This window comes from Glycomyces arizonensis DSM 44726, from assembly GCF_000482705.1.
Lineage (GTDB): Bacteria > Actinomycetota > Actinomycetes > Mycobacteriales > Micromonosporaceae > Glycomyces > Glycomyces arizonensis.
The window spans coordinates 1-96,428 of record NZ_AXWO01000020.1 but is presented as its reverse complement, the minus strand read 5'-3'; the positions used below and the strand labels follow the sequence as shown (position 1 = coordinate 96,428).

The window sequence follows — 96,428 nt, the reverse complement described above, 5'->3', positions numbered from 1 at the left end:
GCGCGGGTGCGCGGGTGCGCGGGTGCGCGGGTGCGCGGGTGCGCGGGTGCGCGGGTGCGCGGGTGCGCGGGTGCGCGGGTGCGCGCTCCTCTTACAGCATGAGTGCGGGGCGATGTTTCACGTGAAACATCGCCCCGCACTCGTTCGTGTTCGTGGTCCCGCCGCTGCGGGCTAGTTCAGTTCGCGCCACATGATGATGTCGTCGCGGTAATCGTCGTCCGCCACGCGCACCGCGCGCGGCAACCTGCCGACCTCCGTGAAGCCGTGCCGCCGGTAGAACGCGTCGGCACCGGTCCCCGAGCGGACCTTCAGGCTCAGCGCCTCCAGCTTGAGTTCCTCGCGTGCCACTCGGTCGACCGCTGCGAGGAGCTTCCCGCCAAGGCCGCTGCCCTGGCGCTCCGGATCGACCTGAACGTGGCGGATGGTGCGCCATCCCTGCCTCGGCGGGCTGTCGTTTGATGTGAGAACACACCAAGCGACAATGGCGGCTCCTTCCTTTAGAGCGACCAGCGTGTCAGTCTGGTCGATCACTCGCGCGAGAATGGAAACGGTGTGAGGGCGAACCTCTTCGATGCTCACCGGCGGGACGAACCCGACGGAACCGCCGGCGTTCGTGACCCGTACCCAGAAATGGCTGAGTTCATCGACGAGCGCGGCGGTGACCGGCGGATCCACCAGGACCGAGATGTCGTCACCCTTGACAGGCGACGCCTCTGGCGTGGAACTATCAGTCACTGTTGCTTGCACGCCTACCAGCTTGCCCTAAGCCCGCACCCCGTCGACAGCCCCTTCCCGCCATATGGGCGCACGTCACTATCGGACACGAATCGACGCCTCTGACCAGGATGTCCATCCTTCGGACCCAATGTGGGGAAGTAGGGGGCCGCCTCGCGGCGGGCAATGGTTCGCAAGCTTCGCCAAGAGGTGGATTCCGGTGCTTTCCCGGCTCGCACCGATGCGGTACCTTTCGGGTGTGGCATCAGCGAGTACCCCCGGCCAAAGTCCCCAGCCAACACACGCGAATCCCCACCGGCAGCAGCGGAAACAGCATGCGAGCGGAGCCCGGCCGGACCTGCCCGCCTTCGTCGACTGGCCGGCGTTCCCCTTCGAGGGAGACATACGCCTCAAATCACTTCAGGACCCGGTCGGCGCCGAGCCGCCCCGCCGCGGCGACCGCCAGGAGCAGTGCGCGGCCTGCCATACGCCCGACAGTGCCTATCTCTGGACTGACGAGCGCTGGCGTCTCAAGAGCCCACCCGCGCCCAGCGGCCTCCCGGTCGTGGTGATCCTCGAACCCCGCGCGCACCTGGACTTGGGCGATCTCTCGACGATGCACGCCGCCGAACTCGGGGTGCTCACCGTGCGGTTGGAACGGGCCATCCGCTCCCTGGAGTCGGTGGCGCAGGTCCACGTGAACCGCTGGGGCGACGGCACCGCGCATCTCCAGCAGTGGTTCCTCGCCCGCCCCAAGGGCTACCTTCAGCTCCGCGGCCCGTTCATGACCATGTGGGACGAGATCCTGCCGCCGGTCGAAGAGCACGAGTGGCGGATGAACCTGGAGTACATCGCCGCCTGGCTCGCCGACGACTGACGCCGGGCGGACGCCTCGGTGAGCGCCTCGTAGAGAACCTTGTTGAGAGTGCGTTGTTTGAGTGCGTTGTTTGAGTGCCTTGCTGAACGCATTGTTGAGGGAATTGCTGAGGGAATTGCTGAGCGCGACCGCGCGGCCATGGCCGATCAGGCCGGACTTCCCCCTGGCGGCCACCCTCTGCTCGCATCGGGTGCCGCCTCGCCCGCTCGGCGCCCTCTCGGCCGCCACGCCGCCACCTCGCGCTCCAGAATCGGCTTCCGATCGCTGACCCTGTACCTCTCTGCTTTCATCCAGGTGGCCGCTCTCATCCAGGAGGCGGCGCTTCGCTGCTTCACCGAGATGGAGTGGCGCCAGCAGGTCGAGCGGAGCTGCGAGCGCGCTTGCGCGCTCGCAGCTCCGAAACACTACCTTGTCATACGCGCGACGTACACTTCAGACAAGGGATCCCCCGAGGGGACAAATCAGTAAATATCCGCTTTCACGTTCGGCGCCATGCGGAAGGCAGCCGGTTTCCCGTTGCTGCTCGGCGTTGTCGGGTCGGCATTGCGGGCGCGCCTTGGCGGAGGTGTCCGCAGTGTGGATGTTTCACGTGAAACATCGCGCCCACGCGTGCAGGCCCGCACCTCCAGCAGTGCCGTTTCGCCACACCGTTTCCGCTCGCACCCGCGCGGTTCAGGCCCGTGCTCGGGCCAGCCGCACCATCTTCGCGAGCGTCTCTCCGAAGTCCAGCCCCGCCGCCTCGATCGCCATCGGCAGCAGCGAGGTCTCGGTGGTCCCCGGTGCCACGTTCGCCTCGAGTACCTGGATGCCGCCCGCGTCGTCCACCATGAGGTCGACTCGCGACATGTCGCGCAGCCCGAGCGTCTCGTGCACCGACACCGCGATGTCGGCGACGCGAGCGGCCACGTCCTCGTCGATGTCGGCCGGGACCGTCCACCGCGTCGCCCCCGGGTTGTACCGGGCCGCGTAGTCGTAATCGCCGTGCAGCGGCGTGATCTCCACCGGCGGCAGCGCCGTCGGCCCGTCCCCGAAGTCGACGACGCCGACCGCGATGTCGCGGCCCTCGACGAACGACTCGACGAGCGCCTCGTCGCTGTAGGAGAAGCAGCCCATCATCGCCGACGGGAAGTCGTCCTCCTTGTGGACCGCGTGCACGCCGAGCCCCGAGCCGCCCGAGTTGGGCTTGACGACCAGCGGCAGCCCCATCTTGGTGGCGATCCGGTCCAGCAGCTTGCGCGCCCCGAAGTCCGAGAACGCCTGCCTCGGCATCGTCGCCCAGTCCGGCGTCGGGACGCCGACGCTCCGCAGGAGGTCCTTGGCGGTCGACTTGTTCCACGCGCGCCGGGCGCCGACGGCGCCGGTGCCCACGAACGGGATGTCCGACAACTCCAGTACGCCGCGCAGCGAGCCGTCCTCGCCCGGGGCTCCGTGCACCAGCGGCAGCACGACATCGGGCGGGAACTCCTGGAGCGCCGGGAGCAGCTCGCCGTCGAGGTCGCGGATGTCGCAGGCCATGCCCTGGCGCTGAAGCGCCGCGGCGGCCCGGCGGCCGGACTTCAGCGAGACCTCGTGCTCGTAGGACATGCCTCCGGCGAGGATCAGGACGCGGACGTCCGCTGCTGCGCTCTCGCTCATGCCCCGCCTCCCGCGAAGGTGTCGCGGAGTTCGATGTCCCCGGCGACGACGCCCGCCAGGCGGCGCACGCCCTCGCGGATCGACTCGGACGACTGGGTGGAGAAGTTCAATCGCATCTGCCGACGGCCGTTCCCGTCGGCGTAGAAGCCGGTGCCCGGGACGTAGGCGACGCGCTCCTGGAGCGCGCGTGGGAGCATCGCCTTGGAGTCGAGGCCCTCGGGGAGCGTGGCCCACACGAACAGGCCGCCGCCCGGGTGCGTCCAGCTCATGCCCTCGGGCATGTAGTCGGTGAGCGCCGACAGCAGCGCGTCGCGGCGGTCGCGGTAGAGCGTGGTGAAGACCTTGACCTGCTGGCGCCACTCCATCTCGGTGAAGAAGCGGAGCGCGGCCTCCTGGATGAGGGCCGAGGGGCACAGGATCGACGCCTCGACGGCCAACAGCAGCTTGTCGCGCACGGCGGGCGGCGCGAGGACCCAGCCGAGCCGCAGACCCGCGGCGAAGATCTTGGAGACGGTGCCGAGGTAGATGATGCCGCGCTCGGCGCGCGCCCGCAGCGGCGCCGGGGGCGCCTCCTCGAACGAGATCATGCTGTACGGGTCGTCTTCGATGATGAGCAGTCCGTGGCGTTCGGCGATCGCGAGGATGCGCTCGCGCCGCTCGTCGGTGAGCGTGACGCCCGCCGGGTTCTGGTACGTCGGGATCGTGTACAGGAACTTCGCGCGGCGCCCCTCGCGTTCGAGCTCGGCGAGCGCGGTCTCGAGCCCCTCGGGGACGAGGCCGTCGTCGTCCATCGGCAGGTGCCGGACGTCGGCCTGCGCGGCCTGGAAGACGCCGAGCGCGCCGACGTAGGTGGGCCCTTCGGCGAGCACGATGTCGCCGGGGTCGAGGAAGGTGCGGGCGAGCAGGTCGAGGCCCTGCTGGGCGCCGTTGGTGAGGACGAGGTCGTCGGCCGAGGCGTGGACGCCCGACAGCTCCATGACGTTGCACAGTGCGGTGCGGAGGGTGGTGCTGCCCTGGCCGGGGCAGTAGCTGAGGGCCTCGGCGCCCTTCTGTTCGAGCAGGCGCGTGAACATCTCGCCGAGCTCGTCCATGGGGAGCGCGGCGGTGTAGGGGTTGCCGCCTGCGAGGGAGACGACCTCGGGGCGGTTGGCCACCGAGAACAGTGCGCGGATCTCCGACTGTGCCATCCCGTGAACCCGGGATGCGTACCGACCGGTGTAATCGTCGAGCGTTGTACCGGACACGCGGAGACCTCCTTCAAGGGCCTTCACCGCCCGCCGACGTCGCCTGCGGGCGTTCAGTCTGTTGTGCGCGTTGCATGTGTGACGGGGATCGGCCGATGCCCGCGCCCGAAGCGCTGATGACCACCCTACGGGGCCGAGACGCCGATCGGCCCACTCTACTAGCACACGCCACGAGGGACGTGCGTGTTTTCCATCATGCGGACACCCGCGCGACGTAATCTGTTCTGGTGCATCGTCGCATGGTCAATCTCACGCTCGATTCCCTGGAAGCCGTTCCGGGCCGGTGCCGCTCCTGCGTGTTCTGGGAGCTGTCGCCGCTGTGCGCGGATTCGGGTGAGGTGGGCGATCCGGGCCTGGAGAAGGAGGCCTGGGTGTCGCAGACGCTGCTGGAGTGGGGCGGATGCGGCCGGATCGCCTACGAGGGCGAGCGCGTCGCGGGTTTCATCACGTACGCGTCGCCGAAGTTCGTGCCGAGGTCGGTGGAGTTCCCGTCGGGTCCGGTGTCGCCGGACGCGGCGCTGCTGATGACGGCCTATGTCAAGCCGGCGTACAGCGGGACCGGGCTCGGCCGCCAGCTCGTGCAGGCCGTGGCCTCGGACATGGCGCGCCGGGGCGTCTACGCGCTCGAGGCGTTCGGGGACGCGCGCGCCGAGTCGAACGCGTGCCTGGTGCCGGCGGACTTCTACCGCTCGGTCGGGTTCAAGACGGTGCGGGCGGATCCGCGCTATCCGCGGCTGCGCCTGGAGCTGCGCCCGGTGACCGGGCGGGACTCGGAGGCCTCGGAGCCGGCGGAGCTGCCCGAGCCGGTGGAGTGGTTCGAGCTCGACGACTTCGAGCTGGAGCAGTTCTTCGACGAGCCGAACATCATCCGGCCGCGCTCGGACCGGCCGGGCGTCCGCCGCCTCGGCAGGTAACGATCCTATAAGATATAAGATATAAGATATAGAGTATAGGGTCGGAGTGAAGGCGTTGCGCAGTGCGTTCGCCTACGCGGATGCGGTGGCGCGGGGCCGGGTGCGGTCCCGGTCTGCTCGGTGGTGTCGCGGGCCGCGTTCTGATCTCGGCGGCGGAGCCGGTGGCGGATGGGGTTCGGGCGGGGCGCCGTTCGCGCGGGCGGCTTGCGATCGCATGGTCGGAATCCGTCACGGCGTGCGTCTGCCGCTGAGGGCCATGCTTCCGAAGACGTCGCGGAGGGGGCGGCGCGAATGCGCCGCCCCCTCCGGTGTGCGTCGGGCCTACTTCGCCAGGAACCGCTTGATGGCGGCCTTCGGCTGGGCGCCGATGAGCTGGTCGGCGGGCTGGCCGTCCTTGAACAGGATCATGGTCGGCACGCTCATCACCTGGAACTTCCGGGTGATCTCCGGGTTCGCGTCGGTGTCCAGCTTGCGGATCTCGAACGCGTCCGACTCGGCGGCGAGCTCCTCCAGGACCGGGGCGACCTTCTTGCAAGGGCCGCACCATTCGGCCCAGAAGTCGACCAGGACCGGCTTGTCGGAGTCGAGCACCTCGGTCTGGAAGTCGGCGTCGCTGACTGCTTTGATGGCGCCCATGGGCATCCTCCTGTTGTTCGGGTAGTTACGGCGGGGACTAGTCGTTGAGGCCGGCGATGAAGCGCTCGGCGTCGAGCGCGGCGGCGCAGCCGGTTCCGGCGGCGGTGACGGCCTGCTGGTAGGTGTGGTCGACGAGGTCGCCCGCGGCGAAGACCCCTTCGAGGTTCGTGCGCGTCGACGGGGCGTCGACCTTGACGTACCCGGAGTCGTCCAGCTCCACCTGGCCCTTGAGCAGCTCCGAGCGCGGGTCGTGGCCGATCGCGATGAACAGGCCGGTCACCGGCAGCTCGCGCCGCTCGCCGGTGGTGGTGTCGGAGACCTCGACGCCCGAGACCTTGCCGCCCTCGCCGAGGATCTTGTCGACCACGGTGTTCCACGCGACGTCGATCTTCGGGTTGGCGAGCGCCCGCTCGGCCATGATCTTGGAGGCGCGGAAGGCGTCCCGGCGGTGCAGGATCGTCACCTTCGAGGCGAACTTGGTCAGGAACGTCGCCTCCTCCATCGCCGAGTCGCCGCCGCCGACGACGGCGATGTGCTGGTCGCGGAAGAAGAAGCCGTCGCAGGTGGCGCACGCGGAGACGCCGCGGCCCATCAGCTCGCTCTCGCCGGGGACGTTCAGCGGCCGGTACGCCGAACCCGTGGCGAGGATGACCGAGCGTGCCCGATACTCGTCCTCGCCGACCCACACCTTCTTGACCTCGCCGGTGAGGTCGACCTTGGTGACGTCGTCGGCGACCAGCTCGGCGCCGAAGCGCTCGGCCTGCTTGCGCCACTGGTCCATCAGCTCGGGGCCCATGATGCCGTCGGGGAAGCCGGGGTAGTTCTCGACCTCGGTCGTCTGCATGAGCGCGCCGCCGAACTGGAAGCCCTCGAAGACCAGCGGGCGCATGTCGGCGCGGGCCGTGTACAGCGCGGCCGTGTAGCCGGCCGGCCCCGAGCCGATGATGATGACGTTGCGTATTTCGCTCACCGGAATGTGCTCCTCAGCGGTGTTTCGGCGGTCCCCGCGGCGGGCCTGGAGGCTCGCGGCGAGGCTGACAGCTTCAACGCCATCCTATTGACCAGAAATTCCGCGGCACCGACCTGTGGTGGGCGTGTGACAGGCGAATACGTCCGGCGTGGGGAGTCTCACTCCTCAGCCCTGGACGAACAGCTCCTCGATGATCCCGTCCGCGCACGCGGGGGTGACGGCGACGGCGGTCTCGCTCGACTCCGACACCAGCAGGGCGAGCACCGCCGGCTGGGATTCGAAGCGTGCGAAGTCGACCGCGACGATCAGGCTGCCGTACCGCTCGGCGAGCGCCTCCTGGCACCTCTCCCACAGCGTGCCGCCCGCGGCCAGGCCGTTCAGCTGGGGCGGGACCGCCGCGTCGGGGCTGTCGCCGTTCAGCTCCTGCAGGGCGGTCAGCAGGTCGCTCTGCGCGGTGTAGTCGGCGCCGGTCGCGAACGTCTCCACGCTGCTGGTCTCGCCGTCGCCCTGCGGGGCCTCGGCTTGGGTCTCCTCTTCCTCGGCCGCGAAGTCGTCCCCCTCCGGCGTGGCGGCGGCGTCCTCGGACGAGCCCTCGTCGAAGGCGCTGTCCGGTTCCTGCTCGGCGGACACCCCCGCGCCGCCGTCCCCGCCGGTGGAGGTGGAGACGAACTGGACCGCGGCGGCCACCGCCCCGACGGTCACGATCAGCGCGGCCGTGGCGCTCACCAGGGCGTAGCGGACGCGCCGCGCGCGCAGCCACTCGATCCAGCCCGGGGAGGTCCGCCGCTCTCCGGCGTGGAGGGTGTCGGCGGCCGGCAGCTGCTCGAGCACCCGGTCGAGTCGGTCGGCCACGTCCCGCGGGAGGTCGTCGTATTCGGCCGAAGCGGCGCGCAGCAGCGCACCGGCCTCGTGCTCGTCGTCGCGTCGAGCGCTCATGGGCGGCCTCCCTCCTCTCGGACCGGTCCGTGGTCGCTGGTTGTACCTGGTTCGACGCCCCGCTGATCGGGCGGGTTCCCGCCCGGCCCCGGTGGCGCCGGTGACGCCGGGTCGAGTTCGGGGAGCCTGGCGGCCAGGCGCTTGCGCGCCCTGGAGGCGCGGGACTTGACGGTGCCGGGCCGGACCTTCAGGATCGCCGCGACCTCCTCGACCGGGTAGCCCAGCATGTCGATGTAGACCAGCACGGCCCGCTGGTCGAACGGCAGCTCGGCCAGGGCCCGGCGGACGGTGAGCTTCAGCGCCGAGGAAGCCGGGTCGCCCTCGCCGCTCGAGCGGAGGTCGGTCTCGGGCAGCGGCACGGTCGGCCGCCGCCGGGCCGAGCGGATCCGGTCGAGGCAGGCGTTGACGACGATCCGGTGCAACCACGTGGTGACCGCCGCGTTCCCGCGGAACGACCCGGCGGCCTGGTAGGCCTTGATCATGGCGTCCTGCAGCGCCTCGGCGGCGTCGTCGGGGTCGGCGAGCGTGCGCACCGCGACCGCCCACAGCCGCCCGCGGTGGCGGCGGAACAGCTCCCCGAACGCGTCCCGGTTCCCGGCGATGTGGCGCGCGAGCAGCTCGGCGTCGCTCCATTCCTCTGAGGGCCGGGCCTCCGACGGGCGCGCCTCGGCGCCGCGGCTCGGAGCGGCGTCTGGGCCGGTGGGCGAACCGCGTTCGGGCGGGCGCGGGGCGGGGGGCATGGGTTCCTACCGGATGAAGACGTTGATTTCGCTGACCGTGACCTTGAAGCCGCCGGACGACGGCGGCAGGTTCGTGAACCACACCACGACGTACCTGGTGGCCTCCCCGTCGGCCCGCAGCTCGATGTTGGTGTCGGCGTCCTCCACCTGATCGGCGAGCGTCGTGAACGAGTCGACGATCTGCTGGTCGCCGTCGCTGGAGTCGCCGGGGTCCTCGTCCCCGGCGAGCAGGCCGACCGTCGCCCCGGCGCTGGTCATCTGCACGCGCACCGAGGCGACCTCCTGCGGCTCGCCGAGGTCGATGAGGATGCCCATGCCGGGCTTCATGTCGCCGAAGGCGGCGGCGTTGTAGGTGTCGGTGGACCAGCCGGTGGAGGCGGAGCCGTCGATGACGTTCTCGGTGCCCTCCAGCTCGGTGCGGTTCCCCGGCGGCGGGTCGACGATGCGCAGGTCGTCATCGCTCAGCTCGGCCTCGGTGGGCGCGGCGACCTCGGTCTCCTCCTCGTCGGAGGGCTCGGCCGAGGAGCTGGCGTCCTCGCCGGTCAGGCCGAGGGAGTTCTCGTTCGGGTCGTCCTCGCCGCCGCCCCAGACGAGGGCGCTGGTGACCACGCCCGCGAAGACGACCGCGGCGGCGATCGCGGCGATGACGGCCAGGCGCTTCATGCCGATCGGCGGCGCGGCGGGCTTGGACGACGACCCGGCGCCGAGCGCCTCCAGCGGACCCCGCGGCGAGACGCGCGTGCGGTCGTCGCCCGCCGGCGCGGTGCCGCCGGACTCGGCGAGCGAGCGCAGCTCGATCGCGAGCTCGGCGGCCGAGGGCGGGGCCTCGGCGGCGTCGAGCAGGTTGCCGGTGAGGCGCGAGAGCGGTTCGGGGACGGTCTCGACGACGGCGTGCGCGTCGAGCGTGCGGCCCCACTCGTCGACGGGCGCGTCCGGCAGGCCGGTGTCCTCGGTGGGGACGACGCGCGGCCAGGTGCCGGTCAGGCAGGCGTAGAGGGTCGCGCCGAGCGCGCGGACGTCGCCCACGGGCGTGTGGCCCGGCTCGTTGCGCGGCTCGGTGACCATGACCCGGTCGTCCTCGGACAGCAGTATCGTGCCCGGATGCAGGTCGCCGTGGGTGACGCCGCCGTCGTGGAGGGCGGCGACCGCGTCGGCGACCGAGGCGACCAGTTCGAGCGCGTGGGAGGGGGCGAGGGGCCGGTGCTCCAGCACGCCGCGCAGGGACGAGCCGTTGACCCATTCCCTGACGACGTAGGCGAACCGGCCCTCGTCGACCGCGTCGTAGACGTCCACCATCGAGTCGACGTGGGCCCGCGAGGCGGCCACGGCGGCGGTCATGGTGGGGGCGGCGTCGTCGCCGCCGGGAGAGCGCAGCACCACGGCGACACTGCGGTGCAGGAGCACGTCCACGCCCCGCCACAGCTGGCGGTGGCCGTTCGCGCCCCCGACGTGTTCTTCGAGGCGGTACCGTTCCGCGAGCAGGTCTCCCACGGACGGCACGTCGACAGCAGAACTCATGGTGCGGGGTCCTCCCCTCTCAATGCGACCCGCCGAGCGGACCGTGCCAGCGTATGGCGTTCACCACCTGGCCATCCGCAGATCCGGCTGACCGAGGAGCAGTCGGGCACACGTATGGATGGTACTTGGCTCATCGTCGCAGCTTTGCGCGCACTGTGGCCTTGAGCGACGACATCTCAGTGACCCGCAATACCATGCACGCGACGATGTAGACGGCTATCAGCGCCATGCCCAGGACCGCGGCCGCCGCCAGCTGGCCGAGCTTCGCCTCGGTCCCCTCGCCGGCGACGTCAGGCCAGGCGAGCCAGCCGAGCCAGGCGGCGACGCCCGCGATGGCCGCCGCGGTGGTGGTGCGCACCAGGCCGAGCGCGACCTTGCGCATCCCCAGCAGGCCGAGGCGCTTGCGCAGCAGCGACATCGACAGCAGCAGACTGACCAGGTAGGAGACGCCGTTCGCGGCGAACAGGCCGACCACGACCCACTCCAAGGGCAGCAGCGCGAACGCCAGCAGGTAGCCGCCGATGCGGATCGCGATCACCGGCAGGTTGAACAAGGCAACTGTTCTTGTGTCGGTCTGCGCGTAGAACGCGTAGATCTGGAGCTGGCTCACCGAGAACGGCATCAGGATCACGCCGACCACCGCGAGCGCGGTGCCGGTGGCCAGCGCCTGCTCGGGGTCGTAGGCGCCCCACTGGAAGACGGCCAGGCCGATCGGCTCGTGCAGCGCGATGAACGCCGCGCTGATCGGCACCAGCAGGAACGAGGCCATGCGGACGCCGCCGGAGAGGTGCCCGGTGAGGTCCGACCAGTGCTTGTCGTCGGCCGCGCGCGTCATGCGCGGCATGAGCGCGGTGATGACCGAGACCGCGACGATGCCGTGCGCCATCATCATCATCAGGTAGGCGTTGTTGTAGACGGTCGTGCCGGGCACGAACGGCCCGTCCGCCTCGGCGTTCCCGGCGGCGGCGTTGGCGATCTTGACCACGGCCATGACCGCGACCTGGTTGGCCGCCACGAACAAGAGCGTCCAGGCGGCCAGGCGGCGGATCTCCGCCATCGGCAGCGCCCCGAAGTCGAACCGCAGGCGCCAACGGAACCCGGCCCGGCGCAGCGCGGGGGCCAGGAACAGGACCTGGATGACCACGCCCGCGGTCGTGCCGCCGCCGAGCAGCAGCAGCATCCCGGTGGTGACCTGGTCGGCCTCCATGAACAGGAAGTCGTTCGCGTCGGGGACGGCGTCCCGCGTGTAGACCAGGAAGAAGACCGCGCCGACGCCGATGACGACGAGGTTGTTGATGATCGGCACCCACATGGGCGCGCCGAAGTGCTCGCGCGAGTTGAGCACGCCCGAGAGGATCGCGAACAGGCCGTAGAACATGAGCGCGGGCAGCATGAGGTACGACAGCTGTGTGACCAGGTCCTGCTGGACCGGTTCGGCCATGGCCGCGGCGATGAGCGGCGCGGCGAGGGTGACGACGAGCGCGGCGGCGCCGAGCACGAGGAGCGCGAGGGTGAGCAGGCGGTGCGCGAAGGCGTCGCCGCCGTCGGGGTCGTTCTTGTGGGCCTTGACGAACAGCGGCAGGATGATGCTCGCGAACACGCCGCCGAGGACGAGCTCGTAGATCATCTGGGGGAAGTACTGGGCCGTGGTGTAGGAGTTGCCCAGGAGCCCGGCGCCGATGGCCGCCGAGATGACGACGGTGCGCCCGAAGCCGGTGACGCGGCTGACGAGCGAGCCCGCGCCCATGAGGAGGCTGGAGCGGGCCAGGTTCTTGCCGCGCCCGCCGGTGGGCGGCACCGGTTCGGCCGACGGGCCGAGGCCCGGTCCGGCGCTGGAGTTGGCCGTGCGGTAGACGGGGGTGATGGGCGAGCGCGGGCCGGCAGGCGGAGGCTGGGGGCCGTTACTCGGTCTCGCTCTACTTTCGGCCATTCTCCCTCTCTCCGCTAAGCTTGCCCGGCGATGTCTGACAACACTAGCGGTACCGAAATCACCGTCCCGCCCATAGCCGACGACTTGGGCCGGGTCTTCGCCGACGCCGGTTTCGAGCTGCATCTGGTCGGCGGATCGGTGCGGGACGCGGTCCTGCGCAGGCCGACCAACGACCTCGATTTCACCACCGACGCGCGCCCGGAGGACACCGAGCGCCTGCTGCGCCGAGCGTGCTCGGCGGTGTGGACCACGGGCGCGGCCTTCGGGACCATCGGCGGCCGGTTCCACGGGCACCAGGTGGAGGTGACGACGTTCCGCGCCGACGCCTACGACCGCGTCAGCCGCAACCCGATCGTCCGCTACGGCGACAACCTCGTCGACGACCTGGAGCGGCGCGACTTCACCGTCAACGCGATGGCCGTCAGCGTCCCCGGCCACGACTTCTGCGACCCGTTCGGCGGAATCGGCGACTTGGCGCGGCGCACGCTCCGCACCCCGGCGAGCCCGGAGTCGTCGTTCGCCGACGACCCGCTGCGGATGCTGCGGGCCGCGCGCTTCGCCGCGCAGCTGGACTTCGCGATCGACCCCGGCACGCGCTCGGCGATGACCGACATGGCCGCCGAACTGGGCCGCATCACCGCCGAACGCATCCGCGACGAGTTCGTCAAACTGCTGTCCGCGCCCGACCCGGTGGTGGGCCTCAGGGCGCTGGTGGACACCGGCCTGGCCGACCACTTCCTGCCCGAGCTGCCCGCGCTGCGCATGGAGATCGACGAGCACGCCCAGCACAAGGACGTCTACGAGCATTCGCTCCGGGTGCTGCGCAACGCCGTCGACCTCGAAGAGGACGGCCCGGACGTGACCCTGCGCCTGGCGGCGCTGCTGCACGACATCGGCAAGCCCGAGACCAAGGGCGTCACCGCGGGGGGCAACGTGACCTTCCACCACCACGACGTGGTGGGCGCGCGGCTGGCGCGCTCCCGCATGCGCGCGCTCAAGTTCCCCAAGTCCGACGTGCAGGCCGTGTCGCTCCTGATCGCGCTGCACCTGCGGTTCTACGGCTACGGGCAGGCGGGCTGGACCGACTCGGCGGTGCGCCGCTACGTCACCGACGCCGGTCCCGAGCTGGAGCGGCTCAACAAGCTGGTGCGCTCGGACTGCACCACCCGCAACCGGCGCAAGGCCGAGCGCCTCCAGCGCGACTACGACGCGTTCGAGGAGCGGATCGCCCGGATCCGCGCCGAGGAGGACCTGCGCGCGGTCCGGCCCGACCTGGACGGCAACGCGATCATGGAGCTGCTCGGCCTGCCGCCCGGCCCGGAGGTCGGGCGGGCCTGGAAGCACCTCAAGGAGCTGCGGCTGGAGCGGGGTCCCCTGCCTCGCGAGGAGGCTGAGTCGGCACTGCTCGACTGGGCCGCGGCCGAAGGCCTCGCACCACGTCGCGACGAGGGTTGAGGATCTCGCCGATCACCAGCGCGCACATGGCCGCGACGGTCAGCCAGCGCGCCGAGGCGGCGGCGAGGAAGACCCACTCGGGGAAGCCGCGCCCCTCCTCGGCCGAGACCTGGAGCATCTTGCCGTAGAACGAGATGAAGTAGAACAGCTCGGCGGCCTGCCACACCAGGAACATGCCCCACTTGGGGCGCGCGAGGACGGCCAGGGGGATGAGCCACAGCACGTACTGCTGGGACCAGACCTTGCCGAACAGCAGGAACGCGGCCAGCACGAGGAAGCACAGCTGCGCCAGGCGCGGCACCACGTCTTCATCGGCTCTCGGCGAAGCTTGCGAGCCGTCGATCGGCACAGCGGCGCTCCGGTGGGCCGAGTAGCCGAGGGCGGCGATGCCGAGGCAGGCCAGCGCGAACAGGACGAGGTAGGCGTCGTTGACGAACTCGTGGTCCCACAGCTTGTCCCAGCCGGTGACGCCGCGCACCACGTACCAGCCGGTGCCCCAGTCGACGGGGCGCTCGGAGTTGAGCTCGAAGAACCGCTTCCACGAGTCGGGCCACAGCGCCGCGACCGGCGCGTTGATCGCGGCCCACGTGAGCGCGGCGGTGGCGGTGGCACTCAGCGCGGGCATGAGCCGCTTCTGACGCAGGGCGAGCACGAGCAGCGGCCCGACGAACAGCAGGGCGTAGAACTTGGCGGCCACGGCCAGACCGAGGAACAGCCCGGCCGCGATGGGCCGGCTCCGCTGCCAGTACAGGAAGAACGGCATCGACAGCGCGACGGCGAACAGGTCCCAGTTGACCGTGGCGGTCACGAGCACGACCGGCGCGGCCGCCAGCATCATCGCGTCCCACGGGCGGCTGGGCCGCTCCGGCGCGTCGACCGGACCTGACAGGTCGGTGCGGCGGTTGTCCCGGCGGATCGCGTACAGGACCGCGATGGCCGCGATGCCGCAGGCGAAGAGCGTGACCGCGTTGAGGTGGTAGAAGATCGTGCCGCCCTCGATGCCGGTGACGTTCCCGGCGCGGAAGGCGATCTGGCCGAGCAGGCCCATGAACCAGCCGGTCAGGACGGGGTACTCGACGGGGTGGTCGCGGTAGGGCACGGCGCCCTCGTTGAGGCGCTCGACGCCCCACAGCGCGCGGATGTCGGTGTAGCAGCCGTGCGTGTACTGGCCCCAGTCGGCCGGGAAGCCCGCCGAGCAGGGGTACTTCTGGAGCCAGGAGACCGCGAAGAACAGCAGGCCGATGAACAGGACGGCCCGCAGCGGGGTCCAGAAGCGGCGCTTGGGCGGGTTGACGGCGTGGTCGCCGAGCGGACCGCCGATGAACCCCGAGACGAGGCGCACGAAGCGGTCGGAGAGCGAGGGCGCCACTGGCGCGGCTTCGCGGTCAGTGCCCTGGGAACGTGACGACGGCATGGCACACATTGTGTCCCATGCCGCCGTCAGCTGGTCCTCACGGTCGGGGCGGGCGGTTACACGCCGTCGGGATTGTCCGGTTCGGTGGAGGTCTCGTCGCCGCCCGGATCGGGGGGCGTCGTCTCGTCGCCGCCGGGACAACCGAAGAACGAGCAGTCGTCGCCGCCGTCATCGCTGGTCTCGTCGCCGCTCGGCGTGGTGGTCTCGTCGCCGGTCGGCTCGCCGCCCGTATCGCCGCCACCGTCGTCTTCGCCGCCGCCCTCTTCACCGCAGTTCTCGTCGTTGCCGCCGCCGTTGTTGCCGTCGTCGCCCTCGCCGCACTGCTCGTCGTCGTCCTCGGTGGTGCCGCAGCGCGAGTCCTCATCGCCGTACTCCGCGCAGTAGGCGCTGTTGGCGTCGATGGTGTCGTCCTCGTTGAGGATGTCGTCGACGATCATCGTGCCGTAGTCCATCTTGGGGCCCCACTCGGCCTTGTCGTAGCCCTTCACCTCGATGGCGGCCCGCATGAACTGGTTCCACACCGGTTCGGACAACGTCGCACCGTAGGTGTTGCCGGTGCCGCCGTCCTTGTTGAGCAGCGGGGCCGACTCGGAGTAGGCGTTGCCCACCCACGAGGAGACGCTCAGCTGCGGGATGGCGCCGTTGTACCAGGTGTGCGCGTTGCCCTCGTACTTGCCGGTGGCCTCCCAGGTTCCGGTCTTACCGGTGAAGTCGCGGTCGAGCGGCTCGGAGGAGCCGTCGATCTCGGAGCCGACCCACTGGAGGTCGCGCGCGACCTCGTCGGGGATGGCGTCGATCTCCTGGAGCTCGCGCGTGGGCTCGACCAGCTCGCCGTTCTTGTAGACCTCCTTGACGAAGTGCGTCTCGACGTGCGTACCGTCGTTGGCGATGGTGGCGTAGACGGCGGCCATGTCGCGCACGGTGGACGGGTACTGGCCGAAGCCGATCTGGTAGTCGGCGGGGGCGCGCGGGCTGGAGAGGTCGAGCGGCGCCCACTCCATCTCGCCGCTCTCCGAGGAGGCGATCTCGTCGATCGTGGTAGTCATGGGCGCGTTGTAGTCGATGTTGCCCTGGTCGTCGGTGACCCAGCCGTCCGCGGTCTCGATGGCGCCGGTGCGGCTGTAGGAGATCGATTCGTCGTCCTCGATCCGGAAGTGGTAGGTGACGGCGGTGCCGTTCTCGTTGAAGGTCATCTGGGTGATGCCCATTTTGACGGCGTTGGCGAGGACCGTGGTGGCCCCGTACCGGTCGGCGATCGCGTACATCGGGGTGTTCAGCGACTTCCGCAGCGCCGTGGTGAGCGTGACGTCGTGGTTGGACTCCGTCATGCCGTGGTTGGTGATCGCCTCTTTATCCTGGCCCTTGAGCGATTCGAACTCGCGCGGGGAGCTGCCGTCCCACCACGATTCGACCGAGGCGTTGCCTTCGAGCATGGCGGTGGCGGCGGTGATCATCTTGAACGTCGAGGACGGCGGGTGGGGGTTCTCCTCGCCGGCCTTGTCGACGGCGAGGCCGTTGTCCCCGCCGTAGTAGGCGAGCACCTCGCCGGTCGCCGGGTCGACGGCCACCAGGGAGCTGGCCAGGGACAGGTTCTGGTCGTAGAGCGCGGCCTCTTCGTTGGAGTTCTCGAACTCGTAGAAGCCGTCGTCGTTGACGTACACCTCGGCGTCGGCGCGATCCGTGACGATCTCGCCCTCCTCGTTGAGGAAGTTCCCGTCGTCGTCGGTTATGACCTTGAGCTGGCCGCGGCTGGCGGTCTGCACCGCCACGTCCTGGAGCTCCTTGTCGATGGTGGTCACGACCTCGTAGCCGCCGGTGCCCGGCTCGTCGCCGTAGAACTCGGCCTGCGAGAGGCCGTAGCGGCTTTCGAGCTCGTCCCAGATGTAGCCGTCGATGGGGTTGGTGATGAACCCGGTGGGGGTGTCGTGGCCCCAGGAGCCGCGGCTCTCGAATTCCTTGGTCGGCACCGGCATCTCGGCGGCGTCGCGGTCGGACTGGCTGATGTAGCCCTCTTCGGCCATGGCGTCCATGACGTAGGTCCACCGCGTCTTGGTGGCGTCCTCGTCGTAGTAGTCGGTGTAGTACGGGTCGTAGTAGCCGTTGGGGGACTTCACCTGCATGATGACGTAGGCGGCCTGGGCGGGGGTCAGCTCGGCGACCGGCACGTCGAAGTACAGCTCCGAGGCCGCCGCCACGCCGTAGGCGCCGCGGCCGAAGTAGGCCATGTCGAGGTAGAAGGTGATGATCTCGTCCTTGGAGTACTCCTGCTCCAGCTTCATCGCCATGACGGCCTCTTTGGCCTTGCGGCCGTATGAGATGTCGTCGCGGATGCCGGCGACGATGCCGGCCAGCTGCTGGGTGATGGTCGAGGCGCCCTGGGTGCTGCCGCCGGTGACGTTGTTGACCAGCGCGCGCATGGTGCCGACGTAGTCGACGCCGCTGTGCTTGTAGAACTTGCGGTCCTCCGAGGCGATCAGCGCGTTCTTGACCGTCTCGGGCATCTTGTCGGGGTCTTCGACCTGGAGGCTGTAGGACTCGCCGTAGGCGGCGACCTGGGTCTCCCCGTCGGCGTAGTAGATGGCGGTGGGCTCGCCGTTCTGGCGGAGGTCCTCCAGGGGCGGCACCTTCTGGTAGAACCAGGTGCCGACGACGGTGGCGGCGGCGACGAACAGCACGGCGACGGCGATGAGCCCGGCGTAGATCTTGCGGCGGCGGCGCTTCTTCTTGAGCTTGCGCTGCCCTTCGAGGTCGTCCTTGTCGAGCGGGCCGTCGGGGCCGCCGCGTCCGGCGCGGCGCTTGCCGGCGACCGTCGCGCGTCCGGTGCCGCCCGAGGCGGGGCTGACGGGTTGGGCGCTGCTGACCGAAGCGGAGCCGACGGACGCCGAGCCGACCGAAGCGGAGCCGGAGGCGCCGCCTACCGAGGCGCGGCCGGTGCCGCCCGCACCGCCCACGGAGGCGCTGCCCGAGGCCCCGCCGACCGAGGCCCGTCCGGAGCCGCCGCCGACCGAGGCGCTGCCCGAGGCGCGGCCCACCGAGGCGCTGCCGGAGGCCGGGCCGCCGTAGGAGCCGGGCCGGGGCGCGGCGCTGCCGCCGTACGAGCCGGTGCCGGGGTGCGAGTCGCCGCCCCAGCCGTAGTCGCCGTTGCTCGGCGGATTGTTCGAGGCGCTGCCGTAGGAGCGGTTGCGCGGGGAGGCGCTCCCGTAGGCGCCGCCCGAATGCCCGGCGTCGCCGAAGGACCGTTCGTCCTCTGGGGGCGGGTCCGAACGATAACCGTAGTCGCTCATGCTCAACCATCCACGTGTCGCTGTGCCGACCTATGGCCGCGGATTCGCCCGCAGGCGTGCGCGAGCCGTACGTCGGTCTCGCCTCAGTGCGCTCCCGGCGTTGGGGGATTGCCCGGTCGCAGCGGCTTTTCTCGATCGGCGGTCGCACGGCCCGGTGCCGCCGAACCGCAGCTTTGGGGACTGCGGGCGGGCGGCGCCGGTGCGGCGACCTCGGTCGCCTCGCAGTTTCGCACACCGAATCTGAGAGGACGCTGCTAGATCGATTAATCGTGCCGAGCTTATCGGATGCGGGCCACGCCGCACAGGGTCGAAGGCTCGGGGTTGACGTGATTTCGGCCCGGGGTTATGGTGTGTGCAGATGTATCGGTGCGATACATCGCAACGTCAGATCGAAGCGCGATGTCGGATCAGCGGCATCGCGCACCGCCGGAAGGGAAAGGGGGACCGATGCTCGAGCTGGCCATTCTCGGACTGCTCCACGAATCCCCCATGCACGGCTACGAGCTGCGGAAACGTCTGCTCTCTCTTCTGGGGGCGATCAGGGCGGCCTTCAGTTACGGCTCCCTCTACCCCACCCTCAAGCGCATGCGTCAGCGCGGACTCATCGCCGAGGAGGCGCCGGGCGGAGGCACGGTCGCGAACACTGCCGAGAAACCGCTGCTCAAAGGGCGCCGGGCCCGCAAGGTCTACCGGCTCACGCCCGAGGGCAAGGAGCACTTCGCGCAGCTCATGGCCGACGCCGGCCCCGAATCCGCCGGCGAGGACCTCTTCGGGGTGCACTTCGCGTTCTTCTCCCGTACCGACCCGGCGACGAGGCTCCGCATCCTCGAAGCCCGCCGCCGCCGGGTGGAAGAGCGCCGCGAGCGCATCCGCGAGGCCCTCGCCCGCACCGCCGAGCGGCTCGACACCTACGGGCTCGAGCTCCAGCGGCACGGACTCGAGACCGCCGAACGGGAGGTGCGCTGGCTCAACGAGCTCATCGCCACCGAGCAGAGCCACGCCCCTCGGCGAAGTGACTTCGGCGACCGGCTCGCCGACCCGGGGCGGTCCGTTCGGGCCGCCGCGGAGGATGAAGAACCAAGTAAACAAGATGAAGGAGGCATGCGCGATGGGTAAACTACGCGTTGCCATTGTCGGCGTGGGAAACTGCGCTTCGTCGCTCGTCCAGGGTGTGGAGTACTACCGCGACGCCGCCGTCGACGACCGGGTCCCCGGTCTGATGCACGTGCAGTTCGGCGACTACCACATTCGCGACATCGAGTTCGTCGCCGCGTTCGACGTCGACGCCAAGAAGGTGGGACAGGATCTCTCCAGCGCCATCAACGCCTCGGAGAACAACACGATCCAGTTCGCCGAGGTGCCGCCGACCAGCGTGACGGTCCAGCGCGGACCGACGCTCGACGGCCTTGGCCAGTACTACGACGAGATGGTGAGCGAGTCGTCCGAGCAGCCCGTCGACGTGGCCGCCGCGCTCCGTGAGGCGCAGGCCGACGTCGTCGTCTGCTACCTGCCGGTCGGCTCCGAGGAGGCGGCGAAGTTCTACGCCCAGGCCTCCATCGACGCGGGTTGCGCCTTCGTCAACGCCCTCCCGGTGTTCATCGCCTCCGACCCCGAATGGGCCCAGAAGTTCGTCGACGCCGGGCTCCCGATCGTCGGCGACGACATCAAGTCCCAGGTCGGCGCCACCATCGTCCACCGCGTGCTCGCCAAGCTGTTCGAAGACCGCGGCGTCCGCCTCGACCGGACCTACCAGCTGAACTTCGGCGGCAACATGGACTTCATGAACATGCTGGAGCGCACCCGCCTGGTCTCCAAGAAGATCTCCAAGACCCAGTCGGTCACCTCGCAGATCCCCCACGAGATGCGCGGCGCCGACGTCCACATCGGCCCCTCGGACCACGTCCCGTGGCTGACCGACCGCAAGTGGGCCTACATCCGCCTCGAAGGCACCACCTTCGGCGACGTGCCGCTCAACGCCGAGCTCAAGCTCGAGGTGTGGGACTCGCCGAACTCGGCCGGCGTCATCATCGACGCCGTCCGCGCCGCCAAGATCGCCAAGGACCGCGGCCACGGCGGCCCGGTGCTGAGCGCGTCGAGCTACTTCATGAAGTCCCCGCCGAAGCAGTTCTCCGACGAGGAGGCCCGCGTGTCGGTGGAGCGCTTCATCGAAGGCAAGTGACACCCGGAGGGAGACCTCGCGGCTCGCGCGCTTCGCGATTTGCGGGTCTCCCTTCCCCGTCTCCGGAGTTATCCTCAGACAATGCGCACCGACGGGCACGTTCGGATCCTCGCGGCGAACCGCCGCTTCCGAAGGCTCCTGGCCGTCCGGCTGACCTCGCAGGCCGCCGACGGCATGTTCCAGGCATCGCTCGCGCTCAGCGTCTTCTTCAACCCCGACCTCATCGGCGGGAACACCGACCCCTTCCACTACGCCGCCGCCGTGGCCCTCCTCCTCGGCCCCTACTCGCTGCTCGGGCCGTACGTCGGCGTCGTCCTCGACCGGTTCAGCCGCCGGGGCCTCATCGCCGGGGCCAACGTCCTGCGCGCCGCGCTCGTCGTCGTCATCGCCGTCACCATCCAGACCGGCCTGGACTGGACGTGGGTGCTGTGCGCGATGGTGGTCCTGGCCGCCAACCGCTTCGTCCTCGCCGGGCTCGGCGCCGCCCACCCGCACGTCGTCGAGCAGCCGCAGCTGGTCACCGCCAACTCCCTGGCCTCGACGCTCGGCGCGCTCGCCTACGGCCTCGGCCTGGCCACCACCGGCGTCGCCAAGCTCATCGACTCCGACATCTCGTACTCGATGCTCGCCCTCGCCGCCGGATGCCTCTACCTCGTCTCGGCCGCGAGCGTCTCGGCCGCGTTCAAGCGCGACGGCCTCGGACCCGACCGCGAATACGCCGGGGCCGCGGGCCTGTGGGCGGGCATCGCCGCCACCACCGCCGGCATGGTCGAAGGGTGCAGGCATCTGAGCAGGCGCCGGGGACCGGCCCTGGTCATGGCCGTCCAGGGCCTCCACCGCTTCCTGTACGGGATCGTGTTCATCATCGCGATCGCCCTGTTCATGGGCTTCTTCTGGGACCTCGAATCCGACCCGGCCCGGACCACCACGATCACCTGGCTCCTCGTGCTCGCCATCCTCGGCAACCTCGGCGTCCTGACCGCCGCCATCGTCACCCCGAGGGCCACGCGCGCGTGGGGCCCGAAGAACTGGGTCGTCGTCCTCATCGCCCTGTGCGCCGTGGTCGTCGCCGCCCTCGCCGGGACCATGCGGCCGGTCATGTTCGCCGTCGCCGTGCTCTTGGTCAACATCGCCTCGCAAGGGATCAAAATCACCGTCGACACGAGCCTCCAGCGCGGCGTCGAGGACGCCTACCGCGGCCGCGTCTTCAGTCTCAACGACACCATCTACAACGTCGGTTACCTCGCGGGCCTCTTCGCCGCCGCGTTCGTCGTCCCCGCCGACGGCTACGCGCCCGGCACGCTCGTGGGCGTCGCGATCTCCTATGGGGTGGTGTGCGTCGGATATGCGTACCTGGCGCGAGACGACGCACCGTACGATTCACAGGCATGGAGCCCAGCGGCACCCGAGCCGAGACCGAGCACGAGCCAGTAGCCGCCAACCCGTTCAGCGGCACGCCGCCGTGGCAGCGCCGAGGTGGATGGAGGCGCGGCCTGGCCGGGCTCGGCGCGCTCGTCCTCACCGCCGGATCGATCGTCGGCGTCTCCTGGCTCGCCTTCCACGACGGCGGCGGCGACGAAGGCGAGGCCGGTGAGGTCATCTACGAGCGGTGCCAGGTCACCGAGGCCGACGACGCCGAACCCGTCGTCGATCCGCCGAAACTCGGCACGCCCGCCGACCGCACGATCGTGACCATAGAGACCAGTCGCGGCAACCTCGACGTCATGCTCTGGGGCGACCTCGCCCCCTGCGGCGTCGCGGCGTTCCTGCACCTGGCCGAGGTCGGCTTCTACGAGGGCCACGACTGCGACCGGCTCACCACCCAGGAGGTCTCGCCGGCGGCGATCCTCCACTGCGGCAGCCCCGGCGCCGAGCCCGAAACCGACGACACGTACGGCCCCGGCTGGCGCTACCAGGCCGAGGTCGGCATGGAAGGCGTCGACGTCCAGGACGCCCTCGCGCTGGTCACCGACGATGCCGGGAAGGCCGGCAGCGCCTTCGTCCTCATCCGCGGGCAGGCCGTCCCCACCGCGGGGGTCAGCATCATCGGCGGCATCGTCGACGGCTACGAGGTCCTCGACGAGATCGCGGCCCTGCCCGACACGCTCGAATACGACGGCGAGCCGCCGGAGCCGGTCACGGTCTACTCCATCACCGTCGTCGAGGAATCGGACGTGCCCACCGTCGACGACACCGTGCCGCCCAGCGCGAGCCAGACGCCCGCGGCACCAGAGCAGACGAGCGGCGAGGCCGTCACCGAGCCGCCCGTCCCCGAAGAGGACGGCACGGCCATCAGGTGACTCAGTCGGAGTCGCCCTCGTCCTTCGACGAGGAGTTGCGCTTGGCGTACTTGTCGACGTACTCCTGGCCGGTCAGCTGCCTGATCGCGTCCATGATCTCGTCGGTGACCGCCCTGATGATGACCCGGTCGTTCTCCATGCCCTGGTAGCGGCTGAAGTCGAGCGGCTTGCCGATGCGCACGCCCACCGGTGCCACGCGCGGGCGCGACTCCCCGATCGGCAGGACCTTCTCGGTGCCGATCATGCCCACCGGCACCACCGGCGCGCCCGTGGCCAGCGCCAGGCGAGCCACGCCCGGCTTGCCGCGGTAGAGGCGCCCGTCCGGCGAGCGGGTGCCCTCGGGGAAGATCGCGAAGACCCGGCCCTCCTCCAGGACCTTCATCGACGGCTCCAGCGAGGCGGCGCTGCGCCGTCCTCCGGAGCGGTCGACGGCCACCTGGCCGAGCGCCTTGACCGTCTTGGAGATGACCTTGCCCTTGAGTCCCGCCCCGGTGAAGTACTCGATCTTCGCCATGGTCGCGATGTGCCGCTTGGTGGTCAGACCCAGAAAGTAGTGGTCGGCCACCGAGAGGTGGTTGGACGCCAGGATGACCGGGCCGGTCTCGGGAATGTTCTCCCTGCCGTCGATCCACGGCCGCCAGATGAGTTTGATCGTCGGGGCGGCCGTCCATTGCAGCGTCTTGTACAGCACCGTGTTCAGCTCTCCAGTGTTTCTCACCCCGGCCGGCGGGAAGGGTCCGGGCAGTGCCAATGTACAGCTCGCGAGCGTCTTCGTGAAGTCTGCGCCCATCGCTCGCGGGCTGCGCCACGGCAGGCCGAGTCTATGGCATCTGCGGTGCCTACAGGTATTGCCCGGGGTGGTGGTCGTGGTCGTCACCGCGGGCGGCGCGCTCGGCCATGATGGCCCTCAGCTGGGGCGGAAGGTCGCCGCCCTCGCCGGCGGGGAGCGCGCGCATGTCGCCCGAGCGCATCTGGTCGAGCTGGAGGCGGGCCGCCATCTGCTGTGCCACGAGCGCGGCCTGGATGCCGTGGAAGAGCCCTTCGAGCCAGCCGACGAGCTGGGCCTGCGCGATGCGCAGTTCCGCCTCGGTCGGCACCTCGTCGGCGCTGAACGGCAGCGAGAGGCGCTCGAGCTCGTCGCGGAGCTCGGGGGCCAGACCCGACTCGAGTTCGGCGATGGAGCGGGCGTGGATGTCGCGCAGGCGCTGGCGGCCCTTGTCGTCGAGCTCGGCGGCGCGCACCTCTTCGAGGAGCTGCTTGATCATCGAACCGACGCGCATCACCTTGGCGGGCTCGGCGACCAGCTTGGACGGATCGGACTCGGCCGCCTCGGCGAGCCGCTGCTGCGCCTCCCCGGCGGAGATCGGGTTGCCCTCGGCGTCGACGATGAGCAGGTCGTCGTCGGACTCCTCGTCGTACTCGTCGCGTTCCGGCTTCGTGTTCTCTTCGCTCATCGTCTGCGGCGTCCCCACATCGTCAAAAAAGATTCAGTCTGTTCCCTCTACTCCGAGCCTAACGCGACCGGATGGGGCGGTGTTCCCGCTGAGATGCCGACTGGCCCCGGGGAGAGCATGAACATACAGAAGGCCCGGCCAAAGCGGCCACCGGGGCATGTGCGAACACGAAAAAGCCCGGTGGCACAAGGCCACCGGGCTGTGTCGGTGCACCTTGTGACGGCCTATTTGAACCCGTCATCGCAGGTCAGGGCCCTGGTTTCGCGCCTTTCGGCCGTATCGGCCGCCCCGGCGGCCGAACCGGCCGTATCCGGGCGCGGCGGAACTCCGGCCGACGAACTCGCGCCTACCAGCGAACTTGTTCGCAATCACCACCCGGGACCGGCCCGCCCGTGGCGGCTCTACGACCGGCTGACGCCTGGCGAGGTCGAAGCCATGGTTCGCGACCGTCGCGATGGCGCCACCCAGAAGGACCTTGCGGACAAGTTCGGCATCAGCGTCAGCAGCGTCCAGCGGGTGCTTCGCGACCATGCCCGCCGATGACAGCCGACGGCGTGCACGGGGGCAGTGGGCTCGGCCGTTTGACGATATCGTTGGGCCGAACGGGCACTGCCGTGATCACGCACCTACGGAAAGGGACGCCCCCTCATGACGACACCCCTCGTCTCACCGCGATCTGCCGCAGCCGGCGCGCTGCTCGGCGCAGCGGCCCTGTTCGCGGCGGTCACCGTCGCGCCGTCGGCGGCGCTGGCACAGGAAGAGAAGGACCTCTACGCCGAGAACGCCTGGGCAATCGACCAGATCGGCGCCGAGACGGCCTGGGAGACCACGAAGGGCGAAGGCGTGACCGTCGCCGTGGTCGACACCGGGATCGCCGAAGAGCACCCGTTCCTGGAGGACAAGAACATCCTCGACGGCAAGTCGTTCATGAGCGGCGACGAGCCGAACGGCCGCGTGGACGGAGACGGCCACGGTACCGGTGTGGCGGCCGCCGTCCTCTACGCCGCTCCGGACGCCACTATCCTCCCGGTTCGAACCGGCTCCAGCAGCATCAATACAGGCTTCAGCACAGGCGCAGGACAGGTTCAATTCGACGGGATCCGATGGGCTGCCGACAACGGCGCGGATGTGATCGTGATTCCCTGGGTCGAAGTTTCTCAAGCCGAACCGGACGAGGAGTTCTTGGGAGCGGTGCAGTACGCGATCGACCAAGACGTCGTGGTGGTCGCCGGTGGCGGTAATGACCCCAGCCTTGAAAAGGTTCCTAATCCGGCCTACTTCCCCGGCGTGGTCGCCGTGAGCGGCACCGATGAGAACGGCGACCCTTGGAGCATGAGCACGACCGGCCCGGAGATCGTCCTTGCGGGCCCGGCCGGTGCCATGGTCTTCCCGGATCCTCAGACCGTTGATTTCGGTGATGAGCCGTTGTACTTCGATGCCGCGGGCACCTCGGCGGCCTCGGGTCTCGTCGGCGGTGTGGCGGCGCTGGTGCGTTCGGCGTATCCGGATCTGGATGCCAGCAACACGATCCAGCGCCTCATTTCCACCGCCGACGACCACGGCGAAGGGCGTACCGAAGCACTCGGGTTCGGCGAGGTCGACGCCGACGCCGCTGTCAACAGCGACGATGTCGAGGCCGTGACCGAGAATCCCTTGGGCTACCCGCTCGGAGAGGCCGGTGCCTCTGAAGCCTTGTCCGACGATGAGTCGGCTGAACCGACCGGCGACGCTTCATCGGAGCCCGCCTCTGAAAATCAGGCCGAAGCGTCCGATGACTCAGATGGAAACGGCCTGCTGCTGGTGTTCGTAATCGCGGCCGCTGTCATATTGGCGGCGGCCGGGCTGGCGGTGTGGCTGGTGCTGCGCTCTCAGGCCAAGAGTCGTCGCCGAGTCCAGCCCTGGCAGTAGCGCTGATTCCCCCTCACGCGCGAGGAATGCCGGGCGGCGGTTTGCACGGTCCGCCACCGCCCGGCATCCGGTCTTGATCCGGCGCGGCCTTATTCCTCTTCCTCGCGTCGGCGTTCCTCCCAAGTGGCGTGTTCCTTGTCCCAGGCACGTTGGTATTTCGGGCCTTCGTGGGCGGGGCCCGCTGCGGGGTCGAACGGGACGGAGAAGACGTTCTCGGCCTCGACGTACTTCGACTCGCGCGCCTCGGTCTCCTCCTCCTCGGTCTCGTCACTGCGGCGACGCCCGCTCACGGGTGTGTTCCCGCTGTCTCTACCTGCTGCGGGTCGTGCCTGGAGGTTCGGGTTCACGCCGCCACGACCGGCCGCGGTGCTGCGTCCATTCGAGGGAACAGCACCACTCGTCGGGTTGGCGGAGTTCAGTCCGCGGCCCGGCACTACACCTGCGCCGCCGGACGCAGCGCTGGGGAAGCCGGACCCCGCGGCCGTGGTGCCGCTGCCGATCGAAGTACCACCGATGGGACTCCCACCGGTCGGCAGTGCGGTTGCGGTACTGCCGCCAGCCAGACCACCGGAGGCCTCATCGAAGTCATCGTGAGAGGAGTACGTCCAAGGCGGGGCCTCATCGTCTTCGTCGTCCAGAACCGACGCGAACGCCTCGTTGTTCGCACTCGTGTCAGGTTGCGTCGCTCTGGTTGAAGTCTGGGTCGTGGCGTCAGCAGGGGCCTCGATCGGGTTGTCGGCGAAGACGCCCCCGGTCGGCCGTTCGAACGTTGCGGAGCCCGGCATCCCATCGGGTGCGGTCTGATGAGGTTCGGCGAAGACGGCGTTCGTGTACTCGGCGTACTGCGCACCGAGATCGGCGACGGTCTGGGCGAGTTCGTCGTGGCGGGCCTCGCGCCACACGGTGTGCTCGTTGGCGTTGGTGTTCCACCCCGAACTGGTCAACGCGGCGATCTCAGGGCGGCTGAGACCCTTGACCTGCTCCATCCACTCTTCAAGGTCCGTGATGTCGTTCGCTGGGTCCAGGTCTTCGCCGAGGGCGTTCTCACCCCGTGCGCGCGCCTGCGCCGACGCCAGATACCCGGCGATGTTGGGCAGGTAATTGGTCTCTGCCTGTGTCATGAGGAATTCGGTGGCCTCGCTGTACTGAACAACAAGGACCATTCGGTTCTGGAACTCTTCGGAGGCGGGTCCCTGCCAGTAGGTGGCGAGATCGGACACGTTGGCGTTGAGGGCCTCGCGCGCGTTGAGGAGCTTGCCGCGGGCGGTGGCCCAGACGGTCGAGGAGAGTTCGACGCTCATCGGGTCGCCTTGCGTGATGAGCATGTCCCAGAGCTGTTCGGTGGTGTAGTTGTCGCGGTAGTACTCGAAGCCGAGCGGTTCGGCCATGGTGGGGATTCCTTCCAGGGGCGGGCCGCGCTCGGGCGGCGAAGAGGCGAATGCCGAAGCGGGCTACAGGAGTCTGACCGACTCCTCTTCGCCGCCGGTGCTCTCGTCACCGCCGGGCGCCTCGGTCTCGGGGCCGTGGGTCTGGAACTCGGCAAATTCCGTCTCGGTGAGCGTCCCGTCTGAGTTGTCGAACTCGGAGGCGAGCGCGGTGACGTCGGCGGCGACGTTGCCGTCCGCATCGACGTAGGCGGCCATGGTGTCGGTGGCGACGGTCTTGCCGGTGTCGATGCCGTGCCAGACCCGCTCGACCGCTTCGGCCCCGGGCTTGTAGAAGTGCTCCAGATAGGCGATTGCGAGTGCTTCGGCTTCGGGGAAGGTGCCGACCTTCAGATGCTGCGCGTCGATCCGGGAGAAGACCAGGTCGTTCACGAGCCCGAGTCCGGCGACCAAGCCGAGATCGCCCATGGTCAGCACCGACCGGGCCTCGTCCAGGTCGGTCAGCGCCGAGCTGGTCTTGACGGCGAAGACGTCGAAGGCGTCCTCGTCGGCGGTGATGATCCTCTCGCCGTTCTGGTACAGGGACTGGCCGTCGGCCGAGTCGTCGGCTGCGACGTGAATGATTTCGCCGTTGCCGTCGACGATGTCGCGGTAGTCGCTCACAGGGGATCGTTCCTCAGGGGTGTCGTGATCAGGCTGAAGGAGTCGTTGGGGACCGTGCCCTACGGGTGGGTGCGGGCAACCGGTCACGCCAACGGTTACTTCATGGTAGCGAGTCCATGCCTCACCGTGGGGACAGGACACTCAGACGCGACAAACAGGCCGGACACCATGAACACGGCGAATGTGTCATCATGGCCTGACCGTCAGTGGTTTCACGTCTCCCGCAGCTGCTCAGCGTCGAGTACAGCTGTACCCCACACGGCCTCTCGACCTGTTAACTTGTGTCGCGACCCGACACCGTCCGTTTTCCTTCACTCGCACAAGGAATCCCCACCCCATGTCAGTGAACCTGCCCAGCCTCGATCAGATCCTGACCGAGGCCGCCGCCCACTTCGAAGACCTCACTCCTGATCTCACACCGGCTGAAGTGGACGAGGTCGTCCAGAACTGCCTGGCCTCGACCGCGGTATCGGCAACTGTCCCTACTTTTGCGGTCAGTGCGACGATGAACCTCGCGTTGCGACTCGAGTCGATCCAGCTTCCCGCCGATGCCGCACGCCACTGGTCCTATTGCGACCAGGTCGCCCAGGCCGCCGGCCTGGTGCTCACGGAACTGCGTGCGGCCTGCACAGAGGCCCGCACCCAAGTACTCGCCGCGATCGACCGGATGCGAGGAGATGCCGATGCCTGAAAGCCCTGAACTCCACTCCGGCCCCGGGATGAACCGCCTGCTCGATGTCCTCGCTCAAGGTGCGCCCGCGCCTGAGGCGCCGAAACGGTTCGACCAGACCTCCCCGGACGGACTCGTTCGCCTCATCATCGACCCGGACGGGACCTGCACGGTTGACATCGACCACATGGGAGCTGAAGCCGACGACGGCATCGCTCGAGTCGAAGCGGCCATCAAGGCCCTCTACAACCAAGGCACTGCGAAGGTCAGTCGGTCGGCCGACGAGAAGGGCGGTCCGCGATGAGCGACAGGATGGTCATCGACCACCAGGCCGTATCGGAAGCGGTCGAGCAGATCGAGACCGTCGCCGAGGACCTCGACGCCGCGGCGGTCGCCGTGAACGCCGACGCCGCGGACGCGGTCACCGCGATCCCGATCGGCGAGTTCGCCTTCCGCCCGGCACTGAACGCCGCCGAGTCCTGGTGGTACTCCCGCATCGTCGACCATCGAAACCACCTGATCGACCTGGCCCAGTTCATGGCCACCAATGCCGCCGTCGCCGCCCAGCACGACCAGGACTCCGAGTCGGACCTGGTCGAACTCGGCGAAGAGCTTCAGGTCGACGTCGACGAGTACACCACGAGCGACTACTACGAGACCACCGGCGCCGAGCGGCCCGACTACAACCCGGCCGCGCTGCCGACCGACGGGAAGTCGGTGGCGGTCGAGTGAGCAGCCTGTCTTGGAGGACGTTCTACCTCACCGGCTACACCGGGCTCGACGACGCCGCGGCGGTCTGGGACCGCTACATCAGCGAGGCGGCCGACTTCGAGGCGACGCTCATCGACGGCATCCCGGTCCTCAAGGAGGGCGCGGCCGACCAGGCGCGTGACGACTTCGACGGCGAGACGGCCGACCTGGTCCGCGGCCAGGCCAGACACATCGCCGAGCGGTTCCTCGACGACCTGGACGCGTACGCGAGTCACATCAAGGTGCTTCTGCAGGAGGCGAAGACCGACTTCGAGACCAAGCGGGACGAGCTGGCCGGCCTGTTCGCCGAGAAGAGCGTCTACCTCACCGCCGAGGGCGAACCCGGCGAGGAGCGCTTCGAGGTCAATGAATCGGACCTGTACAACTACCTCACCGGCTCAGGGACCGTCGAACCGATGAACGAGTACGAGGCCGATGCCTACGAGCAGCGGGTCCGCGAACAGGCCGTGGACCTGTCGGACCGGTTCAAGACGCTCATGGACTCGGTTCGCGAACTCGACGACCAGTACGCTGCCGACTTCAAGGCCCTCAACGACGACCCACCGCCGCTACCACCGTATGTCGGTTCCGACTTCGAGGCGAAGACCGCCGAATACCTCCAAGAACAACACCAGGACTTCCTCGACAAGATCGAATCCGGAGACGCCATCCCTGAAGAGGTCAACGACTGGTGGAACTCGCTGGCTGAGGGCGACCAAGAGTTGTTCGTCCACGAGCTGCCCGAACTGGTCGGCCCGGTCGACGGCATCCCCACCGAAGACCGCGACACCGCCAACCGCATCCTGCTGGACCAGGAGATCGCCGACTTCAGTCCCACCCTCGACGAGGACATCGCCGTTATCGAAGACCGCATCGCCGAGATCGAAGGCAACTGGAGCGAGATCGTCGCCAACGGAGACTCCATCGATCGCGCTGAAGAACTCGAACAGCTGAGAGAGGAGCTCGCAAGACTCCAGGGCGAACGCGTCACGTACAACGAACTCGTGGACCTGCAAAGCGCGATCGCTGAGGAATCTCCTACCGGCCAGCAGTACTACCTGCTCGGATATGACTCGGCTGGCGACGGCAAGGCCATCGTGTCAGTCGGCAACCCCGACACTGCCGACAACACCGTCGTGTATGTACCAGGCACCGGCGGCGATTTGGATGGCGCCGGAGGCAACGACCTGCAGCGCGCAGAAACCATGGCCGGAGATGCCGCCCAGGTGGCCGGTAGCGGAGAGACAGCTGTGATGGTGTGGCTGGACTACGACGCCCCGAACAATCCCATCATGAATTCGCCGAGTCTCTCCTACGCTGAAGACGCATCCGAGCCGCTGGCATCGTTCATGAGCGGACTCGATGCGACCAACCACGACCCCGAAGAGACCACTACGACCGTGATAGGTCACTCCTACGGGACCACGGTCATCGGCCAGGCCGCCAGCGAATACGGTCTCGATACTGACCAGATCGTCGCGGTCGCCAGCCCCGGCATGACCGTCGACCACGCGAGTGAACTGGGCATCGATCCCGATGACTTCTACTCCACCACCGCTCCGGGCGATCTCATCAACGCTGCCGCCGAAGCGACCCTGATTCTCGGATCAGACCCGAACGACGGAGGTCTCAATATTCAAGGCGGTGGACTCGACTCGGGATTTGGCGGTACCTCATTCGACAGCGACAACATGGGTTGGAGTCCCGTCGACATCCACAGCAATTACTGGGATGACGGGAATCCCGCCCGAAAAAACATGGCGATGATCTTCACCGGAAATGGAGACCAGGTCACATGAGCCGACGATCCCGCTGGCGCAGGCCTTTGATCACATGCGTCGCTGCCTTGACTTCCATCACCATCGGAGGATGCTCCCTTATGTCGCAAGGACTACCCGAGCTCGAATTCAACCGCGGCGAGGCATTCCTTCGTATGGACGAGGCCATTGCACAGACCATCGAGGGACTACCCGACTTCCCGGGATTCCAGGACCGCACCACGCTCAAGCTGGACTGCTCTGAGGAAGGTCGCGAGTCCTACGAGATCAACTACACCTTTCCCGAGGAGACCATCGGTTCCGATCTCGTGACCAAGGAGTATTTCACGGTCCTTAAGGAGCACTGGTCATCCCTTGGCTGGGAGATCCACGGTGAACGCGATGACGTCGACGGCAATATCGCTGACATCCAAGCCACTCGCCCCGACGGGGTCAACATTTGGTACTCGAACATGCTCGGTCAAGCCGTTATCCATGCACAAGTCGCTTGCGTAGAAGCTGAAGGCGATCCGGTGTGCGGTCCTCCGCTCGGCGGCGTCACGCCGGAGAACGACCACACGAAATACTGCACGCTCGAAACACCGGATGACTCGACCAGTGAAACCGCGGAAGCCATCGCGCCGTTCGGGGGTACAACAGCAGCCGACGTCCCTGGCGCGGCCCCGTGGGCCCGTGGTCCGGAAGATCCTGAGTCGCCGATGTCGGATCCGTACGCAGATCAACTATGACGAACGATCGGCCCCTTTCCCCTCCGTGGCCGGTCACCGTACTGGTCGCGTTGATCGTCGTCGACTGGTACGTGTACCTCACCGTCATCGTCGAGATTCCCGACGATGGCTGTGGCCCTGAGAACCATTACTGCGATGGTTTTGACGGGCTGTACGAGCTGTTCTTTCTCCCGCTCCTCCTCCTGTCGACACTGGCACTGCTGTTCGCCTGGGGTATGTGGAGGCGCAGGGGCTGGGCCTGGTACCTGGCTCTGATCTTCTTCGGTCTGGCGATACCGGCCTATTGGCTGCTGGCACTGCGGAGCCTGGAACTTGCCGAACTCCGATCTCTCGCTGTCGGAATCCTCAACCTGGTTGTGGTCGTATTCCTGTGCTTGCCGAGCGTGATTCATTGGTGCAGGCCCTCATCGGGCTGGGGCTACCGGTTCGGCTCGACAGCCCTTGAAGGCAGGGAAACGATCCCGATCGAACCTTCTGCGAAGGAGGACCACATGCCTCGGCGGAACGGGCCGGATTTTCGGAAAGCGAACGACGATGACTGAACCGCTCGAACCTGTGTCCGAGTCGGCGGACAGAGCCGGTTCGGATGGTGAACTGAACGTTACTGACCCGCGACCCGAATCCTCGAAAAGGGGTGCGAACCCGATACCTTTCGCCAGGCTGGAGACTCCGATCCCCGAGGGCGTAGGCCCGCTGCGGGCCATGCTGGTCGTGCACGCCATTGCGGTGATGGTGCTCGGGTTCCCTCTGTGGCTGCTGTTCCTGGCGTTGAGTGCCATCGCCGGCGCCGATGTCACTGCTGGGACTGTGGTCTTCGCAGTGCTGGTAGGTCCGACTCCGCTGCTGAACGCGCTGGCTGCGGTGAACCTCATTCGGCGGCCGCGGCGGGCCGGGATGTATCTGAATCTGGTCGGGATCCTCGCTTGGCTGCAAGTCGTCGCGGGGGCCCTGGTCGCATTGGCCCTCACTGCCGCAGGGGGCTGGTTCCTTCTCATCTTCGTGGCACTGCTGCTGTGGCTGGTGATCGCGGGGACACAGAAGGCGTTGCGGCTGGACAGGTACTTTGACACTCCGCCGCGGAGAGGCGGAGGTCTGCTGCGTGCCAACGCGATTGATCTTGCGGTCGCGGTCGGTGTCGTTGTTGCGGTTGGAGCGGCTTTGATGCTCATCTGGTTGCTCGTCCTGTTCCCCGGTGCATGAGTATGCCGAAGTCGCCGATGTCCGTGATCCCGTCGAAGTGGTCCTATCGGATCACCGCTGGGGTGATGGCTGCCGAGTGGTTGTTGTTCCTGGTCCTCAACCAGCGCTGGCTGGCGGGCAGCGTGAGCGAGTGCGGCCCCGACAGCGCGCCTGAGTGCGGGAAGTTCGACGGCATACCGGAAACGATCTATGGTGGCGGCACGGTTCTCGCCATCATCGCCCTGGTCGTGGCCGTCGGGGTGTGGTTCAGAAAAACCGCTGCGCTGGTCACAGGCGCGGTGTTCCAAATACTGGTCGTGTGTCAACTCGGCCCTGCGATCAGCACCGCCCCGATCAGCACGGCGATGCAGACCTTCTGGGGATGGACCTTCGGCTTGACGAACTTCGGACTCGCCCTCTTCCTCTTCAGTCTTCTGGCCGCACCCCGTGTCCCGGAGAATCCATCTTGAGTCGTGCTGAGACGCGTCGAACCGGTATCGATATGCAGGCCCAGGTCGTTCGGTGCTTACGACGCCGACCCGGTCGATGCTGTGGACGCGTTCACGGAGGCTGCGCTGGGGTTCTGAAGCGGGGCCGGCTGGTCCCCACCGGCCGGCCGACCCCATCGAATGCTCCCGGCTCAGCTCCGTGGTTCAGTCGCCTGGCCGAGGAGCGGCTTCTCACCCGGTGCGGCCGATGATGCTGCGGGCCTCGGCCTCGATCCAGGCGCACCACTGGTCGCCGTTCCACGCGCCGCGCCATCGCGGGGCGGCCTCGGTGGTGAAGGCGCAGACTTCGCTGGGACCGCCGCCGTTGTCGCGGAAGTCGATTCGGTAGGCCCCCGGCGCGGTTTGGTGGACGAAGAAGGTGGCCGGGCTGCGCTTGAACTCGCCGAGGAACTGGTCAGCCATCGCAGAACCGGACCTTCCCGAGAGCGGGTGCCGGGCCGTTGTAGAAGACCAGGAACGCCTGGTTCTTGAACCAGCCCTTCCACTCCTCGCTGAGTGAACGCCAGTCGTCGCCCCAGGTCGCCCGGAGGTTCCCGGAGTTCAGGCCCGAGACGATGAGGACGATGTCGGCCGGGTTCGTGTTCGTGTACACCTGGAACGAGTCCGGAGCCTGGTCGCTGGAGGCGCGGACCGTGAAGGACCCGCCACCGTCGCTGAACCGTCCTCGTTGCAATGCGAGGCCGCTGGGGGTCGCATTTCCCTGCTTGCTCATGAATACAAGCCTATGAACTGGTGAAACGTTCAGGCAATGATCAATTCTGACGGGCGCGCTCATCCGGACCGTGCTGGCTTGTCGGGAAGCCCGTTCCTCAGGATTGGACAAAAAGACGCGCCACGGTGTCCCGTCGGCGCGTCTGGATGCTTGAACCTATTCGCTGGGCAGGCTCGCCCGCCTGGCGTCTTCCATGAGGATCGCGAAATCGAGTTCGCCGTCCTTGACGCCTTCGACGAAGGCCGTCCACTCCTCGGGCGTGTAGATCAGGGCGGTGCCGTCAGGGTCGTCGACACGGCGCATGGCGACCAGGCCGTTCTCAGCGAAGCCGATCTCCAGTTCGCCAGGTCTGCCGTCGTCACCGTCGGGGCGGACCCACTGGGCGGCTGCGGAGTCGAACCGGCCCTTGAGCGGGTGGTGCCTGACCGGGCCGGCCATCAGGCTTCGCCGTGGTCCTTCACCCAGGCCAGTAGGCCGTTGTAGGTGGCGGGGGTGACGGTAAGAATCGGACGGTCATCGGCGAGTTTCGAGTCCGACACCTGCGGGACCTCGCCGTGCAGGCGAACCTCGACGCAGCTGTTGTCCTGGTTGCCGCCTCCGCTGCGGCTCGACTTGCGCCAGGGACCGATCTTCTTCATGTCAGGAAGTCCTCCGCGGGGATCGACTCGGCCGACGCCAGTTTGAAGGCGTCTCTGAAAACCTTACCCCGCTGTGTATCGGCGGCTATGAATCCCTGCCCCCGTGGGGATTCGACGTTGATCACCGGCTGCTCGTCGCCGTCGTACTCGAACAGGTTCAGTGACCACGGCTGGAGGTCGTAGCGGCCCGCCGAGAACGGGATGATGCGCACGTCGGCGAACGGCAGCGCCGCGACTTCCCGGAGGTCGTCCAGGATCGCGTCTCGTTCAGGACCAAGATCCATCCTCAGCGCGCCCTCACCAATCAGAAAGACCGCAGGGCGCTCAGAGTCGATCCAGCGCTGGCGCCGCTCCTGGCGGAATCGCCAGCTCTCTTCCCAAGAGAAGTCACCGGCGAAGGACACCTGAGTGGTGTGCTCGATCATCTTGTAGTACGCCTTGCTGTGGATCAGCGAAGGGATCGCGAGTGAAGCGTGGTAGCAGAGGAAGCTGGCGCTGTCCTCGCATTGCTGGAGGAACCAGCCGCGATCCTCGACGACGTTGCCGTAGACGGCGCACCAGTCGCGGGCCTTGGACGCCTCGGCCAGGCGCGCGATGTGGTCGGCATGGTCGTACGGGGTCTGGTAGAACCGCAGCAGCTTGAGCACGGTCCCGAGGTTCACGCCCCGATACCGTCCGGATTCCAAGCGGCCCAGCGTCTTCGTCGAACAGATGTCACTCGGGATATCGGTCTTGGTGTAGCCCCTGGGAAGCCTGGAGCGCGGCCGGATCCGCTCGGCTTCCAACTGCCGTCCCAATTCCAGCAGCGGGGGCGGCGCCAGCGTCGGGTCCTCTATGTCGGTCATGTCCATGGATTGTAGGTTCCGTGATAAGTCGATTACAAGCCACTGTCCAGGAGTTTTGGTTGCCAGGCAAGCGGTCCGAAGCCTTCGATGGGACAAATTCGTTGGACAGCCGTTGTCTCCGTGTAGGATCGATCGTTGCCGTCTTCATCCGTTCTCAGCGGATTGAAGATCCGGATCCTGGCGGGGGACGTCGCCGTCGAGAGGCGCCTCGCGTCTCGCTTCATCGATTCGCTCGGACAGTTCGGGGCTGTGCGAGGCGATCCAGACGGACAGATCCCGCAAGACCTGCTTGACCTCCTCTGTGGCCCGTTTGTCGGCGAACGCCTTCAACGTCTCGGCGACGCGGATCCAGCGCTCATCGGGGCGGTAGTCGTCGATGCCGGTGCGGAGATCGGCCGCGGTCTTCGGCAGGCTGCCGAACTCAGTTTTCGCTGGAGGTTCGAGGAGCAGTCGTGCGACGGTGGTGCCATGGTCGTCCAGCACGGTGTGCCGTATGGCCACGGCCCTGGCCGCCTCTGTCACAGCCTCGGCTCCGGCGACCTCGGCGACGCGTTTGAGGGTCTGCAGGTGCCGTAGTTCGACCTTTGCATCCCGGTCGCCGTGCAATCGGACACGTACCGTGTCGATGTGCGGTTTGCGCCTGGAGCGTTTGAGATTGAGGCACGCGGCCTCGGCCGCGTCGGTGGCGGCCTTGTCAGCGGCTACTGAGTAACGTTTCGCGGTTTCGGCGATCGCTTCCACCGCTGCGCCTCGGGCGATCGCGATCGCCCGAGGCGCGGGCATTCGTCGCGGGCGTGTTCCCTCCAGGTGGAGAACAACCTTGAAGGTGATGCCGGGTTCCGCGCATGGTACGTGGAACTCGACATCCTCCTTCCAGGATTCGCGCCGTGCATCATTGCGGCGCTTGTTCATTCGCGCCCCTGACCACGATCGTTGAAGGCCCGGTGTTCGACTTCGGTCATCGCGTCGCGAGCGGCGGTCAACAGACGCCGGTCGAGGTCGTTCGCATGCTCAGGCGGCAGGTCGGTGGTCGCCTTCCATACACCGGAGAGCCGAGCCAAGGCGTGATTGGCCGCTCCGGATCCGTCCCATTCAGTGGCGATGGCGTCGCCGAATACGCGGATCACCTGCGATGCGGTCTCAGGCACGGTGCAGGCGTCCATCCAGGCGTTGAAGGCGGGTTGGATCGCTGGTTCGTCGAGAAGCCGGAGCGCGGTACCCCAGACAGTGACCAGCGCGCCTCGACCAGGTGTGGTTTCCTTTGCCTGGGCGATCAGCGCCGGAGCCGCTGCCCCTTCCATCCGCGCCTGTGCGATCGGGAGGAACAGCCCTGCCGCGCGTTTCCGCTTTTCAGGCGCCTCCGCCTTCGCATCGGTGCTGAGCTTGGTCAAGACGAAGTGACTCTGATCGGCCGCTGTGACCAGGAGTTGGCTCGCCCGCTGGAGGGCGGAGTCCAAGACAGGATCTTTTTCGCCGTCTTCTTGACTCTCCAAGAGGTGTGCGAGTCTGGTGGCGACCAGCCCGGGGAACTCGCGGGTGAAGGTGGCCCTCGCACACAGTTCGGCGACGGCGCGTTTGAGATTCTGGGATTGCTGCGTCGTCCATTCGCGGGTGCGCTTTCGCACCGATCCGGCGATGCCGGACTTTGTGGCGGCTTCTTCCAGCAGCCGCGCGGCGTCACCGAGTGTGCCCGGGTCGTCGGCCCATTTCGAGACGACGTCGTAAAGGAAGCTGAGCTCGCCGCGTTCTTGGGCGTGGTGGATGGCGAAATCGCCGATGCGCTCTTTCAACTTGGCCCTGACCTCGGGTTTGAAGTTGTCGTCGGTGGCGAGTTTCATCAGCCAGTCGAGCAGGACGTCCCGGTATTCGGGCCAGTCGTTCCAGAAGTAGCGGACGACCGCTTCGTCGAAGCCGGGTTTGGTGAAGACGACTTTGCCGTCCTGCAGTTCTGCCAGGGACTCGTGGGCGAGGAGCCGTGTTCCCAGACCACTGAGCGCAGGCTCACGCGATGCCTGGGTGCCGGCTCCGGCATCGTCGAGTCCTTCCGCTTCGAGCTGTTGCCTGCCGATGCGCTGGAGCAGTGCGGTCGCTTGGCTGCGGATCTGGATCGGGTCGCCCGACGGTACGACCGCGATCGCCAGTTGGAAGGCCCGCAGTCGCGGCTGATCCTGATACTTCCTGTTCCACGCATCCAGCTCGGTTTCCCACGCCTGAAAGCGGTCAAGCGCGAGTTGCTCGACGTACAGGCGCACCTCGTTGACTTGAACGAAGCGGTAACGTTCGTTGAACTGCTCCTTCAGCGACTCCTGCTCGGTGGGAGCCAGACTGTTCCAGTGCTCAGTCGCCTCTACGATCGCCTTGCACAACCGCAGCGCTTCGGCCGGCGGTTTCCCGTGGAGCAGCCGCCGGGCCCGCGCAAACGCAGCCCACAGGTCGGGCGAACCGGCAAAGGCGGCGTCGGAACCGGTGCCCGCGCCGTCATCGTGCTTCGCGGTCTCCGAATCCGTGAGCCGAGCGTCACCGCCGGTTCCCGCAGTAGTGATGGCGGCGTCCAAGCGGCTGTACAGAACGGCATAGGGGTCCGGCCGCTTCAGTTCGCTGACGCCGAGTTCTTCCCGCTGTGTTTCATCCAGGTGGTCGTCGCCGACCAGGACGATCAGGAACGATCCCTGCTCGGCGAGCGCCCCTTGCAGCCCGAGCAGGTTCTGGAGCACATGTTTGGGTTTCTCGATCTCGACATCCGCCAGATCGAGCAGGAAGGCGCTTTTCGGATACTCGTTGAGCTGCCAAGGCTCGATCGTCAGGTTCACCGGAGGATGGATCCGCCGAGGTTTCCGCTCCGAGTCGGCGCTCACCAGATAGCGAGCGGTGAGGTCTCGGCCGCCTTCCTCGATCGTGAGCAGCGCGACCCGGCGTTCGCCCACGAACAGGTCTTCCTCGATGGCATCGATGCCCTTCGGGAGCGTGAACCGCTCTCTGGCCTCTTCCGCGAGGTCGTCGACCGAAATCTCGGTGACGCGAAGAAGTTCACCACGATGGTCGACATGCAGCTTACCGATATAAGCAGCCATGACCACCTTGTCGACGTCATGGAACGACGAGTTGTAGACCGTTTGAGGAGTGCCTTCGTACCCGGCCTTCTCTAGCGGTTCCACGTCACCTTGGCCGACGGACGGAGGAATCGCTTCGGAAGCCTCGGTTGTGGCGATTGGAGTCGGACCGGGGGACGCAGGCCCGCCGTTCGGCGACAGCGCGGACTCGCCCACTGGATCGGACCCGTCAACGGGCGCTTCCATTCCGGTTTTGTCAGCCGGAGGCGGTGCGGGAACCTCCTGGCTGGCCTCCTGCGTGACCGTCGATTGCTGTGCCGCTGGCGGCTCGGGTGCGGTCTGGTGTCCCTGTTCCATCTCCTCACGCGGGTTTTCGGAGTGGAACTGGCCGAGGTGCTCGGGTATCGACACTTATCATTCTCCTTCTCAGCCAAGAGGACTCGTTCGAGAAAGAGCAGCCTGCGCATCATCGGATACCTTCAGTAACTGTCTTGAATCCGACAAACGCGGAAGCCAGATGGGCTACTTCACGCTCTCGCGGCTCGAAGGCACGGCTCCGGTGCCCACATCGGAGGCACCCCTGAAAGCGAGCGTGACCAGTGGGTTTCTGTATTGAATGCCGCTGAATCAGCCATGAACCGAACGATACGGGGCGATAATGCTTGCCCGAGTCTCCTCGCAATGGGATGGGGGTGTGCCGATTGGGTTCGTGGCGGACACCGGCTGCGAAGGCGGTCAGTTTGCCCGAGCTGGCTTACCGGCTGACCGATCGGGACCGGGCGATCATCGGGGATCTGGGGCATCTGCGGGTGCTGACGCTGGAGCAGATCGCTCGGGTGCATTTCACGTCGCTGTCCTCGGCTCGTGACCGGCTTACCACCCTGTATGAGCTGGGGGTGGTCGACCGGTTTCGGCCTTCGAATCGGTCCGCTTATCGATACGTGCTGGCGTGGAACGGGCTTCGGCTCCATCACGCCGCCGTTGAAGAGGTCCGCCTTGCCCTGCCCGAATATCTCCGAGGTGGCGGGGCCAAGCCCCGGCCGCAGCCGAGTCGTCCGGCTGCCGAGGCGCTGATCGCCCGCTTGATCGCCAACCCGAGGCGCACCCACTTGGAGGCGGTCAACGACTTCTATTCCCGTCTCGCCGCCTCCGTCAAGGCTCACCCTGAGATCGAGTTGCTCCGCTGGTATGGGGAGGCTGAGGCCACCGAGCTCATGGACGCCTCAGTCCTGCGTCCCGACGGCGGTGCTCTTGTTGACGTCTCCGATGAGGAGCGGGTCTTCTGGTTCGAGCACGACACCGGCACCGAGACCCTTGCCGCATTGGTGCAGAAGGCCAGTTGGTACAACGGGGCAACCAGTTGGAACAAGGTGATCGGTCGCGTCGACTGGAGGCAGGCGCTGCTGCTCGAGCTGACCAAACCCGGGCGCGAAGCCAACCTGCATGCCGCGCTCGCCCAGAGCGGGTTCAAGTTCACCATCGCCATGGTCACGACCGGTCGCAGTGCTGATCCGCTCGATGCGATCTGGCAGCTCGTCGGCAAGCCACTGGGGCACTTCCTGACGCTCGCCCAGTTGCCGTTCATTCCCAGAAGTCGCCGTTAGCCGGCGGAGGGTGACCCCGGCTCCGCGCTGATGCTGCTTCCGATGCTGATCCCGAGTCGCAGCCCGCTGCTGGCCCCGAGTCCTCTGGCACCCAAGGTGGTCGGTGTATCCGCGGGAAGGGACCGGAATGGCCGGCCACTCACCAGTCCGACCTCTATGTATTCGTGCATAGAGGTCTCTTCTTCTTTCCCCGCGAGGCGATATTTTCCGCAGGCGCGGCAGTCGGCCACGACAGCCCTGGTGCGGGCTTGTCGTGGCCGACTCCTAACCCTGGTGGCCTCGTTAGCGGTTTCATGGGCCCGTGCGGCGGTGGGCGGCCGTACACGGCCGTTGACGAGCTGTGGAGCGGGGCGGGAAAGGAGACGGTCAACGAGCCGACCTCCTGGATGGCCAGCGCGGGCCCCGCAGAGCAGACGCGCCGCACGGCGGAAGAAGGAAGTCGGTTATAGCCGTCGAAATCAGGAGACGAGATCGCCTTCATTCGGAAAGCACACCGGGTAGTCGGCTACTGAGGCAAGGGTGGGCCCAGCCTGCGGACACGCAGCTGCTCTGGACCCAGGTTACCCTCACGAACAGGCATGAACAGTGATATAACTCCTGATCTCCAGCCGGTTACCCACCCTGGTTACTGCGCTGAGGGTGGGTGCGGGCAACCGGGAGGGTGCGTTCACCCAGTCGAGCTGAGCGAAAAAATGTATCTGGGTATTGACTAACGGTGATATTGCGAGTAAAATTTATGGCCGCCTGGATCGCTCGATGCTCGGTGGGACGCCCACCTTGCCCTACGTCTGCTCATCACCCGACGCTGCGCTGCCTGCCCTGGGTTCCTCTTCTGAGGCTGCCGCAGCTGCTCAACCGCCGCGCTCGCGGCCCACTTCGCATGGCTTGATGGCGCGCCGGAGCGGAGCTACCGTCACACGCCACGTGCTCGGCCGCGCCCGTACGGGCCGGTGGTCGCGATGACTGGCCGGGACCACTCGATCCGGGTCACCGGGGAACGGAGGCGGCGCATCGACACCCGCCGCCTGGCCGAAGCGCTGGTGCGCATCGCCATCCGCGACCGCGAACCCGAAGACCACGGGCGCGAGCCGCAGGGCGTGATCGACCGCGACAGTGAACCAGGTACGGAGGGACAGCGATGAGAGGACCGAACAGCAAGGAGAGCAGCGGCGCTCGGCACGCGGGGAGGGCGGTGCTGTATCTGCGGGTCTCCGACCCCAAACAGGTCAACACCGACTACGACCCCGAGGACAACTCGATCCCCGCCCAGCGCAAGGCCTGCGCTGCCCTGGCGGCCGATCTGGGGCTGACGGTGGTCGACGAGTACGTCGAGCCGGGCCGCTAGGCCAAGACCATCGACCGCCGACCGGCCTTCGGCGCGATGATGGAACGCGTCCGCACCCGCGGCGACGTCAACGTCATCCTCATCTACATGCGCAGCCGGATCTTCCGCAACGCCGCCGACGCCGCGCTGACCCGTCGGGAGTTGAAAGGGCTGGGGGTGTCGCTCCTGTCGGTCAAGGACCCGACCGCCGAGACCATCTCCGGGGAGATGCTCGCCGGCATCCTCGACGTGGTCAACGAGTACCAGTCAAAGGCCGCCGGAGACGACATCGCCTACAAGATGGAGGCCAAGGCCCAACGCGGCGGGACGCCGAACCGCACCAGACTGGGCTACCTCAACTCGGTCGAGACCGTCGAAGGACGGTCCGGGCGCACCGTCGTGCCCGATCCGGAGCGAGCGCCGCTGGTGCGGATGCTGTTCGAGCGGTACGCGACGGGGCAATACACCTTCGCGCAGCTCCGCGAGGCCGCCACCACCGCCGGGCTGCGCACCCGACCGACCAAGCGTTATCCGGCCGGGACACCCGTCTCGATGCACACCTTGGGCCGGATCCTGCGGGACCGCTACTACCTCGGCAAGGTTCCCTACAAAGGACGCGAGTACGACGGGCGGCACGAGCCGCTGGTGACCGCCGAGCTGTTGAAACGGGTCCAAGAGGTGCTCTACCAGCAGCGCCAGGCGGGGGTGCGCGAGCGCAAATGGGACCACTTCCTCAAAGGTCTGGTCCGCTGCGCTCGCTGCAAGCAGCGCCTGACCATCGAGCGCGGCAAGTCTAAGACCGGGCGGTTCTACTTCTACTACCTGTGCCTGGGTCGCGCCCACGGCGAATGCGACCTGCCTAGGCTCCCGGTGACCGCCGTCGAAGACCACGTCGCGGTCCACTGGGCGACCATCGCCCTCACTTCGACCGAGGCTGATGAGGTCCGGTCCCATCTGGCCGCCGTGCTCGAAGCCGAGGAACGCACCTCCAAGGCCATGCGCGACCAGCTGACACGCGAGCGAGGCCGCCTCGAAGCACAGGAAGACCAGTACGTGGAACTGGTCGGACACCCGGACTGGCCCGCCGACAAACTCACCGCCAAGATCCGCGACCTGCGACTCAAGAAGGCCGCCATCGACGAACAACTCGACCGATCCGACGCCACCGAACTGATGCAGGCCCGCGAGACGATCGAGACGCTCCTGGAGTTCCTCGCCGACCCGAAGGCGGTCTACCGGCGCGTGGCCGACGCGGACCGGAAGGTCCTCAACCAGATCTGCTTCGGCGGGCTCTATCTCGACCGCGGCGACCACGGTCCGCGCATCGAACGGAGCGAGCACGGCTCCGTCGTCGAACCGCTGCTGAAGCTGGCCAGGCCCCGGAAAGCCAGCAGCGGCGCCGTTCCGGAGAACGACGCCGCCACTGAAAACGGTTTTCACAAATCTCAGGGTTCAAATAGCGAACCCTGCGTGCGCGAGGTGGGAGTTGAACCCACACGTCCTTGCGGACACTGGCACCTGAAGCCAGCGCGTCTGCCATTCCGCCACTCGCGCGAGTGCTGTCAATTGGCAACGCGACGATACTACCTTGTGCCTTGCTCAGGTGGCGAGTGGGTATTGGCTCCTATGAGTGCTGCGCCACTACAGCAGGGTGCGGAGCCTGCCGACCGGTTGGCCTCCGCCGTAGACCTCGGGCCACATCAGGTCCTCCACCGCCCGCTTCGACTCGGCGGGGAAGGCGTACCCGGCCATGGTCTGGAGCGCGCGCAGCGCCACCGGCATCGACGCGCGGCCCGCGCCGTCGTCGATCTTCACCGCCACCGCGCCAACGCCCGGCACCGCCAAGGCGTGGACGCCCTCGGCGCCGCCCTTGGCCAGCAGCCCCGGGAGGGACTCCATCGAACGCGAGTCGGCGGTCTCGGTGCCGGCGATCAGCTGCGGGTTCGCCCGCATCGCGTCGGCCACCGTCCGCTCGGGCGTGCCCTCGTCGGCCTCGACCAGTCGCGCGTAGGCGCGGGCCAGGCCGTGCAGGCCCACCGCCAGCACCGGCGCGCCGCAGCCGTCGACGCCCGTGGCGGCGACCGGTTCGCCGCACAGCTCCTCGACGGTGTCGGTGATCTGCTCCTGGAGCGGGTGCAGCGGCTCGCGGTACGTCGACAGGTCCCAGCCGCCCGCCGCGCACGTCGCCAGCATGCCCGCGTGCTTGCCCGAGCAGTTCATGTAGACGCGCCGCGCGCCGCCGCCGACGGCGATGACCGCGCGCCTCGACGCCGGGTCGCCGGGCAGGTCCGGCGGGCACTGGAGCTGGTCCTCGCCGAGCCCGGCGTGCGAGAGCACCGAGTCGACCTGCGCCACGTGCATCGGCTCGCCCTTGTGGCTGGCCGAGGCGATCGCGAGGTCGGCGTCGCTGTCGGGTTTCCATCCGGCGCGGAGCATCGCGAGGGACTGGAGCGGCTTCGCCGAGGAGCGGGGGAAGACGGGGCCGGTGACGTCGCCGATCGAGGCGAGGAGTCGGCCTTCGGGGTCGGTGACGGCCACGCTGCCTCGGTGGAAGCTCTCGGCGAAGCCGGATCGGACCACTTCGGCGACGAAGTCGCCGCCGTGGTATGCGGTTGCGGCGGGGTGGCCGCCGCGATGATCGGAGTCCATACAGCGGAGACTAACGCCGCGGTCACTGGTGCGCGGCCTGATCGCCCACGATGAGACGTGCGTCCACCTGGGCGGCTGTGTTCCGCTTGAGCATCGCCAGGGCGATCTGGCCGTCCTCGTAGTGCTGGACGGCGGTGCCGACGAAGCCGACCTCCTTGCCGTCCAAGGTGACCGGCGTGCCGTGGGCGGGCGGGTGCTCGTCGGTGCCGTCGAGGTGCAGGCGCACCAGGCGCCGCGGCGGCTGGCCGAGGTGGTGGACCTTCGCGACGGTCTCCTGGCCGCGGTAGCAGCCCTTGTCCAGGTGCACGGCGGCGGCGAGCCAGTGCGGCACCTCGTGCGGGACGGTGCGCTCGTCGGTGTCGACGCCGAAGCGCGGCCATCCGGCGGCGACGCGCAGGGCGTCGAAGGCCCACGAGCCGGCGTGCGCGGCGTCGGAACTCCCGACGTTGCCCGCGATGTCCTCGCGCCGGATCATCAGGTCGTAAGTGTGCTCGGCGAGGCTGTCGGTGCGGCGCGTCCAACCGTCGGTGTGGTCGAGAGGGGCACCGGGGTAGACGGCGGTCGGCACGGCTTGGAGGTCTTTGGCGGCGAACTTCGCGACCGGCACGGGCTGGCGCACGGGCTCGGCCTCGCCGTTGTCGTCTTCGAAGATGTAGGTGAACAGCGCCCACTCACCGGAGACGTCCTTGATGTCGACTTCGGTGCGGAACTTCATCATCTCGAGGAACTTCAGCAGTCCCTCGCCGTCGCCGGGCTCGGTGTCGAGCCAGAGGGTCTCGCCGTCGTCGTAGACGTTGGCGTGGTGCTCGACGCGGCCGGTGGGCGACAGGAACAGCGTCTCGGTGCCCTGGTGGGGTTTGAGGCTCGTGAGGTGCTGGGTGGAGAGGGAGTGGATCCATTCGAGGCGAGGCGCGCCGGTGATCGTGATGATGTCGCGGTCGCTCCTGTCGAAGACGGCGCCGCTCTCGATCGCCTTGCGCTGTTCGGTCAGTGGCTGGCCGTAGTGCCGGGCGACGCGCCCGCCGTCGTTCGCGACCGCGCCGGGCATCTCCAGCAGCGGGGACGGGGCTGTCTCGGTCATCGTGCCTTCTCCAAGCATTCGGCGCAGGTCCCGAACACGGCGACGTGGCCGACGTCGAGGACGAACCCGGTCTTGTCGGCCACCTCCTGGCGCGCGTTCGCGAACACCGCTGGTTCGACTTCGGTGATCCGCCCGCACCGGTGGCACACCAGGTGGGCGTGCCCGCGGTCGCCGGCGGGGTGGTAGGTGGGGGCGCCGTGGGAGAGGTGGGTGTGGGAGACGAGCTGGAGCTGTTCGAGCAGGTCCAGCGTGCGGTAGACGGTGGTGATGTTCACACCTTCGACCTGGTCTCGGATGCGTTCGTGGATCTGCTCCGGCGTCGCGTGCCCGAGCTCGCGCACCGCTTCGAGCACGAGCTGGCGCTGGGCGGTCATGCGCATGCCTTTCGCGCGCAGTACCGCCGCCAGTTCCGTGTCTGACTCGGCTTCGGTGGGCATGTCTGCATCGTACTTCCCACCACGTGGTCGGTGTCGAATCGTCGGGGTGGGCGGGGAGCCGGGGCGTGGCGCACGTCGCAGAATGGACCCATGGCAACAGTGACAGCGGTACTGCACCGAGGCGTCGTCGATTCCGACGAGCCGATCCTGTGCGCCGACGACCTGGGCGTGCTCCGGGGCGACGGCGTGTTCGAGACGATCAACGTGCGCGAGGGGCGGGCGTTCCTGCTCGATCGGCACCTGGCGCGCATGGCGGCCTCGGCCGAGCGCATGGAGTTCGAGCTGCCCGACGAGGCGGCTTTGGCCGCGCTGGCCGAGCAGGCCTTGGCGGCCTGGCGCGAGTCCGCGGGCGGCGAGGGGGCGCTGCGTCTGGTGGCGACGCGCGGGCGGGAGCACGGCGGGCCGCCGACGGTGTTCGCGACGGTCGATCCGGTTTCCAGGGAGCGGATCCTGCCCAGGAGGGACGGTCTGCGGATCGCGACGGCGACATTGGGGGTGGATGCCGATGCGCGGGGGAGAGCCCCGTGGCTTCTAGGCGGGGTGAAGGCCTTGTCGTACGCGACGACGATGGCGGTCATGCGCTGGGCGAAGTCGCAGGGCGCGGACGACGCGCTGTGGGTCTCGGCCGACGGCTTCGCGCTGGAGGGGCCGACGTCGTCGCTCCTGTGGCTGGAGGGCGAGACGCTGTGCACCACGCCGGTGTCGGCGGGGATCCTGCCGGGGACGACGAGCGCGTTCCTGCTGGAGAACGCCCCGAAGGCGGGGCTGAAGACGGCGGAGCGGCTGATTCCGGTGGAGGAGCTGCGGGAGGCGGAGGCGGCCTGGCTGACCTCGTCCGTTCGTGGTGTGGCCTTTATCACTTCTATTGACGGCGAGAGCGTCGATCAGCGTCCCGATGTGACCGCTGAGCTGGATAAACTCGCCGGATTCGACGTGCCTTCGTAACGGTTCGGCATCGATTCCCAGGGTTTTTTCAGCCTCGCCACAGGCCACGCTCAGAGATGGTCCTCATAGTAATGAGTGTTCCGGTCACGCCGACACGCCGAACAGAGTGACATGGGCAGTCTTCTGGGAGGCACGGAACATCCGGGGGCACATAACCGGTCAGGGCAATCGGGCACAGCTCGACCGGTGCCAATGAAAAGTGGAGCTCCTCCACTTTATCGGGGCCGCAGCGAATGGGCAAGCGCTGCGGCCCCATTACTGTGTCACAGCTCCGACACAACCATGTATCGGGACGATTCAGACGCCGGGTGCGTCAACCGGCCGGAAGCCGCACCGCCTCAACCGGCCAGGACCTTCCCGGGGTTGAGGATCCCCAGCGGGTCGAGCGCCTCCTTGATGCGCCGCTGCACGGCCAGGTTCACCGGGTCCACTTCCCTTGCGAGCCAGTCGCGCTTGAGCATGCCCACGCCGTGCTCGCCGGTGATGGTCCCGCCCATCGCGAGGGTCATCTCCAGGATCTCGTCGAACGCGGCCTTCCCGGCCGCCACCGAGTTCTCGTCCTCGGGGTGGACGACGATGTTCGGGTGCAGGTTGCCGTCCCCGGCATGGGCGATCACGCCGATGACGACGCCGTGCCGCTCGGCCGCGGCCTGCACGCCGTCGAGCGCCTCGGCGAGCCGCGAGCGCGGCACGGCCACGTCGTCGACCAGGACCGTGCCCAGCGGCTCCATCGCGTGGTAGGCCATGCGACGCGACTCCAGCAGCGCGTCGGCCTCGGTCGCGTCGGTGGCGCGGTAGACCTCGGCGGCGCCCGCTTCCTCGCAGAGCCGCTCGATCGCGATCAGCTCGGCGTCGGGGTCGTTGTCGGCGGCGACGAGCAGCAGCGCCGCGGCGTCGGTGGGCAGCCCCATGGGCCGCAGGTCTTCGAGGGCCCGCAGGTGGACGTTGTCGATGAGTTCGAGCAGGCTCGGCTGCGCGCCGGAGGCCATGATCGCGGTGACGGCGCGCCCGGCGTCCGCGGTCGTGTCGAAGACCGCGGCCAGCGTCAGGCGCTCGCGCGGGATCGGGCTGAGCTTGACCGTCGCCTCGGTGATCACCCCGAGGGTGCCTTCGGAGCCGCAGAACAGGCGGACCAGGTCGTAGCCGGCCACGCCCTTCGCGGTCTGCCGCCCGCATCGCATGACCTCGCCGGAGGCCATGACCACTTCGAGGCCGAGGACGTATTCGGCGGTGACGCCGTACTTGACGCAGCACATGCCTCCGGCGGCGGTGGCGATGTTGCCGCCGATGGTGGAGGTCTCCCAGGAGCCGGGGTCGGGCGCGTAGCGCAGGCCGTGCTCGGCGGCGGCGCGGGAGATGGCCGCGTTGCGCACGCCCGGCTGGCACACGGCGGTCCGGTTGACCGGGTCGAGCGAGACGATCGCGTCCATCGGCGAGACGTCGAGCAGGATCGCGCCGTCGACGGCGGTGGCCGAGCCGGCCAGGCCGGTGCGCGCGCCTTGGGGCACCACCGGTGCGCCGAGGTCGCTCGCGATCCGCAGGACCGCGGAGACCTCCGCGGTGGAGCGGGCCCTGACCAGTGCCGCGGCCCGTCCGGGTGCGACGAGTTGCGCTTGGTCGACCGAGTGTGCGGCCAGGATGTCGCCGTCGACGACGGCGGTGAGGCCCGCCTCGGACAGCGCGGAGTGGAGATCAGTCATAGGCCATCCTATATCTTATAGGATATAAAATATAATTTATATAATATAGATTATAGAGTATAGGTATAAGCTTTGCGGTCTGTTCAGTGTGCCTTTTTCAAGGGACGGGGTCAAGGCTAGGCGAGCGGGTCGGTGTCGACGATCTCGCGCGTGATCTCGGCCAGGTCCTCGACCAGGGCGATGCCCTCCTCCTCGGAGGCCGAGCCGCCGGTGAGGATCGAGAGCATGATCGGCTCCTCGGTGTCGCCCGCGATGACGCCGATCGAGTTGACGGCCCACTCGCCGCCGAGGGCGTCGCGGGTGTCCCAGCCGTTCTTCATCCAGACGGACTCGCCGTCCTCGGCCCCGGCCACCACGCCCCAGTCCTGGAAGTCGGCCAGATCGCCCATGAGGTCGCGCGACAACTGGGCCTGCTCCTCGGTCAGGATGCCCTCGTACAGCGCGCCCTTGAGCATGGTCAGCTGGTCGACGGCGGTGGTCTGCGTCAGGCCCCACCGCTCCCCCTCGCCGGGCTCGGTGCCGGTCAGGCCGAAGATCTCGTGCGCGTCGCGCATCGTCTGGTGCCCGTCGAGGACCCCGAAGAGGAGGTCGTTGGTGGCGTTGTTGTCCGACTCCTTGATCATCTTCTCCGCGTCGGCCATGACCCAGTCGGGGATGTCCGCGACCGTGTCGTAGTTGAGCAGGAGCATCCCGAGGATCTCGACCTTGACGATGGAGGCGGTGTCGTGCTGCTCGTCGCCGTTGTAGGCGAGCTCGAACTCGCTGTCGTTCACCGCGATCGACACGTAGAGGTTCTCGTCGTCGATGTCGGCGAGGTAGTCCTCGACGGCGTCGTCGAGCATCCCCTGGAGCTTCTCCTGCGCGGCCTCGTGCTGCTCGGCGGGGTCGGGCTGGATCTCGGAGTCGGCCAGCTCGGACTCCTCGACCTGCGACCCGGGGAGATCATCGCCGGAGGACTTGCCGAGGCCGACGTCCTCGGCGCTGAAGTCGCTCACGTAGACGACCGCGGCGACGAGCACCGCGAGGGCCGGGACGGCGAGGTAGGGCCAGAGTCTCCGCGAGGTTTTCGGCTTCGAGGTGGTCACAGCTGGGGTACCTGACTCTAGGGCTGGGGTAGCACTGACAAAGGACTCCGGCCCACGCTAAAGCAATCGCCCGGGCGGCGGCAAGCCGGGTGCCTTCCCAACGCGCTGCGCGCGAACGTCACCATGCGTGCCAATCTACGGTCGCGGGCGCCGCCGTGGGAGCGAATCGGCGCAGAGCAGGCCGTGAGGCACTGACCCGGGCGTCGGTGTGGGACCTGGGGAGGAAAGACCACCAACGAGTGCCCGGTTTCAGTGCCTCACGGAGACTCCACCGTGTGACGTCTCGGGCCCGGCGCGGCCGGGCCCGGACCGGTGGCCCGCCTCGACGCCGCCGGACGCGCGTCCGGCGGCGCTGCGGGCCGCATGCGGGGCGATCAAGCCGTCGCCCGTTGCTTCAGCATGGTGCGCATGACCGCGGCGCTCACGCCGACCAGGCAGACGATCGCGACCAGCGCGAGCAGCCCGCTGGCGCCGTCCGAGACCGCCTTCGGGTCCACCGCGACGACCTCGTCGCTGCTGGCCGGGCTGAACTCGGGGTCGCCCGAGTCCTCGTCGGTGCCGGCGGCCGGACCGAACGAGTTCACTTCCTCGTCGTCGGTCTCGCCGGCCTTGTCGTCGGCCTGCTCCTCGGCACTCGCCTCCGCTTCGGTGCCGTTCGCTTCGGTGCCGTTCGCGTCCTGCGGCGCACTGGAGTCGCCGCCCTGCTGGGAGGTGCCGCCGTCCGCGTCGTCCGACCGGTCGTCCGAGTCGCCGCCCGAGCCCCTGCTCGGCAGCTCGGCCGTGGACGGCCCCGAGTCGTCCTGGCCGTCCGAGGTGTCCTGCTCCTCGGCCTTCGGCGCGTCGACCACGTTCACCTGCGCGGACTCGTACTGCGCGAACAGGCCGCGGCAGTCCGGGACCATCGCGATCTCGGCCGACTGGTTCATGATGAACACCTGCGTCGAACCCGAGCCGATGTCATAGGTCTCGTTGCCGACGTAGAGCTCGGCCGGGACGCCGAGGTCGTTCGTGTACTCGACCTCCGAGCCCTCGGTCACCGTGATCTGGGAGGCGCTCGGCTTCGAGGTCGGAGAGACCACGTGCAGCGCGCCGCAGTCGCCGCTGAAGACGATCTCGCCGCCGCCCGAGGACTCCGGCTCGTCGGCCATCGCCATGCTCATGCCCGCCGCGCCCCCGATCGCGAGCATCGAGGCGGCCGAGAGCGCCGCCAGGCGCGACTTGCGGCGCTGCGAGCGCCGGTCCATCGCCTCCTGCCTCGGCGGCGAGATGCGCCCGTCGCGCACCGGGTAGGGCAGCGGCGGACGCGTCTCGGCTCGTGAGGCCTCACCGAGCTTCGTGGTGTGTCTTCCCATGCCTGCGGTTCTCCAACTGCGGTCTCGGGGCTAACGGTCTGGTCCTCAAGGGGAATCAGGTCTCAACCCCGTTCAACGAGCGGGCGGCGGATAAGTGACGGCCTGATCACCGCCGATTTCGCGGGCCAGGTATCCCGAAGGGACGGCGCTCGCGGCCGCGAGCGGGGCACTGTCGGGCGCGGCTGTTCGGCCGTGGCGCTCTTGGACGCTCGCGGCCGCGTGTGTGCCACTCCGTAGGATGTGCCGTGACACGACTACTCGAGACGGCGAGCTCCATGGCGATCACCGACAACGCACCTGAAGCAGAGGACGGACCCGAGCCCCAGGCGGAGTCCGCGGCGCGGCCCGACGAGTCCGAGACCGATGCGCCGACCGACGACGCCCGTCCGGCAGCCGATCACGACGCCGACGAGGACGCCGCGTCCGAGGGCGACCGCTGGCGGCGGTTCGCCCGAGGCGACGGCGAGGCCGTCGACGACGATGACGACGGCACCGGCAGGCACCGCCTCCCGCCCATGCACCGCCTCGGCCGCCTCGCGCGCCGCGCCGCCACCAGCGAATGGACCCTCGCCGGGCTCTTCAGCGCGATCCTGTCGGTCGCCATGACGTGGCCGCTGGCCCGCGACGCCGACCACGTCATCCCCCACGACCTCGGCGATCCCCTCCTCCAGGCCTACACCCTCGGCTGGCTCTCGGACGCGCTGCGGACCGACCCGGCCGGGATCTGGGGCACCAACAGCTTCTGGCCGGCGCTGGACTCGTTCCTGTTCACCGACACGCTCCTCGGCTACGCTCCCGCCGCGCTGTTCATCACCGACACCACCAGCGCCCTCGTCGTCTACAACATCCTGTTCATCGGCACCTTCGCGCTGGCGTTCCTCGGCGCCTACGCCCTGCTGCGCCAGCTCGGGGCCAGGATCGCCGCCTCGGCGGTGGGCGCGGCCGCGTTCGCGTACGCCCCGTGGAAGCTCGCCCACTTCGGACACCTGAACGTGCTCTCGGCGGGCGGGATCGCCTTGGCGCTGGCCATGCTGGCGCGCGGCCACGGCTGGTCATTGCGCCACGGCTTCAGGCCCGAGCGCCAGCGCACCGGCTGGATCGTCGCCGGGTGGGCGTGCGCGCTGTGGCAGTTCGCCATCGGCGTCGCGCTCGGCCTCACGTTCGTCTACATCATGCTGTTCATCGGCCTGGTGGTCGGGTGCTTCTGGCTGGTCAAGCGGCCGAAGCTGCGGTGGACGACATTGGTCGCCGACGGCCTGGGCGGCTCGCTGTTCAGCCTCGGGGTGCTGTGGATCGCCGACAAGCACGCGATGGTGGCGCGCGCCTTCCCCGAGACGGTGCGGGACTACGACTACGTGGCCTGGTTCAGCCCCACCTGGCAGAGCTTCGTCATCTCGCCCGAGGAGTCGCGGCTGTGGGGCGGGGCGCACGAGGCGGCCCGGGCCGATTTGACCTGGCCGCCCGAGCAGACGCTGCTGGTCGGCTTCACGCTGCTGGCGTTGGCGCTGATGGGCCTGATCTGGTCGGCGTGGAGCCCGTGGAAGCGGTTCTGGCTCGCGTTCGGCACCGCCGTGTTCATGGCGCTCGCGATGGGGCCCAACTTCCTCGACGACGGCTCGTGGGCGTGGGGGCTGCTGTACGAGTACGCGCCCGGGTTCGACGCGATCCGCACGCCCGGCAGGCTGGTCCTCTACATGACGCTGCTCTTGGCAGTCTTGGCAGCGGGGACACTGACGCGGATCGCCGACGACGCCGACGCGGTGGCGCACGAGTCGCGAGTGGACAAGCGGTTGACGGTGCGCGCGCCCCGGCGCGTCCACGCGCTGCTGTTCCTGCCGATCGTGCTGGTCCTGCTGGAGGGCGTGCCGGTGGTCGACAACCCCGAGCCGCCCGAGCCGCCGCTGGACATGTCCGAGCTGGAGGGGCCGGTCCTGTTCCTGCCCTCGGACGGGCGCGACACGCGCCTGCAGTTCTGGAGCATCGACGGCTTCGTGGACATGGCCAACGGCAGCGCCGCGTTCACGCCCGACGAGCAGGCCGGGATCCGGCAGATCTCGGACTCGTTCCCGGCCCAGGACGCGATCGACGGGCTGCGGGACGCGGGGATCGAGACGGTGGTGGTGATCCCGTCGTGGCTGCCCGGCAGCGACTGGGCCGGCCTGGACTACGAGACCGACCCGCTCGGGATCGAGGTGGACCGCACCGACGACGCGGTGGTCTACCACCTCGGCGACGACTGACCGCGCCAGAGGCGATGTCGCGGGCGGTGTTACCGATCCTGCGGTCGAACCGGCCTCCGGCCGGGATTTCGGCGATCGCGCGTTCGCCCGCACGTGCGTTGCGCGGCGCGGACGCCGTCGAAAACGAAGCATTGACAAGTATGACTTCGAAGGGTTAAACTTCCCTTAAAGGTATAGCGCTAAACCTCAAATAGCCAGCAACTTCACTCCTGTTTTTTCCATTTTCCATCGACACACGTCGATGTATTGAGCGTGCCTTCGGCATCGGGTCACCACCGGCGACGCCCGACCGAAGGGCGGCGGTCCACCGGACCGCCCCGCCCGGACGCGCCGAGCCGCTGCTCACCGACGCCGGGTCCACATCGGCCGCCACCGGCAGCACGGCCGCGGACCCGGCGGCGGATCGATGCCGCACCTATCCGAACAAGGAGCAGAACATGAAACCCTCACGCACCCGCATCACGGCGGCGGCCGTCCTCGCCGCAGCCGTGGTGGCGGCCGTGCTGGCGCTCGTGCCGGTCTCACCGGCCGCCGCCCAAGGCCCCAACCTGGCGGCGGGCAAGACGATGAGCGCCAGCAGCCACACCCAGGCGTACGCGGCGGGCAACGCCGCCGATGGCGCCCGGGCCACCTACTGGGAGAGCGCCAACTACACGTTCCCGCAATGGCTCCAGGTCGATCTGGGGTCCGCGCTCGCGGTGAACGAGCTGGTCGTCCAGCTCCCGGCGGACTCGGCCTGGCAGACCCGCACCCAGACCATCGAGGTGCGCACCAGCACGGACGGCTCGTCGTTCACCACGATCGTCGACGCCGCCGACTACACCTTCGACCCGGCCACCGGCAACGCGGTCACCGTCGATTTCGACACCGTGGACACCCGATACGTGCGCCTGCACATCACCGCCAACACCGGCTGGCCCGCCGCCCAGATCGCCGAGCTCGCGGTCTACGGCGAGAGCGACCCGCCAGAAGAGCCGACCGGAGGGAACCTGTCGCCCGGCAAGGCGATCAGCGCCTCCTCCCACGCGTTCGAATTCGTTCCCGCGCAGGCCAACGACGGCGATGCCACGACGTACTGGGAGAGCGCGTCCGGATCGTTCCCCAGCACGCTGACGGTCGCGCTCGGCGCGAACGCCGACATCGAGCAGATCGTGGTGCGGCTCAACCCCGACCCGATCTGGGGACCGCGCACGCAGACGTTCGCCGTCCTGGGCCGCGACCAGAGCGGCGGCGAGTTCACCACCATCGAGGCCGAGGCCGACTACGCCTTCGACCCGGCCACCGGCAACACGGTGACCATCCCGGTCTCGGCGACCGCCGCCGACGTCCGGCTGCGGTTCAGCGCCAACACCGGAGCGCCCGGCGCCCAGGTGGCCGAGTTCGAGGTGCGCGGCACCCCCGCGCCGAACCCCGACCTGGTCGTCACGGACCTGTCGTGGAGCCCCGCCTCACCGGTGGAGACCGACGAGCTGACGCTCTCGGCCACCGTGGAGAACACCGGCGACCTCGCGTCCCCGGAGGCCGAAGTCGGCCTCTTCGTGGACGGCGAGCCGGCGGGCACCGCCCCCGTGGGCGCGCTGGACCCCGGCGCCGACGCGACCGTCGCCGCCGTGATCGAACCGCTGGACGCAGGCGAGCACCTGCTCAGTGCCGTAGCCGACCCGAACGGCGAGGTCATCGAGCAGAACGAGGACAACAACGCCCACGCCCACCCCGAACCGCTGCTCGTGGAGGCCATCCCGACCTCCGACCTCGTCGCCTCGGCGGTGACCTGGTCGCCCGGCAACCCCGCGGCGGGCGACGAGGTCGCCTTCTCGGTCTCGATCGAGAACCAGGGCAGCGTCGACTCATCGGGCGGCGACCACGGCATCACCGTGACCGTGACCGACGACGACACCGGCGAGACGGTGGCGACGCTCTCCGGTTCGCACAGCGGCGTCGTCGCCGCGGGCGGCTCGACCGACCCGATCGCGCTCGGCACCTGGACCGCCGCCGACGGCGGCTACACCGTCACCGCCGAGGTCGCGCCCGACGCCAACGAGCACGAGTCCAAGCGGGACAACAACACCACCGCCCGCGAGCTCTACATCGGCCGTGGCGCCAACATGCCCTATACCCTCGACGAGGCCGAGGACGCCCAGGTCGGCGGCGGCGCCGAGGTGCTCGCCCCCAACCGGACCATCGGCGACCTCGCCGGCGAGGCCTCCGGACGCCAGGCCGCGGTGCTCGACGCCACCGGCGAGTTCGTCGAGTTCACCACCACGACCGACACCAACACGCTGGTCACCCGGTTCTCCATTCCGGACGCGCCCGGCGGCGGAGGCATCGACGCGACCCTGAACGTCTACGTCGACGGCGAATTCCTCCAGCCGATCGAGCTCACCTCGCGCTACGCGTGGCTCTACGGCGCCGAGGCGAGCCCGAACAACTCGCCGGGCTCCGGGGCGCCGCGGCACATCTACGACGAGGCCAACGTGCTGCTCGACCGGACGATCCCGGCCGGCAGCACCATACGGCTCCAGAAGGACGCGGCGAACAGCGCGGCCTTCTACTCGATCGACTTCATCAGCCTGGAGCAGGTCGCGCCGGAGCCGAACCCGGACCCGGCCCGGTACATCGAACCGGACGGCTTCACCCACCAGGACGTGCAAGCCGCCTTGAACGAGTTCCGAATGGACACCTCGGGCGACCTGCTCGGCGTGTACCTGCCGCCGGGCGACTACCAGACCGCGCAGAAGTTCCAGGTCTACGGCAAGGCGACCGAGGTGATCGGCGCTGGCCCGTGGTACACCCGGTTCTACGCGCCGCAGGGCCAGAGCAACACCGACGTCGGCTTCCGGGCCGATGCGACGGCGAACGGGTCCACCTTCTCCGGCTTTGCCTACTTCGGCAACTACATCACGCGCATCGACGGCCCCGGCAAGGTCTTCGACTGGCAGAACGTCTCGGACATGACCATCGACGACATGTGGGTCGAGCACCAGGTCTGCATGTTCTGGGGCTCGAACATCAGCGACACCGTGATCCAGAACTCGCGAGTCCGCAACCTGTTCGCGGACACGCTGAACATGACCAACGGCAGCACGGGCAACGTGGTGCGGAACGTCGAGTCCCGCGCCTCGGGTGACGACAGCTTCGCGCTGTTCGCCGCCACCGACGCGGGCGGCGGCGACCAGACCGGCAACGTGTACGAGAACCTGACCTCGATGCTGACCTGGCGGGCCGCCGGACTGGCGGTCTACGGCGGGTTCGGGAACACGTTCCGGAACATCCACATCGCCGACACGCTGGTCTACTCGGGCATCACCATCAGCTCGCTCGACTTCGGCTATCCGATGGACGGCTTCAGCTCCGCCTCGCCCACCCGGTTCGAGAACATCTCGGTCGTGCGGGCGGGAGGCCATTTCTGGGGAGCGCAGACCTTCCCCGGCATCTGGGTCTTCTCGGCGGACAAGGCGTTCGAGGGCATCCGGGTCAGCAATGTGGACATCGTGGATCCGACCTACTCGGGGATCATGTTCCAGACCAAGTACACCGGCGGCCAGCCGGAGCACTCGGTCACCGACACCGTGTTCACCGACGTCACGATCACCGGCGCGCGGCTCAGCGGCGACGAGTTCCAGGACAAGTCCGGTTTCGGCATCTGGGTCAACGAGATGCCCGAAGCGGGGCAGGGACCGGCGGTCGGCTCGGCGGTCTTCCACAACCTGGAGATGAGCGGCAACCACCAGGACATCAAGAACACCACCAGCACCTTCGAGCTCATCATCGAGTGACAAGTGATGAATGACGAGTGATGAGTGCGTCCGGGCGGCGACCGCCGCCCGGACGCACTCATCACTCAATGAGTTGAGAACCCCGAGGGGGCGTCGTGCAGCCCTCCAGGCACGACACCGGTGCCTGGAGAGCCTTCCCCACTTGGCGCAGTAATTTTATATCTTATAGGCTATAAAACAACCAACGGTGCTTGCAGGCTATAAGTCGGTACTGCGAGCGGGGCGAACGGAATCGGATACCGCCTCGCCCCGAGCCCTCGCACAGGCCCTAGCCCGGCCCCACCGGCGTGAAGAACGCGAGGGCTCCTATTGCGTCGAGCCGCGGCGGCGAGTGCAGCGGCGAGGCCACCACGTCGAACGTCCGGTGCACGCCGCGGCGGTCGATGCGGATCAGGCTCCGCTCCAACGCGTCCGTCTGGAGCGACTGCACCGGCGCCAGCCGCGCCAGCTCGGCGTCCTGCAGCGGCTGCGCCCCCGCGGTGAAGTCCAGGAAGCTCAGGCCGCAGTGGAGGAACCGCGGCCTCGTGGACTCGACCTCCACGGGCAGGTCGAGCATCTCCCTGGCCACCGGCGCGACCGCGACGATCCGGCTGTCCTCGGACAGCAGCAGGCACGCGTCGGTGCTCGCGCACACCGCGGCGCGCCACGGCACCAGCCCTGGGTGAAGGTGGCCGTCGTCGGCTCCCAGAGCCCTCCTCCGGAGTGGGATAACGAGTTCCAACTGTGTCAATGGGCGTCCCGGGGGTAGTCGTCACGCTCAGTCGATCCACGTTAACAGAGAAAAGTTGATCTTCGGTGGCAGTGCCTCTATTGTCTGGATCATGAGTTCGACGATGCACTCCTACGGTGTCGATTCCGAAGTGGGCCGCCTGCGCAGCGTCATGCTGCACCGCCCCGGCGGCGAACTGCGCCGCCTGACCCCGCGCAACACCGGTGCGCTGCTGTTCGACGGCATCCCGTGGGTCGAGCGGGCCCAGGCCGAGCACGACCGGTTCGCCCGCACCCTCATCGAACACGAGGTCGAAGTCCTCTACGTCGGCGCACTGCTCACCGAATGCCTCTACCTGCCCGCCGCCCGCGAGGAGGTCATCGCCTCAGTGGCCGCGGACGTGCGGCTCGGCCACACCCTCGGCGTCGAGCTCGCGGCCTACCTGGCCGACCTCGAACCGGAGCGGCTCACCGCGGTCCTCATCGAAGGCGCCACCAAAGAGGAGTTCGGCTCTTCCCACAGCCTGCGCCACAAGCTCATGCGCGGCACCGACTTCGTCATCGACCCCCTGCCGAACATGATGTTCACCCGCGACTCGTCGGTGTGGATCGGCGACGCCGTCGCCGTCACCAGCCTCGCGATGCCCGCCCGGCGCCGCGAGACGACCCTGACCGGCATCATCTACCGCCACCATCCGCGCTTCGCCGCGGTGCCGAAGCTCTACGACCCGTCGCTGGAGCACCTCGAAGGCGGCGACGTCCTGGCGCTCGCCCCCGGCGTCCTCGCCGTCGGCGTCGGCGAGCGCACCACCCCGGCCGGAGCCGAGCGGCTCGCGCGCCGGGCCTTCGAGCGCGGATCCGTCCACACCGTCCTCGTCGTCCCGATCGCGCAGCGCCGCGCCACCATGCACCTCGACACGCTGTGCACCATGGTCGACGCGCACCGCATGGTCATGTACGCGCCCGCCGAGCACCGCCTGGAGGCCTACACCGTCAGGCCGGGCGAGGAGTCCGAACTCGACATCGAGGGCCCCCGGCCGTTCCTGGCCGCGGCCGCCGAGGCGATCGGCGTGGACGGCATCGAGATCATCCACACCGGCGAGCGGGACGTGGTCACCGCCGAGCGGGAGCAGTGGGACGACGGGAACAACACGCTCGCCCTCGCCCCCGGCGTCGCGGTCGCCTACGAGCGCAACACGGTCACCAACGCCCGCCTGGAGCGCGCCGGGGTCAAGACCATGACCATCCCCGGCTCGGAACTGGGCTCGGGCCGCGGCGGCCCCAGGTGCATGTCCTGCCCGGTCTCCCGCGACGGTCTCCCAGAGGCCGCCTGAGGCCTCAGTCCTCGTGCCGGAGCACCACGACCGGGCAGTGCGCGTGCGTGACGCAGTGCAGGCTCACCGAGCCGAGCAGCAGGCCCTTGAAGCCGCCGCGCCCGCGGCTGCCGACCACCAGCAGCTCGGCGTCCTGCGAGTGCTCCAGGAGCACCTTGGCGGGCAGGCCGTGCTCGGCGATGCGCCTCACCGGGAGGTCCTCGCGGCCGCCCAGCACCTCGTCGACGGACTCGGCCAGTGCCCGCTCGGCCGACTCGGCGAAGTCCTCGCCGGGGAGGACCGCCACCGGCGCCCCGTACGTCATGGGGATCTGCCAGGCGTGGACCGCCTCGATGGACGCGCCGGTGATCTCCGCCTGCCGCAGCGCCCACGTGAGCGCCTGCGTCGACGACGGGGAGCCGTCGACGCCGACCACGATGCGTCCTCGTTCTTCGTGCGCCATGTCCGTCCCTTCTGCCGGTGCGCCACTGGTTCGCCTCCAGTGTCTCCGGCATCGGGCCGAGAAGGGCTCATATATGCGATTCCGCCGCGCGGGCGGGGCGGTCAGATGTTCGCGGCGATGTCGCCGCGGAAGTGCGCGCCTTCGAGCTTGACGCCCTCGGCCAGCGTGTAGGCCTCCTGCCGGGCCTCGGCCACGGAGGCGCCCGTCCCCACGCAGTTGAGGACGCGACCGCCGGTGGCGATCAGCTGCCCCGTCGCGTCCAGCGCGGTGCCCGCATGGAGCACGCCCTCCTGCTCGGCGCCGTAGATCGGCCGCCCGGTGACCGTCGCCTCCGGGTAGCCCTCGTTCGCGACCACGACGCAGACCGCCGCGCCCTCGCGCCACCACAGCGGCCCGAAGCCGGCGAGCTTGCCGGTGGCGGCGGCGTACAGCAGCTCGCCCAGCGGGGACTCCAGGAGCGAGAGGATCGGCTGGATCTCCGGGTCGCCGAACCGGGCGTTGAACTCGACGACCTTGAGGCCCTTCGCCGTCAGCGCCAGCCCGCAGTACAGGGTGCCGACGAACGGGGTGCCGCGCCCGGCCAGCTCGGCCAGCGTCGGCTCGGCCACACGGGTCATGATCTCGGACACCAGGTCGTCGGGGGCCCACGGCAGCGGCGTGTAGGCGCCCATGCCGCCGGTGTTCGGGCCCGTGCCGCCGTCGCCGACGCGCTTGAAGTCCTGCGCGGGGAGCATCGGGCGGGCCGTCTCGCCGTCGGTGACGACGAACAGCGAGACCTCGGGGCCGTCGAGGTACTCCTCGACGACGACCCGCTCGCATTCGATCGCGTGCGCCAGGGCCGCCTCGCGGTCGTCGGTGACGATGACGCCCTTGCCCGCGGCGAGGCCGTCGTCCTTGACGACGTACGGCGCGCCGAACTCGTCGAGCGCGGCCGCGACCTCCTCGGGGGTCCGGCAGGCGCGCGCGGCGGCGGTCGGCACGTTCGCGGCGGCCATGACCTCCTTCGCGAAGGCCTTCGAGCCCTCGATGCGGGCGGCCTCGCGGCTCGGCCCGTACACCGGGATGCCCTTGGCGCGCACCGCGTCGGCCACACCCGCCACCAGCGGTGCCTCGGGGCCGACGATGACCAGGTCGGCGGCGGAGGTGACCGCCAGCGACGCGACCGCGGCCGGGTCGTTCGCGTTCACCGGGACGCACCGGCCCAGCTCGCCCATGCCGGGGCTGCCCGGGGCGCAGATGAGCGCGTCAACGGATTCGTCGGCGGCCAGGGCCGCGGCGATGGCGTGCTCGCGGCCGCCGGTGCCGATCAGGAGTACTCGCACCCGGCCAGTTTACGGGGTGAATAGGCGCTGGTTAACAGGCGCGCCGAGACATCGCGCACGCATGCGTGCGCGATGTCATGATTGCCGCGTGACTCCGAATGTGCTCGCCGAGCGGTACGCCTCCCAGCAGATGCGCGACATCTGGGACCCCGTCGGCAAGATCAAGGCCGAGCGGCGGTTGTGGCTGGCGGTGCTCAAGGCCCAGCACGAGCTGGGCGTGACCGTGCCCGAGGGCGTGATCGCCGACTACGAGCGCGTGCTCGACACCGTCGACCTCGCCTCGATCACCGAGCGCGAGCGCGTCACCAAGCACGACGTCAAGGCCCGCATCGAGGAGTTCTCCGACCTCGCGGGCCACCAGCACATCCACAAGGGCATGACCAGCCGCGACCTGACCGAGAACGTCGAGCAGATGCAGGTCAGGCAGTCGCTCGAACTCGTCCGCGACCGGCTCGTCGCCGCCGCGGTGCGCCTGGCCGCCCGCGCCGAGCAGTACCGGGACCTCGTCATGGCCGGGCGCAGCCACAACGTGCCCGCGCAGGCCACGACGCTCGGGAAGCGCTTCGCGACGTGGGCCGAGGAACTGCTGGGCGCTTACGAGCGGATCGAGGAGCTGCTGCGCCGCTACCCGCTGCGCGGGATCAAGGGCCCGGTCGGGACCGCCCAGGACATGCTCGACCTGTTCGGCGGCGACGGCGCGAAGCTCGCCGAGCTGGAGCGCCGCGTCGCCGCCCACCTCGGCTTCGAGCGCGTCATGGACTCGGTCGGGCAGGTCTACCCGCGCTCGCTGGATTACGAGGCGGGCTCGGCTCTCGTGCAGTCGGTGGCCGCGCCTTCGTCGGCCGCGCTGACGATCCGGCTCATGGCGGGCGCCGAGCTGGCCACCGAGGGCTTCATGGAGGGCCAGGTGGGCTCCTCCGCCATGCCGCACAAGATGAACACCCGCTCCTCCGAGCGCATCAACGGCCTGGCCGTGGTCGCCCGCGGCTACGCGGCGATGCTCGGCGAGCTCGCCGGGGACCAGTGGAACGAGGGCGACGTGTCGTGCTCGGTGGTGCGCCGCGTCGCGCTGCCGGACCTGTGCTTCGCCGTCGACGGGCTTTATGAGACCTTTCTCACGGTCCTGGACAATTTCGGGGCCTACCCGGCGGTCGTCGGCGCCGAGCTCGACCGGTACCTGCCGTTCCTGACCTCGACGAAAGTCCTGATGGAGGCCGTCAGGCGCGGCGCCGGACGCGAGGACGCGCACGAGGCGATCAAGGAGCACGCCGTCGCCGTGGCGCGCGCCATGCGCGAATCCGGGCAGCGCGGCAACGACCTGTTCGACCGGCTCGCCGCCGACGAGCGCCTGCCGATGAACCGGTCTGAGCTGGGCCGGCTCGTAGCCGATACGGGTGAATTCGTTGGCGCGGCAGGCGATCAGGTCGACCGCGTCGCCGAAAGGGTGGCCGCGGTCGCGAAAACGCACCCTGAGGCCGCCGCCTACGGGCCCGGAGGCATCCTCTGAGTTCGTGTGACGTGGCACCGACACCCTGAGCGCGTCGCTGGCCCTGGTCAGACCCGCTGAATATGCTTGGCCTGTCCCGTCCAAGTGACCGACAGGAGTGCGACCGTGGCCCGTGTAGTGGTCGACGTGATGCTGAAGTCCGAGATCCTCGACCCGCAGGGCGAGGCCGTGCTCGGGGCGCTGCCCCGCCTAGGCGTCAACGATGTGAAGTCCGTGCGGATCGGCAAGCGCGTCGAGATCGAGTTCGACCCATCCGTGACCAATGCCGAGGAGCAGTCGCAGATCATCGCCGACCAGCTCCTGGCGAACCCCGTCATCGAGAACTTCACCGTCTCGGTGCTCAGCGAGGACGCCGTATGAGTGCCCGCATCGGCATCGTCACCTTCCCCGGCTCGCTCGACGACCGCGACGCGGCCCGCGCCGTGCGCCTCGGCGGGGCCGAGCCGGTGGCGCTGTGGCACGACGACGCGATGCTCCGCAGCGTCGACGCCGTCTTCCTGCCCGGCGGGTTCTCCTACGGCGACTACCTCCGCTGCGGCGCAATCGCGCGCTTCTCGGAGGTCATGGGCCTGGTCCGCGACGCCGCCGGACGGGGCATGCCCGTCCTCGGCGTCTGCAACGGCTTCCAGGTGCTGTGCGAATCGCACCTGCTTCCCGGTGCGCTGGTGCGCAACGCCCACCTGCGCTACCGCAACCGCCCCGCGCGCCTGCGCGTCGAGACCGCCGCCACCGCCTGGACGAACGCCTACGCGTCCGGCGCGGAGGTCGTCTTCCCCGCCAAGCACGGCGAGGGCCGCTACGTCGCCGACGAGGCGACGCTGGACCGGCTCGAGGCGAACGGCCAGGTCGTCTTCCGCTATCTCGACAACCCCAACGGCGCGATGCGCGACATCGCCGGGGTGTCCAACGAGGCGGGGAACGTCGTGGGGCTCATGCCGCACCCCGAGCACGCCGTCGAGGCGCTCACCGGCCCGTCCACCGACGGGCTCGGCGTGGTCGCCTCCATTACGGCCTATCTGAACGAGGGAGCCGCGCGATGACGAGACAGATGCTCGACACGGTCGGGGTGGCCGAGGCCACCCCCGACGAGAAGCAGCCCTACGCCGAACTCGGCCTGGCCGAGGACGAGTACGCCCGGATCCGCCAGATCCTGGGCCGCCGTCCCACCCAGTCCGAGCTGGCCATGTACTCGATCATGTGGTCCGAGCACTGCTCGTACAAGTCCAGCAGGGTGCACCTGCGGCAGTTCGGGGAGAAGAACCCGAAGACGCCTCGTCTGCTCGCCGGCATCGGCGAGAACGCCGGCGTGGTCGCCATCGACGAGCACCTCGCGGTGACGTTCAAGGTCGAGTCCCACAACCACCCGTCGTTCGTGGAGCCCAAGCAGGGCGCCGCCACCGGCGTCGGCGGCATCATCCGCGACATCATCGCGATGGGCGCCCGCCCGATCGCCGTCATGGACTCCCTGCGGTTCGGCGAGCTCTCCCACCCCGACACCGCCCGCGTCCTGCCCGGCGTCGTCGAGGGCGTGGGCCACTACGGCAACTGCGTCGGGCTGCCCAACATCGGCGGCGAGACGTTCTTCGACCCCTGCTACCAGGGGAACCCTTTGGTCAACGCGCTCAGCGTCGGCGTCCTGCCGCGCGAGCGCCTCCAGTCCATGCAGGCCAGCGGCGTCGGCAACGTCGTGATCCTGTTGGGCGCCAAGACCGGCCGCGACGGCATCGGCGGCGTCTCCGTGCTCGCCAGCGCCACCTTCTCCGATGAGGACGACTCCGACTCGCGGCCCAGCGTCCAGGTCGGCGACCCGTTCACCGAGAAGCTGCTCATCGAGGCGTGCCTGGAGCTGTTCGACTCCGGGCTCGTCGAGGGCATCCAGGACCTCGGCGGCGCCGGGCTCACCTGCGCCCTGTCCGAGACCGCGGCCGCCGGCGACGGCGGCATGCACGTCGATCTCGAACGGGTCCCGCTGCGCGCCACCGGCATGGAGCCGCACGACATCCTCGCCTCGGAGTCGCAGGAGCGGATGCTCGCCATCGTCGCCCCGGCGAACGTCGAGCAGGTGCTGGCGCGGGCCCGCCGCTGGGGCCTGCTGGCCACCGCGATCGGCGAGGTCACCGACTCCGGCCGCCTCGTCATCGACTACCACGGGCAGGCCGTCGTCGACGTCCCGCCCGCGAGCCTGGCCGACGAGGGCCCGGTCTACCACCGGCCGATCGCCGAGCCGAACGACCTGGGGCTCATCGCCGTCGACCGCGCCGAGACGCTGCCGCGCCCGTCCACCGACGAGGAGATCCGCAGGACCGTCCTCGACATGGCCGCCAGTCCGAACCTGTGCGACAAGAGCTGGATCACCGAGCAGTACGACTCCTCGGTGTTCGGCAACACGGTGCTCGGCACCCCGCACGACGCGGGGATGGTGCGCCTCGACGAGCGCACCGGCGTCGGCATCGCGATCGCCCTGGACGGCAACGGCCGCTACGCGCGGCTCGACCCGTACACCGGATCGCAGCTCGCGCTCGCCGAGGCCTACCGGAACGTCGCGGTCACCGGCGCCACGCCGATCGCCGTCACCGACTGCCTCAACTTCGGCTCTCCGGAGGACCCGCACGTGATGTGGCAGTTCGAGCGGGCCGTCACCGGCATCGCCGACGGCTGCCAGAAGCTGGGCATCCCGGTCACGGGCGGCAACGTGTCGTTCTACAACCAGACCGGCAGCGAGGCGATCCACCCGACGCCGGTCATCGGCGTCCTGGGTGTCATCGACGACGTGTCCCGGCGGATCCCGTTGGGGCTGGGCCAGAGCGGCGACACGATCGCGCTCATCGGCACCACCGGCGAGGAGCTGTCCGGCTCGGAGTGGGCGTGGGCGACGCACCGCCACCTCGGCGGGGTCCCGCCGAAGGTGGACCTCGATCACGAGATGAAGCTGGCCGAGCTGCTCGCGCGGCTGGCGGGCAACGAGCAGCTGGCCGCGGCGCACGACCTGTCCGAGGGCGGTCTGGCGCAGGCGCTGGTGGAGGCGATCTGCAACGCGGGCACGGGCGCGAACATCCTGCTTCCGGAGGGGGCGGACCCGTTCACGTACCTGTTCAGCGAGTCGACCGGGCGGGTGCTGATCGTCATTCCGCGCGGCCAGGAGCTGGCGGTGCGCTCGGCGTGCGAGCAGCGCGGTCTGCCGATCACGCCGCTGGGCGTGGTGGACGCGAACACCGACGGCCTGCACCTGAGGGACCACTTCGACATCCCCAGGGCCGAACTCGAAGCGGCCTGGAAGGGCCGCATCGCCGCCCAACTCGGCGAATGAAGCAACTTATATCCTATAATATATAAGGTATAAGATATAGATGTACTATATAAGTTATAGGATATAAAATATAGGAAGCATGTCACCGTCCCGGCGCTCAGTGCCGGGGCGGTGCCGTGTCCTGTCAGGCTCTGATGGCCTCGATCGCGTCGTCGAACAACCGCACCGGGTCGAGCTCGCCGCCGGATTCGCACCACGCGTTGAGGGCGGCGTCGAGGCAGGCCAGGGCGGCGGCCACGAACGCGCGGGCCCGCGGGTCGGGCGTCTCGGTCTCAGGCAGGCCGAGGCGGCGCTGGATGTCGGGGGCCAAGAGCTCCTGCCAGCGCAGGTGCTTCTCCAGGTGCTTCGCACGCAGTGAGGGGGCGTCGTGGTGCAGTCGGGCGAGGAGGAGGTCGTCGGCCGAGTCCTCGGTCGACCGCAGTGTCATGAACGCCGCCCGGATCGCGGTCCACGCCGACTCCTCGGCCGGGCGCGCCTCCAGCGCGGCGCGGACCGACTCGCCGAGGGCTTCGGTGTCGCCGAGCACGAGGTCTTCCTTGGTGCCGAAGTAGTGGAAGAACGAGCGGCGCGAGATGCTCGCGGCGGCGGCGATCTGGTCGACGGTGGTCGCGTCGAAGCCCTGCTCCTCGAACAGCCGCATCGCCGTCGCCGCGATCTCGGCGCGTACCGCGCGGCGGGTGCGTTCACGGAGGTTCGGTGCGGAGGCCATGCCCTCAGTCTACGTCCGGGCGTTCATCGCGCATTGATTTGCACCGAGTGCATAATTCTGCGTATAGTGCAGATATGAGAACCGTAGACTACTCGGACCAGACCACCGTCGTCACCGGCGCCAGCTCCGGCATCGGCGCGGCCTTCGCCCGCGAACTCGCGCGCCGCGGCTCCGACCTCGTGCTCGTCGCCCGTCGGCTCGACCGCCTTGAGGAGCTCGCCGCCGGACTCGAGACGGACCACGGCATCGCGGCCATCCCGATCGCCCTCGACCTCAGCGCGCCCAGGGCGGGCCGCGCCCTCGCCGCCGAGCTCGCCGAGAGGGGGATCGAGGTCACGGGCCTGGTGAACAATGCCGGCTTCGCCACCGACGACCCCTTTCACCGCGAGGACCCCGAGCGCCTCCTCAAGGAGATCAACGTCGACATCGCGAACCTCGTCGACCTCACCCGCGCGTTCATCGAGCCGCTGCGCCGCTCCGGCTCCGGCGTCCTCGTCAACGTCGCGAGCATGGCGGCCTACACCCCGTTCCCGGGCATGGCGGTCTACTCCGCGGCGAAGGCGTTCGTGCTCAACTTCACCGAGGCGCTGTGGTTGGAGTCCCGGGGCACGGGGATGCGGGTGCTGGCTCTCTCGCCGGGGCTCACCAGGACCGAGTTCTTCGACGAACTTGCCACAGGCGCCTACAGCGGCAATTACCAGACTCCTGAGCAGGTGGTCCGGACCGCCATGCGCGCACTGGACCGCGGCCGATCGCCGAGCGTGCAGTCGGGGCGGCTGAACCGGTTCGCCTCGCTGCTGCCCCGGTTCCTCACCCGCAGGCGCACCGTGATCCTCAGCGGAGCGATCTCGGCGCGTTCCCGAGGCGGTGAAGACGTCGCCGCGGCGTTATGTTCAGGCGCCGTCGATCAGCGGCAGGAAGTCGGAGAGGTCGGCCCGCTGGCCCGAGGCCATGACCTTTCCGGTCGCCACCGCCTCGGCGAAGTCGAGGCGGCCTGTGGCCAGTTCCACGAACACGATCGGACGGCATTCGACGACGTTCGGCGGCGTCCCGCGGCGGTGCCTCGGGCCCTCCACGCACTGGACCGCGCCGTACGGCGGCACCCGCACCTCCACCGTGTGACCGGGCGCCTTCTCGGCCAGCGCCTGGAGCAGCTCGCGCACCGCGGCCTTGAGCGTCGGCCTGTCCGGCTCCTCGCCATTGTCGAGCGCGGCGATGGCGTCGACCACAGCGTCCATAACATCTCCTCCAGAACCGGTTAGACTTCGCCAGATGGCTCCGTGCGATTCGGCGCGCACCGCTGTGCTCCCACCCCCTGGATCCCGTGACCGAAACGAGACCAGGCATAGTGGCGTCGACGGCCCGTGGCCGTAGGTGAGTCGTGCGCGCCCGCGGCTCGACCGGCGCACGGCCCAGCGAGCGTCGGCGGGGTGGCTCGCGAGCCGTACAGTTGTGCCCGATGGCATGCCCAGGAGGGGATGTAGATGACCGTAGCGGCCGAACCGAGCCGGACCAAGACTAACGTCTCGCGGTCCCGGCGGGGGGCACGGGGTCGCCTGCGTGCGCGCCTCACCGGCCTCGCCGCGGCCCTTGGCGTCCTGCTCGGCGCGCTCCTCCTCGCCACACCGGCCTCCGCCCAGCCCAACAGCTTCCGGCACGAGATCATCTCCGGCCAGAACCCCTATATCGACATCGGTGGCGCGCCCGCCACCGTCACTGTCAACGTCATACCCCAGCACAACAACCCGGCTGGTCAACCGATCACTGTGACCGCGAGCCTGTCGGGGCTTGACGGGTACGCCAGCGTCGATGTGCAGGATGGCGTCTGTCACCGCATAGGTGTCGGTGTCGCTCAGTGCGACGCTGTGGTCCAGCCCGTCCAGATCCAGTTCCTCGTCGCCCCGGCCCCCGAGTCCGAGCTGCCCGAGGGGCAGAGCAAGAGCGGCGAGCTGAAGATCAACGGCGGCGGCCAGAGCTCCGGCGAGCAGAAGACCGGCGTCACGGTCGCCGGTCACGGCGGCCCCGAGACGGTCACCGAGGTCAAGGGCACCATCACCTCGAACGCCGAGCCGGTCACCGACGCGGAGGTCGTCCTCACCGACGGCGAGGGCCACGAGCACGAGACCACCACGAACGACAAGGGCGAGTTCGCCTTCCAGGGCAGCGGCCAGGACCCGATCGCGCCCGGCGAGATGAACCTGAAGGCCACCAGGGAGGGCTTCGAGGACCTCGACGAGCCCATCACCGTCAACGCGGGCTCGAGTTTCACGCAGAACTTCACCATGACCCCCGTGGAGACCGAGCCGACGGAGACCACCGCCGCGCCCACCAGCGCCGCACCCACCGAGGCGTCGGCCGAGCCCAGCGAGGAGCCCGACGAGGGCGGCCTCTCGGGCACCCTGATCGTCCTCATCATCATCGGCGGCCTGCTCGTCGTCGGCGGCATCATCGGCATCATCTTCCTGCTGCGCGGCGGCAAGGACGACGACAAGGACGACGGCGAGAGCTTCGCCCCCGACGCCCCGCCCGAGCACCAGCCCACCGCGGCCCAGGTCGGCAGCCCCGGCGTCTACCAGTCCGGACCGGCGCCCGGCCAGGACGCGCCCACCATGATCCACCAGGGGCCGCTCGTCCAGGACCGGGAAGTCGGCGCGTACGGCGCCCCCACCTCCGGGTTCGGCCCCGCGTACGGGCCCGGCAGCGACGCCACGCAGGTGATGCCGCAGGCCGGGACGCCTTCCGCCCCGCCGCCCCCGGCCGCCCCGCCCGTGCCGCCGCCCGCCATGGGTCCCGACGGCACCCAGCTCCTCCCGAGGGTCCAGGCGTCCGGCCCCGTCCCGCCCGCCCCGGGGGACGCCACCCAGGTGATGCCGCAGGCGAACATGTCCTCGCGTCCGCCGCAGAGCTCGTTCTCCGATCCCGGCGCCACTCAGCCGTACCCCTCGCCGACGCCGTCCCCGACGCCGCCGGGCAGGAGGCCGAGCCCGGGCCCGGGCGCCTCGATGTTCGATCCGCCGCAGCAGCCGCCTTCGGGCTCGCAGCCGCCGGTCTCGCGCGACCCGTACGCGCCGCCGCCCTCCCCGGCCCCGTCGCAGCCGCCCTCGCAGCAGCTGCACCAGTCGCAGCCGCCGCAGCCGTCGGCCGACCCGTACCCGAGCCGCGGCATGAGCCGCGACCCGTACGCGCCGCAGCCTTCCCAGCCGCCGCAGCCGCCCGCGAGCGCGCCGCCCGCCGCCGACCCGTACGCGCCGGCGCCCACTCAGGCCATGCCGCAGGGCGGCCCCGGCGAGGCGCCGTACGGCTCGCACTCGTCGCCGAGCCCGTCGCCCTCCCCGTACGCCGCCGACCGGCCGGAGGACGAGGGCGCCCCGAACTCGCGCCGCCGCGATGACGAGGAGCGCCGCGGCTGGGGCGAGTGGGACGACCGTCCCCGCTCGTGGTGACGAAGGACTCGACGGCGGCGCATACTCGCCCGATCGGGAGGGTGGAGTTCGGCGCCAGGTCGGATAGACTGTGACAAGGCAGTCCCTGCCGAGCCCACAGCATGGCGAAGCCTGCGAGTCATAGACCTGCGAGTTCTCTATCGGCCCAGCCATGGTGAGGCCCGCGAGCCATCCATCCGCCTCAGCGAACCGAGGAGTTGCAGTGACCCGAGGTGACGGTCGACTCACCACGGAACTCGATCCCGAACAGCCAGGTCCTCGCGACGCCTGCGGCGTCATGGGCGTCTGGGCCCCCGGGGAAGAGGTCTCGAAGCTCACCTACTTCGGGCTGTACGCGCTGCAGCACCGCGGTCAGGAGGCCGCGGGGATCGCCGTCTCGGACGGCTCCCGCACCGTCGTCTACAAGGACCTCGGCCTCGTGGCGCAGGTCTTCGACGAGTCCACGCTCGCGCCGCTCCAGGGGCACTTGGCGATCGGCCACGCCCGCTACTCCACCACCGGCGCCTCCACCTGGGAGAACTCCCAGCCCACCATCAGGTCCACCTCCACGGGCACAGCGATCGCCTTGGCCCACAACGGGAACCTCGTCAACACCGCGGACCTCCTCAAGGAGGTCGACCGGCTCGGCATCGACATGGGCGGCACCACCTCGGACACGCACCTGATCACCGCGCTGCTCGCGGCCCACCCCGACGAGTCGGTGGCCGCCGCGGCCGAGCGGGTCCTGCCGCAGCTGCGCGGCGCGTTCTGCCTGGTGTTCATGGACGACAACGCGCTGTACGCCGCCCGCGACCCCCAGGGCGTGCACCCGCTGGTCCTCGGCCGCCTCGCGAGCGGCTGGGCCGTCGCCTCCGAGACCGCCGCCCTCGACACCATCGGCGCCACGTTCGTGCGCGAGGTCGAGCCCGGCGAGATGCTCGCCATCGACGAGTACGGGCTGCGCTCGGTGCGCTTCGCCGCCCCCGAGCCGAAGAACTGCCTGTTCGAGTACGTCTACCTCGCCCGCCCCGACACGAAGCTCGCCGGGCGGGGCGTCTACGCCACCCGCGTCGAGGTCGGCCGCACCCTCGCCCGCGAGGCGCCCGTCGACGCCGACCTGGTCATCGGCGTCCCCGAGTCGGGGATCTCGGCGGCCATCGGCTACGCCGAGGAGTCCGGCATCCCCTACGGGCAGGGCTTCACCAAGAACTCGTACGTGGGCCGCACCTTCATCCAGCCGTCCCAGTCGCTGCGCCAGCTCGGCATCCGCCTCAAGCTCAACCCGCTGGTCGACCAGATCAAGGGCAAGCGCCTGGTCGTCGTCGACGACACGATCGTGCGCGGCAACACCCAGAAGGCGCTGGTGCGGATGCTGCGCGAGGCCGGGGCCGTCGAGGTCCACATCCGGATCTCCGCGCCGCCGGTCAAGTGGCCGTGCTTCTACGGCATCGACTTCGCCACCCGCGCCGAGCTCATCGCCGGAAGCCTCGACGTCGACGGCATCCGCTCCCAGATCGGCGCCGACAGCCTCGGCTACGTCTCCCTCGACGGGCTCGTGCGGGCCACCGAGCAGCCCGCCTCCAGGCTCTGCAGCGCCTGCTTCACCGGCGAGTACCCGATCGAACTCCCCGCCGCCGACCTCATCGGCAAGCACCTCCTCGAACCTTCAGCACCCCGAACAGTCGACTCAGCGAGCACGTCAGTGCGGGAAGGGACCACAGCGTGAGCCGCGGCACCACCACTCGGAAGACCATCTCCTACGCCTCGTCGGGCGTCGACATCGACGCCGGCGACCGGGCCGTGGAGGCCCTCAAGCCCTCGATCCGCAAGACCGCCAGGCCGGAGGTCGTCGGCGGCATCGGCGGCTTCGCCGGGCTGTTCGCGCTCGACACCGAGAAGTACAAACAGCCGCTGCTCGCCTCCTCCACCGACGGCGTGGGCACCAAGCTCGTCATCGCGCAGAAGCTCGACATCCACGACACGGTCGGGATCGACCTGGTCGCGATGGTCGTGGACGACCTCGTCGTGTGCGGCGCCGAGCCGTTGTTCCTGCTCGACTACATCGCCACCGGCCAGGTCGTGCCCGAGCGGATCGCCGACATCGGCGCCGGGATCGCCGACGGCTGCCGCTACGCGGGCTGCTCGCTCATCGGCGGCGAGATCGCCGAGCACCCCGGCGTGATGAAGCCGGACGACTACGACATCTCGGCCACCGGCGTCGGCGTCGTCGAGGCCGACGCGCTGCTGGGCCCCGACCGGGTCAAGCCCGGCGACGTCGCGATCGCCCTGCGGGCCTCGGGCGTCCACTCGAACGGCTTCTCGCTGGTGCGCGAGGCCCTGTTCGGCGTCGGGAAGATGGACCTGGCCACCGAGGTGCCCGAGTTCGGCCGCCAGCGGACCCTCGGCGAGGAGCTGCTGACCCCCACGCACATCTATGCCAAGGACTGCCTGGAGCTGGCCAAGGAGTGCGACGTGCACGCCTTCGCGCACATCACCGGCGGCGGCATCGCCGGGAACCTGGTGCGGGCGCTGCCCGACGGCGTGAGCGTCGCCGTCGACCGCTCGACGTGGACGCCGAACCCGGTGTTCGACGTCGTGCAGCGCACCGGCGGGATCGGCGACGAGGAGATGGAGCGGACCTTCAACATGGGGGTCGGCATGGTCGCCATCGTCGCCCCCGATCAGGTCGACCGCTCGCTCGCGGTCCTGACCGCCCGCCACGTCGAGGCGTGGACGATCGGCGAGGTCGCCGACGGCGGTGACGGCGTCAAGCTCACTGGGAGCTATCGGACGGCTGGCTAGGCACCTGCGCGGTCTCGCTCCGCTTCGCCTCGCGCAGCTTCAGCCACAGCCAGAGCAGGGAGAGGCCCGCCAGGAGCACGGCGGACGCCAGCGCCGGGACCAGCGGCATCGCGGGCGTGACCATGACGCCCAGGATGAGCAGCGTCGCGATCAGGATGGTCTTGCGCGTCGCCGGTTCGAAGACTTCCAGCGGCCCCAGTGGGATCGTCGCCCATGGCACGCGCTTGGCGCTGCGGATGATGAACAGGCCGAGCAGGAGACCGGCCGGCTCGTCCCAGAACCAGTGCTGGCCGATGTACACCTGCGAGGCGAAGACCAGGACCGGCGGGGCCAGAAGCAGCGTCCAGCGCGCCCACACCGGCAGCAGGCCGCCGACGAGCATCACGATCAGGCCGAACAGCAGCGCGGTGTTGACCGCGTGCCCCGAGGGGAAGGCGGTCGCGCCCTCGATGTTGCCGCCGCCGCCCTGCTCGAAGTAGGTGAAGAGCATGGCCCCGTCCGGGGAGACCTCGTGCAGCTGCCACAGGTGCTGCGACAGGGGACGGCCCAGGATGTGCTTGACGACCAGGATCACCACCAGGGTGATGAACGACAGCACGTACATCAGCAGCGGCCGGATGCTGCGGAAGCGCAGTGCGGACCAGACGGCCAGGGCCAGGGTGATCGTGGCGACGGTGCGCGCCTGACCGAGCTCGGTCGCCAGGCGCGAGACGTCCCTGACCCATTCGACCTTGTGGCGCCACACCCATTCGCGGATCTCCCAGTCCATGTGGACCAGCGGCGACGGGAACGTCAGCAGGGCGGCGATGGCGATGAACGCGAGGATCAGCACCAGGTCGGGCCACCAGCTCTTGGGCCGCTTTCCGAATGGCTCCCAATCGAACCAGTTGACTGGGATGTAGCGGCGCAGCGGCGTGATGAGCTGTTTGACGACGGCGTCGTCGCTGACGGTCACACCTCGGTCCCGTATGTTCGCGCTCCGGCGCGCGGTCGTAGACCGGTTCGAATCGGATGGCATACCTGGATGTTCGCTTGTGAAAGTGAATTCTGATGCCGCCACTCCCGAAATGGACTGAATTTGTTATCAGGTCGGTATATATGGTGTGGTTTGCGACGCAGACGAGATCTGTTGCGCTGTCATGAGGCGACATGGGCCACTGGCGCATGTCACACACCGGCCCCACCGGCCTCAATGGTCACATAGGGTTTGGTAACGCTGTTCGGTAACGGCGTCCGGGTCACTCCTCGCAGCCGTCGGCTTCGGTGCCGGAGTAGGTGACCGTGACGAGCTCGTCGAAGGCCAGCTGCGTGTCGGGCGCCGGGTCCTGCTCCTTGACCTCGCAGTCCTCGTACCAGGGGCCGAACAGCGGATCCGGCTCGCCATTGAAGTCCACATTGGTGAATCCAGCGTCGGTGAGGGTCTGCTCCGCCTCCTGCGACGACATGGTCGTGACGTCCGGCACCGGTCCGGCGGTGGCGCTCTCCTCGCGGCCGTCCTCGGTCGGCGAGGGCGCCTCGCCGCCGCCGTCCGCGGACTCCGTCTCGTCGGCCTCCTCGGCGTCGGGTGACTGGGTCTGCGGGTCGCCCTCGGGAACGCCGCCCGCGCCGCCCGAGCCGGCCTCGCCGTCGGCGGGGGAGGCCGTCTCGCCGGTGGCCGGGGTCGAGTCCGCGCCGCGGGGCTCCTGGCTCTCGCCCGTGCTCAGCTCGGATCCGAAGATCGCGGTGCCGCCGACCAGCACCGCGAGCAGCACCGCCAGGACGCTCACCCGCGCGGCGGTGCGGCGCAGCCGCGGACGGCCCGCCTCGACGGGCGCGGCGGGGAGCGCGGTGAGCGCGGCGCCTTCGGCGGCGACCCGTTCGGGCCGGTCGGGCAGGACCGGCTTGAGGCCGGTCCGCTCGGCGAGCCGCGCCACGACCAGCGGGGTGCGGCTCGCGCCGCCGATCATCAGGAGCCCGCCGGCCTCCTCGGCGCCGACTCCGGCGGCCTCCATCACCGCGGCGGCCAGGTCGCAGGTCTGCTCGACGGGCTCGGCGATGCACGACTCCAGCTCCTGCTGGGTGAGCTGGAGTTCGAGCCCGGCCTCGGGGAGCGTGATGTCGGCCGAGGCGTGCTCGGAGAGCCGCTCGCGGGCGCGCCGGATCTCCGCGAGCAGCGCGGGCCGCAGCGCCGCCTCGTCCGGACCGTCGACCCGGTCCCAGAACCCGCGGTCGTCGTCGCCGTGCCTGCCGGAGAGGTAGGCGAGGACGAGGTGGTCGAACTCGTCGCCGCCGACCTCGCCCGCGCCGTGCGCGGCCAGGACGGTGTGGCCGTCCTCGTCGCGGCGGACGACGCCGACCTCGCAGCCGGTGGCGCCGAGCCCGTAGACGACGAGCGCGGCGCCGGGCTCCAGTTCGTGGCCGCGGGCCTCGACGTACACGGCGGCGGCCTCGGCCACCGGGACGAAGGAGGGCCGCCCGAGACCGGCCGCCTCGGCGGCATCGGCGACCTCGCGGTACCGGTCGCGCTCCCACGAGACGGGGGCGGTGACGGCGAGGGGCGCCGAGCCTCCGGCGGTGTCGTCGCGGAAGACGCGGACGCGCGCGAACACGGCGGCGAGCGCGTCCGCGGCCGCATCGCGGTCGCCGACCGGAACGCCGTCGAGGACGCGGACGTCGGGACGCTCGCCGCGGCCGCGGATCGACACCGTGGTGTTCACGGTGCCCAGGTCGACGCCGACTGCGGCTGCTCGGGGGGAGCGATGTTGCATGAGCTGAGTCTATGAACTCTTCTCGCGCGATTTCGGTCCGCCTTGCGTGTTTTCATCATGTCTTATCAGGACATGTTGAAATCAACCGGTTCGTGCCTGAAAGTAGCCGTAAGGTTACACCCGAAAGTGTTGCCTCCCAAAAGGATCAGCGAACAAGACGCGCCTCGCCCGGCTTCTTGAGGCTTTACCTGTCGAAGGAACGGGTCATCCTATACTCTATAAGATATAAGATATAAGATATAAGATATAAGATATAGGGTATAGGGTATAGGGTTTCGATTCAGCCGTCGCAGGTGCGGATGATGGAATCCTTTCGTCTCCAGAGGTCGGTGGCGAAGTCGAGGACGGCGAGAGTGCGGGCCGGGTCGTCCTGGTGGAGCCAGGCGAGGTTGTCGGGTGCGGCGACCAGGCGCGGGAGGCCGTCAAGATGGGTGACACGGCCGATCAGGGCAGGATCGACATCGACGAAGGTCACGCGCAGGGAGGACTGGCCCCAGATCCAGGCGAAGGCCAGATCAAGGCCGTCGATCTCGCGGTAGCCGAACACCGGGAGCTTGTCGACGAAGTGCAGGCTCATCCGTCGACCTCCGCCTCATGTTGCGCGGCGTGCAACCAGATCCCCGCCGCGTGCTCTTTGGCGACCCGCCGCAACGCAGGTGACCATTCGGCGCGGTACAGGTGCAGTCGTGAGAACGGCGACCCGATCCGGTTGATGTACCCCAGATCGACCACCGGCTCAGGAGCGATGCGCCGCAGCCGCACCGAAGTGGCAGACCTCCCGACAATCTGGTAGACCTCGATCCGCCGGTGCTCAAGCGTGAACCGCCCGAGAACGATGCGTTCAGGGTTGGTCATGCGGCACCGCCCCAGGTGAAGCCGATGAGGTTGGCGAGGACGCCGCGAAGCGAAGGAGAGCCGACGCAGGAGGCGAGCAGCTTCACGGCCGAGCGGCGCTGCGGGCAGCCGTGGGCGCCCCATTTGTGGTGGCACCACTCGCACCGCAGGCGTCCGAGACCGAACCACGTTCGGTAGGGCTGGTGGAGTTCCAGGTCGATTTTGACCGAGGCCGGAACCGGGTCTTGGGGTAGGCTGAAGCCAACCATGGGAGGTTTCCTCTCTGGCTAGGGGCGGGCCGCCGATCTTTCGTGGTAGTTAGGGCGGCGGCCCGCCGCGTTTCGGTATTCGGTTGGTGCGTGTTGGATACACGCGTGCTGAAACTCTTGCACACCAATTGGTGTCCCGCAACTTATGACACGCTAACGGTCCAAAAGCGTCTAGAGACCGCGGTCACAGTTGCCCGATCGCATTGCCGTGGAACATGGACCGGGGCGAGTCCGTGGCGTTCGAGTCGTCTTCGGTTGCGTTTCAACCCACTCGGCACATAAAGGCCCGCCGACGGCGTCGGAGAGGAACGCGCCGAGGGCGTCGGCCACCTGGGCAGGTGCTTCTTCGGCCATGTGGTGGCCCGATTCGACCACCGCGGTGCGCACCGCTTGCCGGCACCACGGCTCCCAGATCGCGGCCGGATCGCCGTACAGCGCTTCCATGTCGTCGTACCGCGACCACATGACCAGCGTGGGGGCCGTGATGCGTCGCCCGGCCCGGCGGTCGGCCGCGTCGTGCTCGGCGTCCACGGACAGCCCGGCCCGGTAGTCCTCCAGCATGGCCCGCACGGTCCGGGGATCGGACACGGCCGCCACCATGTCGCGGTAGTTGTCGCCGCCCATGCTCGATTCGTCGGGCCGATACCACGCCAGCGGGTCCGCGGTGATCACTCGTTCGGCGTGCGGGGAGGCGCCGAAGAAGAACCAGTGCCACCACTTCGCGGCGAAACGGCGGTCGGCCCGTTCCAGCGCCTCGATGATGGGAACGCTGTCGCACACGGCCAGCGCGGACACCCGCTGCGGGAAGTCCAGGGCGGTCCGGTAGGCCACATAACTGCCCCGGTCGTGACCGGCGATCGCGAAGGTCTCGTGGCCGAGCGCGGACATCAGCGCGACGACGTCCCCCGCCATGGCGCGGTCGCAGTAGGTCAGATGCTCCGGGTCCGGATCGGGCTTCGTGGAGCGGCCGTAGCCGCGCAGGTCGGGGCAGACCACGGTGAAGCCCCTCGACGCGAGGACCGGCGCGACGCGATACCAGGTGGTGTGCGTCCGTGGATGCCCGTGCAGCAGCACGACGGGCGGCCCGGAGCCGCCGGACCGGCCGTGCAGCGTGACGCCCGGCCCGGTCTCGATGTCCCACTCGGTGAATCCCGTGAACATGGCCGCTTCAGATGCTATCGGTAGATGTCGATCGGTTCGATCAGAGTCAGGTAAGGGTCGTCGACCGCATGGCGTTGCAGCCGTTCACTGAAGCCGCTGCGGGAGAACAGATACCGCATCGGGTGCTCGACTGTCCGCTCGATATGCGGGATGAGCCGGTCGAGCAGGTTCAACTCGTCGAAGTCGACCTCGGTGGAGGTCCACTTGCACATCCCGATCGCGGTGGCGCGCTGGTCGTGATCGATCCCGACGACATCGATCTCGCGCATCTCCACTCGACGTTCCCGTCCGGTGGGGACGTTGCCCCACCAGCGTCCGACCTTGGCCACCTCGGGGGCATTGAGGAGCACATACTCCTGGCATACCTCTTCCCATGCCTCGGAGACGAAATGGTCGAACTTCGGCAGGACTGAACCCGCCAGGTACGACTCGGCCAGTTCGGCGGTGCGCGTGAGCGACCGGTCGGATTCGATGAAACGGCAGTGGAATCTGAGGAACTGATCGGCGATGCGGTAGGCCGTCTTCTTGCTGCGCGCGGGGGCGGTCATCGGACGGAGCTGTTCGACCAGTCCGAGCCGCTCCAGCACTCGCAGTGTCTTCAGTACCTGGGCCGGTGCCAGACCGGTGCGGTCGGCGATCGTGGAGTTCCGGTTGTACCCGTGCGCGATCGCCCCCAAGACCGCGAAGTGGTTCTCGGGGCTGGTGATCGACTGGCGAAGCAGCAGCTCCGCTTCGGAATGGAGAATCCCGGTCGGACTGATGATCTCCTGGAGCAGGTGGGTGCGGAGCGGCCGCGAGTCATCGAAGCGCTCCAGGTAGTAGGGAATGCCGCCGCACACCGCGAACGCCCTGATCCGGTCTTCGGGCGTGTAGCCGGGGTGGAACAGCGCCGCGTCCTTCGCCAGGAACGGCAGGACCTTCAACTGGCCCGTCCGCCTGCCGTACATGGTCCCGGCCAGTACCTCGTCCTCGAAGAAGGAGACCTCGCTTCCGGCCACCACCAGCGTGATCGGCAGATGCCGGCCCGTCTCGCGCCACCACACGTTGATCTGGCCTTCCATCCCCTGGTGTTGTCGGGCCAGGAACTGGAACTCGTCGAGCACCACCAGGGACGGCTCGTCGCGTGCGAAGTCGGCTATCGCGTCAAGGGCCTGGCCCCAGTCGATCAGCGGACGGCGGGCGTAGCCGCGGTCGCCGGTGGCGCGGGCGAGCTGCTCGCTCAAGCCTCGGAGCTGGCCGATGGCGGTGGAAGGAGTGGCCTCGAAGTAGACCGAGCGGCAGTCGCGCGCCAGCTGCGTCAGCAACTCGGTCTTGCCGACCCGGCGCCTGCCGTAGACGACCAGGAATTCCGCTTCCGCACTGGCGGCGCGCTCGCGGAGCAGTGCCAGTTCAGAGGCGCGGTTGAGGAAGGACATCACCGCATCATAAAAGATGTCCGATACAGGATAATCCTGTGAAGGATTATCCCCACCAGGATAATAATATGATCAGCGGACGATGCGCAGTCCCGCGGTGCCGCCGTCGACGGCGAGGCTCGTGCCGGTGACCGCCTTGTTGGCCGGGTCGGCCAGATAGAGCACGGCGGCGGCGACCTCCTCGGCGCTCACGAGCCGCCCGGTGGGCTGGCGCGCCTCCAGCTTCCGGCGTTCCTCCGCGGGGTCCTCGGCCTGCTCCAGGAGCCGCGCCACCCACGGAGTGTCGGCGGTCCCGGGCGCGACGCAGTTGACGCGGATGCCCTCGGCGACGTGGTCGGCTGCCATGGCGAGGGTGAGCGAGTGGACCGCGCCCTTGGACGCGCCGTAGAGGGCGCGCTTGACCAGGCCGGTGCTCGCCACGATCGAGGAGGTGTTCACGATCGCGGGCGCGGCCGATTCGCGCAGGTGCGGCAGGCAGGCGCGCGCGAGGCGGACCATGCCCAGCACGTTCACGTCCAGCACGCGCATCCACTGCTTGTCGGAGTTCTCCTCGACGGTGCCCTGCGCGCCGATCCCGGCGTTGTTCACCAGCACGTCGATGCCGCCGAAGTGTTCGGCGACGGCGGCGACGGCGGTGCGGACCTGGTGGTCGTCGGCGACGTCGCAGGCGGTCGACCAGTGCTCGTCGCTCGCGTTGAGGTCGAGCACTGCCACGTTCGCGCCGCGTGCGGCGAAGGCGTCGGCGCAGGCCGCGCCGATCCCGGAGGCGCCTCCGGAGATGGCGACGGTGAGACCCTCGAATCCGTTCATCGGTTATTACTCCATTCAGGACCAGTATGGTGGGTGCGGTGCCGGCTTGGCGCTGTGAGCGTGAAGCGCTCGCGATGTCGGGTGGGCGTGACGGGCGCGGGGCGTCACGCTTGCACCACGGGATTCCTCGTCTGTCCGAGGCCGTCGATGCCGACCTCCACGACGTCGCCCTCCTTCAGGTACGGGAACCGGCCCGACAGCGCCACGCCCTCGGGCGTGCCGGTCAGGAGCAGGTCGCCGGGATCGAAGGCCATGAACTGCGACATGTGGAAGACCAGGTGCGCCACCGAGAAGATCATGTCGGCGCTGCTGGAGTCCTGCCGGACCTCGCCGTTGACCTTGGACCACAGGCGCAGTCCTTGCACGTCGGCGACCTCGTCGGGCGTCACCAGGCAGGGGCCGAGCGGGCTGAACGTGGGGCAGGCCTTGCCCTTGGAGAACTGGCCGCCGGAGCGCTCGATCTGGAACTCGCGCTCGCTCACGTCGTCGGCGACGACGAGGCCCGCGATGCACTCCAGCGCCGCCGCCTCGGACTCCAGATAGGAGGCGCGCTTCGCGAAGACGACGCCGAGCTCGACCTCCCAGTCGGTCTTGGACGAGCCGCGCGGGATCTCGATGTCGTCGTTCGGCCCCACGATGGTGTTGGGGTGCTTGAAGAACACGACCGGTTCGGCGGGCGGCTCGGCGCCGGACTCGGCGCAGTGCGCGGCGTAGTTCATGCCGATGCACACCACCGCACCGGGCCTGGCGATCGGCGCGCCCACGCGATGCCCGTCGACGTCGATCTCCGGCAGTCCATCCACACCGGATACGCCGCCGCTTTCGAGGAACTCGCCGTCGATGTCGCGGCAGCGCCCCGAGAGGTCGTAGTGCTTGCCGCCGTGGGCCACCACGGGGATCTCGTGTCCGGCTTCGCCTATGCGCAGGTATCTCATTTCACTCCTAGCTTGTAGGTCTTCGCCGCCGTGCCGGAGAAGACGTCCGGGTCCTCGCGGCCCAGGATCTCGGTGAGGGCGTCCTTGACGCGGGTGTAGGTGGCGGCCAGTTCGCAGACGGGCCAGTCGGATCCGAACATGAGCCGGTCGGGCCCGAACAGCTCCAGTGCGGCCTGGACGAACGGGCGCAGATCCTCAGGGCCCCACCGCTTCCAGTCGGCCTCGGTGACGAGCCCGGAGAGCTTCGCGGTCACGTTGGGCTGCTTGGCGAGCGGGGTGACGGCCTCGCGCCAGGCCCCGAGGCCCTCGGTGCCGTCCTTGACCTGCGGCTTGCCGAGGTGGTCGAGGACGAACTCCAGCTCCGGCACGGCCTGGGCGGCCTTCGCGGCGGCGGGGAGCTGGTCGACGCGCACGACCAGGTCGAACGTCGGGACCGTCTGCGCGATGGTCTTCAGCGCGGCGATGACGTCGGGCCGGGCCAGGAAGTCGGCCTCGGGCCGGGCCTGGATCTGGTCCCGCAGCCCCACGAGGTAGCGGACCCGCGGGTGGCCCTGGTAGCGGGCCAGGACGGCGTGCAGGTCGGAGCCGAGCAGGTCGATGTGGCCGACGACGCCGGCGATCTCGTTCACGGCACCGGCCAGGTGCAGGAACTCGACGGTCTCCGACGGGTGGCCCCAGGAGGCCTCGACCAGGACGGTGCGGTCGACGCCCGCGGCGGCGAGGTTGGCCCGCAGATCGGCGACGCCGTAGTCGCGCTTGATCGGGGCGAACTCCGGCCGGCTCGCGAGCCAGGGGTAGTCGGCGGTCCAGAGGTGGTGGTGCGCGTCGATCACGAGACGGGTCGTCATGGCGTGGGTGCCTCCTCGGGCAGGAGTCCCGTCCGCTTGAGGTCATGCCACAGCGCTTCGGGGATCGGGTGGGCGAACATCGCGAGGGCGTCGTCGACCTCTGCCGGAGTGCGGGCGCCGACGAGGATCGACGCCACGGCGGGGTGCGCGAGGGGGAACTGGAGGGCGGCGGCGCGCAGCGGCACGTCGTGCCGGGCGCAGACTGCGGCGATCGCGAGGGCCTTTTCGACGAGCGCGGCGTCGGCGGCCGTGTAGTTGAACGTGGCGCCGGGCTTCGGGTCGGCGAGGATCCCGGAGTTGAAGACCCCGGCGGCGATGACCGAGACGCCCCGCGAGCGGCACAGCGGATAGAGCCCGTCGAGCGCCGACTGGTCGAGCAGGGTGTAGCGCCCGGCGACGAGGGCGACGTCGAAGTCGCCGCGGGAGAGGAGCTCGGCGGCCGCGCCGGTGGAGTTCATGCCGATGCCGATGGCGCCGATGCGGCCTTCGGACCGGAGCTCGGCGAGCGCGGCGTAGGTGCCCGCGGCGGCCTCGTCGAGGTGGTCGTCGGCGTCGTGGACGAGGCCGACGTCGACGCGGTCGAGGCCGAGCCGGTCGAGCGAGCCGCGGTGGGCCTCGTAGGCGCCCTCGAAGGAGAAGTCGAACGCCGAGGCCTTGCCGTTGGGCTCGGCCCACAGGTCCCACGGCCCGTCGTGGTCGACCAGGACGCGACCCATCTTGGTCGAGAGCGTGAACTCCTCGCGCGGGCGTCCGGCGAGAGCGCTCCCGAGGCGCTCTTCGGAGCGCCCGGCGCCGTAGTGGGGCGCGGTGTCGAAGTGGCGGATGCCCCCGTCCCAGGCGGCCGCGACGGTGGCGGCGGCGACGGCGGGATCGACGGGGGTGAACAGCCCGGCGATGGGGGCGCAACCGAGCCCCACGGCGGTGACGGACACGTCGGTGCCACCGAGGCGGCGCCGCGCGAGCTCGGGGCGGTTCGTGGCCACGTGCGTCTCCAATGCGGACATATGGGGTGTTTCAAAAAAGGCCCGGTCTGCGTCGAGCCCACGTCGACAATATCCTATAGGATATATCCCATGGGAGAAGCACTGGTGGGACCCGAACGGCCGATCTTGGCCGACAAGGCCTACACGGAACTGAAGTCACGGATCCTGCGGAGTGCCCTCGCGCCCGGCGAGAAGCTCAGCATCGACGGCTTGGCGAAGCGCCTGGAGATCTCGCAGACGCCGATCAGGGAGGCCCTGGCGCGGCTGGAGGCCGAAGGGCTGGTGCGGCGGCGGCCGCTCAGCGGCTACAAGGTGACGCCGCTGCTCACCGAGGACGAGTTCGAGGACCTGTTCGGCATGCGGCAGCTCCTCGAGCCGCTCGCCGCGAAGCGCGCCGCCGACCTCGACGAGAACCTCCACGACGGCAACGTTGCGAACAATCTGCGGATGCTGGCCCGCACGCCGGACTTCGACAGCGACGCCGCGCTGAGCCGGCTGGACTTCACCGAGGCCGACAAGCGGTTCCACAACTACGTCGGTCAGCTCAGCGGCAGCCCGATGCTTGCGAAGGCGATCGACCGCCTGGACGCGCACCTGCACCTCCACCGCTCGTACATCGAGCCGAAGTCGATTGCCGAGACCGAGCGCGAGCACCTGGCGATCGCAGCGGCTATCATCGAGAGGCAACCGCTTACAGCCGCGGAGGCCATGAGTCTCCACCTCGAGAACTCCCGCTCGAGGCACGCAACCGCCTTCCTCAGGTCCGAAGCCGTGGTGGGCCCCAGAAAAGAGGTGAACCGGACCCCTTGAGCCGCATAGGTCTCTTCATCACCTGCGTCAACGACGCCCTGTACCCGCAGACGCCCAAGGCGGTCGTGGCCGTCCTGGAGCGCCTCGGCTACGAGGTCGACTTCCCGCGGGCCCAGACCTGCTGCGGCCAGATGCACGCCAACTCCGGGTACCGCGGGGACGCCACCAGGCTCGCCGAGTCCTTCGAGCGCGTCTTCGGCTCCTACGACGCCGTCGTCACGCCGTCCGGCTCGTGCGCGGCCATGGCCCGCGACCAGTACCCCGGTCTGATCGGCAGCGACATCGGCGAGCGGGTCTACGAGCTCTCGGAGTTCCTGCTCGACCGCGCGGGCGTCGACGACGTCGGCGCGCGCTTCCCGCACACCGTCACCTACCACCCGACCTGCCACGGCACCCGCGCCCTCGGCCTGGGCGACAAGCCGCTGCGGCTCCTGCGCGCCGTCGACGGCATCGAGCTGGTCGAGCTGCCCGAGGCCGACCAGTGCTGCGGCTTCGGCGGCACCTTCGCGCTCAAGAACGCCGACGTCTCCTCGGCGATGCTCGAGGACAAGTGCCGCAACGCCGCGGGCACCGGTGCCGAGTACCTCGCCGCCGCGGACAACTCCTGCCTCACCCACATCGGCGGCGGCATCTCCCGCTCGGGTGGCCCCAAGCCGATCCACTACGCCGAGATCCTCGCGAGCACCGCATGAGCACCGCATTCCCGCAAGCGGCCAAGGTCGCGCTCGGCATGCCGCAGCTGCGGTCCAACCTCGCGCACGCCACCGGCACCATCCGCGCCAAGCGCGCCAAGGTCGCCGGGGAGCTCGACGACTGGGAGCAGTTGCGCAGCGCCGCCGCCGCGATCAAGGCCGACGTCCAGCGCCGCATGCCCGAACTCGCCGTCGCCTTCGAGCGCAACGCGACCGAGGCGGGCGCCACCGTCCACTGGGCGCGGGACGCCGCCGAGGCCAACGCGATCGCCGCGCGGATCACCCGCGAGGCGGGCGCCGACGAGGTCGTCAAGGTCAAGTCGATGGCCACCCAGGAGATCGAGCTCAACGAGCACTTCGAGGCCGAGGGCCTGGCGGCGTGGGAGACCGACCTCGCCGAGCTGATCGTGCAGCTCGCCGAGGACAAGCCGAGCCACATCCTGGTGCCCGCGATCCACTACAACCGCACCGAGATCCGCGACATCTTCCGCAATCGGATGGCCGACGCGCCGAAAGGACTCACGGACGACCCGGCCGCTCTGGCGGAGGCGGCGCGGCTGCACCTGCGGCGCCGGTTCCTGTCGGCGAAGGTCGCCGTCTCCGGCGCGAACTTCGCGGTGGCCGAGACCGGCTCGCTCGTCGTCGTCGAGTCGGAGGGCAACGGGCGCATGTGCCTGACGATGCCCGAGACGCTCATCAGCGTCGTCGGCGTCGAGAAGCTGCTGCCGCGCTTCGCGGACCTTGAGGTCTTCATGCAGCTGCTGCCCAGGTCCTCCACCGGCGAGCGCATGAACCCGTACACCTCGGTCTGGACCGGCAGGGCCGCGGGCGACGGCCCGAAGGACGTCCACATCATCCTGCTCGACAACGGCCGCACCGAGGTGCTCGCCGACGAGGTGGGCCGCCAGGCGCTCTCGTGCATCCGCTGCTCGGCCTGTCTGAACGTGTGCCCGGTCTACGAGCGGACCGGCGGGCACGCGTACGGGCACGTCTACCCCGGGCCGATCGGCGCGATCCTGGCCCCGCAGCTGGAGCCGGGCCGCCATGACGACCTGCCGTACGCGTCGAGCCTGTGCGGCGCGTGCTACGAGGTGTGCCCGGTCAAGATCAACATCCCCGAGGTGCTGGTGCACCTGCGCCAGCAGGGACCGCACCAGGCGGGCGAGAAGGCCGCGATGGGCGCGGCGGAGGCCGTGATGGCCCGGCCGCGGCTCTGGAGGGCCGCGCTCGGGGCGGCCAGGTTCTTCTCGCGGCCGTGGCGCGGGCGCGGCTTCGTGCGGCGGCTCCCGTGGCCGGGTTCGAAGTGGACGATGAGTCGGGACATGCCGGTGCCGCCGAAGGAGAGCTTCCGGGACTGGTGGAAGGAGCGGGAGCGGTGAGCGCGCGCGAGGAGATCCTGGCGCGGATGCGCCGAGCCCTGGACGGCGCGGGCCCCGCGCCGGAGGCGCCGCGGGAATACCGCCGTGCGCTGGACGCGGACACCGACGTGGTCGAGCTGCTCATCGACCGCCTCGTCGACTACAAGGCGTATGTCCACCACGGGATCGAGTCGATCGCCGGGGCACTCGGCGAGGCGAAGCGCGTGATCGTGCCCGCCGATCTCCCGGCCGAGTGGCGCGTCGGCGACGCGGCGTTCATCGAGGACGAAGACCTGTCGACCGCCGAGCTGGACACGGCGGACGCGGTCCTGACCGGCTGCGCGGCGGCCGTGGCGGTCTCGGGCACGATCATGCTCGACGCCGGTGCGGCCCAGGGGCGAAGGGCGATCACCCTCGTGCCGGACCACCACGTGGTCGTGGTGCGGCACGATCAGATCGTCGGCCACCTGGCCGAGGCGCTGCCGCGCCTGGACCAGACGAGCCCGCAGACCTGGATCTCGGGCCCCTCAGCCACGAGCGACATCGAACTCCAACGCGTGGAAGGCGTCCACGGCCCCCGCCGCCTCGACGTCGTCATCCTTCCCGACTGACAGGCCGTCCGGTACGGGCGTGGAAACTGGCGTAGCGCACGAAGATACCGTATCGGTGTGAACACCATCAGCTACCAGGAGTTGAGAGACGGCTATGAGGCAGTCATGGACTCGCTGGAACGCGGTGAGAGCTTCATGCTCACTCGCAACGGCGTACCGGTCGGGGAAGTGCGTCCTTACAGGGAACGCCGGAAGACGACCGCCGCCGAGCTCGTGGAGGCAGTCCGGAAGCTTCCTCCCATCGATTACGAGGAAATGCGCGCTGAGGGGGAAGCGTTCTTCGGTGATGATCGTATCGATGACGACCCATGGGAGCGGGCGCGCGGCCGGAAGTGAACTTCGCGGCGTCCTCGAATCGGCATCCCGGGCCATGGCCGCCTAGCGACGGAGGCGTTCCCTGCCCAGGAGCCACAGGGCCTGGACGCCGTCGGTCCAGGTGATCTTCTTGCCGTCCTCGCGGCTGCGCGCGGTGTAGGAGATCGGCACCTCGAAGGGGCGGATGCCGCGCTTGAGCAGCTTCGCCGTCAGCTCGGCCTCCATGCCGAAGCCCACCGAGCGCACCTGGAGGTCCAGGTACAGATCCCGCGGCATCAGCTTGTAGCAGGTCTCCAGGTCCGAGATGTAGGAGTTGAACAGGACGTTGGCCGCGAGCGTGATGCTCTTGTTGCCCATCACGTACCAGAACGAGTACGCCGAGTGCGAGCCGAACGTCCGCGAGCCGTACACCACCTCGGCCTTGCCGTCGAGGACCGGCGCCAGGAGCTTCGGCAGGTCCTCCGCCTCGTATTCGCCGTCCGCGTCGAACACCACCACGTAGTCGCCCGACGCCTCCTTCGCGGCGGTCCGGATGGCCGCGCCCTTGCCGCGGTTCCTGTCGTGGCGGACCAATCGCACGCGCGCGTCGTCCTCAAAGGATTGCAGCACTTCCCACGACCGGTCCCGCGAGCCGTCGTCGACGGCGACGATCTCGGTCTCGCACGGGAAGTCGACCGCGAGCAGCTCCTTCAGCGTCCCGGCGGCGAGGCGCTCCTCATTGAATACCGGGACGAGAACCGACAACAACATTGCTGCTCCATCCCGCGCGTCCGAACACGATTTCATAACCATAACGCGAACGAGCCGAAGCGCGGTAGAGCAGACGGTCGTGTTCAATGGAGCCGTGCTGCTCATGCTGTGGCTCCTCGTCCTCCTGATCGCCCTCGCCTATGCGCTCCGCCCCTTCGAAGGCGCCGCCGTCGCGCCGATGCGCCTCGCGGTCGTGCGCGCCGCGCTGCTCTTGGGCGCGTGGGCGATCGCCACCGTCGAAGCCGCCTCCGCGGTGCACGCCCTCACCGCGGTCGTCGTGGCGGCCTCCTGGGTCACCGCCACGCTCGCCGTCGCCGCCGCGGTCGTCGTCCGGTGCGCCCGGGACGTCGCTCCCGCCCGTCCCGGCAGCGCCGTATCGGTGATCCGCGACGGGATCAGGCGCAAGCGCGGCGCCACCCGCCGCACCTGGCGGCGCACCAGGTCCGCCGCGGCCGCCGCCCCTGCCTGGCAGTGGGCGCTGGCCTGCGTCATCGCGATCCTCTTCGTCAGCGCCGCCGTCCTCGCCGTCGCCTCGGCCCCCAATAACTTCGACTCCCAGACCTACCACCTGCCGCGCATCGAGCACTGGGTCCAGAACGGTTCGGTCGAGGCCTACGCCACCGACATCCACCGCCAGGTCGACATCAGCCCCGGCGCGGAGTACCTGCTGACGCACCTGCGGCTGCTCACCGGCGGCGACGGAGCCTATAACCTCGTGCAGCTCCTTGCGGCGGTAGGCGCCGCCCTGGCCGCCTCGCGCATCGCCGCCCAGCTCGGCGGCGCCCCCGTGGCCCAGCTCGCCACCGTGTTCATCCTCGCCACCACCCCCGAGGTGCTCCTCCAGGCCTCCAGTACTCAGGTCGACCTCGTGGCCGCCGCCTGGGTCGCCTGCCTCGCCACCGTCGTCCTCGACGAATTCACGCGTCCGGGCGAGCGGCGCGGGACCGCGCGGTGGGCCGTCCCCACGCCGGGCGCCGATGCGCTCTTCCTCGGCCTCGCGCTCGGTCTCGTCGCGGTCACCAAGACCACCGGCCTGCTCGCCGCCGCCCCGCTCCTGCTGCTGTGGGGCATCGGCCGCCTCGTCCGCGACGGGCGCCGCTCCCACCCGTGCATGTGCGGGCACGACCCCGAGCACTGCTCGCGCACCGCCCGCTCCCGCCCGCTGGCGGCGCGGGCGCGCACCGTCGGCGCCTCCCTCGCCGTCCTCGCGATCGGGCTGGTCCTGGTCGGGCCCTTCCTGGCGCGGATGCACGCCGAGTTCGGCTCGCCGCTCGGCCCGGCGATGCTGCGCGAGTCCGTCGGCGTCCAGACCGCTGACCCGCGCCTCATCGCCGTCAACGGCCTGCGCATCGCCCACACCGGGCTCGATACGCCGATCGCCCCGCTCTCCGACGCGTTCGCCGCCGGGATCGAGGGCTTCGCCGGTCTCGTCGGCGTCGACGTCAACGACCGCGACGTCACCTTCGGCACCACGACCTTCCCCGTCGCGGCCTGGTACCCCGACGAGGACCGGGCCGCGTTCCCGCTCACCGGCCTCGCCGCGCTCTTCGGCGCGGTCTGGTTCCTGCGGCGGGGGCCGGGCGTGCGCCGCGCCTATGTCGCGGCGGTGGCCGCCGCGTTCGTGCTGCTGTGCGCCACGGTCGCCTGGCAGCCGTGGATCAACCGGCTCGTGCTCTTCCTGGTCGTCCTCGGCGCGCCCATCGGCGGGGTGTTCGTGGCGGCACTGGCGCGCCGATTGGTCGAGCGGCGGCGCAGGGCCGTCGCCTGGGGGCTGCTCGGCACCCTCGCCGTCATCGCGTCCTTGGCGGGGCTGCTGACCGTCGCGTACGGCTATCCGCGGCGCCTGACCGGCACGTGGTCCGCGTTCACGCTGAGCGACCACGAGGAGCGGTTCGTGCGCCGACGCGACTGGCTCCCGCAGTACGAGGAGGCCGCCGCGGCCGTCGCCGATTCGGGCGCCGAGACCGTCGGGATCGTGCAGGGCAACGACTCGTGGGAGTACCCGTGGTGGGTGCTGCTGCCCGAGGGCACCGAGCTGGTGGCGCTCCAGTCGATCGTGCCGGGGCAGCCGCCCGCCGACGTCGCGGACGTCGACGCGATCGTGTGCGCCGAGGACCTCAAGGAGTGCGCCGTCATCGCTCCCGATGGATGGGAGCTGCGTGAACTCGGGACCGTGGCCTACGCGATCCCACCCGGGACGCGCTAGTCCGTCTCGGTCAGGTGCCAAAGTCCGCATCGAGAGGGACGGGTAGCCTGTGGCCATGCTTTTGAGCGACCGGGACATCGCCGACGCCGTCAAGAACGGGCGGCTCGGCCTCGACCCGTTCGAGCCCGAGCTCGTCCAGCCCTCCAGCGTCGACGTGCGGCTGGACCGGCGCTTCCGGGTGTTCAACAACCAGAAGTACACCCACATCGACCCCTCCGAGCGCCAGGACGAGTTGACCGCGCCGGTCGACGTCGCGGGCGACCAGCCGTTCGTGCTCCACCCCGGTGAGTTCGTGCTCGCCTCGACGCTGGAGATCGTCACCCTGCCCGACGACCTGGCCGCGCGACTGGAGGGCAAGTCGAGCCTGGGGCGGCTGGGGCTGCTGACGCACTCGACGGCCGGGTTCATCGACCCCGGCTTCTCCGGGCACGTGACGCTGGAGCTGTCGAACGTGGCGAACCTGCCGATCACGCTGTGGCCGGGGATGAAGATCGGGCAGCTGTGCGTCTTCCAGCTGTCCTCGCCCGCCGAGCACCCGTACGGCTCGGAGGTCACCGCCTCGCGCTACCAGGGCCAGCGGGGCCCGACGCCGTCGAAATCGTGGCAGAAATGGCGCACCTGGCCCACTTAGGCCCTGCCGCATCAGCGGTGAGAGGTGCCACAGCGCATGGCGGTGCCCGGTTCGGAGTCTTAGGATCGCGAAGGCCCCCGAGCACCTCTTCTCCCGGAACGGCGATCGTCATGTCTGATATGAGTGCTTACGCCGTCGCGGCGCTGGTCGTGGCGGTAGTGGTGTTCCGGCAGTTGCGCGCCCGACCGGTGCGGCCCGTCGGCTCGCTCGTCGCTCCGGCGGTCTTCGGCGTCCTGGGTGCGGCAGGGCTCGCGTTCGGTGTCGCCTCCGTCGTGAAGTACCACCCGCTCACCGCGCTTCCTGTCCTGCTGCTGGCGGTGAGCCTGGTGGTCGCGGCCGCGCTCGGCGCCGCCCGCTCGCGGACGGTCGCGGTGTGGCGCGGCCCCGAGGGCCGCGTGCTGCGCAAGGGGACCTTGGTGACGACCGCCCTGTGGCTGCTGTCGTTCATCGCCCACCTCGGCCTGGGACTGTGGATCGACCATGCGGACGGCGTCGGGCTCTTGGGCACCGCGTCCCTGTACGCCTATGTGGCCATCGGCCTGAGCGCGCAGAACCTTCTGGTGCGCAGGCGCGCCATCGCGCTTTGAAGTCATGCGCCGGCCCATGCGCGGATGGAGCGCCAGCCGTCCCCGCCCGGCCGGGACGCGCTCAGGGCGATGCTTACATCCTTGTCATTTTTCGCGCGCGTGTTTCACCGGCCCGATGCGGCTCTATTGCGCCAATAGCCGGAATGGCGCTGATTTCTGTCTTAGTCTGCGGGCATGGACATCATGCAGAGCATTGAGAGCGGCTTCGATACACTCATACAGTTCATACCGAAGCTGATCGCCTTCCTGTTGATTCTCGTCGTCGGTTGGTTCGTCTCCAAATGGGTCGGCAAACTGATCGGGAAACTCCTCGGGAAGGCCGGCCTCGACCGGGTCGGCGACCGATCCGGCCTCCGCCGGTTCACGGGCCGGTTCGAGCTGAGCCAGCTCTTCGGGAAACTCATCTACTACATGCTGATGCTGTTCACGCTGCAGCTGGCATTCGGCGCGTTCGGACCCAACCCGGTCTCCGACCTGCTGACCGCACTCGTCGGATGGCTGCCGAAGCTGTTCGTCGCGATCCTGCTCGTCGTGGTCGCCTTCGCGATCGCCAACGCCGTCTACGGCATGGTCGAGGGGATGCTCTCGGAGACCAGCTACGGGAAGACCATGGCGCGGATCGCGCAGGTCGCGATCGTCTTCTTCGGCATCGTGGCCGCCACCAGCCTGGCCGGCATCGCCGACAGCGTGACGCAGCCGCTCATGTGGACGGTGTTCGTCGCGGTCGCCGGTGTCGTCATCGTCGGCGTCGGCGGCGGTCTCATCGGGCCGATGCGCTCCCGCTGGGAGCGGATGCTGAACTCCGCCGAGAGCGAGACCTCGCGGATGAAGTCCAATCGGCAGTCGCAGTCGGACCAGCAGATGGGGCGCACCTACACCTCGGAGCGGTACGGCGCGGGCAGCGACGCCCAGACCGGGACCCAGGCGCCGCGCGCCACGGAGGTGCCGCACACGGCCGAGCCGCGACTGGACCGCCCGGGCGACCAGCCGTGACCGCCAGGAGGCGGTGAACGCGGAGGGCGGCGCGCCGCGCGAGCGTGAACGCATTGCGCGGCAACGTCCTTCGCCGCCCAATCGACACATAGACGAATAACGCTGCTCGACGACCGGCCGTGCTCCCGCTCTGCGGAGCGCGGCCGGCGTCATGCCGACGGCCCGTGACACGCGGGTCACTCGCCTTTCCCGATAGCCTGAGAGCCATGTCGAACCTCGACCCCTGGGTCGTCATCGTGGCGGTGGCGATCCTGTCCGCCCTGGCGGTCAGCCTCGCCCGCCTGCTGATCAAGTGGCTGCTGCTGCGGCACGCCTCCGAGCGCCTCTCGCTCGTCGTCGGCAAGGCGCTCCGGCCCGCGCAGCTCATGGCGGCGACCGGCGGGGTGCAGATCCTGCTGTACGTCCAGAGCGATGTCGCCACCGACGGCTGGGACGACGGGTGGAACATCAATCTGAGCCGGACGCTCCTGTGGGGCACCGTCATCTCCGGCGCGTGGCTGATCTCCAATCTGCTCAGTGTGGCGAAAGAGCCGATCCAGGGGCAGCTGGGCTCGCTCGAACAGGAGGACGTGGGCGGTCGGCGCCGCCGCACGCAGGCCATCGTCACCTACCGGCTGATCTCGGCCGGGGTGTGGATGATCGCGGGCGGGATCATCCTGTTCAACATCCCCTCGCTCAAGGTCCTCGGGACGTCCCTGCTGGGGGCGGCCGGCCTGGCGGGCGTGGTCGCGGCCCTGGCGGCCCAGACGATGCTCTCGAATCTCTTCGCCGGCATGCAGCTGGCGTTCGGGGACGCCCTCCGGCTCGAGGACGTCGTCGTCATCGAGGGCGAATGGGGGCGCATCGAGGAGATCACACTGTCTTATGTGGTGGTTCGGATTTGGGACGAGCGGCGGCTGGTGCTGCCCACTTCCTATTTCAAGACCCACGCCTATGTCAACTGGACCCGCAACGATCCGGCGGTGCTCGGCACGATCCTGCTGGACGCCGATTGGCGATTGCCGGTGGACGAGGCCCGCGCCGAATTGCGCCGGTACCTGACGGTGAACCCGCTGTGGGACGGGCGGAGCTGCGGCATGGAGGTCAACGACGCCACCGGGCCCTATATGCGGCTGCGGATGACGATCTCCGCGAGCAACCCGTCCCATCAGTGGGCGCTGCGGTGCGAGGTGCGCGAGCACATGATCCGCTGGATCGTCGACAACCACCCGCACTGCATCCCGCGCATGCGCGTCAACAGCTACCAGTCGGTGATGGACGTCAGGACCGGGACCTTCGGTCTGGAGGGCCACCAGGAGGACATCGGCCCCACGGAGATCCAGGCGCTGCTGAACGAGGTTCCGATAGAGCAGCGCAAGCCCAGCCCCGGCTCGTAGCGGGAGTGGGCATCGCCGTCCACGCCGAACCCTCGTGCCGGAGCGGGGCCGGTGCGCACCGCACACCGGGCGGGACCCCGAAGTCCCGTCCGAAAGCCGGGCGTGCGGCGGGACCCGCCGGACCTCGCCTTGGAGCGCGACCGTTCGCCGGAGGTCCGTGCCGCATGCCGAGCGGAGCTCGCCATGCAGGTCGTAGCCTTGTCCGCGGCCCGAACTCCGTCCCCGCACGGGGCGCGGATCCGGCCTCCGTTCGGGGCAAAGAGTGGGCTTTTGCTCCCTGCGCCCGGACGTACGCTGGAGTAGCCTAACGTTGGTGAGCCTTGACCTGACCGATAAGCGCGGCGGCTCCAAACGCCGCCGAGAGATCCTCGACGTAGCCGTGAAACTCCTGGCCAAGCACGGGTACCACGGCGTGTCGATGGACGACATCGGGGCGGCCGCGAACATCACCGGACCGGCGCTGTACCACCACTTCAAGGGCGGCAAGGAGCAGATGCTCGCCGACGCGCTCATCCCCGTCTCCGAGCGCCTCATGGTCGGCGGCAAGCACTACGCGTCCCTGCACTCCGACGACCCGCGCGCCGCCCTGGAGGCCCTCGTCGACTTCCACCTCGCGGTCACCGTCGACTCGCCGGAGATCGTCATCCTCCACCTCCACGAGCTCGACCGGCTCCCCGCCGAGCCCCGCCGCGAGGTGCGCAAGCTCCAGCGCGTATACGTCGAGGAGTGGGTGCGGGTCCTGTGCGCGCTGCGGCCGGGCCTCAAGCCCGAGCAGGCCCGCGTGATCGCGCACGGCGCGTTCGGCCTGATGAACTCCACGCCGTACCTGGCGCTCGGCGAGGAGGTCAGCGCCGAGGAGACGGCGAATCTCCTCCGGGGAGCCGCCCTGGCGGCCCTCGACCCGGGAGGCGCGACCAACAACCTCTTATAGATTATAAGATATAAACTATAAGATATCTATAGGCTATAACCTATAGAAAATAGGATCGGAGGCGCGATGATGCATCAACCCGAACGAATCTCACTTCGTGAGGTCGCCCCCCGCGACGGGCTCCAGAACGAACCGCCCGTACCTACCGAGGACAAGATCCGCCTTATCGACGCGCTCTCGCGCACCGGCCTGTCCCGCATCGAGGCCGTCAGCTTCGTCCACCCCAAGGCCGTCCCGCAGATGGCCGACGCCGCCGAGGTGTGGGGCGCGATCGAGAAGCACCCCGGCATCCGCTACAGCGCGCTCGCACCCAACCTGAAGGGCGTCGAGCGCGCGCTCGACGCCGGGTTCAGCGCGATCGAGGTCGTCGTCTCCGCCTCCGACGCCCACAACCGCGCCAACGTCGGGCGCACCACGGCCGAGTCGGTCGCCGAGTTCGCTGACATCGTCCACCTCGCCCACGAGCGGCTCGCCGAGGTCGAGGCCATCATCGCCACCAGCTTCGGCTGTCCCTACGAGGGCGACGTCGCCCCCGCCCGCGTGGCCGGGATCGTCGACGCGGTGGCCGAGGCCGGCGTCGACCGCGTGGCCTTCGGCGACACCACGGGCATGGGCACGCCCAGGCGAGTGAACGAGCTCCTCGATGCCGTCGAGACCGACCTGCCGGTGCTCATGCACTTCCATGACACGCGCGGCACCGCCCTGGCGAACCTCCTGACGGCCATGGACCGCGGCGTCGTCGAGTTCGACGCCAGTGTCGGCGGCCTCGGCGGATGCCCCTACGCGCCGGGCGCCTCGGGCAACGTCGCCACTGAGGAAGTGGTGCACATGCTGCACGACATGGGCGTCGCGACCGGCGTCGACCTCGACGCGCTCATCGACACCGCCGCGCTCGCGCAGGAGATCGTGGGCCGCAAGCTCGAATCGGGCGTCCTGCGCGCGGGCCCCCGCACCCGCCTGACCGAGCGGCCCTAGCGCCAATGCCGTTCAGTTAGCGGGTGTCGATGAGGGCGATTTCGAGGGTGGCTTTGTAGGTTCGGCGGTTGATCTGGCCTTTGGCGCGGTGTTTGGAGATCGCTCGTTTGATCGCTCGGGGTGCGGTGCGCAGGCGTCGGGCCGGCAGGGGCCGGGCGATCAGCTCGGTTCCGATGCGCCCGGCTAGGTCGATCTGTTCGTCATCGACGATGCCCGCGGCCTGGATGAGCTGGTCGCGGGCGCACTCGATGGCGAGTTTGAAGCTGGCGCTGAGCGGGGTGAGGTCTGCGGTGGTGCAGGCGTCATCGATGGCGCATCGCAGGACCTGGTAGAGGACCAGCAACGACCACAGTTCCTGGTCGAGCCCGGCCGGGTCGGTGGCGCGGAGCACGGTGCGGCCCAGCAGGCTGGATTTGAGCTCGGCGTAGACCGTTTCGATCTCCCAGCGTTGGTGGTAGAGCTCGATCAGATCCAGGGCCGGGTGCGCGGTCGGGTCGGTCAGGGTGGTGGCCAGCCGATAGGCGCCGGTTCGGGTCCCGCCGGTGGTGTTGATGGTGATCTCGGCTTCGATCAGGCGTAGCCGGAGGCGGCCGATTCGGACTAGTCGGGTGCCGTCACCAAGGTGTTGCAAGGTGCGGGGTCGCCAGTGGGCGGGGATGCGTATCAGCAGGTCGGCCTCGGTGGCCGCGGCGCGAGCGAGGAAGTCGGCCGAGGCGAAGCCGCGGTCGGCTAGGAGCAGACAGCCCGCCCGCAATCGTTCGAGCAGGGATCGGGCGAGGTGCTGTTCGGTGTCCGCTGTGGCGCCCCAGACCGCTCCGAGCAGGGCGCGGGTCCCGGCCGCGACCAAAGCGACCAGGCGGATCTGTGGGTATCCGGCCCGGGCATGGCCGCCTGAATGCAGCCCGAACCGTTCGCGGTTGGCATCGGTGTCGGGAACATCGATCCCGGTGCCGTCGATCGCGCACACCAGCAGGCCCCGCCACCGCGCGGCCGCCGCGCCCGGCCCGGCCAGATGGCCGAACAGGGCCCGCAGCGGCGCGGTTCCGAGCCGTTTGCGCGCGTAATACAGCGCCGATCCGCTCGGCCGCGGCCCCGGCCCCAGGCCCGCGGTGAGCTTGTCCCACACCAGGCCCCATCCCAGATGCGCGAACAGCCCGCCAGCCAGCAGCAGATAGACGGTCACCCGAGCCGGGATCAGCCGCGTCCGATGCTGGGTCTTCCCGCACTCGGCGAGCACGGCATCGACCATCTCGAAGGGCACGATCCGGGTCAACTCCCCCAGATGCCCCGGAGCGAAAGCGCCACCAGCGGCACCGATGATGCGGGTTATGGCAGTATGAGAGGACAAGGGGCTCCTTGGAATGATGAACGTGTTGCGACACAACCGTTCTACCAAGAGCCCCTTCCCTCATGCCCACCAGTCAAAGCCA

Annotated in this window: 90 protein-coding genes, 1 tRNA gene and 2 pseudogenes; 46 read left to right on the top strand and 47 right to left on the bottom strand. The window is 69.1% G+C overall.

Annotated features, from left to right (window positions below; translation table 11 throughout):
* Nucleotides 1–171: 171 nt before the first annotated feature.
* Nucleotides 172–747 (bottom strand): GNAT family N-acetyltransferase, encoded by a 576-nt coding sequence (locus tag H613_RS30155; RefSeq protein ID WP_169732006.1) that lies wholly within the window; start codon nucleotides 745–747, stop codon nucleotides 172–174.
* A 226-nt stretch (nucleotides 748–973) separates the two neighbouring features.
* On the opposite strand from H613_RS30155, the gene H613_RS0114965 reads away from it, so the two are divergent.
* The gene (locus H613_RS0114965) at nucleotides 974–1,591 is read left to right on the top strand and encodes a hypothetical protein (RefSeq protein ID WP_245598569.1); all 618 of its coding nucleotides are present in this window, start codon (nucleotides 974–976) and stop codon (nucleotides 1,589–1,591) included.
* 57 nt (nucleotides 1,592–1,648) lie between these two features.
* Entirely contained in the window at nucleotides 1,649–2,059 is a 411-nt protein-coding gene (locus tag H613_RS0114960; RefSeq protein ID WP_156926053.1) for a hypothetical protein, read from the top strand.
* 204 nt (nucleotides 2,060–2,263) lie between these two features.
* Here the strand turns inward: H613_RS0114960 and H613_RS0114955 are convergent, their stop codons facing one another.
* Nucleotides 2,264–3,226: a D-alanine--D-alanine ligase family protein gene (locus H613_RS0114955; RefSeq protein WP_026924448.1), complete on the bottom strand. Its 963-nt coding sequence runs from the start codon at nucleotides 3,224–3,226 to the stop codon at nucleotides 2,264–2,266.
* The gene (locus H613_RS26740; protein WP_035738210.1) at nucleotides 3,223–4,470 is read right to left on the bottom strand and encodes an aminotransferase class I/II-fold pyridoxal phosphate-dependent enzyme; all 1,248 of its coding nucleotides are present in this window, start codon (nucleotides 4,468–4,470) and stop codon (nucleotides 3,223–3,225) included. Before H613_RS26740 ends, H613_RS0114955 begins: the two co-directional genes overlap by 4 nt.
* Nucleotides 4,471–4,697: 227 nt before the next feature.
* Between H613_RS26740 and H613_RS26735 the strand changes: the two genes are divergently transcribed.
* A complete protein-coding gene (locus H613_RS26735; protein ID WP_084546645.1) occupies nucleotides 4,698–5,384 on the top strand; it encodes a GNAT family N-acetyltransferase in 687 nt (228 codons plus the stop codon).
* Nucleotides 5,385–5,705: 321 nt separating this feature from the next.
* Here H613_RS26735 and trxA read toward each other — a convergent pair whose 3' ends face one another.
* The 6 genes from trxA to murJ all read right to left on the bottom strand — a co-directional run bounded on the left by trxA (nucleotide 5,706) and on the right by murJ (nucleotide 12,114).
* Nucleotides 5,706–6,020 (bottom strand): thioredoxin, encoded by a 315-nt coding sequence (gene trxA / locus H613_RS0114940; protein WP_026924447.1) that lies wholly within the window; start codon nucleotides 6,018–6,020, stop codon nucleotides 5,706–5,708.
* A gap of 37 nt (nucleotides 6,021–6,057) precedes the next feature.
* Nucleotides 6,058–6,990: a thioredoxin-disulfide reductase gene (trxB, locus tag H613_RS0114935; protein WP_026924446.1), complete on the bottom strand. Its 933-nt coding sequence runs from the start codon at nucleotides 6,988–6,990 to the stop codon at nucleotides 6,058–6,060.
* 165 nt (nucleotides 6,991–7,155) lie between these two features.
* A complete protein-coding gene (locus H613_RS30150; RefSeq protein ID WP_084546644.1) occupies nucleotides 7,156–7,926 on the bottom strand; it encodes a hypothetical protein in 771 nt (256 codons plus the stop codon).
* A complete protein-coding gene (gene sigM, locus H613_RS26730; protein ID WP_084546643.1) occupies nucleotides 7,923–8,666 on the bottom strand; it encodes an RNA polymerase sigma factor SigM in 744 nt (247 codons plus the stop codon). The genes H613_RS30150 and sigM overlap by 4 nt, the downstream gene beginning before the upstream one ends.
* A 6-nt stretch (nucleotides 8,667–8,672) precedes the next feature.
* A complete protein-coding gene (locus H613_RS26725) occupies nucleotides 8,673–10,184 on the bottom strand; it encodes a protein kinase family protein (RefSeq protein WP_084546642.1) in 1,512 nt (503 codons plus the stop codon).
* A gap of 130 nt (nucleotides 10,185–10,314) precedes the next feature.
* Nucleotides 10,315–12,114 (bottom strand): murein biosynthesis integral membrane protein MurJ, encoded by a 1,800-nt coding sequence (gene murJ / locus H613_RS0114920; protein ID WP_169732005.1) that lies wholly within the window; start codon nucleotides 12,112–12,114, stop codon nucleotides 10,315–10,317.
* A gap of 30 nt (nucleotides 12,115–12,144) precedes the next feature.
* Between murJ and H613_RS0114915 the strand changes: the two genes are divergently transcribed.
* Complete coding sequence (locus H613_RS0114915) at nucleotides 12,145–13,569, top strand: CCA tRNA nucleotidyltransferase (RefSeq protein WP_026924444.1); 1,425 nt, start codon at nucleotides 12,145–12,147, stop codon at nucleotides 13,567–13,569.
* On the opposite strand, the gene H613_RS26720 is transcribed toward H613_RS0114915, so the two are convergent.
* Together H613_RS26720 and H613_RS0114905 are read right to left on the bottom strand one after the other, a co-directional pair.
* Entirely contained in the window at nucleotides 13,460–14,983 is a 1,524-nt protein-coding gene (locus H613_RS26720; protein ID WP_169732004.1) for a glycosyltransferase family 87 protein, read from the bottom strand. The two genes, H613_RS0114915 and H613_RS26720, sit on opposite strands and share 110 nt — an antisense overlap.
* A gap of 56 nt (nucleotides 14,984–15,039) precedes the next feature.
* The gene (locus H613_RS0114905) at nucleotides 15,040–18,267 is read right to left on the bottom strand and encodes a transglycosylase domain-containing protein (protein WP_026924443.1); all 3,228 of its coding nucleotides are present in this window, start codon (nucleotides 18,265–18,267) and stop codon (nucleotides 15,040–15,042) included.
* Nucleotides 18,268–18,714: 447 nt separating this feature from the next.
* On the opposite strand from H613_RS0114905, the gene H613_RS26715 reads away from it, so the two are divergent.
* The 4 genes from H613_RS26715 (at nucleotide 18,715) to H613_RS30940 (ending at nucleotide 22,746) form a co-directional block, all read left to right on the top strand.
* On the top strand, nucleotides 18,715–19,383 hold the full coding sequence (locus H613_RS26715) for a PadR family transcriptional regulator (RefSeq protein WP_084546639.1): 669 nt from the start codon (nucleotides 18,715–18,717) through the stop codon (nucleotides 19,381–19,383).
* On the top strand, nucleotides 19,376–20,446 hold the full coding sequence (locus H613_RS0114895; protein ID WP_026924442.1) for an inositol-3-phosphate synthase: 1,071 nt from the start codon (nucleotides 19,376–19,378) through the stop codon (nucleotides 20,444–20,446). Before H613_RS26715 ends, H613_RS0114895 begins: the two co-directional genes overlap by 8 nt.
* Nucleotides 20,447–20,527: 81 nt before the next feature.
* A complete protein-coding gene (locus tag H613_RS30945) occupies nucleotides 20,528–21,880 on the top strand; it encodes an MFS transporter (RefSeq protein ID WP_051393373.1) in 1,353 nt (450 codons plus the stop codon).
* Nucleotides 21,835–22,746: a peptidylprolyl isomerase gene (locus tag H613_RS30940; RefSeq protein WP_035738209.1), complete on the top strand. Its 912-nt coding sequence runs from the start codon at nucleotides 21,835–21,837 to the stop codon at nucleotides 22,744–22,746. The genes H613_RS30945 and H613_RS30940 overlap by 46 nt, the downstream gene beginning before the upstream one ends.
* 1 nt (nucleotide 22,747) lies before the next feature.
* On the opposite strand, the gene H613_RS0114880 is transcribed toward H613_RS30940, so the two are convergent.
* The gene (locus H613_RS0114880; RefSeq protein ID WP_245598565.1) at nucleotides 22,748–23,464 is read right to left on the bottom strand and encodes a lysophospholipid acyltransferase family protein; all 717 of its coding nucleotides are present in this window, start codon (nucleotides 23,462–23,464) and stop codon (nucleotides 22,748–22,750) included.
* Nucleotides 23,465–23,585: 121 nt separating this feature from the next.
* Entirely contained in the window at nucleotides 23,586–24,200 is a 615-nt protein-coding gene (locus H613_RS0114875) for a bacterial proteasome activator family protein (RefSeq protein WP_026924440.1), read from the bottom strand.
* Nucleotides 24,201–24,317: 117 nt separating this feature from the next.
* Between H613_RS0114875 and H613_RS30935 the strand changes: the two genes are divergently transcribed.
* Entirely contained in the window at nucleotides 24,318–24,743 is a 426-nt protein-coding gene (locus H613_RS30935) for a helix-turn-helix domain-containing protein (protein WP_156926052.1), read from the top strand.
* A 105-nt stretch (nucleotides 24,744–24,848) separates the two neighbouring features.
* Nucleotides 24,849–26,108, top strand: a complete 1,260-nt coding sequence (locus H613_RS26700; RefSeq protein ID WP_035738208.1) for a S8 family serine peptidase — start codon at nucleotides 24,849–24,851, stop codon at nucleotides 26,106–26,108.
* An 89-nt stretch (nucleotides 26,109–26,197) separates the two neighbouring features.
* On the opposite strand, the gene H613_RS0114860 is transcribed toward H613_RS26700, so the two are convergent.
* Nucleotides 26,198–27,496, bottom strand: coding sequence for a TrbL/VirB6 family protein (locus H613_RS0114860; protein ID WP_026924439.1), 1,299 nt, complete (start codon nucleotides 27,494–27,496; stop codon nucleotides 26,198–26,200).
* Nucleotides 27,497–27,559: 63 nt separating this feature from the next.
* The gene (locus H613_RS0114855; RefSeq protein ID WP_026924438.1) at nucleotides 27,560–28,156 is read right to left on the bottom strand and encodes a hypothetical protein; all 597 of its coding nucleotides are present in this window, start codon (nucleotides 28,154–28,156) and stop codon (nucleotides 27,560–27,562) included.
* Nucleotides 28,157–28,493: 337 nt separating this feature from the next.
* On the opposite strand from H613_RS0114855, the gene H613_RS0114850 reads away from it, so the two are divergent.
* The 8 genes from H613_RS0114850 to H613_RS0114815 all read left to right on the top strand — a co-directional run bounded on the left by H613_RS0114850 (nucleotide 28,494) and on the right by H613_RS0114815 (nucleotide 33,731).
* The gene (locus H613_RS0114850; RefSeq protein ID WP_026924437.1) at nucleotides 28,494–28,847 is read left to right on the top strand and encodes a hypothetical protein; all 354 of its coding nucleotides are present in this window, start codon (nucleotides 28,494–28,496) and stop codon (nucleotides 28,845–28,847) included.
* Nucleotides 28,840–29,130: a hypothetical protein gene (locus H613_RS31460; RefSeq protein WP_169732003.1), complete on the top strand. Its 291-nt coding sequence runs from the start codon at nucleotides 28,840–28,842 to the stop codon at nucleotides 29,128–29,130. The genes H613_RS0114850 and H613_RS31460 overlap by 8 nt, the downstream gene beginning before the upstream one ends.
* The gene (locus H613_RS31455; RefSeq protein ID WP_169732002.1) at nucleotides 29,127–29,558 is read left to right on the top strand and encodes a hypothetical protein; all 432 of its coding nucleotides are present in this window, start codon (nucleotides 29,127–29,129) and stop codon (nucleotides 29,556–29,558) included. Before H613_RS31460 ends, H613_RS31455 begins: the two co-directional genes overlap by 4 nt.
* A complete protein-coding gene (locus tag H613_RS29335; protein WP_051393372.1) occupies nucleotides 29,555–31,375 on the top strand; it encodes an alpha/beta hydrolase in 1,821 nt (606 codons plus the stop codon). The genes H613_RS31455 and H613_RS29335 overlap by 4 nt, the downstream gene beginning before the upstream one ends.
* A gap of 80 nt (nucleotides 31,376–31,455) precedes the next feature.
* Nucleotides 31,456–32,082 carry a hypothetical protein gene (locus H613_RS0114830; RefSeq protein WP_026924434.1) on the top strand — a complete coding sequence of 209 codons (627 nt, stop codon included), beginning with the start codon at nucleotides 31,456–31,458 and terminating at the stop codon, nucleotides 32,080–32,082.
* On the top strand, nucleotides 32,079–32,624 hold the full coding sequence (locus H613_RS0114825; protein WP_026924433.1) for a hypothetical protein: 546 nt from the start codon (nucleotides 32,079–32,081) through the stop codon (nucleotides 32,622–32,624). Before H613_RS0114830 ends, H613_RS0114825 begins: the two co-directional genes overlap by 4 nt.
* A gap of 160 nt (nucleotides 32,625–32,784) precedes the next feature.
* Nucleotides 32,785–33,282 (top strand): hypothetical protein, encoded by a 498-nt coding sequence (locus tag H613_RS0114820; protein ID WP_026924432.1) that lies wholly within the window; start codon nucleotides 32,785–32,787, stop codon nucleotides 33,280–33,282.
* 2 nt (nucleotides 33,283–33,284) lie between these two features.
* Nucleotides 33,285–33,731, top strand: coding sequence for a hypothetical protein (locus H613_RS0114815; protein ID WP_035738207.1), 447 nt, complete (start codon nucleotides 33,285–33,287; stop codon nucleotides 33,729–33,731).
* 210 nt (nucleotides 33,732–33,941) lie between these two features.
* Here H613_RS0114815 and H613_RS0114810 read toward each other — a convergent pair whose 3' ends face one another.
* The 7 genes from H613_RS0114810 to H613_RS0114780 all read right to left on the bottom strand — a co-directional run bounded on the left by H613_RS0114810 (nucleotide 33,942) and on the right by H613_RS0114780 (nucleotide 39,426).
* Nucleotides 33,942–34,172, bottom strand: coding sequence for a hypothetical protein (locus H613_RS0114810; protein ID WP_026924430.1), 231 nt, complete (start codon nucleotides 34,170–34,172; stop codon nucleotides 33,942–33,944).
* The gene (locus tag H613_RS0114805) at nucleotides 34,165–34,482 is read right to left on the bottom strand and encodes a hypothetical protein (RefSeq protein ID WP_156926051.1); all 318 of its coding nucleotides are present in this window, start codon (nucleotides 34,480–34,482) and stop codon (nucleotides 34,165–34,167) included. The genes H613_RS0114810 and H613_RS0114805 overlap by 8 nt, the downstream gene beginning before the upstream one ends.
* Before the next feature lie 156 nt (nucleotides 34,483–34,638).
* Entirely contained in the window at nucleotides 34,639–34,920 is a 282-nt protein-coding gene (locus H613_RS26690; protein ID WP_035738206.1) for a DUF397 domain-containing protein, read from the bottom strand.
* Nucleotides 34,920–35,120, bottom strand: a complete 201-nt coding sequence (locus tag H613_RS0114795; protein ID WP_035738205.1) for a DUF397 domain-containing protein — start codon at nucleotides 35,118–35,120, stop codon at nucleotides 34,920–34,922. The genes H613_RS26690 and H613_RS0114795 overlap by 1 nt, the downstream gene beginning before the upstream one ends.
* Nucleotides 35,117–35,965 carry a Scr1 family TA system antitoxin-like transcriptional regulator gene (locus tag H613_RS0114790; protein ID WP_156926050.1) on the bottom strand — a complete coding sequence of 283 codons (849 nt, stop codon included), beginning with the start codon at nucleotides 35,963–35,965 and terminating at the stop codon, nucleotides 35,117–35,119. Before H613_RS0114790 ends, H613_RS0114795 begins: the two co-directional genes overlap by 4 nt.
* 144 nt (nucleotides 35,966–36,109) lie before the next feature.
* A complete protein-coding gene (locus tag H613_RS0114785) occupies nucleotides 36,110–36,877 on the bottom strand; it encodes a hypothetical protein (RefSeq protein ID WP_156926049.1) in 768 nt (255 codons plus the stop codon).
* On the bottom strand, nucleotides 36,874–39,426 hold the full coding sequence (locus H613_RS0114780; protein WP_156926048.1) for a hypothetical protein: 2,553 nt from the start codon (nucleotides 39,424–39,426) through the stop codon (nucleotides 36,874–36,876). The genes H613_RS0114785 and H613_RS0114780 overlap by 4 nt, the downstream gene beginning before the upstream one ends.
* A 329-nt stretch (nucleotides 39,427–39,755) precedes the next feature.
* On the opposite strand from H613_RS0114780, the gene H613_RS0114775 reads away from it, so the two are divergent.
* From H613_RS0114775 to H613_RS32800, 4 genes and pseudogenes are all read left to right on the top strand, one after another.
* Nucleotides 39,756–40,619 (top strand): replication-relaxation family protein, encoded by an 864-nt coding sequence (locus H613_RS0114775; protein WP_026924424.1) that lies wholly within the window; start codon nucleotides 39,756–39,758, stop codon nucleotides 40,617–40,619.
* Between the two features lie 959 nt (nucleotides 40,620–41,578).
* The gene (locus H613_RS0114770; protein WP_156926046.1) at nucleotides 41,579–41,761 is read left to right on the top strand and encodes a hypothetical protein; all 183 of its coding nucleotides are present in this window, start codon (nucleotides 41,579–41,581) and stop codon (nucleotides 41,759–41,761) included.
* On the top strand, nucleotides 41,758–41,964 hold the full coding sequence (locus H613_RS30930; RefSeq protein WP_156926045.1) for a hypothetical protein: 207 nt from the start codon (nucleotides 41,758–41,760) through the stop codon (nucleotides 41,962–41,964). The genes H613_RS0114770 and H613_RS30930 overlap by 4 nt, the downstream gene beginning before the upstream one ends.
* Before the next feature lie 36 nt (nucleotides 41,965–42,000).
* Nucleotides 42,001–42,780 (top strand): annotated as a pseudogene (locus H613_RS32800) (recombinase family protein); the annotation flags it as partial.
* Nucleotides 42,781–43,414: 634 nt separating this feature from the next.
* Here H613_RS32800 and H613_RS0114745 read toward each other — a convergent pair.
* From H613_RS0114745 to H613_RS0114730, 4 genes are all read right to left on the bottom strand, one after another.
* Nucleotides 43,415–43,497 (bottom strand) — tRNA-Leu (locus tag H613_RS0114745).
* 87 nt (nucleotides 43,498–43,584) lie between these two features.
* Nucleotides 43,585–44,592, bottom strand: coding sequence for an asparaginase (locus H613_RS0114740; RefSeq protein WP_026924420.1), 1,008 nt, complete (start codon nucleotides 44,590–44,592; stop codon nucleotides 43,585–43,587).
* Nucleotides 44,593–44,614: 22 nt separating this feature from the next.
* Nucleotides 44,615–45,673 carry a CAF17-like 4Fe-4S cluster assembly/insertion protein YgfZ gene (gene ygfZ, locus H613_RS0114735; protein WP_084546636.1) on the bottom strand — a complete coding sequence of 353 codons (1,059 nt, stop codon included), beginning with the start codon at nucleotides 45,671–45,673 and terminating at the stop codon, nucleotides 44,615–44,617.
* The gene (locus tag H613_RS0114730; protein ID WP_035738204.1) at nucleotides 45,670–46,110 is read right to left on the bottom strand and encodes a Fur family transcriptional regulator; all 441 of its coding nucleotides are present in this window, start codon (nucleotides 46,108–46,110) and stop codon (nucleotides 45,670–45,672) included. Before H613_RS0114730 ends, ygfZ begins: the two co-directional genes overlap by 4 nt.
* Before the next feature lie 90 nt (nucleotides 46,111–46,200).
* On the opposite strand from H613_RS0114730, the gene H613_RS0114725 reads away from it, so the two are divergent.
* The gene (locus H613_RS0114725) at nucleotides 46,201–47,055 is read left to right on the top strand and encodes an aminotransferase class IV (protein ID WP_026924417.1); all 855 of its coding nucleotides are present in this window, start codon (nucleotides 46,201–46,203) and stop codon (nucleotides 47,053–47,055) included.
* Nucleotides 47,056–47,393: 338 nt separating this feature from the next.
* On the opposite strand, the gene H613_RS0114720 is transcribed toward H613_RS0114725, so the two are convergent.
* The 3 genes from H613_RS0114720 to H613_RS30925 form a co-directional block, all read right to left on the bottom strand.
* Nucleotides 47,394–48,755, bottom strand: coding sequence for an FAD-binding oxidoreductase (locus H613_RS0114720; RefSeq protein WP_026924416.1), 1,362 nt, complete (start codon nucleotides 48,753–48,755; stop codon nucleotides 47,394–47,396).
* Between the two features lie 116 nt (nucleotides 48,756–48,871).
* Nucleotides 48,872–49,840, bottom strand: coding sequence for a serine hydrolase (locus H613_RS29330; protein WP_051393371.1), 969 nt, complete (start codon nucleotides 49,838–49,840; stop codon nucleotides 48,872–48,874).
* Between the two features lie 374 nt (nucleotides 49,841–50,214).
* Nucleotides 50,215–51,192 (bottom strand): hypothetical protein, encoded by a 978-nt coding sequence (locus tag H613_RS30925; protein ID WP_026924415.1) that lies wholly within the window; start codon nucleotides 51,190–51,192, stop codon nucleotides 50,215–50,217.
* 245 nt (nucleotides 51,193–51,437) lie between these two features.
* Here H613_RS30925 and H613_RS0114705 point away from each other — a divergent pair, with 245 nt between their 5' ends.
* A complete protein-coding gene (locus tag H613_RS0114705) occupies nucleotides 51,438–53,432 on the top strand; it encodes a hypothetical protein (protein ID WP_156926044.1) in 1,995 nt (664 codons plus the stop codon).
* A 437-nt stretch (nucleotides 53,433–53,869) separates the two neighbouring features.
* A complete protein-coding gene (locus tag H613_RS0114700; protein WP_051393370.1) occupies nucleotides 53,870–57,208 on the top strand; it encodes a discoidin domain-containing protein in 3,339 nt (1,112 codons plus the stop codon).
* A 268-nt stretch (nucleotides 57,209–57,476) separates the two neighbouring features.
* On the opposite strand, the gene H613_RS0114695 is transcribed toward H613_RS0114700, so the two are convergent.
* Nucleotides 57,477–57,860 carry a hypothetical protein gene (locus H613_RS0114695; protein ID WP_156926043.1) on the bottom strand — a complete coding sequence of 128 codons (384 nt, stop codon included), beginning with the start codon at nucleotides 57,858–57,860 and terminating at the stop codon, nucleotides 57,477–57,479.
* 169 nt (nucleotides 57,861–58,029) lie between these two features.
* Between H613_RS0114695 and H613_RS0114690 the strand changes: the two genes are divergently transcribed.
* Nucleotides 58,030–59,250, top strand: coding sequence for an arginine deiminase (locus H613_RS0114690; protein ID WP_026924411.1), 1,221 nt, complete (start codon nucleotides 58,030–58,032; stop codon nucleotides 59,248–59,250).
* A 4-nt stretch (nucleotides 59,251–59,254) separates the two neighbouring features.
* On the opposite strand, the gene H613_RS0114685 is transcribed toward H613_RS0114690, so the two are convergent.
* Nucleotides 59,255–59,692, bottom strand: a complete 438-nt coding sequence (locus H613_RS0114685) for a universal stress protein (RefSeq protein ID WP_026924410.1) — start codon at nucleotides 59,690–59,692, stop codon at nucleotides 59,255–59,257.
* A gap of 101 nt (nucleotides 59,693–59,793) precedes the next feature.
* Nucleotides 59,794–61,014: a phosphoribosylamine--glycine ligase gene (gene purD, locus H613_RS0114680; RefSeq protein ID WP_026924409.1), complete on the bottom strand. Its 1,221-nt coding sequence runs from the start codon at nucleotides 61,012–61,014 to the stop codon at nucleotides 59,794–59,796.
* Nucleotides 61,015–61,102: 88 nt separating this feature from the next.
* Here purD and purB point away from each other — a divergent pair, with 88 nt between their 5' ends.
* The 4 genes from purB to purL all read left to right on the top strand — a co-directional run bounded on the left by purB (nucleotide 61,103) and on the right by purL (nucleotide 65,828).
* Nucleotides 61,103–62,521, top strand: a complete 1,419-nt coding sequence (purB, locus tag H613_RS0114675; RefSeq protein ID WP_245598564.1) for an adenylosuccinate lyase — start codon at nucleotides 61,103–61,105, stop codon at nucleotides 62,519–62,521.
* 105 nt (nucleotides 62,522–62,626) lie between these two features.
* On the top strand, nucleotides 62,627–62,881 hold the full coding sequence (purS, locus tag H613_RS0114670; RefSeq protein WP_026924407.1) for a phosphoribosylformylglycinamidine synthase subunit PurS: 255 nt from the start codon (nucleotides 62,627–62,629) through the stop codon (nucleotides 62,879–62,881).
* Complete coding sequence (purQ, locus tag H613_RS0114665; protein ID WP_026924406.1) at nucleotides 62,878–63,561, top strand: phosphoribosylformylglycinamidine synthase subunit PurQ; 684 nt, start codon at nucleotides 62,878–62,880, stop codon at nucleotides 63,559–63,561. Before purS ends, purQ begins: the two co-directional genes overlap by 4 nt.
* Entirely contained in the window at nucleotides 63,558–65,828 is a 2,271-nt protein-coding gene (gene purL / locus H613_RS26680; RefSeq protein WP_051393369.1) for a phosphoribosylformylglycinamidine synthase subunit PurL, read from the top strand. The genes purQ and purL overlap by 4 nt, the downstream gene beginning before the upstream one ends.
* A gap of 124 nt (nucleotides 65,829–65,952) precedes the next feature.
* On the opposite strand, the gene H613_RS0114655 is transcribed toward purL, so the two are convergent.
* Nucleotides 65,953–66,537 (bottom strand): TetR/AcrR family transcriptional regulator, encoded by a 585-nt coding sequence (locus H613_RS0114655; RefSeq protein ID WP_026924405.1) that lies wholly within the window; start codon nucleotides 66,535–66,537, stop codon nucleotides 65,953–65,955.
* Between the two features lie 74 nt (nucleotides 66,538–66,611).
* On the opposite strand from H613_RS0114655, the pseudogene H613_RS32140 reads away from it, so the two are divergent.
* Nucleotides 66,612–67,385 (top strand): annotated as a pseudogene (locus H613_RS32140) (SDR family NAD(P)-dependent oxidoreductase); the annotation flags it as partial.
* Between the two features lie 45 nt (nucleotides 67,386–67,430).
* Here H613_RS32140 and H613_RS31450 read toward each other — a convergent pair.
* Entirely contained in the window at nucleotides 67,431–67,775 is a 345-nt protein-coding gene (locus tag H613_RS31450) for a sterol carrier family protein (RefSeq protein WP_084546647.1), read from the bottom strand.
* A 246-nt stretch (nucleotides 67,776–68,021) separates the two neighbouring features.
* Between H613_RS31450 and H613_RS0114645 the strand changes: the two genes are divergently transcribed.
* The 3 genes from H613_RS0114645 to purM all read left to right on the top strand — a co-directional run bounded on the left by H613_RS0114645 (nucleotide 68,022) and on the right by purM (nucleotide 72,761).
* Nucleotides 68,022–69,980 (top strand): carboxypeptidase-like regulatory domain-containing protein, encoded by a 1,959-nt coding sequence (locus H613_RS0114645; protein ID WP_026924404.1) that lies wholly within the window; start codon nucleotides 68,022–68,024, stop codon nucleotides 69,978–69,980.
* A gap of 202 nt (nucleotides 69,981–70,182) precedes the next feature.
* Complete coding sequence (gene purF / locus H613_RS26670) at nucleotides 70,183–71,685, top strand: amidophosphoribosyltransferase (RefSeq protein WP_051393368.1); 1,503 nt, start codon at nucleotides 70,183–70,185, stop codon at nucleotides 71,683–71,685.
* Nucleotides 71,682–72,761: a phosphoribosylformylglycinamidine cyclo-ligase gene (gene purM / locus H613_RS26665; RefSeq protein ID WP_035738184.1), complete on the top strand. Its 1,080-nt coding sequence runs from the start codon at nucleotides 71,682–71,684 to the stop codon at nucleotides 72,759–72,761. The genes purF and purM overlap by 4 nt, the downstream gene beginning before the upstream one ends.
* Here purM and H613_RS0114630 read toward each other — a convergent pair.
* From H613_RS0114630 to H613_RS0114580, 11 genes are all read right to left on the bottom strand, one after another.
* The gene (locus H613_RS0114630; RefSeq protein WP_026924403.1) at nucleotides 72,733–73,716 is read right to left on the bottom strand and encodes a phosphatase PAP2 family protein; all 984 of its coding nucleotides are present in this window, start codon (nucleotides 73,714–73,716) and stop codon (nucleotides 72,733–72,735) included. The two genes, purM and H613_RS0114630, sit on opposite strands and share 29 nt — an antisense overlap.
* Before the next feature lie 283 nt (nucleotides 73,717–73,999).
* Nucleotides 74,000–75,508, bottom strand: a complete 1,509-nt coding sequence (locus H613_RS0114625; RefSeq protein WP_026924402.1) for an Hsp70 family protein — start codon at nucleotides 75,506–75,508, stop codon at nucleotides 74,000–74,002.
* A gap of 280 nt (nucleotides 75,509–75,788) precedes the next feature.
* Entirely contained in the window at nucleotides 75,789–76,085 is a 297-nt protein-coding gene (locus tag H613_RS0114620) for a hypothetical protein (RefSeq protein ID WP_026924401.1), read from the bottom strand.
* Nucleotides 76,082–76,363, bottom strand: a complete 282-nt coding sequence (locus tag H613_RS0114615) for a hypothetical protein (RefSeq protein WP_026924400.1) — start codon at nucleotides 76,361–76,363, stop codon at nucleotides 76,082–76,084. Before H613_RS0114615 ends, H613_RS0114620 begins: the two co-directional genes overlap by 4 nt.
* Entirely contained in the window at nucleotides 76,360–76,611 is a 252-nt protein-coding gene (locus H613_RS0114610) for a hypothetical protein (RefSeq protein ID WP_026924399.1), read from the bottom strand. Before H613_RS0114610 ends, H613_RS0114615 begins: the two co-directional genes overlap by 4 nt.
* Nucleotides 76,612–76,782: 171 nt before the next feature.
* Nucleotides 76,783–77,772 carry an alpha/beta fold hydrolase gene (locus H613_RS26660; protein WP_084546634.1) on the bottom strand — a complete coding sequence of 330 codons (990 nt, stop codon included), beginning with the start codon at nucleotides 77,770–77,772 and terminating at the stop codon, nucleotides 76,783–76,785.
* A gap of 14 nt (nucleotides 77,773–77,786) precedes the next feature.
* Nucleotides 77,787–79,187: an ATP-binding protein gene (locus tag H613_RS0114600; RefSeq protein WP_026924398.1), complete on the bottom strand. Its 1,401-nt coding sequence runs from the start codon at nucleotides 79,185–79,187 to the stop codon at nucleotides 77,787–77,789.
* Between the two features lie 72 nt (nucleotides 79,188–79,259).
* Complete coding sequence (locus H613_RS0114595; RefSeq protein WP_026924397.1) at nucleotides 79,260–79,997, bottom strand: SDR family NAD(P)-dependent oxidoreductase; 738 nt, start codon at nucleotides 79,995–79,997, stop codon at nucleotides 79,260–79,262.
* 104 nt (nucleotides 79,998–80,101) lie between these two features.
* Nucleotides 80,102–80,932, bottom strand: a complete 831-nt coding sequence (locus tag H613_RS0114590) for a fumarylacetoacetate hydrolase family protein (RefSeq protein WP_026924396.1) — start codon at nucleotides 80,930–80,932, stop codon at nucleotides 80,102–80,104.
* On the bottom strand, nucleotides 80,929–81,780 hold the full coding sequence (locus H613_RS0114585) for an amidohydrolase family protein (RefSeq protein ID WP_026924395.1): 852 nt from the start codon (nucleotides 81,778–81,780) through the stop codon (nucleotides 80,929–80,931). Before H613_RS0114585 ends, H613_RS0114590 begins: the two co-directional genes overlap by 4 nt.
* Nucleotides 81,777–82,784, bottom strand: a complete 1,008-nt coding sequence (locus H613_RS0114580; protein WP_035738182.1) for an aldo/keto reductase — start codon at nucleotides 82,782–82,784, stop codon at nucleotides 81,777–81,779. Before H613_RS0114580 ends, H613_RS0114585 begins: the two co-directional genes overlap by 4 nt.
* 69 nt (nucleotides 82,785–82,853) lie before the next feature.
* Between H613_RS0114580 and H613_RS26655 the strand changes: the two genes are divergently transcribed.
* From H613_RS26655 to H613_RS0114555, 5 genes are read left to right on the top strand one after another with little or no spacing between them, the layout of a single operon-like run.
* Nucleotides 82,854–83,573: a GntR family transcriptional regulator gene (locus H613_RS26655; RefSeq protein ID WP_051393367.1), complete on the top strand. Its 720-nt coding sequence runs from the start codon at nucleotides 82,854–82,856 to the stop codon at nucleotides 83,571–83,573.
* On the top strand, nucleotides 83,570–84,265 hold the full coding sequence (locus H613_RS0114570; RefSeq protein WP_026924393.1) for a (Fe-S)-binding protein: 696 nt from the start codon (nucleotides 83,570–83,572) through the stop codon (nucleotides 84,263–84,265). Before H613_RS26655 ends, H613_RS0114570 begins: the two co-directional genes overlap by 4 nt.
* The gene (locus H613_RS26650; RefSeq protein ID WP_035738180.1) at nucleotides 84,262–85,644 is read left to right on the top strand and encodes a lactate utilization protein B; all 1,383 of its coding nucleotides are present in this window, start codon (nucleotides 84,262–84,264) and stop codon (nucleotides 85,642–85,644) included. Before H613_RS0114570 ends, H613_RS26650 begins: the two co-directional genes overlap by 4 nt.
* On the top strand, nucleotides 85,641–86,234 hold the full coding sequence (locus tag H613_RS0114560) for a LutC/YkgG family protein (protein WP_026924392.1): 594 nt from the start codon (nucleotides 85,641–85,643) through the stop codon (nucleotides 86,232–86,234). Before H613_RS26650 ends, H613_RS0114560 begins: the two co-directional genes overlap by 4 nt.
* Nucleotides 86,235–86,291: 57 nt before the next feature.
* On the top strand, nucleotides 86,292–86,570 hold the full coding sequence (locus H613_RS0114555) for a type II toxin-antitoxin system Phd/YefM family antitoxin (RefSeq protein ID WP_026924391.1): 279 nt from the start codon (nucleotides 86,292–86,294) through the stop codon (nucleotides 86,568–86,570).
* A gap of 42 nt (nucleotides 86,571–86,612) precedes the next feature.
* On the opposite strand, the gene H613_RS0114550 is transcribed toward H613_RS0114555, so the two are convergent.
* Entirely contained in the window at nucleotides 86,613–87,299 is a 687-nt protein-coding gene (locus H613_RS0114550; RefSeq protein WP_026924390.1) for a glycosyltransferase family 2 protein, read from the bottom strand.
* Nucleotides 87,300–87,378: 79 nt separating this feature from the next.
* On the opposite strand from H613_RS0114550, the gene H613_RS0114545 reads away from it, so the two are divergent.
* The 7 genes from H613_RS0114545 (at nucleotide 87,379) to H613_RS0114515 (ending at nucleotide 94,998) form a co-directional block, all read left to right on the top strand.
* Nucleotides 87,379–89,505 carry a hypothetical protein gene (locus H613_RS0114545; protein WP_156926042.1) on the top strand — a complete coding sequence of 709 codons (2,127 nt, stop codon included), beginning with the start codon at nucleotides 87,379–87,381 and terminating at the stop codon, nucleotides 89,503–89,505.
* Nucleotides 89,506–89,560: 55 nt separating this feature from the next.
* Nucleotides 89,561–90,136 (top strand): dCTP deaminase, encoded by a 576-nt coding sequence (gene dcd, locus H613_RS0114540; RefSeq protein ID WP_026924388.1) that lies wholly within the window; start codon nucleotides 89,561–89,563, stop codon nucleotides 90,134–90,136.
* 119 nt (nucleotides 90,137–90,255) lie between these two features.
* On the top strand, nucleotides 90,256–90,723 hold the full coding sequence (locus H613_RS0114535) for a hypothetical protein (RefSeq protein ID WP_211234834.1): 468 nt from the start codon (nucleotides 90,256–90,258) through the stop codon (nucleotides 90,721–90,723).
* Nucleotides 90,724–90,897: 174 nt separating this feature from the next.
* Nucleotides 90,898–91,716, top strand: coding sequence for a mechanosensitive ion channel family protein (locus H613_RS26645; RefSeq protein WP_051393366.1), 819 nt, complete (start codon nucleotides 90,898–90,900; stop codon nucleotides 91,714–91,716).
* Nucleotides 91,717–91,922: 206 nt separating this feature from the next.
* Nucleotides 91,923–93,092 (top strand): mechanosensitive ion channel family protein, encoded by a 1,170-nt coding sequence (locus H613_RS26640; protein ID WP_051393365.1) that lies wholly within the window; start codon nucleotides 91,923–91,925, stop codon nucleotides 93,090–93,092.
* A 313-nt stretch (nucleotides 93,093–93,405) separates the two neighbouring features.
* On the top strand, nucleotides 93,406–94,023 hold the full coding sequence (locus tag H613_RS0114520) for a TetR/AcrR family transcriptional regulator (RefSeq protein WP_035738178.1): 618 nt from the start codon (nucleotides 93,406–93,408) through the stop codon (nucleotides 94,021–94,023).
* A 66-nt stretch (nucleotides 94,024–94,089) separates the two neighbouring features.
* Nucleotides 94,090–94,998 (top strand): hydroxymethylglutaryl-CoA lyase, encoded by a 909-nt coding sequence (locus tag H613_RS0114515; protein ID WP_026924385.1) that lies wholly within the window; start codon nucleotides 94,090–94,092, stop codon nucleotides 94,996–94,998.
* 16 nt (nucleotides 94,999–95,014) lie between these two features.
* Here H613_RS0114515 and H613_RS0114510 read toward each other — a convergent pair whose 3' ends face one another.
* Nucleotides 95,015–96,346, bottom strand: coding sequence for an IS4 family transposase (locus H613_RS0114510; protein WP_051393364.1), 1,332 nt, complete (start codon nucleotides 96,344–96,346; stop codon nucleotides 95,015–95,017).
* Between the last annotated feature and the right edge of the window lie 82 nt (nucleotides 96,347–96,428).

What these genes read in the sequence shown, in the direction of transcription:
- H613_RS26715 (WP_084546639.1), top strand. Translation starts at nt 18,715, where the DNA reads ATGCTCGAGCTGGCCATTCTCGGACTGCTCCACGAATCCCCCATGCAC.
- H613_RS0114825 (WP_026924433.1), top strand. Translation starts at nt 32,079, where the DNA reads ATGACGAACGATCGGCCCCTTTCCCCTCCGTGGCCGGTCACCGTACTG.
- ygfZ (WP_084546636.1), bottom strand. Translation starts at nt 45,673, where the DNA reads ATGACCGAGACAGCCCCGTCCCCGCTGCTGGAGATGCCCGGCGCGGTC.
- H613_RS0114535 (WP_211234834.1), top strand. Translation starts at nt 90,256, where the DNA reads ATGAGTGCTTACGCCGTCGCGGCGCTGGTCGTGGCGGTAGTGGTGTTC.
- H613_RS0114585 (WP_026924395.1), bottom strand. Translation starts at nt 81,780, where the DNA reads ATGACGACCCGTCTCGTGATCGACGCGCACCACCACCTCTGGACCGCC.
- H613_RS0114955 (WP_026924448.1), bottom strand. Translation starts at nt 3,226, where the DNA reads ATGAGCGAGAGCGCAGCAGCGGACGTCCGCGTCCTGATCCTCGCCGGA.
- H613_RS0114620 (WP_026924401.1), bottom strand. Translation starts at nt 76,085, where the DNA reads ATGAGCCTGCACTTCGTCGACAAGCTCCCGGTGTTCGGCTACCGCGAG.
- H613_RS0114625 (WP_026924402.1), bottom strand. Translation starts at nt 75,508, where the DNA reads ATGCAACATCGCTCCCCCCGAGCAGCCGCAGTCGGCGTCGACCTGGGC.
- H613_RS0114730 (WP_035738204.1), bottom strand. Translation starts at nt 46,110, where the DNA reads ATGCCCACCGAAGCCGAGTCAGACACGGAACTGGCGGCGGTACTGCGC.
- H613_RS30935 (WP_156926052.1), top strand. Translation starts at nt 24,318, where the DNA reads ATGAACATACAGAAGGCCCGGCCAAAGCGGCCACCGGGGCATGTGCGA.
- H613_RS0114770 (WP_156926046.1), top strand. Translation starts at nt 41,579, where the DNA reads ATGACTGGCCGGGACCACTCGATCCGGGTCACCGGGGAACGGAGGCGG.
- H613_RS0114895 (WP_026924442.1), top strand. Translation starts at nt 19,376, where the DNA reads ATGGGTAAACTACGCGTTGCCATTGTCGGCGTGGGAAACTGCGCTTCG.
- H613_RS30150 (WP_084546644.1), bottom strand. Translation starts at nt 7,926, where the DNA reads ATGAGCGCTCGACGCGACGACGAGCACGAGGCCGGTGCGCTGCTGCGC.
- H613_RS0114820 (WP_026924432.1), top strand. Translation starts at nt 32,785, where the DNA reads ATGCTGGTCGTGCACGCCATTGCGGTGATGGTGCTCGGGTTCCCTCTG.
- murJ (WP_169732005.1), bottom strand. Translation starts at nt 12,114, where the DNA reads ATGGCCGAAAGTAGAGCGAGACCGAGTAACGGCCCCCAGCCTCCGCCT.
- H613_RS0114860 (WP_026924439.1), bottom strand. Translation starts at nt 27,496, where the DNA reads ATGGCCGAACCGCTCGGCTTCGAGTACTACCGCGACAACTACACCACC.
- H613_RS26655 (WP_051393367.1), top strand. Translation starts at nt 82,854, where the DNA reads ATGGGAGAAGCACTGGTGGGACCCGAACGGCCGATCTTGGCCGACAAG.
- sigM (WP_084546643.1), bottom strand. Translation starts at nt 8,666, where the DNA reads ATGCCCCCCGCCCCGCGCCCGCCCGAACGCGGTTCGCCCACCGGCCCA.
- H613_RS26725 (WP_084546642.1), bottom strand. Translation starts at nt 10,184, where the DNA reads ATGAGTTCTGCTGTCGACGTGCCGTCCGTGGGAGACCTGCTCGCGGAA.
- H613_RS0114615 (WP_026924400.1), bottom strand. Translation starts at nt 76,363, where the DNA reads ATGACCAACCCTGAACGCATCGTTCTCGGGCGGTTCACGCTTGAGCAC.
- H613_RS26690 (WP_035738206.1), bottom strand. Translation starts at nt 34,920, where the DNA reads ATGGCCGGCCCGGTCAGGCACCACCCGCTCAAGGGCCGGTTCGACTCC.
- H613_RS30925 (WP_026924415.1), bottom strand. Translation starts at nt 51,192, where the DNA reads ATGGGAAGACACACCACGAAGCTCGGTGAGGCCTCACGAGCCGAGACG.
- H613_RS0114595 (WP_026924397.1), bottom strand. Translation starts at nt 79,997, where the DNA reads ATGAACGGATTCGAGGGTCTCACCGTCGCCATCTCCGGAGGCGCCTCC.
- H613_RS0114815 (WP_035738207.1), top strand. Translation starts at nt 33,285, where the DNA reads ATGCCGAAGTCGCCGATGTCCGTGATCCCGTCGAAGTGGTCCTATCGG.
- H613_RS31455 (WP_169732002.1), top strand. Translation starts at nt 29,127, where the DNA reads ATGAGCGACAGGATGGTCATCGACCACCAGGCCGTATCGGAAGCGGTC.
- H613_RS0114740 (WP_026924420.1), bottom strand. Translation starts at nt 44,592, where the DNA reads ATGGACTCCGATCATCGCGGCGGCCACCCCGCCGCAACCGCATACCAC.
- H613_RS31450 (WP_084546647.1), bottom strand. Translation starts at nt 67,775, where the DNA reads ATGGACGCTGTGGTCGACGCCATCGCCGCGCTCGACAATGGCGAGGAG.
- H613_RS30945 (WP_051393373.1), top strand. Translation starts at nt 20,528, where the DNA reads ATGCGCACCGACGGGCACGTTCGGATCCTCGCGGCGAACCGCCGCTTC.
- H613_RS0114590 (WP_026924396.1), bottom strand. Translation starts at nt 80,932, where the DNA reads ATGAGATACCTGCGCATAGGCGAAGCCGGACACGAGATCCCCGTGGTG.
- H613_RS0114580 (WP_035738182.1), bottom strand. Translation starts at nt 82,784, where the DNA reads ATGTCCGCATTGGAGACGCACGTGGCCACGAACCGCCCCGAGCTCGCG.
- H613_RS0114655 (WP_026924405.1), bottom strand. Translation starts at nt 66,537, where the DNA reads ATGGCCTCCGCACCGAACCTCCGTGAACGCACCCGCCGCGCGGTACGC.
- H613_RS0114915 (WP_026924444.1), top strand. Translation starts at nt 12,145, where the DNA reads ATGTCTGACAACACTAGCGGTACCGAAATCACCGTCCCGCCCATAGCC.
- H613_RS0114790 (WP_156926050.1), bottom strand. Translation starts at nt 35,965, where the DNA reads ATGACCGACATAGAGGACCCGACGCTGGCGCCGCCCCCGCTGCTGGAA.
- H613_RS0114610 (WP_026924399.1), bottom strand. Translation starts at nt 76,611, where the DNA reads ATGGTTGGCTTCAGCCTACCCCAAGACCCGGTTCCGGCCTCGGTCAAA.
- H613_RS26645 (WP_051393366.1), top strand. Translation starts at nt 90,898, where the DNA reads ATGGACATCATGCAGAGCATTGAGAGCGGCTTCGATACACTCATACAG.
- H613_RS0114685 (WP_026924410.1), bottom strand. Translation starts at nt 59,692, where the DNA reads ATGGCGCACGAAGAACGAGGACGCATCGTGGTCGGCGTCGACGGCTCC.
- H613_RS0114830 (WP_026924434.1), top strand. Translation starts at nt 31,456, where the DNA reads ATGTCGCAAGGACTACCCGAGCTCGAATTCAACCGCGGCGAGGCATTC.
- H613_RS0114725 (WP_026924417.1), top strand. Translation starts at nt 46,201, where the DNA reads ATGGCAACAGTGACAGCGGTACTGCACCGAGGCGTCGTCGATTCCGAC.
- H613_RS0114810 (WP_026924430.1), bottom strand. Translation starts at nt 34,172, where the DNA reads ATGGCTGACCAGTTCCTCGGCGAGTTCAAGCGCAGCCCGGCCACCTTC.
- H613_RS0114645 (WP_026924404.1), top strand. Translation starts at nt 68,022, where the DNA reads ATGACCGTAGCGGCCGAACCGAGCCGGACCAAGACTAACGTCTCGCGG.
- H613_RS0114700 (WP_051393370.1), top strand. Translation starts at nt 53,870, where the DNA reads ATGAAACCCTCACGCACCCGCATCACGGCGGCGGCCGTCCTCGCCGCA.
- H613_RS0114600 (WP_026924398.1), bottom strand. Translation starts at nt 79,187, where the DNA reads ATGTCCTTCCTCAACCGCGCCTCTGAACTGGCACTGCTCCGCGAGCGC.
- H613_RS26660 (WP_084546634.1), bottom strand. Translation starts at nt 77,772, where the DNA reads ATGTTCACGGGATTCACCGAGTGGGACATCGAGACCGGGCCGGGCGTC.
- H613_RS31460 (WP_169732003.1), top strand. Translation starts at nt 28,840, where the DNA reads ATGCCTGAAAGCCCTGAACTCCACTCCGGCCCCGGGATGAACCGCCTG.
- H613_RS0114805 (WP_156926051.1), bottom strand. Translation starts at nt 34,482, where the DNA reads ATGAGCAAGCAGGGAAATGCGACCCCCAGCGGCCTCGCATTGCAACGA.
- H613_RS0114720 (WP_026924416.1), bottom strand. Translation starts at nt 48,755, where the DNA reads ATGACTGATCTCCACTCCGCGCTGTCCGAGGCGGGCCTCACCGCCGTC.
- H613_RS0114785 (WP_156926049.1), bottom strand. Translation starts at nt 36,877, where the DNA reads ATGAACAAGCGCCGCAATGATGCACGGCGCGAATCCTGGAAGGAGGAT.
- purQ (WP_026924406.1), top strand. Translation starts at nt 62,878, where the DNA reads ATGAGTGCCCGCATCGGCATCGTCACCTTCCCCGGCTCGCTCGACGAC.
- trxA (WP_026924447.1), bottom strand. Translation starts at nt 6,020, where the DNA reads ATGGGCGCCATCAAAGCAGTCAGCGACGCCGACTTCCAGACCGAGGTG.
- dcd (WP_026924388.1), top strand. Translation starts at nt 89,561, where the DNA reads ATGCTTTTGAGCGACCGGGACATCGCCGACGCCGTCAAGAACGGGCGG.
- H613_RS26640 (WP_051393365.1), top strand. Translation starts at nt 91,923, where the DNA reads ATGTCGAACCTCGACCCCTGGGTCGTCATCGTGGCGGTGGCGATCCTG.
- H613_RS0114905 (WP_026924443.1), bottom strand. Translation starts at nt 18,267, where the DNA reads ATGAGCGACTACGGTTATCGTTCGGACCCGCCCCCAGAGGACGAACGG.
- H613_RS0114550 (WP_026924390.1), bottom strand. Translation starts at nt 87,299, where the DNA reads ATGTTGTTGTCGGTTCTCGTCCCGGTATTCAATGAGGAGCGCCTCGCC.
- H613_RS26650 (WP_035738180.1), top strand. Translation starts at nt 84,262, where the DNA reads ATGAGCACCGCATTCCCGCAAGCGGCCAAGGTCGCGCTCGGCATGCCG.
- H613_RS26700 (WP_035738208.1), top strand. Translation starts at nt 24,849, where the DNA reads ATGACGACACCCCTCGTCTCACCGCGATCTGCCGCAGCCGGCGCGCTG.
- H613_RS30940 (WP_035738209.1), top strand. Translation starts at nt 21,835, where the DNA reads ATGGAGCCCAGCGGCACCCGAGCCGAGACCGAGCACGAGCCAGTAGCC.
- H613_RS26720 (WP_169732004.1), bottom strand. Translation starts at nt 14,983, where the DNA reads ATGCCGTCGTCACGTTCCCAGGGCACTGACCGCGAAGCCGCGCCAGTG.
- H613_RS0114850 (WP_026924437.1), top strand. Translation starts at nt 28,494, where the DNA reads ATGTCAGTGAACCTGCCCAGCCTCGATCAGATCCTGACCGAGGCCGCC.
- H613_RS0114690 (WP_026924411.1), top strand. Translation starts at nt 58,030, where the DNA reads ATGAGTTCGACGATGCACTCCTACGGTGTCGATTCCGAAGTGGGCCGC.
- H613_RS0114515 (WP_026924385.1), top strand. Translation starts at nt 94,090, where the DNA reads ATGATGCATCAACCCGAACGAATCTCACTTCGTGAGGTCGCCCCCCGC.
- H613_RS30930 (WP_156926045.1), top strand. Translation starts at nt 41,758, where the DNA reads ATGAGAGGACCGAACAGCAAGGAGAGCAGCGGCGCTCGGCACGCGGGG.
- purL (WP_051393369.1), top strand. Translation starts at nt 63,558, where the DNA reads ATGACGAGACAGATGCTCGACACGGTCGGGGTGGCCGAGGCCACCCCC.
- H613_RS0114795 (WP_035738205.1), bottom strand. Translation starts at nt 35,120, where the DNA reads ATGAAGAAGATCGGTCCCTGGCGCAAGTCGAGCCGCAGCGGAGGCGGC.
- H613_RS0114875 (WP_026924440.1), bottom strand. Translation starts at nt 24,200, where the DNA reads ATGAGCGAAGAGAACACGAAGCCGGAACGCGACGAGTACGACGAGGAG.